82 protein-coding genes and 4 tRNA genes (2 of these 86 running past the window's edge) are annotated in these 115,343 nt (G+C 59.3%); 29 read left to right on the top strand and 57 right to left on the bottom strand.

The window, feature by feature from the left end:
- The 5 genes from RGM3321_RS27230 to RGM3321_RS27210 all read left to right on the top strand — a co-directional run.
- A protein-coding gene (locus RGM3321_RS27230; protein ID WP_244395619.1) for an RHS repeat-associated core domain-containing protein crosses the window boundary here: on the top strand, positions 1 to 1,828 show its 3' portion. Its footprint begins 3,272 nt before the window's first position; 1,828 of the gene's 5,100 nt are visible here — the last part of the coding sequence; its start codon lies beyond the left edge, outside the window; the stop codon is at positions 1,826 to 1,828.
- Between the two features lie 397 nt (positions 1,829 to 2,225).
- Positions 2,226 to 2,786, top strand: a complete 561-nt coding sequence (locus RGM3321_RS27225) for a fimbrial protein (protein ID WP_244395618.1) — start codon at positions 2,226 to 2,228, stop codon at positions 2,784 to 2,786.
- A 107-nt stretch (positions 2,787 to 2,893) separates the two neighbouring features.
- The gene (locus RGM3321_RS27220; protein WP_244395617.1) at positions 2,894 to 3,640 is read left to right on the top strand and encodes a molecular chaperone; all 747 of its coding nucleotides are present in this window, start codon (positions 2,894 to 2,896) and stop codon (positions 3,638 to 3,640) included.
- A 35-nt stretch (positions 3,641 to 3,675) separates the two neighbouring features.
- The gene (locus tag RGM3321_RS27215; protein ID WP_244395616.1) at positions 3,676 to 6,189 is read left to right on the top strand and encodes a fimbria/pilus outer membrane usher protein; all 2,514 of its coding nucleotides are present in this window, start codon (positions 3,676 to 3,678) and stop codon (positions 6,187 to 6,189) included.
- A 47-nt stretch (positions 6,190 to 6,236) separates the two neighbouring features.
- Positions 6,237 to 7,352 carry a fimbrial protein gene (locus RGM3321_RS27210; RefSeq protein ID WP_244395615.1) on the top strand — a complete coding sequence of 372 codons (1,116 nt, stop codon included), beginning with the start codon at positions 6,237 to 6,239 and terminating at the stop codon, positions 7,350 to 7,352.
- 40 nt (positions 7,353 to 7,392) lie between these two features.
- Here RGM3321_RS27210 and RGM3321_RS27205 read toward each other — a convergent pair whose 3' ends face one another.
- The 3 genes from RGM3321_RS27205 to RGM3321_RS27195 all read right to left on the bottom strand — a co-directional run bounded on the left by RGM3321_RS27205 (position 7,393) and on the right by RGM3321_RS27195 (position 13,616).
- The gene (locus RGM3321_RS27205) at positions 7,393 to 8,925 is read right to left on the bottom strand and encodes a hypothetical protein (protein ID WP_244395614.1); all 1,533 of its coding nucleotides are present in this window, start codon (positions 8,923 to 8,925) and stop codon (positions 7,393 to 7,395) included.
- Positions 8,926 to 9,038: 113 nt separating this feature from the next.
- Complete coding sequence (locus RGM3321_RS27200; RefSeq protein ID WP_244395613.1) at positions 9,039 to 11,237, bottom strand: autotransporter outer membrane beta-barrel domain-containing protein; 2,199 nt, start codon at positions 11,235 to 11,237, stop codon at positions 9,039 to 9,041.
- 318 nt (positions 11,238 to 11,555) lie between these two features.
- Positions 11,556 to 13,616 (bottom strand): hypothetical protein, encoded by a 2,061-nt coding sequence (locus RGM3321_RS27195; protein ID WP_244395786.1) that lies wholly within the window; start codon positions 13,614 to 13,616, stop codon positions 11,556 to 11,558.
- 358 nt (positions 13,617 to 13,974) lie between these two features.
- Here RGM3321_RS27195 and RGM3321_RS27190 point away from each other — a divergent pair, with 358 nt between their 5' ends.
- From RGM3321_RS27190 to xopAW, 3 genes are all read left to right on the top strand, one after another.
- Positions 13,975 to 14,724, top strand: a complete 750-nt coding sequence (locus RGM3321_RS27190; RefSeq protein ID WP_031594902.1) for a response regulator — start codon at positions 13,975 to 13,977, stop codon at positions 14,722 to 14,724.
- Positions 14,721 to 15,746, top strand: a complete 1,026-nt coding sequence (locus RGM3321_RS27185; protein ID WP_244395612.1) for a HAMP domain-containing sensor histidine kinase — start codon at positions 14,721 to 14,723, stop codon at positions 15,744 to 15,746. Before RGM3321_RS27190 ends, RGM3321_RS27185 begins: the two co-directional genes overlap by 4 nt.
- 116 nt (positions 15,747 to 15,862) lie before the next feature.
- Entirely contained in the window at positions 15,863 to 16,621 is a 759-nt protein-coding gene (gene xopAW, locus RGM3321_RS27180) for an EF-hand domain-containing protein (protein WP_244395611.1), read from the top strand.
- Positions 16,622 to 16,666: 45 nt separating this feature from the next.
- Here xopAW and RGM3321_RS27175 read toward each other — a convergent pair whose 3' ends face one another.
- The 9 genes from RGM3321_RS27175 to RGM3321_RS27135 form a co-directional block, all read right to left on the bottom strand.
- On the bottom strand, positions 16,667 to 17,716 hold the full coding sequence (locus RGM3321_RS27175; RefSeq protein ID WP_244395610.1) for an AI-2E family transporter: 1,050 nt from the start codon (positions 17,714 to 17,716) through the stop codon (positions 16,667 to 16,669).
- 91 nt (positions 17,717 to 17,807) lie between these two features.
- Complete coding sequence (locus RGM3321_RS27170) at positions 17,808 to 18,626, bottom strand: DUF4892 domain-containing protein (RefSeq protein ID WP_244395609.1); 819 nt, start codon at positions 18,624 to 18,626, stop codon at positions 17,808 to 17,810.
- Between the two features lie 139 nt (positions 18,627 to 18,765).
- Positions 18,766 to 19,620, bottom strand: a complete 855-nt coding sequence (locus tag RGM3321_RS27165) for an alpha/beta hydrolase (RefSeq protein WP_244395608.1) — start codon at positions 19,618 to 19,620, stop codon at positions 18,766 to 18,768.
- Entirely contained in the window at positions 19,617 to 20,426 is an 810-nt protein-coding gene (locus RGM3321_RS27160) for an alpha/beta hydrolase (RefSeq protein WP_244395607.1), read from the bottom strand. Before RGM3321_RS27160 ends, RGM3321_RS27165 begins: the two co-directional genes overlap by 4 nt.
- A gap of 124 nt (positions 20,427 to 20,550) precedes the next feature.
- Entirely contained in the window at positions 20,551 to 21,042 is a 492-nt protein-coding gene (locus RGM3321_RS27155) for a hypothetical protein (RefSeq protein ID WP_244395606.1), read from the bottom strand.
- A gap of 119 nt (positions 21,043 to 21,161) precedes the next feature.
- On the bottom strand, positions 21,162 to 21,605 hold the full coding sequence (locus tag RGM3321_RS27150) for a hotdog fold thioesterase (protein ID WP_244395605.1): 444 nt from the start codon (positions 21,603 to 21,605) through the stop codon (positions 21,162 to 21,164).
- A gap of 60 nt (positions 21,606 to 21,665) precedes the next feature.
- Entirely contained in the window at positions 21,666 to 22,121 is a 456-nt protein-coding gene (gene sixA, locus RGM3321_RS27145; protein WP_244395604.1) for a phosphohistidine phosphatase SixA, read from the bottom strand.
- Entirely contained in the window at positions 22,118 to 22,462 is a 345-nt protein-coding gene (locus tag RGM3321_RS27140) for a DUF4389 domain-containing protein (protein WP_279614146.1), read from the bottom strand. The genes sixA and RGM3321_RS27140 overlap by 4 nt, the downstream gene beginning before the upstream one ends.
- A 25-nt stretch (positions 22,463 to 22,487) precedes the next feature.
- Positions 22,488 to 23,513: an NAD(P)H-dependent glycerol-3-phosphate dehydrogenase gene (locus RGM3321_RS27135; RefSeq protein ID WP_244395603.1), complete on the bottom strand. Its 1,026-nt coding sequence runs from the start codon at positions 23,511 to 23,513 to the stop codon at positions 22,488 to 22,490.
- Positions 23,514 to 23,798: 285 nt separating this feature from the next.
- Here RGM3321_RS27135 and RGM3321_RS27130 point away from each other — a divergent pair, with 285 nt between their 5' ends.
- The 3 genes from RGM3321_RS27130 to fabB all read left to right on the top strand — a co-directional run bounded on the left by RGM3321_RS27130 (position 23,799) and on the right by fabB (position 27,706).
- Positions 23,799 to 25,736, top strand: a complete 1,938-nt coding sequence (locus tag RGM3321_RS27130) for an ATP-binding protein (protein ID WP_244395602.1) — start codon at positions 23,799 to 23,801, stop codon at positions 25,734 to 25,736.
- A 220-nt stretch (positions 25,737 to 25,956) separates the two neighbouring features.
- Positions 25,957 to 26,472, top strand: coding sequence for a 3-hydroxyacyl-[acyl-carrier-protein] dehydratase FabA (gene fabA / locus RGM3321_RS27125; protein WP_244395601.1), 516 nt, complete (start codon positions 25,957 to 25,959; stop codon positions 26,470 to 26,472).
- Positions 26,473 to 26,482: 10 nt separating this feature from the next.
- Positions 26,483 to 27,706, top strand: coding sequence for a beta-ketoacyl-ACP synthase I (fabB, locus tag RGM3321_RS27120; RefSeq protein WP_244395600.1), 1,224 nt, complete (start codon positions 26,483 to 26,485; stop codon positions 27,704 to 27,706).
- 390 nt (positions 27,707 to 28,096) lie between these two features.
- Here the strand turns inward: fabB and RGM3321_RS27115 are convergent, their stop codons facing one another.
- Together RGM3321_RS27115 and htpG are read right to left on the bottom strand one after the other, a co-directional pair.
- Complete coding sequence (locus RGM3321_RS27115; protein WP_244395599.1) at positions 28,097 to 28,825, bottom strand: dienelactone hydrolase family protein; 729 nt, start codon at positions 28,823 to 28,825, stop codon at positions 28,097 to 28,099.
- A 90-nt stretch (positions 28,826 to 28,915) separates the two neighbouring features.
- Positions 28,916 to 30,823: a molecular chaperone HtpG gene (gene htpG / locus RGM3321_RS27110; protein ID WP_244395598.1), complete on the bottom strand. Its 1,908-nt coding sequence runs from the start codon at positions 30,821 to 30,823 to the stop codon at positions 28,916 to 28,918.
- 313 nt (positions 30,824 to 31,136) lie between these two features.
- Between htpG and RGM3321_RS27105 the strand changes: the two genes are divergently transcribed.
- Positions 31,137 to 31,397 (top strand): lipoprotein, encoded by a 261-nt coding sequence (locus RGM3321_RS27105; protein ID WP_002552985.1) that lies wholly within the window; start codon positions 31,137 to 31,139, stop codon positions 31,395 to 31,397.
- 108 nt (positions 31,398 to 31,505) lie between these two features.
- On the opposite strand, the gene brnQ is transcribed toward RGM3321_RS27105, so the two are convergent.
- On the bottom strand, positions 31,506 to 32,819 hold the full coding sequence (brnQ, locus tag RGM3321_RS27100) for a branched-chain amino acid transport system II carrier protein (RefSeq protein ID WP_244395597.1): 1,314 nt from the start codon (positions 32,817 to 32,819) through the stop codon (positions 31,506 to 31,508).
- 301 nt (positions 32,820 to 33,120) lie between these two features.
- Here brnQ and RGM3321_RS27095 point away from each other — a divergent pair, with 301 nt between their 5' ends.
- Positions 33,121 to 33,696, top strand: coding sequence for a GNAT family N-acetyltransferase (locus tag RGM3321_RS27095; RefSeq protein WP_244395596.1), 576 nt, complete (start codon positions 33,121 to 33,123; stop codon positions 33,694 to 33,696).
- Between the two features lie 99 nt (positions 33,697 to 33,795).
- Here the strand turns inward: RGM3321_RS27095 and sucD are convergent, their stop codons facing one another.
- From sucD to sdhC, 9 genes are all read right to left on the bottom strand, one after another.
- Positions 33,796 to 34,677 carry a succinate--CoA ligase subunit alpha gene (gene sucD / locus RGM3321_RS27090; RefSeq protein WP_004664700.1) on the bottom strand — a complete coding sequence of 294 codons (882 nt, stop codon included), beginning with the start codon at positions 34,675 to 34,677 and terminating at the stop codon, positions 33,796 to 33,798.
- Positions 34,677 to 35,843: an ADP-forming succinate--CoA ligase subunit beta gene (sucC, locus tag RGM3321_RS27085; protein ID WP_002552981.1), complete on the bottom strand. Its 1,167-nt coding sequence runs from the start codon at positions 35,841 to 35,843 to the stop codon at positions 34,677 to 34,679. Before sucC ends, sucD begins: the two co-directional genes overlap by 1 nt.
- Positions 35,844 to 36,051: 208 nt before the next feature.
- Positions 36,052 to 37,488: a dihydrolipoyl dehydrogenase gene (gene lpdA / locus RGM3321_RS27080; protein WP_004664698.1), complete on the bottom strand. Its 1,437-nt coding sequence runs from the start codon at positions 37,486 to 37,488 to the stop codon at positions 36,052 to 36,054.
- Positions 37,489 to 37,658: 170 nt separating this feature from the next.
- Entirely contained in the window at positions 37,659 to 38,909 is a 1,251-nt protein-coding gene (gene odhB, locus RGM3321_RS27075; protein WP_244395595.1) for a 2-oxoglutarate dehydrogenase complex dihydrolipoyllysine-residue succinyltransferase, read from the bottom strand.
- Between the two features lie 41 nt (positions 38,910 to 38,950).
- Complete coding sequence (locus RGM3321_RS27070) at positions 38,951 to 41,782, bottom strand: 2-oxoglutarate dehydrogenase E1 component (RefSeq protein WP_058400463.1); 2,832 nt, start codon at positions 41,780 to 41,782, stop codon at positions 38,951 to 38,953.
- 259 nt (positions 41,783 to 42,041) lie between these two features.
- Positions 42,042 to 42,746, bottom strand: a complete 705-nt coding sequence (locus tag RGM3321_RS27065) for a succinate dehydrogenase iron-sulfur subunit (RefSeq protein ID WP_054985783.1) — start codon at positions 42,744 to 42,746, stop codon at positions 42,042 to 42,044.
- A 12-nt stretch (positions 42,747 to 42,758) separates the two neighbouring features.
- Entirely contained in the window at positions 42,759 to 44,531 is a 1,773-nt protein-coding gene (gene sdhA / locus RGM3321_RS27060) for a succinate dehydrogenase flavoprotein subunit (protein WP_244395594.1), read from the bottom strand.
- A gap of 3 nt (positions 44,532 to 44,534) precedes the next feature.
- On the bottom strand, positions 44,535 to 44,903 hold the full coding sequence (sdhD, locus tag RGM3321_RS27055) for a succinate dehydrogenase, hydrophobic membrane anchor protein (protein WP_003382006.1): 369 nt from the start codon (positions 44,901 to 44,903) through the stop codon (positions 44,535 to 44,537).
- Positions 44,897 to 45,271: a succinate dehydrogenase, cytochrome b556 subunit gene (sdhC, locus tag RGM3321_RS27050; RefSeq protein WP_002552975.1), complete on the bottom strand. Its 375-nt coding sequence runs from the start codon at positions 45,269 to 45,271 to the stop codon at positions 44,897 to 44,899. The genes sdhD and sdhC overlap by 7 nt, the downstream gene beginning before the upstream one ends.
- 362 nt (positions 45,272 to 45,633) lie before the next feature.
- Here sdhC and gltA point away from each other — a divergent pair, with 362 nt between their 5' ends.
- Positions 45,634 to 46,923: a citrate synthase gene (gene gltA / locus RGM3321_RS27045; RefSeq protein ID WP_002552974.1), complete on the top strand. Its 1,290-nt coding sequence runs from the start codon at positions 45,634 to 45,636 to the stop codon at positions 46,921 to 46,923.
- 66 nt (positions 46,924 to 46,989) lie between these two features.
- Here gltA and RGM3321_RS27040 read toward each other — a convergent pair whose 3' ends face one another.
- The 9 genes from RGM3321_RS27040 to RGM3321_RS27000 all read right to left on the bottom strand — a co-directional run bounded on the left by RGM3321_RS27040 (position 46,990) and on the right by RGM3321_RS27000 (position 54,229).
- Positions 46,990 to 47,601 carry an START domain-containing protein gene (locus RGM3321_RS27040; RefSeq protein WP_244395593.1) on the bottom strand — a complete coding sequence of 204 codons (612 nt, stop codon included), beginning with the start codon at positions 47,599 to 47,601 and terminating at the stop codon, positions 46,990 to 46,992.
- Between the two features lie 57 nt (positions 47,602 to 47,658).
- Entirely contained in the window at positions 47,659 to 47,916 is a 258-nt protein-coding gene (locus RGM3321_RS27035; RefSeq protein WP_244395592.1) for a YkgJ family cysteine cluster protein, read from the bottom strand.
- 94 nt (positions 47,917 to 48,010) lie between these two features.
- Entirely contained in the window at positions 48,011 to 48,652 is a 642-nt protein-coding gene (locus RGM3321_RS27030) for a translation initiation factor 2 (protein ID WP_279614145.1), read from the bottom strand.
- A 116-nt stretch (positions 48,653 to 48,768) separates the two neighbouring features.
- Positions 48,769 to 50,208 (bottom strand): PLP-dependent aminotransferase family protein, encoded by a 1,440-nt coding sequence (locus RGM3321_RS27025; protein WP_244395590.1) that lies wholly within the window; start codon positions 50,206 to 50,208, stop codon positions 48,769 to 48,771.
- A 217-nt stretch (positions 50,209 to 50,425) separates the two neighbouring features.
- A complete protein-coding gene (locus RGM3321_RS27020; protein ID WP_244395589.1) occupies positions 50,426 to 51,241 on the bottom strand; it encodes an OmpA family protein in 816 nt (271 codons plus the stop codon).
- Positions 51,238 to 51,591, bottom strand: coding sequence for a DUF4398 domain-containing protein (locus RGM3321_RS27015; RefSeq protein WP_244395588.1), 354 nt, complete (start codon positions 51,589 to 51,591; stop codon positions 51,238 to 51,240). The genes RGM3321_RS27020 and RGM3321_RS27015 overlap by 4 nt, the downstream gene beginning before the upstream one ends.
- Positions 51,592 to 51,601: 10 nt before the next feature.
- Positions 51,602 to 52,429 carry a transporter substrate-binding domain-containing protein gene (locus tag RGM3321_RS27010; protein ID WP_244395587.1) on the bottom strand — a complete coding sequence of 276 codons (828 nt, stop codon included), beginning with the start codon at positions 52,427 to 52,429 and terminating at the stop codon, positions 51,602 to 51,604.
- Positions 52,430 to 52,549: 120 nt separating this feature from the next.
- Positions 52,550 to 53,479 carry an FAD-binding protein gene (locus RGM3321_RS27005; protein WP_244395586.1) on the bottom strand — a complete coding sequence of 310 codons (930 nt, stop codon included), beginning with the start codon at positions 53,477 to 53,479 and terminating at the stop codon, positions 52,550 to 52,552.
- Positions 53,480 to 54,229 (bottom strand): electron transfer flavoprotein subunit beta/FixA family protein, encoded by a 750-nt coding sequence (locus tag RGM3321_RS27000; RefSeq protein ID WP_244395585.1) that lies wholly within the window; start codon positions 54,227 to 54,229, stop codon positions 53,480 to 53,482. It abuts the gene before it with no gap.
- A 518-nt stretch (positions 54,230 to 54,747) separates the two neighbouring features.
- On the opposite strand from RGM3321_RS27000, the gene RGM3321_RS26995 reads away from it, so the two are divergent.
- On the top strand, positions 54,748 to 56,403 hold the full coding sequence (locus RGM3321_RS26995) for an electron transfer flavoprotein-ubiquinone oxidoreductase (protein WP_244395584.1): 1,656 nt from the start codon (positions 54,748 to 54,750) through the stop codon (positions 56,401 to 56,403).
- Between the two features lie 47 nt (positions 56,404 to 56,450).
- Here the strand turns inward: RGM3321_RS26995 and RGM3321_RS26990 are convergent, their stop codons facing one another.
- On the bottom strand, positions 56,451 to 57,344 hold the full coding sequence (locus tag RGM3321_RS26990) for an AraC family transcriptional regulator (protein WP_058400453.1): 894 nt from the start codon (positions 57,342 to 57,344) through the stop codon (positions 56,451 to 56,453).
- 179 nt (positions 57,345 to 57,523) lie between these two features.
- Here RGM3321_RS26990 and RGM3321_RS26985 point away from each other — a divergent pair, with 179 nt between their 5' ends.
- Complete coding sequence (locus RGM3321_RS26985; protein ID WP_031594913.1) at positions 57,524 to 58,576, top strand: NAD(P)-dependent alcohol dehydrogenase; 1,053 nt, start codon at positions 57,524 to 57,526, stop codon at positions 58,574 to 58,576.
- An 11-nt stretch (positions 58,577 to 58,587) separates the two neighbouring features.
- Here the strand turns inward: RGM3321_RS26985 and RGM3321_RS26980 are convergent, their stop codons facing one another.
- The 9 genes from RGM3321_RS26980 to leuC all read right to left on the bottom strand — a co-directional run bounded on the left by RGM3321_RS26980 (position 58,588) and on the right by leuC (position 68,620).
- Positions 58,588 to 59,397 (bottom strand): IclR family transcriptional regulator, encoded by an 810-nt coding sequence (locus RGM3321_RS26980; protein ID WP_244395583.1) that lies wholly within the window; start codon positions 59,395 to 59,397, stop codon positions 58,588 to 58,590.
- Between the two features lie 76 nt (positions 59,398 to 59,473).
- Positions 59,474 to 60,784: an MFS transporter gene (locus RGM3321_RS26975; protein WP_244395582.1), complete on the bottom strand. Its 1,311-nt coding sequence runs from the start codon at positions 60,782 to 60,784 to the stop codon at positions 59,474 to 59,476.
- A 326-nt stretch (positions 60,785 to 61,110) separates the two neighbouring features.
- On the bottom strand, positions 61,111 to 62,316 hold the full coding sequence (dgoD, locus tag RGM3321_RS26970) for a galactonate dehydratase (RefSeq protein WP_279614163.1): 1,206 nt from the start codon (positions 62,314 to 62,316) through the stop codon (positions 61,111 to 61,113).
- Positions 62,313 to 62,948 (bottom strand): 2-dehydro-3-deoxy-6-phosphogalactonate aldolase, encoded by a 636-nt coding sequence (locus RGM3321_RS26965; RefSeq protein WP_244395580.1) that lies wholly within the window; start codon positions 62,946 to 62,948, stop codon positions 62,313 to 62,315. The genes dgoD and RGM3321_RS26965 overlap by 4 nt, the downstream gene beginning before the upstream one ends.
- A gap of 1 nt (position 62,949) precedes the next feature.
- On the bottom strand, positions 62,950 to 63,954 hold the full coding sequence (locus RGM3321_RS26960; RefSeq protein ID WP_244395579.1) for a 2-dehydro-3-deoxygalactonokinase: 1,005 nt from the start codon (positions 63,952 to 63,954) through the stop codon (positions 62,950 to 62,952).
- A 176-nt stretch (positions 63,955 to 64,130) separates the two neighbouring features.
- Positions 64,131 to 65,243 carry an aspartate-semialdehyde dehydrogenase gene (gene asd / locus RGM3321_RS26955; RefSeq protein ID WP_244395578.1) on the bottom strand — a complete coding sequence of 371 codons (1,113 nt, stop codon included), beginning with the start codon at positions 65,241 to 65,243 and terminating at the stop codon, positions 64,131 to 64,133.
- Positions 65,244 to 65,313: 70 nt separating this feature from the next.
- The gene (leuB, locus tag RGM3321_RS26950) at positions 65,314 to 66,396 is read right to left on the bottom strand and encodes a 3-isopropylmalate dehydrogenase (RefSeq protein ID WP_244395577.1); all 1,083 of its coding nucleotides are present in this window, start codon (positions 66,394 to 66,396) and stop codon (positions 65,314 to 65,316) included.
- Positions 66,397 to 66,543: 147 nt separating this feature from the next.
- Entirely contained in the window at positions 66,544 to 67,185 is a 642-nt protein-coding gene (gene leuD, locus RGM3321_RS26945) for a 3-isopropylmalate dehydratase small subunit (protein ID WP_244395576.1), read from the bottom strand.
- Positions 67,186 to 67,195: 10 nt separating this feature from the next.
- The gene (gene leuC / locus RGM3321_RS26940; protein ID WP_002552954.1) at positions 67,196 to 68,620 is read right to left on the bottom strand and encodes a 3-isopropylmalate dehydratase large subunit; all 1,425 of its coding nucleotides are present in this window, start codon (positions 68,618 to 68,620) and stop codon (positions 67,196 to 67,198) included.
- A 145-nt stretch (positions 68,621 to 68,765) separates the two neighbouring features.
- On the opposite strand from leuC, the gene RGM3321_RS26935 reads away from it, so the two are divergent.
- Both RGM3321_RS26935 and RGM3321_RS26930 read left to right on the top strand, forming a co-directional pair.
- Positions 68,766 to 69,635 (top strand): LysR family transcriptional regulator, encoded by an 870-nt coding sequence (locus RGM3321_RS26935; protein ID WP_244395575.1) that lies wholly within the window; start codon positions 68,766 to 68,768, stop codon positions 69,633 to 69,635.
- A gap of 70 nt (positions 69,636 to 69,705) precedes the next feature.
- Entirely contained in the window at positions 69,706 to 71,895 is a 2,190-nt protein-coding gene (locus RGM3321_RS26930) for a GGDEF domain-containing phosphodiesterase (RefSeq protein WP_244395574.1), read from the top strand.
- Positions 71,896 to 71,940: 45 nt separating this feature from the next.
- On the opposite strand, the gene RGM3321_RS26925 is transcribed toward RGM3321_RS26930, so the two are convergent.
- The 9 genes from RGM3321_RS26925 to uvrB all read right to left on the bottom strand — a co-directional run bounded on the left by RGM3321_RS26925 (position 71,941) and on the right by uvrB (position 79,028).
- Positions 71,941 to 72,384, bottom strand: coding sequence for an Hsp20 family protein (locus RGM3321_RS26925; protein ID WP_244395573.1), 444 nt, complete (start codon positions 72,382 to 72,384; stop codon positions 71,941 to 71,943).
- A 130-nt stretch (positions 72,385 to 72,514) separates the two neighbouring features.
- On the bottom strand, positions 72,515 to 73,480 hold the full coding sequence (locus RGM3321_RS26920) for a tRNA-dihydrouridine synthase family protein (RefSeq protein ID WP_244395572.1): 966 nt from the start codon (positions 73,478 to 73,480) through the stop codon (positions 72,515 to 72,517).
- A gap of 29 nt (positions 73,481 to 73,509) precedes the next feature.
- Positions 73,510 to 73,971 carry a thioesterase family protein gene (locus tag RGM3321_RS26915; RefSeq protein WP_054076471.1) on the bottom strand — a complete coding sequence of 154 codons (462 nt, stop codon included), beginning with the start codon at positions 73,969 to 73,971 and terminating at the stop codon, positions 73,510 to 73,512.
- Between the two features lie 418 nt (positions 73,972 to 74,389).
- A tRNA-Glu gene (locus RGM3321_RS26910) sits at positions 74,390 to 74,465 on the bottom strand.
- Positions 74,466 to 74,511: 46 nt separating this feature from the next.
- Positions 74,512 to 74,587, bottom strand: a tRNA-Ala gene (locus RGM3321_RS26905).
- A gap of 52 nt (positions 74,588 to 74,639) precedes the next feature.
- A tRNA-Glu gene (locus RGM3321_RS26900) sits at positions 74,640 to 74,715 on the bottom strand.
- An 87-nt stretch (positions 74,716 to 74,802) separates the two neighbouring features.
- Positions 74,803 to 74,878, bottom strand: a tRNA-Ala gene (locus RGM3321_RS26895).
- A gap of 148 nt (positions 74,879 to 75,026) precedes the next feature.
- A complete protein-coding gene (gltX, locus tag RGM3321_RS26890; protein ID WP_244395571.1) occupies positions 75,027 to 76,508 on the bottom strand; it encodes a glutamate--tRNA ligase in 1,482 nt (493 codons plus the stop codon).
- Positions 76,509 to 77,012: 504 nt separating this feature from the next.
- Positions 77,013 to 79,028, bottom strand: a complete 2,016-nt coding sequence (gene uvrB / locus RGM3321_RS26885) for an excinuclease ABC subunit UvrB (RefSeq protein ID WP_244395570.1) — start codon at positions 79,026 to 79,028, stop codon at positions 77,013 to 77,015.
- Positions 79,029 to 79,390: 362 nt separating this feature from the next.
- Here uvrB and RGM3321_RS26880 point away from each other — a divergent pair, with 362 nt between their 5' ends.
- Together RGM3321_RS26880 and RGM3321_RS26875 are read left to right on the top strand one after the other, a co-directional pair.
- Positions 79,391 to 80,587, top strand: a complete 1,197-nt coding sequence (locus RGM3321_RS26880) for an amino acid aminotransferase (protein WP_244395569.1) — start codon at positions 79,391 to 79,393, stop codon at positions 80,585 to 80,587.
- Positions 80,588 to 80,811: 224 nt separating this feature from the next.
- Positions 80,812 to 81,129, top strand: coding sequence for a hypothetical protein (locus tag RGM3321_RS26875; RefSeq protein WP_058409427.1), 318 nt, complete (start codon positions 80,812 to 80,814; stop codon positions 81,127 to 81,129).
- Between the two features lie 55 nt (positions 81,130 to 81,184).
- Here RGM3321_RS26875 and RGM3321_RS26870 read toward each other — a convergent pair whose 3' ends face one another.
- Entirely contained in the window at positions 81,185 to 83,524 is a 2,340-nt protein-coding gene (locus RGM3321_RS26870) for an acylase (protein WP_244395568.1), read from the bottom strand.
- A 202-nt stretch (positions 83,525 to 83,726) separates the two neighbouring features.
- Here RGM3321_RS26870 and RGM3321_RS26865 point away from each other — a divergent pair, with 202 nt between their 5' ends.
- The 3 genes from RGM3321_RS26865 to RGM3321_RS26855 are packed head-to-tail and all read left to right on the top strand — an operon-like array spanning position 83,727 to position 88,266.
- Entirely contained in the window at positions 83,727 to 84,899 is a 1,173-nt protein-coding gene (locus RGM3321_RS26865) for an efflux RND transporter periplasmic adaptor subunit (protein ID WP_244395567.1), read from the top strand.
- Entirely contained in the window at positions 84,900 to 86,870 is a 1,971-nt protein-coding gene (locus tag RGM3321_RS26860; RefSeq protein WP_244395566.1) for a MacB family efflux pump subunit, read from the top strand. It abuts the gene before it with no gap.
- Between the two features lie 7 nt (positions 86,871 to 86,877).
- Positions 86,878 to 88,266, top strand: a complete 1,389-nt coding sequence (locus tag RGM3321_RS26855; RefSeq protein ID WP_244395565.1) for an efflux transporter outer membrane subunit — start codon at positions 86,878 to 86,880, stop codon at positions 88,264 to 88,266.
- 194 nt (positions 88,267 to 88,460) lie between these two features.
- On the opposite strand, the gene RGM3321_RS26850 is transcribed toward RGM3321_RS26855, so the two are convergent.
- A complete protein-coding gene (locus RGM3321_RS26850) occupies positions 88,461 to 90,095 on the bottom strand; it encodes a PvdJ/PvdD/PvdP-like protein (RefSeq protein WP_244395564.1) in 1,635 nt (544 codons plus the stop codon).
- Between the two features lie 183 nt (positions 90,096 to 90,278).
- On the opposite strand from RGM3321_RS26850, the gene pvdM reads away from it, so the two are divergent.
- From pvdM to RGM3321_RS26830, 4 genes are all read left to right on the top strand, one after another.
- A complete protein-coding gene (gene pvdM / locus RGM3321_RS26845) occupies positions 90,279 to 91,673 on the top strand; it encodes a pyoverdine-tailoring dipeptidase-like protein PvdM (protein ID WP_244395563.1) in 1,395 nt (464 codons plus the stop codon).
- On the top strand, positions 91,666 to 92,946 hold the full coding sequence (locus RGM3321_RS26840) for an aminotransferase class V-fold PLP-dependent enzyme (RefSeq protein ID WP_244395562.1): 1,281 nt from the start codon (positions 91,666 to 91,668) through the stop codon (positions 92,944 to 92,946). The genes pvdM and RGM3321_RS26840 overlap by 8 nt, the downstream gene beginning before the upstream one ends.
- Positions 92,947 to 92,994: 48 nt before the next feature.
- On the top strand, positions 92,995 to 93,861 hold the full coding sequence (locus RGM3321_RS26835) for a formylglycine-generating enzyme family protein (RefSeq protein WP_244395561.1): 867 nt from the start codon (positions 92,995 to 92,997) through the stop codon (positions 93,859 to 93,861).
- A 69-nt stretch (positions 93,862 to 93,930) separates the two neighbouring features.
- Complete coding sequence (locus RGM3321_RS26830; protein ID WP_244395560.1) at positions 93,931 to 95,607, top strand: cyclic peptide export ABC transporter; 1,677 nt, start codon at positions 93,931 to 93,933, stop codon at positions 95,605 to 95,607.
- On the opposite strand, the gene RGM3321_RS26825 is transcribed toward RGM3321_RS26830, so the two are convergent.
- The gene (locus tag RGM3321_RS26825) at positions 95,583 to 95,825 is read right to left on the bottom strand and encodes a hypothetical protein (protein WP_244395559.1); all 243 of its coding nucleotides are present in this window, start codon (positions 95,823 to 95,825) and stop codon (positions 95,583 to 95,585) included. The two genes, RGM3321_RS26830 and RGM3321_RS26825, sit on opposite strands and share 25 nt — an antisense overlap.
- Positions 95,826 to 95,914: 89 nt before the next feature.
- On the opposite strand from RGM3321_RS26825, the gene RGM3321_RS26820 reads away from it, so the two are divergent.
- Complete coding sequence (locus RGM3321_RS26820) at positions 95,915 to 98,146, top strand: TonB-dependent siderophore receptor (RefSeq protein ID WP_244395558.1); 2,232 nt, start codon at positions 95,915 to 95,917, stop codon at positions 98,144 to 98,146.
- Positions 98,147 to 98,320: 174 nt separating this feature from the next.
- Entirely contained in the window at positions 98,321 to 100,726 is a 2,406-nt protein-coding gene (locus tag RGM3321_RS26815) for a TonB-dependent siderophore receptor (RefSeq protein ID WP_244395557.1), read from the top strand.
- 110 nt (positions 100,727 to 100,836) lie between these two features.
- On the opposite strand, the gene RGM3321_RS26810 is transcribed toward RGM3321_RS26815, so the two are convergent.
- Positions 100,837 to 109,458, bottom strand: a complete 8,622-nt coding sequence (locus tag RGM3321_RS26810) for a non-ribosomal peptide synthetase (protein WP_244395556.1) — start codon at positions 109,456 to 109,458, stop codon at positions 100,837 to 100,839.
- Position 109,459: 1 nt separating this feature from the next.
- Positions 109,460 to 115,343 carry the 3' portion of a non-ribosomal peptide synthetase gene (locus RGM3321_RS26805; protein WP_244395555.1) on the bottom strand. Its footprint extends 572 nt past the window's final position, so 5,884 of the gene's 6,456 nt are visible here — the last part of the coding sequence; the start codon falls outside the window, past its right edge — the gene reads right to left on this strand; it ends in the stop codon at positions 109,460 to 109,462.

Here is a 115,343-nt window from a genome sequence, read left to right as displayed (position 1 = left end):
CCGCCTGGTAAACCGTATGGAATATGACGACCAAGGGCAGGAAGTACTCAGGGCGCAGATTGCCGGCAATCACCTTGTACGTACGCTGGAACAGCAATGGCAACCCGACGGGCTCATGCGAAGCCGCCACTTGCGGGAAGCGGACAACACGCTATTGCTGGAAGAGTTCAGGTATGACACCCGAGCCCGGCTGACCGGCATCACCTATTCAGGCAGCAAGTTGCCAGTGCACGCTTCCGACAAGGCGATGCTCAGCCAGACGTTCACCTTCGACGAGCTGGACAACATGACCCTGAGCTATACCAAATTTGCCGACGGCAACACTGAAACAGCTACTTTCCGCTATGGCAAAGAGGGTGACCCCGACTCCGAGGACCGATGCCAGTTACTGGGCATCACCTACAGGCCTCCACGGGACACGCCAGACCCGACGTTCAGCTATGACGCCAACGGCAATCAGTGCGCTGACGAGCATGGCAACCAGTTGCACTACGACAGCCAGAGCCGCCTTCTACGGGTGGCAAAACCGGCGGGTGAGCCCATCAACACCTACACGTACGACGGCCATGATCATCTGGCCACCAGCCGCAATGGCAGTGGCAGCGAAATACTGCGTTTTTATCAGGGCCAGCAATTGAGCAGCACGGTGCAGGACGACCGACGGACTCAATTTCTGCACATTGACGAGCAACCCGTAGGCCAGCAGATCATCGGAGAACCTGCCAAAACCCTGTTGTTGCTGACGGATGCGAACCAGAGCGTTCTCGGTGAGTTCCAGCAGGACACGTTGCGAACAGCTGTCTACAGCGCCTACGGCGAACGCCACAGCGATGACGCGCTGCTCAGCGTTGCAGGGTTCAACGGCGAGGTGTGCGAACAAGACACGGGCTGGTACCTGCTGGGCAACGGCTACAGAGCCTACAACCCGGGCATGATGCGTTTTCACAGCCCTGATTCCTTGAGCCCCTTTGGTGCAGGCGGGGTCAACCCCTATACCTATTGCCTGGGCAATCCCATTGCCTGGCGCGACCCCACCGGGCATGACGCCAGCTCCCAGAGTGGCAGGCTGAGACGACCCGATGAGGATGCGATCCCTGCAGAGATGCCGGGGGGCATTGGAATGATGACCTGGGTCATGCTTGCGGTTGGCGTAGCGTTCACGGCAGCGGGTGCCTACGCGACATATGCATCGTTTGGATTGGCCGCGCCCGCCTCGGTTCCTGTAACGGTCATGGGTATCGCGATGACCTCACAGGCGGCGGCCTACGTCGCAACCGGGGTGCTGGCGGCAGGGACCGTTCTGGGAGCTGCATCAACGGCTGCCACTGCTTATGGTGCAGCGAAAGGAGATAACACAGCGCTTCGAGTAGGGGAATACTTGAGCTATGCCGCGATACCTTTGGACATCGCTGGGGGTTTTTTGAAAAGTGCGGTTAAAAGCGCGATCAAGGCTTCGACCAAGGCTCTGACCAATGGAAATTACCAGGCCGCGATGGGAAAGGCATTCGGCTCAGTAAACGCAACGTCGATTTCGCCCATAACCGGCGGCAAAGGGTTGCCAAAAGCCTTGACCAGCACACAACAAGGCGCAGTCGACGGGCTGGCGAGCATGCTCTCCAGCAGGAATAACGCATCGCTCGCCGGCGACTTTACCGCCACACGAACTGCCCAGACTCCATTTGCCAGTGTTCCCTCTAGTGGAGTGCCAGATATTCCAAGGGCAATAGCGCCGCCAGCGCCGCCAGCGCCACTTGTATTGAGGCAGTTTCTTCCCCGCATCGGGACAGACGGCGCCTGGCAACAATCCGTTTTCCTAATAAGACGTTGAAGTTCGATTTCTCGCCATCGACAGCTATAAGCGCTTGTCGGTGGCGTCGGAGCCTGACCTCCCAAGCTGATTGCCGATACGAATCATCCATTATCCAAGCCTCCGAACACATCGTGCCAAGCATCAAGGCGCTTTAAATTCATGCAGGTTATGACCTGCGAACGACATAAACCTGAAATATAACGAAGCACACATCCGCAAATTAAAATATACGACACTAGTTTAGGACATATCCTACACCTCCCGCCGTTAACCAAAGCCCTTCAGAGACTCCGCAACTAGCATACCTCCTGTAAACTCCCGCCCCGTCATGACACACAACACAAACCGTCTACCAAGACACCATAAATAGTTACATTTTTAATCCTGTAACTTTAATACTTATAAGGTTTTAATCGTGAACAAAATGCTATCCGTATTGGGCCTTGCTCTGGCGACTACACTGACCGGCACTGTCGCATCCGCCAACCCCGGCCCCGGCACCATCCGTTTCGAAGGCAAGATCACCGCCACCACCTGTCCTATCGAAGTGGTCAATCCGGGCGATGGCTCTATCGGCAACCTGGTGAACATGGGCTCTATCGAGGCCAGCCGCTTCACTGGCATCGGTCAGGAACTCTCTGGCAAGAGCTTTGCCCTGCGCGTCAATGACGACGGCAGCTGCGGCTTCGCAGCTGGCGGCCCGAATGCGGCCATAGTCACCTTCATGGGCGACGCGGACAGCAGCGGCGACTACTTCGGCGTCACCCCTACAGCCGACGGGGCAAAGGGCGTTGCGATCGTCATCAAAGACCAGACCGGGACCTCCATCAAACCAGGCGACTCGTCGGCGCCTTATACACTGGCCGAAAGTGGTGTCACCGACATGGTGTTCAACGCCTACTACCGTTCGACAGCGTCTACCGTTCAAGCCGGTGCTGCTTCGGCGGATGTCCAGTTTGTTGTCGCGATCAACTGATACATCGACCCACTCGCTCACGGTGTAAGGATCAATAGTCCTTTCACGTGAAGCATCTTCAATACGTTCAGGTCCGCTTCGGACCTGAACGTACAAGGTAACTTTCGATGATTTGCCAACAGGCTTTTAAACTACCTGCGATAGCGGGGTGCATGCTGTTATTCATGTGCGCAGCTTATATACCGGCCAGCCAGGCAGCACTGACCGTCAACACAACGCGCATCGTGTTCGACGGCGACAAGCGCAGTACGTCGGCGGTCATATCCAATCCAAGTGATCGCCCTTTCGCGGTACAGACCTGGGTAAATACGGAGGCAGACGACACTGTCACCGTCGTTCCGTTCGCACCTTCGCCGCCACTTTTCCGCCTTAATCCGGGCAAGGAACAACACGTACAGATCAATGGCCTGCCCCACGACCTGCCCTCTGATCGTGAGTCATTGTTCTACTTCAACGTGCAGGAAATACCTCAAGCCGACTCTTCGCAAGGCAATGTACTGAATATTGCCCTGCGTACCCGTATCAAACTGTTCTATCGCCCGGTTCTGCTGACTGACAACCCCGTTGCCCGCCTCAAGGACCTGCAATGGTCGGTCAGGCAGATTGCCGGCAAAGCAGAACTGACCGCCATGAATCCGACGCCCTTTCACGTGTCGTTCATTCGCCTCGACGTCTCCGGAGGTGGCAGGACTGAAAAGGTCAGGGAAGTCGCCATGCTTGGCCCGTTCAGCTCTCGCCATTACGAGCTCAACGAAACGAAAGCGGTACCGGGCCTGCAGGTGGTGTTTTCCGCGATCAACGATTACGGCGGCTACAGCCAGCCGCTGACAGCTACAGCCACGCTGACTGACTGAAACAGCGCTGGCCCGTCATCCCCAGGACATTGAACATGACCCTATTACCCGATTCCGGGTTCATACCAGTGCGCCTGCGTTTTATGCAGGTGCTGATTGTGTGCGGCAGCGTGACCGTTCCGCTGGAACTGACCCAGGCGGCAACCCCCGTCAATTTCCAGTCCGGCTTCCTGCGTCAGGGCCAGGACTATGACAGTGCGGCTGCGGCCAGCGTGCTGAACCAGTTGTCCGTTGTCGAGAGCCTCGGGCCAGGCGATCATTGGGTAGAAATCCACGTCAATATGCGCTATTTCGGCCAACGGCAGATCCGTTTCGATGCCGACCCGCAAGGCAACGGCCTGCTGCCCTGCCTGTCGCCGGAATTGCTGGAGCAGATCGGCGTTCGTCTCGACAGTCTGGCCGACCCGGCCTTGTTGCAAGTCGCGTGTGTCGCGCTGGGGCATTTGATTCCGGACGCCAGGGTCGTACTCGACGGCGGCAGACTTCAACTGTCGATCTCGATACCGCAGATCGCCATGCGCCGCGATGCCAACGGGCGAGTGGACCCGGCGCTTTGGGATTACGGCATCAACGCCGCCTTCATCAATTATCAGACCTCGGCGCAACAGACGACCCACAGGGAGACAGGCACCAGAAGCAGCGCAGACCTGTACCTCAACACCGGTATCAACCTGGGATCATGGCGATTGCGCAGCAATCAAAGCGTGCGTCCGGATGCACAGGGACATCGCGAGTGGACCAGAGCCTACGCTTATGCACAGCGCGACCTGCCCGGCACGCACGCTAACCTGACCCTGGGTGAAACCTACACCGGCGGCGATGTCTTCCGGAGCGTGCCGATCAAGGGCGGGTTGATCAAAACCGATCAGGAGATGCTCCCCGATTCCCAGCAGGGTTACGCACCGGTGATTCGTGGCGTGGCGCAAAGCAGGGCCAAACTCGAAGTGCTGCAGAACGGATACCCGATCTACTCCACGTATGTCAGTGCCGGCCCCTATGAAATAGATGACCTGAACACGGCGGGCAGCGGCGAACTGGAGATCGTGCTGACCGAGGCCGATGGACAGGTCCGGCGCTTTACCCAACCCTACTCGACCATCAGCAACCTGTTGCGCGAAGGCGTCTGGAAATACAGCGCAGCCCTGGGCCGCTTCAACGGTGCCTATGCCACCGAGCACCCCTGGCTGTGGCAAGGCACGCTGGCCGTTGGAACAGGCTGGAACTCGACCCTTTATGGCGGACTGATGACCAGCGACTTCTACCACGCCGCCGCACTGGGCGTGTCACGGGACATGGGCCTGCTGGGGGCGATGGCGTTCGATGTGACCCGGTCACGCGCCAGTATCGATCAAACCGGTCGGTCCAGCGTGCAAGGCATGAGTTACGCCATCAAGTATGGCAAGGCGTTCACTACCCATACCAATCTGCGCTTCGCAGGTTATCGCTACTCCACCGAAGGCTATCGGGATTTCGACGAAGCCGTCAGTCAGCGCAGCAACGACGCTACGTTCGCAGGCAGCCGCCGAAGCCGCCTGGAAGCTTCGGTTCATCAGAGAATCGGCGCACGCAGCAGCGTAGGTCTGACGCTGTCGCAACAGGATTACTGGGGCAGCGATATCGAGCAGCGCCAATTTCAATTCAACTTCAACACCCATCGTGCCGGGATCACCTACAACTTCTATGCCTCACAGTCACTGAGCGTAGCCAGTAGCCGCGGCAACGACCGGCAGTTCGGCCTGAGCATCTCGATGCCCCTCGACACCGGCCATTCGAGCAATGCCACATTCGACCTGCAGAGCAGCGCCAATCGCCACAGTCAACGGGGCAGCCTGAGCGGCAGCCTCTATGAAAACCGCGTCAATTATCACGCCAGTCTGAGCAACGATGACGGCAAACAGCAAAGTGCAGGCCTCGCGGCAGGCTATCAGGCGCCCTTCGCCAGCCTCGGCGCCGGTGTGACCCAGGGCAATGATTATCGAAGTGCATCAGTCAATGTCAGTGGCGCCTTGTTGCTGCATGCGGACGGCATCGAGTTCGGCCCGAATCTGGGCGACACCATCGCCCTGATCGAAGTACCCGATACACCCGGCGTTGGCATACAGAACGCTACCGGTGTCAGGACCAATAGTCGCGGCTACGCATTGATGCCCTACTTGCGCCCCTACCGCTATAACCCGATCACCTTGCAAACCGACCGACTGGGGCCCGAGGTGGAAATCGATAACGCCAGTACTCAAGTGGTACCTGCCAGAGGGGCAGTGATCAAGACCACCTTCGCAGCGCGCAAGGTGACACGCCTGGTCATCAATGCAACCACTGACAGTGGCAAGCCGCTGCCATTCGGCGCCCAGGTCAGCGATGCGCAGGGCAACATCCTGGGCATCGCAGGCCAAGGCGGGCAGATTTTGCTGTCTACCGGCATGCAGGCCCAAACCCTCGATGTCCGCTGGGGTGAGAAAAGCGACCCTCAGTGTCGTCTGCACATAGACCCCGCTGGCATGCCCCTGGCCAAGGGCTACCGAATGCAAGACATGACGTGTACCCAGTGACATCAGATCTGAGCCATCCGCGACATTGTTATTTCAGGAATCACCCCATGAACACTGCATTGAATGCCCTGCTCCCCAGTCTGATCCTGTTGGGGACCAGCTATAGTGCTGCGGCTTACTCCGAAGAACCGGATGACACACCGAGCAACGATTGCTACTGGGTTTCCTCTTCGGGAATAAAGGATTACCGGCGCGACATCGGCACGCTTTACGTCCCCAAAGACGCCGCAGTGGGCACCTTTATCGGCAGCATCGACATGCTTAACGCCACACCAGACCAGGCAGGCCTGGAAGCGGCGTGCAAAAATGACGGCACGGCGCTTCTGGAATTCAACGCAACGGCAACGGCTCCGATCTTTTCTGGCACGGTGGACCCCATAAACGGGGAAGACCTCACCGGCAAGATACTGCAAACCAATATTCCGGGCGTCGGGGTGCGGGTAAGACTGGAGTTTCCGTATGACAGGAAATGCCCCAATTGCTTCACGCCTGTAGGTGGCAGTGCCTCCGTTCCGTTCATCGGCCTCAACGACCACGAGAAAATGCTCACGAGCCTGCGTTTCCTTCACCTGAACAACTACCTCACGCTGGTCAAGACCGGGCCGATTCCTCCCGGACCCAATGTGCTGAATGGCAGTGAACTGTTCTCCGGAAGCGTGACAACGCTTGGCAGGATCATGAAGTTCGGGCTAACCGGCACAATACTTCAGGCACAGTGCAGCGTCGGTGCAGATCCGGTCAGTGCCGACCCGGTGCAGTTGGGTGAGTGGGACAGCGCTGACTTTACCGGTCCCGGCTTCACCACACCTGCGGTGCCATTCAGTATTGCGTTGAGCAACTGCGAGACCGACACGGGCGCAGGCTTCGTGGCAACGGCGCATATCCAGCTTGATGGTGTCGAAGGCTCGGTTCCCGAGGGCCCTGTCGGCAGCGGGGTTTTCACCCTGACCAGCGATTCGGACGCCAAGGGCATGGGGATTCAGGTTCTCAAAGGTGATGGAGTCACGCCCATGGAGTTGCAGACCGAAGTGCCAATCATGGCGATCACACCCGGTAACGTTGTGCTGAACTTCTACGCCCGCTTCTATCAGACACAGGCCAGCAGCGCGATCCGGCCGGGCAAGGCCAAAGGAGCCCTCAGCTTCACGATGACCTACAAGTAGCAATGCATCGTGGACTGCCAACTGGCGGTCCATGACCTCCTCAGGCATACAACGTGGGTCTGAGCGCAGGGAAAGGCTGCCAGGAGAGCGTCTGGTCGAAACTCACACGCACCCGGATATCCAGCTGAGTGCCGATCTTGAATGCCTGCAAATCCGTTTTGCTGATAACACCTGCGTCGATTTTATCGTCCACCCGCGGCACCGGGTATTCATCCAGAACGCCAATGGTCAACAACTCATTATCAGCACTGCTGACACCATGCACCTCGATGGTGAGGAACTGGTCAGTGCCCATGAATGACCAACTGTCGAGCGTGAACCGTGCGTAGCCTCCCTCGGCAATGTCCTGCAGGCTCAGACGCCCACCGGAGACCTTGTCACACTGCACGACTGGAAAGCCTTTAATCCCCAGGATATTCAGAGTATGCCGGTCCGAAAGATAAGGTGAATGGGCACTTTTTTCGAACACCTCATAGTAAACGGGGATCGACTTGCCGAAATGCTGGGCAATCTGTGTGGAAGGAATGTTGAACAGCCTCGAGTCTGCTACCTCCGTAAGAAAGGACCCCACACTGCCGGGCTCGGCCCATTGGACGCGGACGGTGTCACCGGGAACAATCACGGCAGTCTCGGGTATCGATACCACGGCGCCTTGATAGGCATCCAACGGATCGAGGGTACTGGCGCTTGCCGAGCCTGAAGCTTTCTGAACCCGCGGGGGTGGCAACTCACGCGGTACTGGCTGAGCACACACCAGCAGCGAAACAGCCAGCGCCCGAGGCCCGCCATTCCCCGAGCGATCCTTCAGTCTATAGGACACGTAACGAATGCCATCGCCGCTCTCGAGAACCAGTTGCCTGTCGAAGGCAATATTGATCGCGCTACCGATATCGGACGCTTCAAGTGTCAGGGTTCCGGTGTGCTCCGATCCCGTCGGCGTACTGCTCCAGTACCAGATAATGAGATCCCCGACGCTCGGCGAAAAATATGCGGGCACTTCAGCCAGCACGGTGTTGCCATGAGTGTCCAGCCAGGCCGCGGTAAGACCGTCCCTGATAATTTCTTCCGGAAAAATCAGCGCCCCTTCGTCTTCGAATACCGGTGCCGTTTTATCAATGACAAAGGCCAGTGTTTCGGATTCGGTCTGCACCTGATTGGCGGTCTCGACGCTGTAACGCAGTCGATGATGGCCTTCGCCAAGGTATTGCTGCGCGACCATGCTGAACAGATCGGCAGGCTGTACAGGTTCGGTCCAGACCTTCTCCTCCAGCAGCCGGTCATTCCAGTACACGCGCAGATACTCAGGGTCGCCCGGGGTTGGCTCGGAGTTTTGCCACATGGGAAAATCTGCCCGCAACGGCAAGAGCCAGGCACTGCTGGGAAGCAGATTGGGTTCACCGCCGGGTACGTCAGGCAGGAGTTCGGCGATCACGGGCGGCGCAAGCAGCATTCTCTTGCGTCTTGAAGGCGGCCAGAAGAGGATTCTGATCCGTTCGATCCACTTTGAAATGACAGACATGAGCCAGGCCTCCAGTAGGAGAAAGCGGTGGCCGACCCGTTTGCCGACCGCCATGCCCGTCAGTTAACACCCTGTTTTTTTTTGCGGATACTGGCACAAGTGATAGGACGCGTTGGCGCATCAGCGCCATCGATCAAGCATCAGCCCCCCCCCCCGCTTCGCTGTCGCTACCAGCTGTAACGCAAGCCTGCACTGGCGCCCCACGGCTGCTCGATGGCATCGCCATTGCTGTAATCGAAATCAGCATGCAAATGCAGGTTGTCAGACAGCGACACCGAAAAGCCCGCCCCCAACTCGCCACGGGAACCGGAGAGGTCGTTATTGAAGACGTTATCGTTGACCTTGACCTCGTTCCTGTTGACGAATTCGTGAGCCACGGCCACCCGCACGTAAGGTTGCAGCGTACGTCCCTGGCCCATATCGAAACTGCGCCCCGCGGTCGTACCGACCTTGCCGAGCAGCGACCGGCTACGGTCACCCTCAGCGCGCATACCGTTGTCCAATGCGTAGTCCTTGCCCTGAACGACCAGGCCCGCCAGCTGGGTGTAGGGTTCGAGAAAATAACCGTTGTCCAGTTTGATGTGCCGCCCCAGTTCCAGCGACGCACCAACACCCAGATTGTCGTAGCTGCCGCGCGTGCGGGAACCATCGCTGAGATTGACTCTGGCCTTGTTTTTGAACTGATTGAGTTTGATTACGCCATCGACGTAGTAGCCGCTCTCGCTGTCCAGCCAGGTGCTGTAAGCGCCCAGCGAGTAGCTGTCGACCTTGCCACTGGCACCGTGATCCAGGCTGAGGTCGGACGAGCTCTGCCCGATCATGACACCCGCCAGCCATTGTCCCGCCCCCACAGGCAGCTTGCCATCTGCGCCGAGAGCAACACCGTTCTGAACCTGTCGATATCCGAAGCCCGAGGCGTCGGCCACATTGAATTTGTTGCCGTAGGTACGTATCCAGCCGCCGGAACGGGCCTCGTCCATGCGCAACTCACCCATGCGCGAACGCAATGTGCTCAACTCCCCATACCAGACAGTCGGCGCCGTGTTGAACAACGCCATGACAGTCTGTGCGCCCGGGCTGATGGTCCGGGTGACGGTATCCAGATACCAGTCGTTATCGCCCTGTTTGATCAGGTCATAGGACCAGGCACCCAGGTCCACTGCGCCGCCTGCGAGCGAAAAGCTGGCATCGCCAGCAGCCGCATGCACGACGTGCAAGCTGGTATCGTTGAGCGGATCAACCCCCGTGCTACCGATAAGCACGGTATGACTGCCGGTCGCGCTGCCCGTGATGTCAAGAAAGTCAGTGGCCTTGCCACCGAAATCCACATCCATCATGAACGTGCCGCTCCCTGACAGACTTGCGAGTGACAAGGTGTAAAACGAGGCCGCGTCGCCAAACCTGACCGATCCGCCGTCCATGGACAATTCATTCACCTGACCGTTCTCGACCATCACCCACTGGCCTCGGCTGCTGAGCGACAGGCTGGATACGTTCTCCAGGCGCCCGGTCAGGGTCGCGTCATTTTGCAGTGACAGGCTGGCGGTACTGCCCGCACCCACCGATACGTCACCCACCAGGTGGCTGTTGTCCACGGTCATGTGCGCCGTTGAGCCATTGATCAACTCCAGTATCTTGCCGTTGCCGCCGATCAGCGTAGAACCATTGTTGACCCGGATATCGGCAGTCGCGGGCGCGCCGGTGGGCGTGCCGACGATCAGCGCCGACCCGGTGATACCTTCGACCCGGGTTGCTTCCAGGGTCAACAAATTGCTTGAAGGCACGCCTGGGTCAGCGCGCAAGCGCACGCCATATTGCTGCCCGGTAATGGTGCTGCCGGACGCCTTTACCGTGGAGTCCCACATCTCCATGCCTCTGCCATTGGTGCCGGTGGCCGTTACTGAAGTCCCTTCCAGGGTCAGGTTACTGAGCGAGCCCGCATTTATCCCGCGATTCGTCGCCGTGATCGTGCTACCGATGACAGCGGCCGTGGAACCGACCAGCCGTGCACTTTCATTGCCCATCCCCAAGCCATCCGCGCCACCTGTCAGGACGCTGCCGACGATCAACGCATCTGCCCCGGTCAACGATACGGCTGACGAGCTTCTGCCCGCACTGACCTGACTGCCAGTGAGCGTCAGCTGCGCCCCGGTGATCGTGGATATTTGCAGGGTTGTCGCGCCGTTGGCCATCAGATTTCCGGTGCTGACAACCCGATAGCTGTCCAGCGGACCTGTTGCATCGATGGTCTGCGGCGTATTGACAAGGATTTGCGCAAAGGCATGACTGCCAGGCAGCAAGGGAGAGAGAAAAATAACGGTTTTCAATGTCCATGAAAGCGGACGCAGCACGAATGGAGCATTCATGACGATGCATTACCTTGAGGTAAACCTGGTTGAACCCCGTGACGACTGCCCGAAAGCGGTCTCGGGAAAGAGGCCGAAAGACTACGGGGATTCAACCGAATGCTCTGTAGGACGTTTCCTAGGTAAACGTAGGGAGGTTCTGACAGCAGAGGATCGTCGGGGAAAATACCAATAAGCGTAGGTGACATGACCCGGTACGCGCCGGCCCTCCTAAACCGTTTGGGAGCAACCCGAGCCTGCTTATACCCGGCAGGGTGCCTGCGGCGTACCGCAGGCACCCTAAACCGGCGACCTTCCTTACTTTTTCTTCGGTTTATGTTACTTGAGCACGATAGGACACGCCCCGACTGCGTCGTACATCCCTACCCGGGCGGTGGTTTCCAACGAGGTAATGGTTTCGGTTGCGCCGCTCATGATGAAGGAGTACTTGATCCTCGCGCTCCCGTTCGGGCTGCCGCTTGCAGGATTATAGACAGGCAGAATGTGTGTCGCGTAGGGCGTGACCAGCCAGGTGAAACCGGTAGCCGGATGGTTGGTTCCCAGCACGAGAGCCTCGTTTTTTTCGGTGCCGGGAATAAGAGCGTCGCCTGTAGTTCCCGTAGAGGCGTACCAGTGCAAAGTGACAGTCTCACCGTCCGACAGATATTTCGAAAGATCCGGAACGCGAACCCGTATCCCCGGCTCACCCAGGGCCGGATTTCCGACGCCGTTGGCGAAGAGTGAATCGCAGTTCAGCCAGCCACTTGTACTGGTGCCCTCGAAAAGCGGTGCGTCCGGGGTGATGACAATGGCGCTTACGTTGACCAGAGTCTCCTTCGAGTGTTGGGCGTTTGCTGAACCGGGCGCGTGAATGCGGTAATGAACCGGCAAATCAACGCGATTACCTTCCGCAAAGATATCATCCCAGGGTATTTCAACCTCACGATCGGAATCCGCTGCGTCTGAAGGCAGTACGGTGTAGGTGGCCGATGAAGTGAGCCTTGTGCCCCAGTAGAAATCGATCATTTCACCCGGCTGAAGCTTGGTATACAGCTTGAAAAGGACCCTGGCAGCTTCGCCTTTATCCGCTGCTGTCAGGACGTTCGCTGAATCGGAAGTCTTGCCACGGACCTCGACCAGCGGCAATGCATCGTTGACCGGATCCGGCCACACAGGATCGGTTATGGGATCAGGTCCGATAGTGGAGAAATTGACATTGACGCTGATGCTTTTCACTGCGGAAGGGAGAATGCCACGCAGGATTCGATAACTCACATTAGTGGCCTGGTCACCGCCAGTCGCTAAGTTGTATTGAGCACGCAGAACCTCATCAGGGACCCTGATCAAAAGCGGAAACTCTGGATAGCTGCCGACTTCCTCGGATCTCAGCATTTCTGCGCCCCAGGTGACTTCAATACGGTCGGTCGGCTTCCAGTTATCGAACGACTTGATCGATACATAGACACCGACTCCTGCGTCAGGCAGGTCGATCAAGGTATCCTTTTCTGCCAATGGCACGACGGGATCTTGCAGGTTGTCGGGCAACAGTCCCAGCGCTACGTCTATGCGTTTGTAGTTGGAGAGCGGAGTGCGGTTGGTGGCCTTGTCCATCAGAAAGTAGGCAATGTAGTAGGCATCGTCCCTGGATGCTCCAATGACCGAGACCGGGAATTTCACCGTATTGTTCGTCGGGCTGTCCAGGGAAACGACATCGACCGGAGGCGGCAGATCTTCGGGTTTTTCGGGAAACGGATTGCCGACATAATAGTAAGCTACCCTGTGATCAGGCGCCCAGTCGTCATAGTCAGGCAGCGTGCCGATCAGACCGTCCGGATGTGTATCCAGATACGCCTGGGTCAACTGATTTGTATCCAGCATCATCTGCCCTGGCTCAAGATGCCCGCCCGGCGGCGTGGTATCGACGATCAGGTTGATCGACGGGCTGGTGGTCTGTTGATCATTCGGTTGTCTGATCCGGTAGCGCAAACTGTAAGTACCGTCTGCAGGCTTTTCCAGGCCTTGCATTAAACTGCTCAACGGAATCTGGATTTTCTTGGGAAAGGTGTCAGGAGCCACCGGGGCGGTAACGATATCGCTAAACACCTCGTTAAACGCGTCGTTATCCGCCGCTGCACCGATAGCCCAATCGATAAAAAAAGTATCGGAGTCGCCCGGATCAGTGACCAGTCCTGCCCACTGAAGCAAGGTGACCTCAAGAAACTCACCGAGCAAGACATCCTTGTTCAGCGTTCCATCGGCAAGGTCCACAACGCCCGTCACCTCTGCCAGAGCAAGGTCTGCGTGGAGCTCTGAATCGGCTCCACTGCCCGCCAGCCCATGGGCGATACGCTCTTTTTGATTGCCATCTAAAGCCGCTGTTGTTTTTGAATCGACCATCATCAGCACTCCTTTGCTATCCGATTGCCGCCCTTGTTTGTGCAGAAAACGTACGGGCGGATTGATCATGCACCCAGGGCCTTCTCAACGAGAATTTGTCTGCCAGCAACGGCCATCCAGGCCAGTAGCCCGTTCGATTAAACGGCAGTTGCGCCACACTGGATACTGTCAGAACTACCAGGGCGCTTCGCAGGGCACGCTCAATAAGCCATTCGTATCAATCTCGATACATTTATGACATGCCCACGACATTCGGTCGCGCCACCCTACCGCCGAGCCTCACGGCGAAGTAGCATGAGCGGCAGCGTTGATCTTCAACAGCGGCCACACAACGGCGGCACACGCAGGCGACAGAAGCACTATGCAAGCACTTCCCGACACCCCCCTGGATGCCACATCGACCGATCAGCGCTGGAGCGTTCGCGCGCTGATTGTCGATGACGATGTGGCGATTCGCGAACTGCTCTGCGACTACCTGACGCGTTTCAACATCAATGCCCGCGGCGTGACCGACGGCACGCAGATGCGTCAGGCATTGACCGAGGAAACCTTCGACGTGGTGGTGCTCGACCTGATGCTGCCCGGCGAAGACGGCCTGTCGCTGTGCCGCTGGTTACGCAGCACGTCGGACATCCCGATTCTGATGCTGACCGCGCGCTGCGAGCCGACTGACCGGATCATCGGCCTGGAACTGGGTGCCGACGATTACATGGCCAAGCCGTTCGAGCCGCGCGAGCTGGTCGCGCGTATCCAGACCATTCTGCGCCGGGTCCGCGACGAACGCAGCGATCAGCGCACCACCATTCGCTTTGACGCCTGGCGGCTGAACAGCGTGCTGCGTCAATTGACAGCCGCCGACGGTCTGGTGGTGCCGCTGTCCAACGCCGAGTTCCGTCTGCTGCGCGTATTTCTCGAACGGCCGCACCGGGTGCTGAGCCGTGAACAGTTGCTGGACGCCGCCCGGGGCCGATCGATCGAGGCGTTCGACCGCAGCATCGATTTGCTCGTCTCGCGTTTACGTCAGAAGCTCGGCGACGACCCGAAGAACCCGCAGTTGATCAAGACTGTGCGCGGTGAAGGCTATTTGTTCGATGCCAGGGAGCTGGGTTGATCCGCCGGTTCGATACGCTGTTTGCCCGCCTTTTCGGGGGCGCGCTGTTGGCTATTCTGCTGGCGCATTTACTGGCCTTCATCTGGTTCACCCAATACGGCATGCGCCCTCCACCCGATGACCGCCCCGACGCGCAGCATTCGCAGGATGATCAAGGGCGACGTCATAGACCGCCACCGGGTGGTCCGCTGGTATTACTGTTCTTTCAGTTCGTCACCCTCATTGTTGCTGCATGGTATGGAGCCAAGGCACTGAGCCGCCCGGTACAGCGCCTGAGCGAGGCCGCCGAGCGCCTCAGTGAAGACCTGGACAGCCCGCCCCTTGAAATAAGCGGCCCGCAGGAAGCACGCCAGGCCGCACAGACCTTCAACCTGATGCAGCGCAAGATCCGCGAACAGATGCAGCAGCGCGGGCGCATGCTGGCTGCGGTCTCCCATGACCTGCGCACGCCCCTTTCGCGGCTCAAGCTGCGTGTTGAACAGATCGAAGAGCCAAGGCTGCATGGCCAGATGACTCAGGACCTCAACGACATGATCAGCATGCTCGACGCCACGCTTGCCTACCTCAATGAACATCGACGCAGCGAAGCGTTGCAGCAGTTCGACTTGCAGGCGCTGATCGAATCACAGGCCGAGAATGCGCAGGACAACGGCGACGATGTGCAGTACCAAGGCCAGTGCAAGCCGCTCAGAACACAACCAATGGCACTGCGCTCGTGCCTGCAGAACCTGGTCGACAACGCGCTTCGCTATGCCGGTAGCGTCAATATCGTGATCGAGGACAACGCCGAATGTGTACGCGTATCGGTCGTTGATCACGGACCGGGCATTGCCCCTGAATTTTACGAAGCGGTGTTTGAGCCGTTCTATCGCCTGGAAGGTTCGCGCAACCGCAACTCCGGCGGTATCGGCATGGGTATGAGCATCGCCCGTGAGGCTGCGCGAAGAATCGGCGGCGAGCTGACGCTTGCGCAAACACCGGGTGGCGGCCTGACCGCGATACTAAACCTGCCGCGCCTCTGACACATTCTGTATCACGCCGCGTACAAAGCTTAAATCTCCAGGACAACTGACGCCCCGAGGCTGCAAAAGCCGGTACACCCGCTACCGGACACATTCATCTCAGGGGAGTGAGACTCATGATCAACGGGATAAGCAGCAGTTTCTCCAGTTACACCAGCTCGACCAGCGCAACCACCAGCACCAACAGCAAGAAGTTTCAGGAAGAGTTGCTGGCAAAACTGGACACCGATGGCGACGGCAGCATCGGCAAGGATGAGCTGAGTTCGGCCCTATCGTCGGACAGCAAGGATGGCATTACTGTCAGCCTGAGCAAGGCGTTCAGCGATCTGGACAGCAATGATGACGACAGCCTGGATGCCGATGAACTGGCCGCCATGACGCCGCCACCACCGCCACCCATGCAGTCGGTCGATGAGCAGGCAGAAGACCTGCTCGGCTCGCTGGACAGCGATGGCGATGGCGCGATCAGCAGCGACGAGCTGACCACCGGCCTGAGCAATGCGGGCAGCACGGCGAACAGCAACCAGGTGTTCGATGCACTGGACACTGACGAAGACGGCACAGTCAGCCTTGAAGAGCTGGTCGCCGGTATGCAACCGCAACAGCCCCCTGCCGGTATGCCGCCTGCGCAAACGAGCACCTCCGGCAGCACTGACAGCGCCAACCTGTTCAGTACGCTGGACAGCAATAGCAACGACAGTATCAGCGCCTCCGAGTTGTCTGCCGCGTTGAAACAGAGTGACAACACCATTGATCAGGGCAACACCAACCAGATTGCCACTCAGGCATTGAACAAGATGATCGCCGCACTCAGCGAAAAATATGACACCCAGAGCAGTAAGCCTGTCGGCAAGTACCTGAACACCGCTGCGTAAAGCGAGGCTCCGCCGCCCGTCCTGGCGCGGCGGAAACTCTCGCCGTCAGCGGCTGTTGCGAGCGCGCTCGCTGCCGACCCAGTCAGTCAGCAGGCTATAGGCTACTGCCAGCAGGGTCGGGCCGATGAACAGGCCGATAAAACCAAACGCCAGCAGACCACCAAACACCCCCAGCAACACGATCACCAGCGGCAGGTTGCCGCCCCGACTGATCAGGTAAGGCTTGAGTACGTTATCGACACCGCTGATGACGAACATGCCCCAGATACCGAGAAATATCGCCATACCGTATTCGCCCTGCCAGACCAGCCAGGCAGTCGCAGGCAACCAGACCAGCGGCGGGCCCATCGGGATGAGACTGAACAGGAAAGTCAGAATACCCAGTACCAGCGCGCCGGGAATGCCCGCGATCAAAAAGCCGATCAGCGCCAGCAATGCCTGTGCCGCTGCCGTGCCGATCACTCCGTTGACCACTCGTTGAACCGTACCGGCCACCAGGTCCAGATAATACTGGGCACGATCACCGATCAGACGCTCAAGCAGGCTGAGCACGAAGGCCGCCAGACGCGGACCGTCGCGGTAGAAAAAGAACGCGAAGACGATGCTCAGGGTCAGTTCAAGGATGCCGCCACCTATCTGTGCACTGCGCGCCAGCAGCCAGTTGCCGACCTCACCCAGATAAGGTTTGACCGTATTCATGAGCGCCGCGCCCTGCTGATCGATGGTGGTCCAGAACCCCACCAGTCGCTCGCCCACCAATGGAATCCCTGCCAACCATTGCGGCGGATCGGGCAGCCCGTCAACCTGGATATCCTTGATCAGTGCCGTGGCATCACGCACATGATCAGCAAGATTAAAACCCAGCCAGACCAGCGGAGCCGCCACCAGCAACATCCAGCACAGGCTCATGACCAAAGCGGCCAGCGATTCGCGACCGTTGAACCAGCGGGTCAGCAGGCGCATCAGCGGCCAGCTGGCAAACGCCAGCACCGCACCCCAGATCAGTGCCGACCAGAAAGGTGCCATCACCCAGAGGCAGGCACCGAATAGCGCCAGCAGCAGAATCTGCACCAGTAAACGATCATTGTTGAACATGCGGCATCCACTTATAGGCTCGGAGGTCACGAGCATAAGGCTGAACAAGGCTGAGGTCAGCTATTGTTCGCCATAACCTTGCGCATCAGGGCTAGCGGATGACCTCGATCACCAGCCCCTTGCTGTCGGCAGCGCCCGCCTCCAGACGCGCAGCGCGCACGCCCTTGGCCACCAGAGCGTCGCGCCATGCACTTGCACTGGGGCCGGAGACGGTTGCGCGCAGCGTGCTGTCCAGATTCAGACCGCGGGAAATCAGCGTGACCCAGGCTTCCTGTGGCTCGCCGCTCAGCCTGAGCAGTTCCAGCTTGCCCGTGCTTTTCATTTGGCGCAGCAGCGTGGCCGAGGTTGGCAGCAGTTCGCCCAGCGGCGCGGCGGATTCAAACTGCTCGACATGCAAGTACGCCCTTCGGTTGCCGCGGGTGATGCTGTATAGCGCGACGAGGGTTTCGCTCCGGGGCTCGGCCAGACGCAACAGCAGGTAGGCCTGCCGGTCGTCCGCACCATACAGCTTGGCATTGCCGAACACCTCGTTGGCCCACAGACTGCTTTCTCCGCAGTCACGCGCCTGACACCAGAACAGCAATTCTGCCCCCTGCTGCTGCAAGGCTTCACGAGCGGCAGTAAAGGCGTCGTCGGATGCATGTTCGGCAGGTAATTGATAAGTAACCGACGTCAGAGTGCCACGCGCACTGACCTGGCCGTCGAAACGCAACTGACCGCTGATCTTGCGGATCGAGCCCATCGGGTAGACACGCTCAAGCTCGGCGGCAGGACGATAGTCTACGATTTCGGTATCGGTCAGACGAGGCAAAATCTCCAGATCACGACTGCCCGGCGCATCGGCAGCGAAAAGGACAGCGCTGAACAGCGACATGCACAACGCCGCGACGGGAACACTTGATAAACGCATGAGTGCTCTCATTGGCAGGCAAGCAGGGCGCTGGAATAAAAAAGATCGCCGACAAGGCGGTCGCGAGAGGCTGCGGATTGATCCATCACGGTTGACTCCTGTTTCAACCCGCTCAGCGTCGGCAGTTGCCGGTCTCAAGTCAAGAAGCAGCGAAGAAGCGATTGATACAGTGTGCAACAGAACGTGCTCCCTGCTCATCGTTCAGGTGCAAATGATGCCCGCCGGCCAACCGTTCGACGTCAAAGGGCAGCGCCGACAACAGCTCCTGCCTTTGCGCCAGCATGCCATCGGAGGCAACCACCAACTGCGTCGGGCAACGAATGCCGTGAACGAACGCCATGGCCTGTTGATCCGTGAAGCGTATTGCGGAGGGCAAGGTCAGACGGCTGTCGCTGCGCCAGGTGTAACCACCCGGCACCGGCATCAAACCTCTCTGAGCCAGCAGCTCGGCCGCCTCGCGACTGACCGCCACCACGCCTTTCATCCGCGCCTGAATGGCTCGATCCTGATCCTGATAAACCGGTTTTTTCTTGTTCGCCAGTTCGAGTTGCGCCTGCATGGCGGCACTCATTTGCTCGGCGGCGGATTCGGCCTTGCCCGTCAATGGCAGCAGACCGTCGATCAGCGCCAGGCGCGTAACCCGCTCGGGTAGCGAGCTTGCCAGCAACACAGAGATAATCGCGCCCAGCGAATGCCCCAGCAGGGCAAAGCGCTGCCAGCCAAGTTGCTCGGCAACTCGCAGCACGTCGAATGCATAGTCAGCCAGTGCATAGGACGAGCCTGCCGGTCGGTGATCAGAATGACCATGCCCCGCCAGGTCCAGCGCCACGATCCGTAGCCCTTCAAGACATGGTGCGAGCCGGGCGAAACTGTTGGCGTTGTCGAGCCAGCCATGCAGCGCGATAACCGGCTGGCCGTCCTCGGGGCCGTACAGATGAGCCGCCAGCTCGATATGCCCCAGGCTCAGGCGCACCTCCTCCACCGCAAGCGTCATGCACTGGCCCTGGAGGCGGTGCGGGCATTCCAGCGAGCAAACAGCGTCTTGAGCAGCAACGCCGTTTCATCCGGTCGTTCAAGTGGAAACATGTGCCCTCCGGGCATGGACAGGTATTCGCCTTCGCGCATGCGTCGGGCAAGGTAACCATGATGAGGCATGATCACCCGGCTGTGTTGGCCACGCACCATGGCCAGCGGCACCTTGAGCTGCCGCGATGGTATCGGGCTGGTGTGAGGAATGCTGCGGTAAATACTGATCTCCGTCGCCGGGTCAAAGCGCAGACGCAGTTGCTCGCCATCCTGCTGCAGGCCGTGTTCAAGGTAAGCAGTCAGGCAGTCGGGATCGAAACGGCGAAACAGGGTCTTGCTGGCAAAATAGGTGCGGGCTGCGTCCAGATCGGCAAATGCCTCGCGACGGCCCAGTGTGCGGCCCGCTGGCGTGATGCGGTCAATGAAGCCCAGACGTTTGGCTGCGCGGATGAACAACTGATCAGCCAGACCCAGCACCGGCGAATCCAGCATCACCACGCCACGGTAAAGCTGCGGACAGCGCAGCGCGGCATGCAGGTGCAGAACCCCGCCCAGCGAGTGCCCCACACCCCATACCGGGCCGGGCTGCTCACGCAAATGATGGATCAGTTCGTCGACCAGGTTCAGCCAGTTGTCATCCACCGGAAAGCGCGGGTCGTGAGCATGCTGATCAAGGTGCGTGACGGCATATTCCGGTGCCAGCGCGCAGAACAGCTTTCCATAGGTAGCCGATGGAAAACCGTTGGCGTGAGCGAAGAACACGGGCTGCGACATACCGATACTTCCAGAGGCCGTACGAGCCGCAATTGTGCGCAGCCGCTTCAAGCAACAGCAATGACTGGAACTGCCATCGCAGATGGCACTCCGGCCATCACAATGGCCGGAGCCACGTGAATGCCTACAGCGCCTGAGTAAAACGGTCCAGACAAGCTTTGATGTATGCAACCTGGAAACCAAACGACTGCTTGGCGAGAGCCTTGGCTTCAGCGGAGGGTTTGCCTTTCTTGAACTCCAGAATACCGAGCTGCATGGCTTGTACCGCAACATCCGACAAAGGCTGGAACAGCGCAAGGGCACCATTGTCGGGAAACTGGACCTTCAGCTTGTCGAACAGCACGTCCGCATCATCGCGCAGTGCCATGAACTCGGCAGACGTCATGATCTGATCCGCATAAACCTGCTTCAAGCGTTTTTCCAGGTTCAACTCTGGGAGTGGGGGCTGGGGGGGTGCCGACGTTGAGGGAGAAGATGTGGCGGCAGCAAATGTTTGCCCCCTCAATAGTTGGTTTTCAGACACCGACGGATCGGCAGGTAAAGGTTGAGCTTCAGGAGCAAGCGAGCTTTCAGCCGGAGGAGTTTCTCCGGGTGGCACTGCCTTTTCTTCAGTCATTATCAATCCTCCTGGGAATGAATGTTCCCTCCAGGGAACACGCAGACACTAAGAGAAACGCCACCGGACTACAACGCTCAATCCAGACCTAAAACACCGTTATTAATAGCTGAAAACACTCAACTAATTGGTAGCTCCTGGCCATGTGGTACAACCGCCACGGTCAGACGCGATATGCAGCTCAGCTTGCCCTCCTCGGTACTGATGCGGATGTCCCATACATGGGTGGTACGGCCGATGTGCACAGGACGCACAACACCGGTTACCCGTCCGGTACGCACGCCGCGCAGATGGTTGGCGTTGACCTCTAGCCCGACGCAGAAATACTTGCTCGGGTCGACAATCAGGTAACTGGCCATCGATCCCAGAGACTCGGCAAGCACCACGGATGCACCGCCATGCAACAGCCCGAAAGGCTGATGGGTACGCTGATCGACGACCATGCTGGCTGTCAGGGAATCATCCGTGAACGATTCGAAGCGAATATCCAGCACCTCACCAATGGTGTTTTTCTGAGCCGCCATAAGGGCTTCGATATCAGGAGCCTGACGCCATACACTCATGTTAAATCCTTTTTCAAAGAGGGCCGCGTTTGCGGTGATTCATTGCTCGAACAGACCGTTTCAAACGTGTCGAACGCTGTTGAGCTGCATTGCGCCAGCCAGCACGAACTCGCCTTCCAGCTCAGCCAGACTGGCAGTACTCATGGGCTCGGCCTGTTGCGGACTGCCGTGCGCCAGTACGCCGATCAATTCGCCCACCAGGGGTTGATGACTGACCAGCAGCACTTCGTCGACGCCCAGCTTGTCCAGCTGGAGCAACACCTCGCGCGGGCTGCTGTCCGGTGTCAGCCAGGGCACCGTCACGACCGGGTCATTGAACCCCAGCGACTGGCGTACCAACTCGGCTGTCTGCTGTGCACGAACATAGGGGCTGGCGATGATCCGCCGCACCGACTTGTCAGTCAGGTGCACTGCATTTTTGAGCACTTCCTCACGCCCGTGTGCGGTCAGCTCGCGTTCGGCATCACTGCGCGCCCGCGACTGCGCTTCGCCATGACGCAATACCCAGACCTTCACAGTTTTGGCTCTTCGTCACGCACCGGATGCGGCGCTGGCGGAACGTGATGAGCCGCCTCGCCTTCAGGAGCACGCGGCGCTGGCCAGTCGGCGAAGGGCCAGGGCTTGTGGTCGCTGTGAAACGTCCCGAAACGACCAATCTGGGCCAGGTACTGGCTAATACTGTCGCCGAAATTCATCAGACCGCCATTCGGCGCGCCATAGATAAGGCGATAAACCAATTGCACCAGCACTACGCCCGCCAGAATGATCTGCGCAACGTGCCATACACCCAGAAACAGCAGCATCCACAGAATGCGCAGCAGGATCGATTCGTTATGCTGGATTTTCGACTCGTTCAAGACATTCTCCCTGATCAGACTGAGTTCAATTAAAGCCGGTAATCGAAATGAAATCGACGTCCGTCTTGGGCTCGGCCCGCATCAGCGCCTCAATGACCTGACTGAGCGTACGGCCTTCAAAAAGAATCGCATGCAGCCCGGCGACCAACGGCATATAGACCTGAACCTCCTGCGCTTTGACCTTGAGCACCTTGAGCGTGTTCACGCCCTCGGCTACTTCGCCCAGACGAGTGACCGCCTCGTCCAGCGTCAGCCCCTGGCCCAGCGCAAAACCGACCTGATAATTGCGGCTTTTGGGTGAGGAACAGGTGACGATCAGATCGCCCACCCCGGCCAGGCCGAGAAAGGTCATCGGGTTGGCACCCTGACTGACCGCAAAACGGGTCATTTCCGCCAGCGCCCGGGTGATCAGCATACTCTTGGTGTTTTCGCCCATGTCCAGCGCTACGGCCATGCCTGCGATAATTGCGTAGACGTTTTTCAACGCCCCGCCCAGTTCTACACCAAATCGGTCGTTGCTGGCGTACACCCGAAATGTACGACCATGCAGCGCGGCCTGGACCTGCTGACACAGCGCCTCGTCTTCGCTGGCAACCACGGTGGCAGTCAATGCATGATCGGCGATCTCCCGGGCCAGGTTGGGCCCGGACAATACGCCGATACGCGCCTGGGGAACGATCTCTTCGAGGATCTGGCTCATCAATTTGAAGCTCTGCGCTTCAATACCTTTGGTCAGGCTGACCAACATCTTGCCGTTCAGCCGCTCGACATGGGGCGAGAGTACCGAGCGCAGGGCACTTGAAGGCAGAGCGACGAAAATCAGCTCGCAGGCCTCAAGCGCGGCGGTGATGTCGGTCACCGGCTCGACTTCAGGCCGGACCTTGATGCCCTTGAGGTAACGGGGGTTCTCACGGTTGACGCGAATCGCCTGCGCCTGCTCCGGATCACGCATCCACTGAAGAACCTGATGGCCGTTCTCGGCCAGCAGATTGGCAATGGCAGTGCCGAAGCTGCCACCACCAAGAACCGCGACTGGTTGCTGTGTGGTCATAAAACTATCCATCCAGAGCCATTCAAGTGGCGATGCCAGCATTATACGGAGCGCCGCAGTATCGGCCAGCAACAAAGCTGATCTGTCGAGCATGCAGGGCTGCATGCGACAACAAGTTCGCTGGAAACGCGCGCTATCTCGGTTAACATGCGTGCACAGCATGAACTATCGCGACACCCGGCACTGCCCTTCACAGCCGGACGGGGTCGCGAACACCGGGCGAACAGGCATGGACGCATTAATCGAGTCACCAGCGCAGAGCATTGCGCACAAGACGCACAGCCGATGAAGTTTCGGCATTGGGATATCAATACCCGCACTCAGATCATCAGCCTCGGCCCTGCCCTGTTGCTGACGGCACTGCTGATCAGCTTTTTCACCTTCGTACGTATTCAGGACCTGCGCCAGGAGCTCAATCACACCGGACAGCTCATCGCCAATCAATTGGCTACGGCCGTCGAACCGGGTGTAGCGACAGGCGATATCGACGGGCTGAAAGCATTGATGCGCGCCACTCTGTCCATGCCCAGCGTTCGCTATGTAGAGATTCAGGACAGCTCCAATACGGCTATGGTCTACATAGATCAGCCCCGCGAAAGCGAGCAGGCGGCACGGCAGATGGAGATATTCCAGGCCCCTGTCTACCCGCAGCGCACAATAGCTAACAGGCACTCCGCCACGTCGCCCCAAGGCAATCGCCAAACACCTGATAACGCTTCGCAGAGCTATATGGGACGAGTATTGGTCGGGATGTCCAATGAGGCTTTCAGTCGACGTCAGCAGGAAATATTGCTCAAGGCCGGTGTCCTGGCAATGGGCGCGTTGCTGTTCGCTTTTCTGCTGGCCCGCGGCCTTGCCCTGAGCCTGTCCAGACCCGTCAAGGAAATGGGCGAAGCCCTCAAGGCGATTCAGCAGGGCGACTACCACACCCCCCTGCCGGTCAGCGACGATGCCGAGTTAGGTGCACTGGCGCGGCACATCAACAATCTGGCAGAGAACCTGCACCGTACCAGCCTTGAGCAGCAGCGCTCAGTGGCGCAGTTGATCCAGACACGCGAAGAAGCCGAGCAGGCCAACCGCGCCAAGTCGGACTTTCTGGCAATGATGAGTCACGAGTTGCGCACCCCCATGAACGGCGTGCTGGGCATGCTGCAACTGATGGAAACCACGCGCATGACCGCTGAGCAAAGCGAGTATGCGACGCTGGCGACCGAGTCAACCGAGCATCTGCTACGGGTCATCAACGACATTCTCGATTTTTCCCGCATTGAACGCGATGCCCTGCAAATGGAAGGCATAGCGTTCAATCTGGCAGAACTGGTCAGTGCCTCGACCCATGCGTTCAACCACAGCGCGCTGCAACGCAAGCTGCTACTGGAACTGCACATTCAGCCTGGGCTGGAAACGGTGACCGTCACAGGCGACCCGACCCGGATCAGGCAGATCCTGGTGAATCTGATCGGCAACGCGCTCAAATTTACCGAGCAAGGCAAGGTCAGCGTTGTCGCCCGATGGGCGATGCTCGAAAACGAACAGCTGCACTTTACCTGTGCAGTGCATGACAGCGGCATTGGTATCGACGTCGAGCGACTGGAGTCGATGTTCGATGCGTTCAAGCAGGCCGACAGCTCGATCTCCAGGCGCTATGGCGGCACAGGGTTGGGACTGCCGATTGCCCGCACCCTCGCCGAACGCATGGGTGGCACGTTGCGTGCCGAGAGCCAGGAGGGTTCGGGTTCTGTGTTCACGCTGCAGATCCCCCTGCCCGTTTCACGCGATGTTTCGGTGGATATCGCCAAGCCGCTGTCGGTACTCGATGCACATGGCAAGGAGCGCAGCATATTGCTGGTCGAGGACAACCCGGTGAACCGCACCGTGGTGCAGGCCATGTTGCGTAATCTGGGCTGCGAAGTCGACGTGGCGGTGGACGGCGCCGAAGCGGTGATGAAGGCTGGCGCGGGAAACCACGCACTGATACTCATGGATTGCCGGCTGCCGGTCATGGACGGCTATGAAGCCACACGTAGAATCAGGCAACTTTCCGGCCTGGAACGAATCCCAATCATTGCCCTGACTGCCAATGCACTTCAGGGTGATCGGGACGCGTGTTTACAGGCAGGTATGGATGATTACCTGGCGAAACCATTCAAACACGCTGATTTACAGCAGGTTTTACACCGTTGGCTGCCATTTGACGCACCTGTGACTGGCGATAAATGTTAAATTGCGGCAGTCTTGGCACGCAAATCAGCCAGCAAAATCGGCTGAATGACAAAATTCAGTGAACAGGTGTACTTTGATTTCACCTGAGCTGTGACTTTCATTACAACGCAACAGTCTATGAGTAGGCTGCCGGACAGGGTCCTGGCGAATTGGTACGTCAGAACCGGCGTTCGAGCCAGTGGCGCCACAACCTGCCACACGAGATTATTGAGGAGCTCGCATGACCAAACAACACGCCTTTACCCGGGAAGACCTGCTGCGCTGCAGTCGTGGCGAGCTGTTCGGCCCAGGTAATGCGCAACTGCCCGCCCCCAACATGCTGATGGTTGATCGCATCACCCACATCAGCGAAGAAGGCGGCAAGTTCGGCAAAGGTGAATTGGTCGCCGAACTGGATATCAACCCGGACCTGTGGTTCTTTGCCTGCCACTTCGAAGGCGACCCGGTCATGCCCGGCTGCCTGGGCCTGGATGCCATGTGGCAACTGGTCGGTTTCTATCTCGGCTGGCAGGGTAATCCTGGCCGTGGCCGCGCCCTGGGTTCGGGCGATGTGAAGTTTTTCGGTCAGGTGCTGCCTACTGCCAAAAAAGTCACCTATAACATTCAAATCAAACGCACCGTGCGCGGCAAACTGGTCCTGGCAATCGCCGAAGGCACCGTGAGCGTCGATGGTTGCGAAATCTACAGCGCCGAAGGTCTTCGCGTCGGTCTGTTTACTTCCACTGAAAATTTCTAAGGGTACTCGCATGCGCCGCGTCGTTATCACTGGTCTGGGTATTGTTTCCTGCTTGGGCAATGACAAAGAGACCGTCACCGCAAACCTGCGTGCTAACCGCCCTGGCATCCGCTTCAACCCGGAATATGCCGAAATGGGTCTGCGTAGCCAGGTTTCCGGCTCCATCGACCTGAACCTGGAAGAACTGATCGATCGCAAGGTTTATCGCTTCGTCGGCCATGCGGCAGCCTATGCCTACCTGGCGATGAAAGATGCCATCACCGACTCCGGCCTGTCCGATGACCAGGTGTCAAACGTTCGCACCGGCCTGATCGCTGGCAGCGGCGGCGCATCGACCCTGAACCAGATGGAAGCGCTGGATACCCTGCGCGAAAAAGGCGTCAAGCGCGTCGGCCCTTACCGTGTCACGCGGACCATGGGCAGCACCGTTTCGGCCTGCCTGGCCACGCCGTTCAAGATCAAGGGCGTGAACTACTCCATTTCGTCCGCCTGCGCCACCAGCGCTCACTGCATCGGCAACGCTGTCGAGCAGATCCAGCTGGGCAAACAGGACATCGTCTTTGCAGGTGGCGGCGAAGAAGAGCACTGGAGCCAGTCGTTCCTGTTCGACGCAATGGGCGCACTGTCTACTCAGTACAACGAAACGCCGGAAAAAGCCTCCCGCGCTTACGACGCCAAGCGTGACGGTTTCGTCATTGCCGGTGGCGGTGGCATGGTCGTTGTCGAAGAGCTGGAACACGCTCTGGCACGCGGCGCGAAAATCTATGCGGAAATCGTCGGCTACGGCGCTACATCCGACGGCTACGACATGGTTGCGCCAAGCGGTGAAGGTGCGATTCGCTGCATGCAGATGGCCCTGGGTGATATCAACTCCGGCGACATTGACTACATCAACACCCACGGCACCTCGACCCCGGTTGGCGACGCCAAGGAAATGGAAGGCGTGCGCGAAGTATTCGGCGCCAACGCTCCAGCGATCAGCTCCACCAAGAGCCTGTCAGGCCACTCGCTGGGCGCCGCAGGTGTCCACGAAGCGATCTACTGCCTGCTGATGATGGAGAACAACTTCATCGCAGGTTCGGCCAACATCGACGAGCTGGACCCGGTGGTTGCCGACATGCCTATCCTGCTCAAGACCCAGGAAGATGCGAAGCTCGATCTGGTCATGAGCAACAGCTTCGGCTTCGGCGGCACCAACGCCACGCTGGTGTTGAAACGCTGGGCGGGCAAGTAATACTGCTTTTGTCGCAAACAAAGAAGGCGCCTTTCGAGGCGCCTTTTTTGTGAGTCGGGCAAAGTGGCTAGTGTTCTTCGGTATATCTACGGGGACAATGGATCTTCAGAACATCTCTCGCTGCTCATGCTCCAGTATGGGAATGCAGCAGAGGACGCAGAGCGTCCAGAACGGCATGCCCACGCGGAGCATGGGCACGATAGTGTTTCCCGGCACGCCTGCGGGAAGATGGATCTTCAGAACACCGCTCGTTCCTCACGCTCCAGCGTGGGAATGCCGTTCGCGACGCTCTGGGTCGCAAGAGGACGTAGAGCATCCAGACCGGCATGCCCACGGAGCATGGGCACGATAGTGTTCTCCTGCACGCCCTAGGGGACGATAGGTGTTCCTTCAGCCGAACACTTCGCTCAACAAATCATGCATCGACTTGAACGCCCGCCTCGACACTTTTGCGTCGTACATCATCATGCCCGGCACATTGGCGTGCGGATCGGTGAATGAGTGGAATGCCCCACCGTAACTGTGCAGTTGCCAGTCCACACCAGCGGCGTTCATTTCCTCTTCGAAAGCAGGTAACTGCTCTTTTGGCACCAGCGGGTCCGACGCACCGTGGAGAACCAGCACCGAGCCCTTGATGTTCTGCGCATCAACCGGGTTAGGTGTGTCCAGCGTGCCGTGGAAGGAAATCGCGGCTTTCAGTTCGGCCCCGGTGCGTGCAAGCTCCAGCGAGCAGCAGCCACCGAAGCAGAAACCGAATGTTGCGATTCTGTTGGCATCCAAAGACACGTCTGCCTGACTCAATAACTGATCGAGGCCTGACTGCATACGCTTGCGCAACAGCGCGCGATCGTCCTTGAGCGGCATCATGGCAGCGCCCGCCTCGTCATTGTTACTCGGGCGAATCTTCTGACCATAAAGGTCAGCCAGCAGCACCACATAGCCCTTCGCAGCCACCGCTTTGGCGATGTCTTCAGCACCCTTGCTGACACCCATCCAGTTAGGCGCCATCAACAGGCCTGGCTGTGCAGCGGAAGCTTTAGGGTCGTAGGCCAACCGGCTTTCATAAGTCTGGCCATCAATCTGATAGACCACAGAACGAATTTCGATATTGCTGCTCATTACTGACTCCTGATCGTTACAGAGATGAAAAACGTGTCGCGGGAACTGAAACAAAAAACCCGCCGAGGCGGGTTTCTTGTCAACCGGCTATCAAACCGACAGTTCTACCAACAGCTTGTTCAGGCGGCGTACATACGCGGCCGGATCCTTGAGGCTGTCACCGGCGGCCAGCGCCGCCTGATCGAACAGGATGTGCGAAAGATCGCCGAAGCGCTCTTCGCTCTGCTCGGCATCGAGCTTGCCGATAAGCGGGTGGGCCGGGTTGAATTCGAAGATTGGCTTGGAATCCGGAACCTTCTGCCCGCTGGCTTCCAGAATCTGACGCATCTGCAGCCCCATGTCCTGCTCGCCAATGGCCAGAATCGCAGGTGAATCGGTCAGACGATGAGAAACCCGCACTTCGCTTACAGACTCACCCAGCGCAGCTTTCAGGCGCTCGATCAGGCCCTCCTTGTCCTTGGCGATTTCTTCCTGAGCCTTCTTGTCCTCTTCGGAGTCAAGATTACCCAAGTCAAGGTCGCCACGCGCCACATCGACAAACCCCTTGCCGTCGAAATCGCTCAGGTAGCTCATCAACCACTCGTCGATACGGTCGGTCAGCAGCAGCACTTCGATGCCTTTCTTGCGGAAGACTTCAAGGTGCGGACTGTTCTTGACCTGCGCGTAGGATTCGCCAGTGAGATAGTAAATCTTGTCCTGACCTTCCTTGGCACGCGCCAGGTACTCAGCCAGAGAAACACTCTGTTCGCCGCTGTCGTCGGAAGTCGATGCAAAGCGCAGCAGGCCGGCGATCTTTTCCTTGTTGGCGAAGTCTTCCGCCGGACCTTCCTTGAGCACCTGACCGAAGTTCTTCCAGAACCCCTTGTACTGCTCGGGCTCGTTCTTCGCCAGCTTCTCGAGCATGTCCAGCACGCGCTTGGTCAGCGCCGACTTCATCGAGTCGATGATCGGATCTTTCTGCAGGATTTCGCGGGAGACGTTCAGCGACAGGTCATTGGAATCGACCACACCCTTGATGAAGCGCATGTACAGCGGCAGGAACGACTCGGCCTGATCCATGACGAAGACGCGCTGCACATAGAGCTTCAGGCCGCGCGGCGCTTCACGCTGATACAAATCGAACGGCGCACGAGCAGGCACGTACAGCAGCGAGGTGTATTCCAGCTTGCCTTCGACCTTGTTATGGCTCCAGCTCAGAGGGTTCTCGTAGTCGTGCGCGACGTGCTTGTAGAACTCCTGATATTCCTCATCCTTCACCTCGGTGCGAGAACGGGTCCAGAGGGCGCTGGCGCGGTTGACGGTTTCCCACTCCGGGGCCGGTGCTTCCTCGCCCTCGGCTGCCGGAGCCTGCTCTTTGGGCAGCTCGATCGGCAAAGCGATGTGGTCGGAGTACTTCTTGATGATGTTACGCAGACGGTAGCCGTCAGCGAATTCCTCTTCACCGTTTTTCAGGTGCAGAACGATACGCGTACCGCGCTCGGCCTTGTCGACGTTTGCAACTTCAAACTCGCCCTCACCTTTGGAAGACCAGTGCACGCCTTCACTGGACGGCGAACCGGCACGACGGCTGAATACTTCGACCTGATCGGCAACGATGAATGCCGAATAGAAACCCACGCCGAACTGACCGATCAGGTGCGAGTCCTTCTTCTGGTCACCCGACAGGTTTTTCATGAAATCAGCGGTGCCTGACTTGGCGATGGTCCCCAGATGGGTGATCACATCTTCACGGCTCATACCGATGCCGTTGTCTTCAAGGGTAACGGTCTTCGCGTCCTTGTCGAAGCTCACGCGAATCTTCAGCTCGGCGCCGCCTTCCAGCAACTCCGACTTCGACAACGCTTCAAAACGCAATTTGTCGACCGCGTCAGACGCGTTCGAGATCAATTCGCGAAGGAAAATTTCCTTGTTGGAATACAGCGAATGGATCATGAGGTGCAGCAGTTGCTTTACCTCGGTCTGGAAGCCCAGGGTTTCCTTTTGAGTTTCCACACTCATAATCATCAAACTCCGATCTGGATGGTATAAGCCGTCACGATCAGGCATCAGCCTGCGTGACAGCGGGTAGTCATCAAGGTGGGGGCTGGGTCGGGGATTTCAAGAGCCAATGATGCCCGGAGTGTGTTTCATGCGCCGGATACCACACGCATTGCGTTGGTAGGTGCTGGCCAGAACTATCCGCAATCGGCACAGTGCGATCGGCCTGTAACGACCGCGAAACAACGGCCTCCAATATTGTCATCACGGGTGGAACTTAACTCACGGAGGCAGGCTCTTAGCCTCGTGAACACTCAATAAGGAGAAACACCCCATGCGTAAATCTTTAGCCTATGCCTTGATGCTTTCTGCCACCCTGGGCCTTGCCGCCTGTGACAAAAAGTCCGAAAACACTCAGCAAGATGCCAATAAGGCAGCTCAGCAGTCCCAGGAGTCGATGGAAAAGGCTCAGGAAAAAGTAAATGACGCGGCCAAGGAAAGCCAGGAAGCCGCTCAGAAGAACGCTGAAGCCGCTCAGCAGCGTACCAACGAGAACGCCAACAAAGCGCCAGAAGCAGCGCCAGCCACCAAGTAAGGCTGAAACGCTCACAGAACTAAAAAAGCCCGCTCAAAGCGGGCTTTTTCATTTAACTCGTCTCACCTGACACGTAACGTCAGTTAGACATTACATGGTGTACCGCATTCAAGCCAGCGCCTCGCTGCGCTTGCCCATGACCCTGTCAACGGCCACAGCGCCCGCCAGCGTGATTACCGAGGGTACCAGCCATGCCAAGCCTTGATCACTCAGCGGCAGACTGGTCAGTACACCCGGCAGATAGTCGGAAAAACCGGCACCCTTCAGCGCATCGATCAAGCCGAAGATGAGTGATACCAGCATCACAGGTGCAACCACCCGCCCCTGACTCTGCCAGAGGCCTTTGCAGAAGCTCAGCGCGACCAGCACGATGCACGGTGGATAGATAGCAGTGAGCACCGGAATCGAAAACTGGATCAGCTTGGTTAGCCCCAGATTGGATACCAACAACGAGAACACCGCCAGGATGATCACCAGCGTCCGGTAAGACAGCGGCAGCACCTTGGCAAAGTATTCAGCACAGGCACAGGTCAGGCCTACCGCAGTCACCAGACACGCCAGCGAAATCAGTACGGCGAGGAAGCCACTGCCCAATGAACCAAAGGTGTGCTGCACGTAAGCATGCAGAACCGCCGCGCCGTTGCTCGCGCCTGCCGCGACTGCATGGCTGCCGGAGCCCAGGCGAAACAGGCTGACATACACCAGCGCCAGTCCGACACCGGCAATGAGCCCGGCAATGATTGCGTAGCGCGTGATAAGACGTGGCGACTCGACACCACGAGAGCGGATGGCATTAACGATGACAATCCCGAAAACCAGCGCCCCGAGGGTGTCCATGGTCAGATAACCATTGATGAAACCCTGAGAAAAAGGCGCCGCGGCATACGCGGGCTCAGCCTCGCCTATTCCGCCTGCGGGCAATGCGAATGCCGCGATCCCCAATACTGCCAGGGCAATAATCTTCAGCGGTGCCAGAAAGCGCCCGACCGTGTCGAGCAAGCGCCCCGGGTACAGCGAAACCCAGAACACCACCAGAAAATACACCAGACTGTAGAGGAACAACGCGACTGGAGTGTCACCGGTCAGAGGCGCCAGGCCGACTTCAAACGAGACAGTCGCGGTACGCGGGGTCGCGAACAGTGGGCCGACCGCCAGATAGCAGACGGCAGCGAGCGCCCCGCCGGCAATCTTGCCGATCGGACTGCTCAGTGCATCCATTGCTCCCCCCACCCTGGCCAGGGCAATTACCGTAACGACCGGCAGCCCGACCGCAGTGACCAGAAAGCCCAGCGCCGCCATCCATACATGCTGACCGGCCTGCAGGCCCACAATAGGCGGGAAGATGATATTGCCAGCCCCGACAAACAGGGCAAATGTCATAAAACCGAGTGCCAGGATGTCCTGGCCTTTCAACACTTTCATTACGAGGGACCACACGGAATCGAAATAAGGGATGGGACGTCACCCATGAATGGGGCAGACGCAGCCCGTCGGCGTAAGACGTGGCAGTACCTTGCGAAACGCCCCTCGTGAGGGCAACGCAAAAACGGCGGACAGGGTAGCCAACTTCGACCGAAAATGCACTGCCTCAGGGCGTACCGGCCGACGACGCACCTTTAAAAAGCAGTCGAGCAAACTGCCGGTTATTCGGAAATTTCCGACAGACCCACCGTTGATGGGTCGGTAGATTGAGTGGCATCTCTACCGCCGATGACTGATTTCCATGCCCGAAGCGAAAACCCGGCCTGCGGTTCTCACCCCTGCCCTATACACGCCACGCCTTGCACTGCTGCCGTTGCAGCTCGAAGACGGACCCGCCATGCAGAGCCTGTTCAATCACTGGGAGGTCGTGCGTTATCTGACCCATCACGTGCCCTGGCCCTACCCTGAAGGCGAAGCACTGCGCTATCTGCGCGAAGACGTTCTGCCTGCGATGCTCGATGGGGAAGAATGGCACTGGTCGATTCGCCTGCGCAGCCAGCAGCAACGACTGATTGGCAGTGCATGCATGATGGACGAGGAAGACAACAACCGGGGCTTCTGGCTGTCACCGACCTATCAAGGGCTGGGGCTGATGTCGGAAGTCTGTATTGCGATCGACCGCTTCTGGTTTGAAACACTCGGGCGCAAGGTCCTGCGCGTGGCCAAGTCAGCCTTGAATGAAGCGTCCTGCCGGCTGTCGCAGCGCGAAGGCATGCGCCTTGTGACCGTTCAGGAGTCACAGTTTGTTTGCGGCACGACACAGGAACAAATATGGGAACTGACGCGAGACGAATGGCTGGCAAGCACCAGCGAGTAGGCAGACAAGCCTGAGCATGTCCGATGTGGCGGGTCACACGCCTAAACAAAAGCCACCCGAAGGTGGCTTTTGTCGACTGCTCGAATCAGCAAGCGAAGCTTACTTGGTCGGCCAGCCGGTCAGCTCGGCCAGGGCCTTGCCAATGTCTGCCAGGGAGCGCACGGTTTTTACACCAGCGTCCTGCAGTGCAGCGAATTTCTCGTCTGCAGTACCTTTACCACCGGAGATGATTGCACCGGCATGGCCCATGCGCTTGCCCGGAGGAGCAGTCACACCAGCGATGTAGGAAACAACCGGCTTGGTCACGTGTGCCTTGATGTAGGCAGCCGCTTCTTCTTCAGCCGAACCGCCGATCTCGCCGATCATGACGATCGCCTCGGTCTTCGGGTCTTCCTGGAACAGCTTCAGGATATCGATGAAGTTCGAACCAGGGATCGGGTCACCACCGATACCTACACAGGTGGACTGACCGAAACCGGCGTCAGTGGTCTGCTTCACAGCTTCGTAGGTCAGGGTGCCGGAACGCGACACGATACCTACTTTGCCTGGCAAGTGAATGTGACCTGGCATGATGCCGATCTTGCACTCGCCCGGAGTGATGACGCCTGGGCAGTTAGGGCCGATCAGGATCACACCCAGCTCGTCGCACTTGACCTTGGCTTCCAGCATGTCGATGGTCGGGATGCCTTCGGTGATGCAGACGATCAGCTTGATGCCGCCGAACGCTGCTTCAAGGATGGAGTCCTTGCAGAAAGGAGCCGGAACGTAGATGACGCTGGCGGTCGCGCCAGTGGTGTCTACCGCTTCTTTCACAGTGTTGAACACTGGCAGGTTCAGGTGCGTGGTGCCGCCCTTGCCTGGAGTCACGCCGCCAACCATTTTGGTGCCGTAGGCAATGGCTTGCTCGGAGTGGAAGGTACCTTGCGAACCAGTGAAACCCTGGCAGATAACCTTGGTGTCTTTATTGATCAGGACGCTCATTACTTGCCCTCCGCGGCTTTGACAACTTGTTGAGCAGCGTCGGTCAGGCTGGTCGCAGCGATGATGTTCAAACCGCTTTCTGCCAGTACTTTAGCGCCCAGCTCAGCGTTGTTGCCTTCAAGGCGAACAACAACCGGGATTTTCACGCCGACTTCTTTCACTGCGCCGATGATGCCTTCGGCAATCATGTCGCAACGAACGATGCCGCCGAAGATGTTGACCAGAACTGCAGCGACGTTGGTGTCGGACAGAATGATCTTGAACGCTTCGGTAACGCGTTCCTTGGTGGCACCACCGCCAACGTCAAGGAAGTTTGCAGGCTTGCCGCCATGCAGGTTGACGATGTCCATGGTACCCATGGCCAGGCCAGCACCGTTGACCATGCAGCCGATGTTACCTTCCAGCGCTACGTAGTTCAGTTCGAACTTGGCAGCGTGAGCTTCGCGAGGATCGTCCTGCGAAGGATCGTGGAAGCCCTTCAGCTTTGGCTGACGGTACATGGCGTTGGCGTCGATGTTGATCTTTGCGTCCAGGCAGTGCAGATCGCCGTCAGCCTTGATCACCAGCGGGTTCACTTCCAGCAGGGCCAGGTCGTGGTCCTGGAACAGCTTGGCCAGACCGGTGAAGATCTTGGCGAACTGAGTGACCTGCTTGCCTTCCAGACCCAGTTGGAATGCCAGATCGCGACCCTGGAACGGCTGAGCGCCGACCAGTGGGTCAATCGTGGCCTTGAGAATCTTTTCAGGAGTGTCGTGAGCGATCTTCTCGATGTCCACGCCACCTTCGGTGGAAGCCATGAACACGATACGACGGCTGGAACGATCTACCACAGCGCCCAGATACAGCTCTTTGGCGATGTCGGTGCACGACTCGACCAGAATCTTGGTCACTGGCTGACCGTTGGCGTCAGTCTGGTAAGTCACCAGGCGCTTGCCCAGCCACTGTTGAGCGAACGCTGCAGCGTCTTCCTTGCTGCGAACCAGCTTTACGCCGCCCGCTTTACCGCGACCACCTGCGTGAACCTGGGCTTTGACGACCCACTCGGTTCCGCCGATCTTGTCGCAGGCTTCTGCTGCTGCTTCCGGGGTGTCTACCGCGTAACCCTTGGATACTGGCAGGCCGTACTCAGCGAACAGCTGCTTACCCTGATACTCGTGAAGATTCATGCTTATTACCGTCTTCGTTTAGGTACTGCGCATTCGGTGCTGCACGTCAGCGTGCCGCACCACCTGTGACCGCTACTCCGGGTGGACTCTGCAAGTGCCGTGGGACACTCATGGAGCCGCCTGAGAGGTCGAGTCCGGCGCAGATTCCGCGGTAAGCCCTGCTTGCAAGGCCAACGACGGGCACTGCGCCGTGGTTTCTCTTGTTGTCTTAGCGTTTCTTGCGATTCTGGATATGGATGGCGCCGCCATTCACAGCCAGTGCAGCTTCATGCAGCGCTTCGGACAGAGTCGGGTGCGAGAAGACCATCATGCCGATGTCTTCTGCGCTGCTACCGAATTCCATCGCGATTGCGCCCTGCTGTACCAGCTCGGCAGCACTTGGACCAATAACGTGAACACCCAGTACGCGGTCAGTCTTGGCGTCGGCAATGATCTTGACGAAGCCCCCGGTGTCGTTGGCTGCCATGGCACGGCCGCTGGCCGCGAACGGGAACGTACCGACATTGACTTCAACGCCTTCGGCCTTGAGCGTCTGCTCGGTCTTGCCGACCCAGGCGATTTCCGGGTGGGTATAGATAACCGACGGGATCAGGTTGTAGTTCATCTGAGCCTTGTGGCCCTTGATGCGCTCGACAACCATGATGCCTTCTTCCGACGCCTTGTGTGCCAGCATCAGGCCACGCACCACGTCACCAATGGCGTATACGCCAGGAACGCTGGTGGTGCAGTAGTCATCAACGTAGATGAAACCGCGCTCGTCCAGATCAACGCCGCTGTCCGATGCCAGCAGGTCAGTGGTCACAGGACGACGGCCAACGGCAACGATCAGACGATCAAAGGTAATCGACTGCTCGCCAGCGGCGTCGGTGTAGCTGACCACCACTTCTTCGCCTTCGACCTTGGAGCCGGTCACGCGAGCGCCCAGCTTGATGTCCAGACCTTGCTTGGTGAAGGTTTTCAGCGCTTCCTTGGAAACTGCTTCGTCGGCCGCCGGAATGAACTTGTCCAGTGCTTCCAGAACAGTGACCTGAGCGCCAAGGCGAGCCCATACAGAGCCCAGCTCCAGACCGATCACGCCAGCGCCGATGACGCCCAGACGCTGTGGAACCTGTTGGAATTCCAGAGCGCCAGTCGAGTCGACGATGACTTTCTGATCAACCGGAGCTGGCGGAATGTCGATAGGACGCGAGCCCGAAGCCAGAATCACATGGTCCGCTTCGATGATTTCAACGGTGCCGTCAGCAGCCGTCAGCTCGACCTTCTTACCAGCCAGCAGTTTGCCGTGGCCTTGCAGAGTGGTCACGCCATTGGCTTTGAACAGGCTGGCAACGCCGCCGGTCAGGCCTTTGACGATAGTCGACTTGCGACCGATCATGGCCGGCACATCGATGTTCACTTCAGATGTCGAGATGCCATGCACGCTGAAGCCGTTCTTGGCTTCATAGAACTTCCAGGAGCTGTCGAGCAGCGCCTTGGAGGGAATGCAACCAACGTTGAGGCAGGTACCACCGAGGGCCAGTTTGCCCTCCTTGTCCTGGTACTTCTCGATGCAGGCAGTCTTGAGACCAAGTTGCGCAGCCTTGATAGCGGCAACATAACCGCCAGGGCCTGCGCCAATCACTACCACGTCGAATTTCTGGGACATAACAAAGAGTTCCTCTTTAGCTGCGAGCTTTTAGCTGCAAGCTGCAAGTCGATCCGCGATCAGGCAAAAACGACTTGCGACCTATTAATCAGGTGAAACACACCAGCCCCGGCTGCACGCTTTTCCGCTTCTGACTTGAAGCTTGAAGCTTGCAACCCAGGGCTGCCTCATCAGATATCCAGCAACAGACGAGCCGGATCTTCCAGCAGATTCTTGATGGTCACGAGGAAGGTTACCGCTTCCTTGCCGTCAATCAAACGGTGATCGTACGACAGTGCCAGATACATCATCGGACGAATCACTACCTGACCGTTTACTGCCATCGGGCGCTGAAGAATGTTGTGCATGCCCAGAATTGCAGCCTGTGGCGGGTTGACGATCGGCGTCGACATCATCGAACCGAAAGTACCACCATTAGTGATCGTGAAGGTGCCACCGGTCATCTCGTCGATGGACAGTTTGCCATCACGGGCTTTCTTGCCGAAGGTGGCGATGCCGCCTTCGATTTCAGCCAGGCTCATGTGCTCGGCGTTACGCAGAACCGGCACAACCAGACCACGGTCGCTGGACACTGCAACACCGACGTCGGCATAGCCGTGGTAGACGATGTCGGAGCCGTCGATAGACGCGTTGACAGCCGGGAAGCGTTTCAGCGCCTCGGTAGCAGCCTTGACGAAGAACGACATAAAGCCCAGACGTACGCCGTTGTGCGACTTCTCGAACAGGTCCTTGTACTTGGAACGCAGTGCCATGACTTCGGTCATGTCGACTTCGTTGAACGTGGTCAGCATGGCCATGTTCGACTGGGCTTCGACCAGACGCTTGGCAACGGTTGCACGTACACGAGTCATCGGCACACGCTTCTCGGTGCGGTCGCCAGCAGCGATAACCGGTGCTGCAGCGGCAGCAGGCTTGGCAGCAGGAGCAGCGGCTGGAGCGGATTTCTTCGCTTCAACGGCAGCGACCACGTCTTCCTTGGTGATACGGCCGTCTTTACCGGTGCCCTTGACGCTGGCCAGGTTGATGCCGTTTTCTTCAGCGAGTTGACGCGCAGCAGGCGCGGCAATCGGGTCTTCTTCGCCGGCGGCAGCCGGTGCAGCGGCGGGTGCCGAGGCAGGCGCAGCAGCAGGTGCAGCAGCAGGTGCTGGAGCAGCAGCAGGTGCTGGAGCAGCAGAGGCCGTGGCACCATCATTCAAAGTGCCAAGCACTTCGTTGGAGAGGACGATAGCGCCCTCTTCCTTGGTGATCGAGCCCATCACGCCGTCAGCTTCGGCCAGCACTTCCAGAACAACCTTGTCAGTCTCGATGTCAACCAGCATCTCGTCACGTTTTACCGCATCACCCTCTTTTTTGTACCACTTGGAAATGGTGCCATCGGCAACGGATTCCGGGAAAGAGGGGGCTTTGATCTCGATAGCCATTATCTGTAATTCCTTAATTCGGTTTCTAATGCTCGAAGGCGTTAAACAGTGAAGGCATCTTGCAACAGTTTTTCCTGCTGCTCGGCGTGCATCGAAGCGTAACCACAGGCTGGAGCAGCAGAGGCGTCACGACCCGCGTACTCGAGAACGAGTTCACGCTTGTGGTTGCCCATGCTGCGGCGCAGATGGTGCTGACTGCTGTACCAGGCCCCCTGGTTCATTGGTTCTTCCTGACACCAGACCACATGTTGCAGGTTGGTGTACGGCGCGATGGTTTCCATCAGGTCGTCTTCAGGGAACGGGTACAGCTGCTCGAGACGAACGATGGCGATGTCTTCACGCCCTTCGGCACGGCGTTTTTCCAGCAGATCGTAGTAGACCTTGCCACTGCACAGCACCAGACGCGTGACCTTGGCCGGATCGAGGGTATCGATTTCCGGAATGACGGTCTGGAACGAGCCTTCGGCCAGATCTTCCAGGGTCGAAACAGCCAGCTTGTGACGCAGCAACGACTTGGGAGTCAGCACGATCAGCGGCTTGCGCAGCGGGCGGATGACCTGACGACGCAGCAAATGGTAGATCTGCGCCGGAGTCGTTGGCACGCACACCTGAATGTTGTGCTCGGCACACAATTGCAGGTAACGCTCAAGACGTGCCGACGAGTGCTCTGGCCCCTGCCCTTCGTAGCCGTGAGGCAACAGCATGGTCAGACCGCACAGACGGCCCCACTTGTGTTCACCGCTGGTGATGAACTGGTCGACAACCACCTGGGCACCGTTGGCGAAGTCGCCGAACTGCGCTTCCCAGATAACCAGTGCATCCGGCTGGGTGGTCGAGTAACCGTATTCGAATGCCAGCACGGCCTCTTCCGACAGGAACGAGTCATACAGGTCGAAACGCGGCTGACCGGAGTACAGATTCTGCAGCGGGATATAGGTCCCGGCGTCTTTCTGGTTGTGCAGTACAGCGTGACGGTGCGAGAACGTACCGCGACCGATGTCCTGCCCTGTCATACGGATCGGGTGACCTTCGAAGGCCAGCGTGGCGTATGCCATGGTTTCGGCATAACCCCAGTTGATCGGCAAGCCACCGGCCTGCATCTTCTGACGGTCTTCGTAGATCTTCTGAACCTGACGCTGCACCACGAAGCCTTCAGGCAGTTCCATCAGCTTGGCGGACAGTTCCTGCAGGGTCTTGAGGTCGAAGCGAGTGTCGTGACGCGCAGTCCAGGCGTGGCCCAGGTACGGACGCCAGTCGACGAACAATTCCTTGTTCGGCTCCTTGACCAGGCTTTTCACTACGTGCAGACCATTGTCCAGCGCGCTGCGGTAATCATCGACCTTGGCCTGAACACGGGCCTCATCGAGAATGCCGGTCTTGATCAGATGCTCGGCATACAGCTCACGGGTGGTGCGCTGCTTAGTGATCTGCTGATACATCAGAGGCTGAGTGCCGCTAGGCTCGTCAGCTTCGTTGTGACCGCGGCGACGGTAGCAGACGAGGTCGATCACGATATCGCGCTTGAACTGCATGCGGTAATCGATCGCCAGCTGGGTCACGAACATCACGGCTTCCGGATCATCGCCATTCACATGGAGGATCGGCGCCTGGATCATCTTGGCAACGTCGGTGGCGTACTCGGTCGAACGCGAGTCCAGCGGGTTGCTGATGGTGAAGCCCACTTGGTTGTTGATGACGATGTGGATCGTGCCGCCAGTCTTGAAGCCGCGAGTCTGCGACATCTGGAAGGTTTCCATGACCACGCCCTGACCTGCAAAGGCCGCGTCGCCGTGGAGGGAAATCGGCAGAACCTTGTCGCCATTCGGATCGTTGCGACGATCCTGACGCGCACGCACCGACCCCTCGACCACCGGAGAAACGATCTCCAGGTGAGACGGGTTGAATGCCATGGCAAGGTGAACCTCACCGCCTGCGGTCATGACGTTGGAAGAGAAGCCCTGGTGGTATTTGACGTCACCGGAACCCAGCTCCACTTTTTTCTTGCCTTCGAACTCGTCGAACAGGTCGCGCGGGTTCTTGCCGAAGGTGTTGACCAGTACGTTCAGACGGCCGCGGTGGGCCATACCGATCACGACTTCCTTGGTACCATAGGACCCGGAACGCTGAATCAGCTCATCGAGCATCGGGATCAGGCTTTCGCCACCTTCCAGACCGAAGCGCTTGGTGCCCGGATATTTGGTACCCAGGTACTTCTCGAGACCTTCGGCTGCGGTGACACGCTCGAGCAGATGGCTCTGGATATCAGCCGAGAACGCTGGACGGCCGCGAACACTCTCAAGACGCTGCATGAACCAGTTGCGCTGCTCGGAATCCACGATGTGAGTGAACTCGGAGCCTATGGTGCGACAATATGTCTGCTGCAACGCTTCATGAATTTCGCGTAGGCTCGCTTCCTCTTTGCCGATGAACAGGTCGCCGGCACGGAAGGTCGTATCAAGATCGGCATTGGTCAAGCCGTAATGATTGATCGACAGATCCGCAGGCGCAGGGCGCTGCCAAAGGCCCAACGGATCGAGCTGGGCAGCCTGGTGGCCACGCATCCGATACGCCTGGATCAGCCGCAGCACTTCAACCTGCTTCTTCTCGTGTTCGCTGCTCACACTGCCGGCGGACACCGGTTGAGCGCGGCGCTGGTTTTTGGCCAGCAACACGAAATGATCGCGAATGGTCGAGTGCGATACATCAGTGGCAGAGCTGCCGTCTGCTGGCAACTTCTGAAAGTAGGTGCGCCATTCTTCTGGCACAGCGTTAGGGTCGTGCAGGTAAAGCTCATAGAGCTCTTCCACATAGGCAGCGTTACCACCGGATAGGTGGGCACTGTTCCACATGCGCTGCATCACGCTTTCTTGCATGCTTGGTCACCCTCGGTAAGGGGACACCACCGGCGAAGACACCAGAGCAATCCTGAAATAGTCGTGTGCAGCGACTGTATCAAGTCACCAGGGATCACGCAGATAGTCCGGGTACCAGCCCGGATGCCCCTGCTGGTCTCATTTCTTCAAAATAAGAGCGGCAGCTTTGCGAGCTACTGCTCAGGTTAAAACTACGGCGCCGGTTGAAGCCTGCGCCGCAGCCACTTCAGTGCAACGGTGTAACAGATAAAACGATGAATCAGACGCCGCTTTGCAACAACATGTTGCGCACGTGACCGATAGCCTTGGTTGGGTTAAGACCTTTCGGACATACGTTGACGCAGTTCATGATGCCGCGGCAGCGGAACACGCTGAACGGATCATCAAGTGAAGCCAGACGCTCATTGGTACGGGTGTCACGGCTGTCAGCCAGGAAACGGTAGGCTTGCAGCAGCGCAGCAGGACCCAGGAACTTGTCGGGGTTCCACCAGAAGGACGGGCAGGAAGTCGAGCAGCAAGCGCACAGAATACACTCGTACAGACCATCGAGCTTTTCGCGCTCTTCCGGAGTTTGCAGACGTTCGATGGCCGGAGCCGGCGTGTCATTCTGCAGGAACGGCTTCACCTTCTCGTACTGCTTGTAGAAGATGCTCATATCGACGACCAGGTCACGAATGACCGGCAAACCAGGCAGCGGACGTACGATCAGCTTGTTCTTGGCGACAACGGCAGACAGCGGCGTGATGCAGGCCAGACCGTTCTTGCCATTGATGTTCATGCCATCGGAACCGCACACGCCTTCGCGGCACGAACGACGGTAAGAGAAGCCTTCGTCCTGCTCCTTGACCAGCGCCAGCACGTCCAGAACCATCAGGTCCTTGCCACCGGTGTCGACCTGAAACTCCTGCATGAAGGGCGCAGCGTCCTGATCAGGGTTGTAACGATAAACACTGACTTGCAACATATCGGTCACCCCTTAATAAGTCCGAATCTTAGGTTCAAAAGTCGGAACAGTCTTCGGCGAGAAGTTCACGGCACGCTTGGTCACGCGCTTGTCACCCGGGAAGTACAGGGTGTGGCACAACCAGTTCTCGTCATCGCGATCTTCAAAGTCTTCACGGGCGTGAGCGCCGCGGGACTCTTTACGATGCTCTGCGGCGATCGCCGTGGCTTCGGCAACTTCCAGCAGGTTTTGCAGTTCAAGCGCTTCGATACGGGCGGTGTTGAATGCCTGGCTCTTGTCGTTGATCTTGACGTTGGCGATACGGCCGCGCAGGTCGGCCAGCTGGGCGATACCCTTCTGCATGTATTCGCCGGTGCGGAACACACCGAAGTAGTTCTGCATGCAGCTTTGCAGCTCTTTACGCAGCGTGGCGACGTCTTCGCCGGTGGTGCGCTCGTTCAGGCCGGCAACGCGTGCCAGAGCAGCATCGATGTCGGACTCGGAAGCGCGGGCGTAGTCGATACCTTCGCTCAGAGCCTTCTCCAGGTGGATACCTGCAGCGCGACCAAACACTACCAGATCGAGCAACGAGTTACCGCCCAGACGGTTGGCACCGTGAACCGATACGCAAGCCACTTCACCTACTGCAAACAGACCCGGAATGATCTGATCGACACCGGCGGCGTCCTGAGTGATCGCCTGACCATGAATGTTGGTGGCAACGCCGCCCATCATGTAATGGCAGGTAGGAACTACCGGAATCGGCGCTGTTGCAGGGTCGACGTGAGCAAAGGTCTTGGACAACTCCATAATGCCTGGCAGACGGCTGTGCAACACTTCTTCGCCCAGGTGATCGAGCTTGAGCATTACATGGTCGCCATCCGGACCGCAGCCGTTGCCGGCAATGATTTCCTTGACCATGGAGCGCGCAACCACGTCACGACCTGCAAGGTCCTTGGCGTTCGGAGCATAACGCTCCATGAAACGCTCGCCGTGCTTGTTGATCAGGTAACCGCCTTCACCACGGCAGCCTTCGGTGACCAGTACACCTGCACCGGCGATGCCGGTCGGGTGGAACTGCCACATTTCGATGTCCTGAACCGGGACACCGGCACGCAGCGCCATACCGATACCGTCACCGGTATTGATCAGGGCGTTGGTGGTGGACGAGTAGATACGACCTGCACCGCCGGTTGCCAGCACGGTGGCGTTGGCACGGATGTAGGAGGTTTCGCCGGTCTCAATGCAGATGGCGATGATGCCGACAAAGGCACCGTCCTGATTCTTGACCAGATCCACGCCGTAGTATTCGTTGAGGAATACCGTGCCAGCCTTGAGGTTGGCCTGATACAGGGTGTGCAGCAGTGCGTGACCGGTACGGTCGGCAGCAGCACAGGTACGTGCAGCCTGACCGCCCTTGCCGAAGTCCTTGGACTGACCGCCGAATGGGCGCTGATAGATGCGGCCCTGTTCGGTACGGGAGAACGGCAGACCCATGTGCTCGAGTTCGAAAACGGCTTCAGGGCCTACGGAACACATGTATTCAATAGCGTCCTGGTCACCGATGTAGTCGGAACCCTTGACGGTATCGTACATGTGCCAGCGCCAGTCATCGTTCGGATCGGCAGAGGCGATTGCGCAGGTGATGCCACCCTGGGCAGAGACAGTGTGCGAGCGCGTCGGGAACACCTTGGTGACCACGGCAGTCTTGTGACCGCCCTGAGCGAGCTGCAGAGCAGCGCGCATGCCGGCACCGCCACCACCTATGATGATGGCGTCAAAGGAAAGCGAGTTTATGTTAGCCATGAATCAGATACCCCAAAGAATCTGCACGCCCCAGACGAAGTAGGCGAACATCAGAACGCCGCATACCGCCTGAAACAGAAAACGTACTGCAGTAGCGGACTTGCCCAGCGCCATAGGCGTCAGGTAGTCGGTCGCAATGGTCCACATTCCGACCCAGGCGTGAGCGCCAAGGGCAACAAGGGCCAGCAGACTGAAGATACGCATCCCGTTGTGTGCGAACAGATCATGCCATTGGGCGTAGCTCAGACCCGGATGAAAGACCATGTATCCGATCAGGAATATGAAATAAGCCGCGAGCACGACCGCAGAAACACGCTGGGCCATCCAGTCATAGAGGCCCGAACGCGAGAGGTTGGTGACGTTGGTTACCATATCCATACTCCTGCCAGAAGAATCAGTACCACGGAAACCGCGATAACGATTTTGGAGCCCAGCTTGCCGCCTTCAAGCGTCTCGCCTACCCCGGAGTCCATGATGAGGTGACGGATACCGGCCACCATGTGATACAGCAGGGCAGACAGAAGCCCCCAGATGATCAGCTTGGCCAGCGGGCTGGTCAGACACGCCTTGACTTCACCGAAGCCTTCTTCGGACGCCAGCGACTTGTCCATTGCATACAGCATGATTGCAATACCGACAAAGAGGATGACACCGGAGATGCGGTGAAGGATGGACGTGTAAGCGGTGACTGGGAGCTTGATGGTCCTTAGGTCTAGATTTACAGGTCGTTGGCTATTCACGGCTTTTTTTCACACTGAAGAGCCCCTAACAATCAGGGCAAGTTGTTGGGAAGTGCACTGGTCAGGTACCCACCACCCAGGAAGTGACGACCCCCTTGAAACAGGCCAAAAAGCCTTTGGCGGTCGGACGCCGAGTATAGACAGTTAGGTTACTAATGACAACGCGCAGACTTACCGCCAATTGCGCATTGCGTTGCCGGGACAAAAGGCGTAAACGGCAGGAAACAGCTTGAAAAAATCCACAGCGAGCCCTTGCGGAACACGACTTTAGGCAAATTGACTTTAGAATTTATCTCACTATAGTGATGCGGGCCCTGCGTGGGGGGCCTGTCTGATGATTTGAAGCATAAATAGGAGGCCACATGGCTGACAAAAAAGCGCAGTTGATCATCGAGGGCGCTGCCCCCGTCGAGCTGCCAATTCTGACCGGTACAGTGGGTCCGGACGTGATCGACGTACGCGGCCTGACCGCCACCGGCCGCTTCACATTTGACCCTGGCTTCATGTCCACGGCCTCTTGCGATTCGAAGATCACCTACATTGATGGTGACAATGGCATTCTGCTGCACCGCGGCTACCCGATCGAACAACTGGCCGAGCAGTCCGATTACCTCGAAACCTGCTACCTGCTGCTCAACGGCGAACTGCCGACCGCCGAACAGAAAGCCCAGTTCGTGGCCGTGGTCAAGAACCACACGATGGTTCACGAGCAACTCAAGACCTTCTTCAACGGCTTTCGTCGCGACGCCCACCCGATGGCCGTCATGTGCGGCGTAGTCGGCGCACTGTCAGCGTTCTACCACGACTCGCTGGACATCAATAATCCGCAGCACCGCGAGATTTCTGCTGTACGCCTGGTCGCCAAGATGCCGACCCTGGCAGCGATGGTCTACAAGTACTCCATGGGGCAGCCCATGATGTACCCGCGCAACGACCTCAGCTACGCCGAAAACTTCCTGCACATGATGTTCAACACCCCGTGCGAGATCAAACCGATCAGCCCGGTACTGGCCAAGGCGATGGACAAGATCTTCATCCTTCACGCCGACCACGAGCAGAACGCCTCGACGTCCACCGTACGTATGGCAGGTTCTTCGGGTGCCAACCCGTTTGCCTGCATCGCTGCCGGCATCGCCGCGCTATGGGGCCCGGCACACGGCGGCGCCAACGAAGCGGTACTGACCATGCTGGATGAAATCGGTGACGTGTCGAACATCGACAAGTTCATCGCCAAGGCCAAGGACAAGAACGATCCGTTCAAGCTCATGGGCTTCGGTCACCGCGTCTACAAGAACCGTGACCCGCGCGCCACCGTAATGAAGCAGACCTGCGACGAAGTACTGAAAGAGCTGGGCATCACCAACGACCCTCAACTCGAACTGGCCATGCGCCTCGAAGAGATCGCCCTGACCGACCCGTACTTCATCGAGCGCTCGCTGTACCCGAACGTCGACTTCTACTCGGGCATTATCCTCAAGGCTATCGGCATTCCGACCAGCATGTTCACCGTAATCTTCGCTCTGGCGCGGACCGTCGGCTGGATTTCGCACTGGAAAGAAATGCTCTCCAGCCCTTACAAGATCGGTCGCCCTCGCCAGCTCTACACCGGCAATGTGCAACGCGACATCGTCGCCCTGCAAGATCGCAAGTAAGCGTTACACGCAAAAACAAAGGGCTGCCACTGGTAGCCCTTTTTTGTGCGTACTGCATACTGCAGATTATTGCGCTTGCGCGGCCCGCTCTCTGAGCGCTTTCAGCGTGTTGAACGGCGCGTCGACAACAAACTTGTTGGCCAGCATCGATGGCACGCTACCACCGGGCTCGGTGTGAACCTGATAAGTCACCTCGGTCTGGTTTGGCCCCTTGGGCACCATCCTCCAGAACCCCTTGACCTCGGTCACACGCACGAAACCCTTTTCCTCGGGAACGTACTTGGGCTGCTCCTCAAGATTCCGGGTAATACTGCCGTCAGCCCCCTCCTGAGTGGTGATCAACAACACCGAGTCACGGGGCGTCACCGGCCAGGGCGTATTGAACTGGCTGTAGGTCCAGGTCTTGTTACCTTCGTGCTTGAGTATCTTCTGCAACTTACACTCATGAATCCAGGCGCAGGCCCCGACAACATCCTCTTGAAGCGCACGCAGCTTGCTCACGCTGGCATTGATGACCGCAATGCCCTGGTAGGCCTTGTAGTCGGACCCAGGCACGTCACTCAACGAAACCTTGATGCCATCCTCATTCTTGACCACTTTCCAGTCGTCAGCCTGCGCCGTTCCGGCAAGCATTACAGTCAAACCACAAGCAACAGCCATGCGATACAGCGGACTCATTGTTTTATTCCTTGTTTTGAAGTTCCGACAAAGCCCTTGCGCCCAAAAACAGCCCGTTCATGCCACTGCAGTAGCTTTTTCCCACCAGCCGATAAGGCGAATGGCATCCGCCTGGTCGACTCCGCAGACATCTTCAGCCGCCTTGAACTGACCGCATACCGCAGGTCGCTCGGGCCTGCCGAACAAGGCGCACAGAAACTCGACCGACAAGTGCAGGCATCGCTCACCTGCAGGTTTTCCCTCAGGCATGCCGGGTATGGGAGATGTGATGGAAGGCGCTATGCAGCACGCACCACAATCGGGACGGCAGTCCATGACCAGGCACCCTTACTGAAAAATAGAAAAAGAGGAAGGATATTAACCGTCAAAACGTCTGTTTGAAAACGCTGTATCGGACGATAGGCAGGGCTTACTGCTTGAATTTGAAATCCAGTGCAGCACCTTCCACATCACGACGGTTTTCGTTGCGCATCTGCAGTTGCATTTCGTTGGTCAGCAATCGACCTTCAAGCTCAAAGGGACCCGGATTAGCCGAAGCCCCCTTGTCGCCGAACATCTGCGGCAATATCGGCTTGCGCTTGCTGGCAATCACATTGGCGGGCGGGTCCAGCTCCTTGACAAGCTCGGGCGGCAAACTCAGGTCGAGCTTTGGCGATTTGATGCGCACATCCTTGGCACTGGCCGTTTTGGCGTCTTTGGCGTTCTTGCGCTTGCTGACAGGCGCCTTGGCTGCCACTACTTTCGAAGGCGACTTTTCAGAGACTGCCGCCTTGGCCAACGGAGGCGCTGAGGGTTGTGATTTTTCCTTGCCCACCACTACCGGAACCACCGGGACACCCGGCATCAACTGATGCATGGTATCGGGTGCCTTTATCTGTTTTGCATCCGTCGCCACCGCCTCCACAGGAGCCTCGGTCTTCAAGTGCACTTCAGGCGAGACCGGAGCAGTAATAACCGCCTCGGTTTTGGGCTTAGGCACAGTCGAGTCCTGAGCATCACAACCACTCAGAAGCACAACGACAAGCAATCCCAGACAGCGAAAAACATTCATAGGCAAAAAGTCAGGCAAGACAGTGGCAAAGAGCCGGAAAAGAAACACATGCTGTCCTTTTGAGGCCAACCTGACAAGCCAAGAGTTCAAAACAACTGACAAAAAATCTTTACAACTCAGTACACATGTACCGCTTCCTGACACAACTGCTTGGCCAGAATACCCAGCGTCATCAGAGCTCGCTCAGCCTCTTTGTTCCAAGGCATCCCGCAGTTGAGGCGAATGCAGTGATTGAACTGCTCGGTATTACTGAAGATCAACCCTGGCGCGATACTAATACCCTGCTCCAGCGCACGAACATGCAGCTCCTGAGTATTGACCCGGCCCGGCAGGCTGACCCACAGAATGAACCCACCCGCAGGGCGACTCATCTGCGTGCCCTCAGGGAAGAATTGCTGCACCGCCAGCTGGAAGGCGCTGAGATTCTTGCGGTATTCCAGGCGAATGAAACGCAAGTGCCGATCGTAGCCGCCGTTTTCGAGGTACGCAGCGACTGCCATTTGCGTGACACTGCATGCAGAGTGCGTGCTGAAAGTCTGCAGACGTTGAATTTCTGCCTGGTATTTGCCAGCAATGATCCAGCCGATACGTACACCCGGCGACAGGGTCTTGGAAAAGCTGGAACAGTAAATCACCCTCCCCAGCCGATCGAACGCCTTGAGCGCCTTGGTCCTCCCGACTTCGAACATCAACTCGCCATAGACGTCGTCTTCAACCACCTGAATATCGAAGTCCGAGGCCAGACGCAGGAGGTTTTTCTGCCGCTCCTCCGGCATCGTGCCGCCCAATGGGTTGCTCAGGCGCGAAGTCAGTACCAGCGCCTTGATTGACCATTGATTGGCCGCCAGTTGCAGGGCCTCCAGACTGATGCCGGTGGCCGGATCGCTGGGGATTTCGATCACCTTCAAGCCCAGCAGATCGGCAAGTTGCAACAATCCGTAATAAGCAGGCGACTCGGCAGCAATCAGGTCACCCGGACGGGTCAGCACACGCAGGGTCATCTGCAGTGCGTCCACGCAACCATGAGTGATCACCACCTCGGACGGATCAACCACCACGCCAGCGTCGCGCATACGGATGGCGACCTGCCTGCGCAGCGGTTCGAACCCCGGACTGAACATATAACTGAAGGCCCGCGGGCTATGAAAACGCGTGACTTTCGCCAGTTGCTGATGCAGCGCGCGCACCGGCAGGTAGTCCACATGAGGCACAGCGGCACCCAGGGCGAACACGCCCTCGCGGCGGGATTCTTCGAGCACTTGCTGGATAATGCTGCTGCGCGTGACCAGACCAGGCCGCTCGACCCGCGCGATATCCGGGGTCGAAGCCGTGAGTGCCGGGGTTTGATGAACATAGTAGCCGGACTGAGGACGCGCCCGGATCAACCCTTGGTCTTCAAGATTCGCATAAGCCTGCAACACCGTGGCATGGCTGACATTGAGCTGCGAACTCATCTTGCGAACCGAAGGCACACGCTCACCGGGTTGATACACCCCGCGACGGATATCTTCGGCAAGCTGCTGGGCGATACGTTGATAGAGCAAAAGAGTGGTCATGACACAGCCTCGAAAAGACCGGCGATTTATTGTTTTTAAAAATACAGATACGGAATAACCGGCACAGTCCAGAAGTGTACGGGAACAGTTTACATTCAAGCCAGCGATCGCGACCGCTGCACGAAAATAAACGCGGCTGAAAACGCCATATGCAAAGCCTTTAAAGCCAAAAAAGCCCGAGGCCGTTTCCGGCGTCGGGCTTTTTGAGAGGTTTTTATCAGCGCGCCGCGCCTAACTGACCTTTTTCATCGGAAAAAACAATTTCCACACGGCGATTTTGCGCGCGCCCTCGCTCGGACGCATTGGCATTTACGGGAAACTGCTGACCATAGCCCTCGACATGGATACGTTTCTCGTCGACACCCAGGTCCATCAGAACGTCTGCGACCGCTTGTGCACGATCCTTCGACAGCTTCAGATTCTCCTGACGGTCACCTGTGCTGTCGGTATACCCCTCGATCCGGACCACTCGACGCGGATTGATCTGCAAGAACTGCACAACCTTGAGAATGGTGCGACTGGCCGAGCTTTTCAGCTCGGCGTGCCCGGCGTCGAACAGCACATCTCCCAACGTCATGACCAGCCCGCGACCGGTCTCGGTGGTTGCCAGACTGAGGATCTGATCTTCCAGCCAGCGCCCCTGCTGCTGGGCGCTGGCCAGCTTGGCCTCACGCAGCGCCAATTGCAGACGCTGGCGCTCCATATCCATTTTCGCCAGGCGCTCCTGGCTCAGCATCAGGTTGCTGTGCTCACGCGCGATCTCGCTGTAGCGGCTGCTGAGGTAGGCGTAATGACTGACATCGGCACCGCTTCCCAGATAGCTGGACAGACGCTCGGCGCGAGCCAAAGATTCGCCAGCGCGAATCACATCCTTGGGCGCGCTGCGCAACACATCGGTATCTTCCTTGACCTTCTGGAAATCGGCACCGGCCTGTTGCAAGGCCTGTCCGCTGTCCTGATGACCGGCACACCCGTAAAGGCCAGCCGAACCCAGCAACAGGCACACACTCAGTACACGCGGAAGACGGTTCATTGTGCCTCTCCCAGTTGCTTGCGTAACCGATTGAGGCGGGTATTCAACTGATTGACCTGCTCCTGACTCTTAAGGGTGAGCACTCGGGCCTCTGCCAGCCGGGCATCAAGCTCGGCCTGCTCGGCTTTCATGCGCGCGTCCTTGTAGGCGTGGGTCGCCATGGAGGCGCGAGCTTCGGCAAAGCGGGCCAGAGCGACTTCCATCTCGGGCTGATCATCACCCGCGCCAACGGCTTTGGCCTGCTCCAGCGCCTGCTCGGTCAGCTTGAACTGCTCGGTCGGTAGCGGGTCGCTGGCACAGCCAGCCAGCGTGGCGATGGCCATGACGGCGATTAAAAAACGAATACTCACAAAAACATCCCTACTTGTCTGGTGCGCTGGCGCTGGCAGGTTGCAACAGTTGGGCTTTCCACAACTCCAGGTTGTGCCTGATGACATCACCCGCAAGGCCGGAGGCGGCCGATTCTGTCATCTTTTTCGCCAGTTGTCCGCGCAACCATGGTTCGTTGCAGGCCGAATTGAACGACAACGCCAGATAAAACCCGGGCGTATCGACCGGCAAGGGTTGCGCAGCCAGGTCTGCTGAAAGACCCAGCGTCTGCACCATTACCATCCCGGCGTAACGTCCGGCAAGCACGTAATCCACCTCACCCAACGCCAGCTTCTGAAAAGCCGGGGTGAGGCCTGATAGGCGTGTCAGGGCCAGATGCTGCTTGGCCGCAGCCTCGAATGAAGGCGTCAATCGGGTCTTTTCCGACATGGCACCAGGATGGTCGTGCAGCTCGGCCAGGGTATTGAACGGTACGCTGTGATCGTGGCGCGTCCAGACCATGATGTCGTTCTGCACAATCGGCGGGTGAATGTAGTCAAGCGACTCAAGTTGCGCTGCATTGAACGGCGCGTCCGCCAACAGATCCATGCGCCCGGTGCGCACCTCTTCAAGTGCCTGACTGCGTTTGCCGCCGTACAGGAACTCGACCTTGATACCCAGCTCACCTGCCGCCTGTGTCAGCAGATCGGCATTGGCGCCCATCAGATGACGTGGGTCTTGAGGATCACGCCACAGATAAGGCGGCGCATCCGGACTGCCGGTCACAATCAGACGCTCGCATTTGCCAGCAGCGAGTGACAGCGTCGGCAGCATGATCAGCCCGAGAAAAAGCGAAGACAGCAGCCGGGGGTGCACCATGGAAAGTCCTTTTGATACCCGATAAAAAACCCGCTCTATCCGGGCCTATGTACCGCAAGCTACCTGCCGGCACACAAACCGCGAACGGAACGGGTTCTCTTTATAGTGGAAGCGCGTGGCTTAAACCAGCTTCTCCAGCTCGGGAATGGCTTCGAACAAATCAGCCACCAGCCCGTAATCGGCTACCTGGAAGATCGGAGCTTCCTCATCCTTGTTGATCGCAACGATCACCTTGGAGTCTTTCATGCCGGCCAGATGCTGAATGGCACCGGAAATACCGACAGCAATATACAGCTGAGGCGCAACGATCTTGCCGGTCTGGCCGACCTGCATGTCGTTGGGCACAAAGCCGGCGTCGACCGCAGCACGGGAAGCACCCACTGCCGCACCGAGCTTGTCGGCCAGCGTGTAAAGGTGCTTGAAGTTGTCGCCGTTCTGCATGCCACGACCGCCGGATACGACGATCTTGGCTGCTGTCAGTTCTGGACGATCGGATTTGGCCAGTTCTTCGCCGACGAAGCTGGACTTGCCCGCATCGTGAGCAGCCAAAACCGCTTCAACATAAGCCGAACCACCCTCGGCAGCGACCGGATCGAAACCGGTGGCACGCACGGTGATGACCTTGATCGCGGCAGTGGACTGCACGGTAGCAATGGCGTTACCGGCGTAGATCGGGCGGGTGAAGGTGTCAGCCGAGACCACCGAAACGATCTCGGAGATCTGATCGACATCCAGCTGCGCGGCAACGCGAGGCAGGATGTTCTTGCCGTTGGAGGTTGCAGCAGCCAGAACGTGACTATGACCCGCAGCAAGCTCTACGACCAGTGGCGCAACGTTTTCAGGCAATTGATGTGCGTAGGCAGCGTTGTCGGCCACCAGAACTTTCGCCACGCCGGCAATTTTGGCGGCGGCGTCGGCAACGGCGCTTACGCCTGAACCTGCAACCAGCAAGTGGATGTCACCGCCGATCTTCTGCGCGGCAGCCAGGGTATTGAGCGTAGCCGGGGCTACGGTCGCATTGTCGTGTTCAGCGATAACCAGGATCGTCATTTAGATTACCTTCGCTTCGTTTTTCAGTTTCTCGACCAGTTCAGCCACCGATTTGACCTTGATGCCCGCGCTGCGTGCAGCCGGTGCTTCGACCTTGAGGGTCTTGTTGGTCGATGCCGTGGAAACGCCCAGTGCATCCGGGGTCAGCACTTCTAGCGGCTTTTTCTTGGCTTTCATGATGTTGGGCAGCGAAGCGTAGCGTGGCTCGTTCAGGCGCAGGTCCGTGGTCACGATGGCTGGCAGGCTCAGGGAAACAGTCTGCAGGCCGCCGTCGATTTCACGGGTCACGGCAACCTTGTCACCGGAGACTTCAACCTTGGAGGCGAACGTACCTTGCGGGTAGCCGCTCAGCGCAGCCAGCATCTGGCCGGTCTGGTTGTTGTCGCTATCGATAGCCTGTTTGCCAAGGATCACCAGTTGTGGCTGCTCCTTGTCGACCACTGCCTTGAGCAGCTTGGCCACGGCCAGAGAGGTCAGCTCTTCGGCAGACTCGATCAGCACGGCACGGTCTGCACCCAGCGCGAGAGCAGTACGCAGTTGCTCCTGAGCTGTGGTCGGACCAATGGTGACGACCACGATTTCCGTTGCCACGCCCTTCTCTTTCAAGCGCACCGCTTCTTCAACAGCGATTTCGCAGAACGGGTTCATGGACATTTTGACATTGGCAAGATCGACGCCGGAGTTGTCCGCCTTGACGCGAACCTTGACGTTGTAGTCGACCACTCGTTTGACAGCTACAAGAACCTTCATGGATTCCTCACTCTCCGGTGAAAAGAAGTCGCCTGGCGACACCAGACGATCGATATGTGTCCTCAACAAGCAATCGCAATGCGTGCAGGCCGTCCGGGCGACTTTAAAAAGCCATATAAAAGCCGGGAGTCACCCGTCAAGCAGCGGCAGGGTGTGTAAAATGCGCCGTGCGACGTTGACCTGTTGCCTGCACCGCGTCCGCCTGATGCCTTTTGAGAGACTTCCTGCAACGCAGGTGCCTCGTTCAGCCTACGGCAAACGCAAAACCGCCCGTATATTGACCGCAACGCCTTTTACGGTCAATACGCCAAATCGGCCAGTTCCGAGTCTGGTGTCTTTGATTTATCTGGGCTGCGGGCAATTCAAACAAACGTTTGTATTGGACCCATGTAGTGGTGTAGATATAATGCGTGCCATTAAAAGACGGGTGGTGCTCGACACCTCCTGCGTCGGCCTGCAGCGACCCATAAAGCAGCGCCCATAAAAATACCGTGAGCCTTGAACGTAGGAGATAGCCTGTGGAACGCGAATACATGGAATTCGACGTCGTCATCGTCGGAGCCGGCCCTTCCGGGCTTTCTGCCGCTTGCCGCCTTAAACAGAAGGCCGCTGAAGCCGGGCAGGAAATCAGCGTCTGCGTGGTGGAGAAAGGCTCCGAAGTCGGCGCACACATTCTGTCCGGTGCCGTGTTCGAACCGCGCGCACTGAACGAACTGTTTCCAAACTGGCAGGAATTGGGCGCTCCGCTCAATACACCGGTCAAGCGCGATGACATCTACGTCCTGCGCGACGCCGAAAAGGCGCAGAAAATTCCGGACTTTTTCGTCCCCAAGACCATGCACAACCATGGCAACTACATCATATCCCTGGGCAACCTGTGCCGCTGGCTCGCCCAGCAGGCTGAAAACCTCGGTGTGGAAATCTATCCGGGCTTTGCCGCTCAGGAAGCACTGTTCGACGAAAACGGCGTGGTACGCGGTATCGTCACCGGCGATCTGGGTGTCGACCGCGAAGGCAACCCCAAGGAAGGCCTGTACACCCCCGGCATGGAACTGCGCGCCAAGTACACGCTGTTCGCCGAAGGCTGCCGCGGTCACATCGGCAAGCAATTGCTCAAGCGCTTCAATCTCGACGACGAAGCCGATGTGCAGCATTACGCCATCGGCCTGAAGGAAATCTGGGAAGTCGACCCGGCGAAGCATGAACAGGGCCTGGTGGTGCATACCGCAGGATGGCCACTGGACGACGCCAATCCGGGCGGCTCGTTCCTGTACCACCTGGAGAACAATCAGGTGGTAGTCGGCCTGATCGTCGACCTGTCCTACAGCAACCCGTACCTGTCGCCGTTCGACGAATTCCAGCGCTACAAGCACCACCCGGTCATCAAACAGTATCTCGAGGGCGGCAAACGCATCAGCTACGGCGCACGCGCGATTGCCAAGGGCGGCCTGAACTCGCTGCCGAAGATGGTATTCCCCGGCGGCGCGTTGATCGGTTGCGACCTCGGCACCCTGAACTTCGCCAAGATCAAGGGCAGCCACACGGCAATGAAGTCCGGCATGCTCGCAGCCGAGTCGGTTGCAGATGCCCTGTTCGCCGGCAAGGAAGGCGGCGACGTGCTGACCTCCTACGTCGATGCCTTCAAGGCCAGCTGGCTGCATGCAGAGCTGTTCGCCAGCCGCAACTTCGGCGTGGCGATCCATAAATACGGCGCGATCAAGGGTGGCGCATTCAACTTCATCGATCAGAACATTTTCGGCGGCAAGCTGCCGTTCACGCTGCACGACACCACGCCGGACTACGCCTGCCTCAAGCTGGCAGCGGACTCAAAGAAAATCGATTACCCGAAACCCGACGGCAAGCTCAGCTTCGACAAGCTCAGCTCGGTATTCCTCTCCAGCACCAACCATGAAGAGGAACAACCTTGCCACCTGAAGCTGACCGACCCGAGCATCCCGATCAGCAAGAACCTGCCACTGTACGACGAGCCTGCCCAGCGCTATTGCCCGGCTGGCGTGTATGAAGTCATCACCAAGGAAGATGGCGAGAAGCGCTTTCAGATCAACGCGCAGAACTGCGTGCACTGCAAGACCTGCGACATCAAGGACCCTTCGCAGAACATCACCTGGGTTGCACCGGAAGGCGCTGGCGGGCCGACGTACCCGAATATGTAAGGCAGCGGCAAGCTACAGGCTCTGATCTTGCCGCTTGTAGCTTGCCGTTAAACCCTACAGCCCTCTTCTCCCGGACTGCGCTCAAAGTAACGTTTGTATTCACGGCTGAATTGCGACGCGCTCTGATAGCCGACCCTGAGCGCGACCTGCGACACATTCAGCCCGTCGGCCACCAGCAATTGCTGGGCCTTGAGCAGGCGCAGACGTTTGAGGTACTGCACCGGTGACAACAGGGTGCTGCGTTTGAAGTGCTCGTGAAAGGTCGAGGTACTCATGTTTGCGCAACTGGCCAGCGTGTCGACGTTCAGCGCGTGATCATAGTGCTCATGCAGATAGGTTACCGCCGAAGCAATCCGTGCGAATTGCCCCTGCTGTTCGACCAGCGCACGCAATACACCTGATTGCGGTCCACGCAGCGCGCTGTATAACACCTCGCGAATCCTTGATTGCCCCATCGCCTGACACTCCAGCGGATCGTGCAGACAACGCAGCAGGCGTTCGACGCTGTCACGCATCGCAGAGTCGATACGTACCGAGGTCATCGACTCCGGGGTCTGCATCTGGCTTTCCTGGCCGCTGGCCGGGCCCATCGCTTGCACCAACTCGCCAAGCAGCACGCGGTCGATGGCTACCGACACGCCATACAGCGGCTTGTCCGGGGTGGCGAAGGTCTCACATTTGAATGGCACAGACAGCGCCTGAATCAGGTAATGCCCGGTGCCGTACTCAAACGTGCGCGGCCCCAGGCAGGCGACCTTGCTGCCCTGCACGACGATCATCAGGCTCGGCTCGTAAATCTGCGGGCTGCTGGCGACATAGCCAAACGCCGAAAGCACACGAACCTCGGGCAAATGCGTCGCCACAAAGCCGGGACGCACTGCCAGCGGCTGGATCAAGGAGACAAGCGTGGCATTGCCATCGATAACAACAGGTAACGTCATGGGAACAGCCTGACAGAGAAACAGACAGCTGTATCATCGCAGATTTGCGCTTCATAGCCGACCCTGAAAAGTCAGGCCGGAGGAATAGGCATGAAACACGTAGGATTCACCATAGCCACGAAGGGCACGTATCAGGACAATTGACCGCCTCTATTCCGTAACACCTTGCGAGGTCAAACATGTACACAGCTATAGGTTATGCCGCACAGTCAGCTACCGCCCCCCTCGCCCCGATGACCTTCGAACGTCGCGCTCCGCGTGCCGACGACGTTGCCATCGAAATCCTCTACTGCGGCGTCTGCCACTCCGACATCCACCAGGCGCGCAACGAATGGGGCATCGCTGTTTACCCGCTGATGCCTGGCCATGAAATTGTCGGTCGCGTGACCGCCACTGGCGCCAACGCCAGCAAATACAAGGTCGGCGATCTGGTCGGTGTTGGCTGCATGGTCGATTCGTGCCGCGAATGCTCGGCCTGTAAATCGGATCTCGAGCAGTATTGCCTGGAAGGCCCGACCATGACCTACGCCACGCCTGACCGCGTGGACGGCAGCAACACCATGGGTGGCTACTCCAACAGCATCGTGGTCGCCGAGCATTTCGTTGTGCGCATTCCAGAGAAACTCGACCCGGCTGCTGCTGCGCCAATCCTTTGCGCAGGCATCACTACTTACTCGCCGCTCAAGCACTACGGTGTGAAGGCTGGCGACAAGGTCGGCATTCTGGGCATGGGTGGCCTGGGCCACATGGGCATCAAGTTCGCCAAGGCAATGGGCGCTGAAGTGACCCTGTTCACCCGCTCCGCAGCCAAGGCTCAGGAAGCACGTCGTCAGGGTGCAGATCATGTGATCGTGTCCACCGACGCCGAACAGATGAAAGCAGCTGCCGGTCATTTCGACTTCCTGCTCGACACTATTCCGGTCCAGCATGACCTGAACCCCTACCTGGAAACGCTGCGTTTTGACGGCGTGCACATTCTGGTCGGTCTGATCGAGCCGGTCGAGCCGCCAGTCCATGCAGCCCACTTGGTGATGAGCCGTCGCGTGCTGGCCGGTTCGCTGATCGGTGGTATCGCTGAAACTCAGGAAGTACTGGATTTCTGCGCCGAGAACGACATCACCTGCGACATCGAAATGCTCGATATCCGCAACATCAACGAAGCCTACGAGCGCATGCTGGCCGGTGACGTGAAATACCGCTTCGTGATCGACATGGCCACGCTGCAGGCCTGATTCGCTGCGACTCAGCCGCCGAGATCGGCCGAGAGTTCCGCTGCTATCTGCTTGATCAGCGGGACCAGCTCGGTCATCTTCTCCAGCGGCATGTAGGGCACGGTACTGGCGACACTGATGCCGGCAACAATCTGTTTGCTGGCATCACGTACCGGCGCTGCAACGCAACGGATCGACGGTTCGTTGTCCTCCAGATCGAAAGCATACCCCCCCTGCACGTATTCCTCCCTTCGCACCTGCAACTGCTCCCAGGTTTGTTGCTCATGAGCAGGCCATAGCGGATTCCTGCCACTGCTCGGCATGCTGGCATCATACAACCGCTGCCACTCCGGCAACCCGCTGTCCAGCAGCAACGCCTTGCCGATACCGGTTCGCACCAGCGGCATGCGATGTCCGACCCGCGAGCGCATTTCCGGGCCATTGCGACCAGGGTTCTTGTGCAGATAAAGCACGTCGTCCCCTTCCCGCACCGCCAGATGCACCGTATCGCCCGTCAGCTCCGACAGCCGATCCAGATATGGCCGGGCGAGCATTGCCAGTGGCACTTCTTCGCGCGCCTGAAACCCCAGCTCAATCAGTTTCGGTCCAAGCAGATAACCCACTTGAGGCACCACCCGAAGGTAGCGCTCCTCGACCAGGCAACTGGCCAGACGGTGAGTGGTGCTGCGTGTGGTGCCGATCAGCCGGGCGATTTCCTTCAGGTCCCGTGCGCCACCGGCCACCGCCTGCACCACGCCAAGCCCGCGCAGCAGGGTCTGGGTCCCTGTCGGCGCCGGTTCTTTGCCGGTAATTTTTTCAGGGATGATCGAATCGTTGTACATGACAGGCCATTTTCATAAGAGGGGCGGATCGAAAAGCTGACGGCATTATCGCCGCCAGCGTCCAGATACGTCGACATCAGAGCTCGATACGCTCTACCTTGCCTACCAGCAGGATGTAAGACAGCGCGCCCAGCAATGCCAGCACAGAAATGTAAGTGATGGCAGGCGCAAACGAATCACCCGTTGCCAGAAAGCCGATCACGATCGGCGTGGCGATGGCTGCGAGGTTGCCGATGAAATTGAACGTGCCGCCAGTCAGGCCCAGCAAGCGCGCCGGGGCCAGGGTCGATACCAGCGACCAGGTGATCGACGCCAGACCGTTGCCGAAGAATGCCAGCGCCAGAAAGGTGATGACCAACGGGGTGGAGTCAACGAAGTTGGCACCGATGATCGAGGTCGAGATCAGCAACCCGGCAATGATTGGCAACTTGCGCGCAAAGCCCACGCTATGCCCGCGACGGATCAGCCAGTCGGAGAAAAACCCCGAACACAGTACGCCGACAAACGCCGCGAGAAAAGGCAACGACGCCAGCAGCCCGGACTTGATGAAATCCATGCCGCGGTATTTCACCAGATAGGTCGGGAACCAGGTCAGAAAGAACCATAGAGTGGAGTTCAGGCAGAACTGCCCCAGATAGATTCCCCACAGCTTGCGCTTGCTCAGCACAATGCCCAGGTCCAGCCAGCTGAAACCCTGCGTCTGTTTTTCGACATCCTTCTGGATGTCTACCAGACCACCGCCCTCTTTGATCAGGTCGATTTCCTGTTGATTTACGCCTTTGAAGTCACGCGGCTCGCGATACACCGTGTACCAGATCAGCGCCCACAACACGCCGACGCCACCGGTGGCTACAAACACCATGTGCCAGCCGTAGTGCGCCTGCAACCAGGCCAGCACCGGGGTCAGAAACGCCAGGCCGACGAACTGCCCCGAGGTATAGACGCCAATGGCAGTAGCCCGCTCGCGCTCCGGAAACCAGGTGGTCACGACACGGCTGTTGATCGGATAGGCAGGTGCTTCCAGCGCACCGACCGCCATGCGCAGTACGAACAGCGCAATAAAGCTGGCGGCAAAACCAAGCATGATGGTCGCGATGGACCACAGCAGCAGCGCCGCGGTGTAAAGGATACGCGGCGGCACACGGTCCACCAGCCAGCCACCAGGCAATTGCATGGCGGCATAGGTCCAGCCGAACGCGGAAAAGATCAGCCCGATGTGAACCGTATCAAGGCCCAGCTCGGCGGTCAGCGACGGAGCGGCAATCGACAGGTTGCTGCGGTCCAGGTAGTTGATCACCACCGTAATGAACAGCAGCACCATGATGAAGAAACGTTTGCGGGACGGCGTCACCAGGGATGCCGCACCCTCCAGAGTTCGAGTGCGCATGGAATGTAGCCTCTTGTTGGATTTATTGAGGTCTGTGTTTCGATACAACTGAGCGGAAGGCACGCCGATTCTCGTTCCCGCGTAGAGCGCTCATCGTTATACGCAAGTGCGCTTTTGATTCTGGCCGAAGGCCGTAGGAGCGAACGTGTTCGCGAAGACAATTGTTCAAACGAAACATTTTCAGAGAACAGGTAAGCCTGTTCGCGAACAAGTTCGCTCCTACGCCCTGCGGGCAGAAGCCTGAACGCCCATTTTCCAGGCTCTTCAGGACTTATGTGTGGCGATGAGCGCAGAGCGCCGAAACGATGGCTAGCGGATTTGCTTTTCTACCACTCCGCAAAACTGCCATCGGCATGGCGCCAGATCGGGTTGCGCCAGCGATGACCGATGGCCGCGCGTTCGATGACGTATTCTTCGTTGATCTCGATGCCCAGGCCCGGCCCGTTGGGGATCTTGACCATGCCTTGGTCGTAATCGAAGACTTCCGGGTGCTTCACGTAATCGAGCAGGTCGTTGCTTTCGTTGTAGTGAATGCCCAGGCTCTGCTCCTGAATGAAGGCGTTGTAACAAACCGCATCCAGTTGCAGGCACGCCGCCAGCGCGATAGGCCCGAGCGGACAATGCAGTGCCAGCGCGACATCGTAGGCTTCGGCCATGTTGGCGATCTTGCGGGTTTCGGTGATGCCACCGGCGTGGGACGCATCAGGCTGGATGATGTCGACATAACCTTCGCTCAACACGCGCTTGAAGTCCCAACGTGAGAACAGCCGTTCGCCCAGGGCAATCGGCGTGCTGGTCAGCGGTGCCAGCTCCTTCAGTGCTTCATAGTTCTCACTGAGCACCGGCTCTTCGATGAACATCAGCTTGTAGGCGTCCAGCTCTTTCATCAGCACCTTGGCCATGGGCTTGTGAACCCGGCCGTGGAAGTCCACACCGATGCCGACATTCGGCCCGACCGCATCGCGTACAGCAGCCACATTGGCCAGCGCCAGGTCGACCTTGTCGAAGGTATCGAGAAATTGCAGCTCTTCGGTGCCGTTCATTTTCACCGCAGTAAAACCACGTCCGACCGCTTCTTTCGCAGCCCGCGCAGTGTCGGCAGGACGATCACCACCGATCCACGAATAGACCCGAATCTTGTCACGCACCTGACCACCCAGCAGGTCACTGACGGAAACGCCCAGGGCCTTGCCCTTGATGTCCCACAACGCCTGATCGATGCCTGCCAGAGCGCTCATGTGGATCGCCCCACCCCGGTAGAAGCCGCCGCGGTACAGCACGGTCCAGATGTCTTCGATGTTGCGCGGATCCTTGCCGATCAGGTAATCGGAGAGTTCTTCCACAGCAGCGGCCACGGTGTGCGCGCGGCCTTCTACGACCGGCTCGCCCCAGCCGACAACGCCCTCGTCGGTCTCGACCTTGAGGAAGCACCAGCGCGGCGGAACGATGAACGTGGTGAGTTTGGTGATTTTCATGGGTGCGGTTTCTCTTGTTGATTCTCTTACTGGATAACAACTACCGGAGCCGGTCAGTCTGCAAGCGCCGTAATGTGCTGCTTCCAGGCAGCCACATAGGCCTGGGCGCGCTCGGTAACGTCGGAGGTGCTCATGCCTGGCTTGAACAGCCCGGAGCCCAGACCGAAGCCTTTCACGCCGGCATCGAGGAACACCTTCATGTTGTCCGGCGAGATCCCCCCGACCGGCAGTAGAATCGTGCCCTTGGGCAATACTGCCAGCCACGCCTTGACCACCGCGGGCGACATCTGCTCGGCAGGAAACAGCTTCAGTACATCAGCCCCTTCGGCCAGTGCGGCAAAGGCTTCGGTCGGCGTAGCCACGCCCGGTGAGAGGAACAGCCCGGCAGCCTTGGCTGCACGCAGCACCTTCGCATCGCTGTGCGGCATGACAATCACCTGGCCTCCGGCATCCTTGACCTGAGTCACCTGTTCAGGGGTCAGCACCGTTCCCGCACCGATCAGGCAATCGGCCGGCAGCTGCTGGCGCAACAAGCGGATGCTGTCGAACGGCTGTGGAGAGTTGAGCGGCACTTCAATGACCCGAAATCCGGCCTCGTACAACACATCGCCAATCGCAGGCGCTTCTTCGGGACGCAGGCCGCGCAGGATTGCGACCAGACCGTTTTCCTTCAATGCTTGCTTGAGCATGTCACACCTCTTGAATGTCTGGGGATGGCGGGCTTGCGAGCAGCCCCGCCTGTTCAGCGACCCGCCACAACCCCCGCTCGGTGGCCTGCGCAGCCAGCGTTACGCTGGAAAAACCGCACACTTCAAGGCCTCGGGCGTAGCGTGTGCACAGCGACTCGCTGCCGATGAGGATCACAGCTGGCAGTTGTTCATGCGTATGCAGATGCAGTCTGGCAATGGCCACCAGTTCATGGCCGATCAACAGGCCGGAGAGGTAGTCAGGCTGGGCAGTTGCACCCAACTGCCCGGTCAGCCCGAGCGTTCGGGTGCTGAATATGGTGGAAAGCGGCCCGGCGGCCCCTTCCTGTGACAGGGCAATCGACAGCCCCCAATCAAACGCCTGACTGTCGAATGCCTCGGGCTGCTGCATGGTGCGACCGAGAATGGTGTGCGCACACAGGGCGGCGTAGACCTCGCCGGTCATGAACGTATCGAAATGAACGATGCGGCCGCGTGCTACCTGAACCCACTTGGAATGGCTGCCGGGCAGACCGATCAGCAAGGGCTGGCTGCTCTGCTCGGCGTCGAGGCCGGCCAGCACACCCAGCACCTGGGTTTCTTCGCCACGCATGACGTTGGGCAGGGTAGAGCGTTGCAGGACGCCAGGGATGATGTGCACCGTCACACCGCGCGCACTGCGTACGGTCTGCAACGCTGCGCTCAGCTCGTAGACACTGGCCGGCGTTTCCCGATAAGCCGCCTCGCGCCAGCCCTGTGCACTGCCGACCATGCCACAGGCGATCACCGGCAGGCCGGGCTGGGCATCGAGCCAGTCGCCGCAGGCCTGATCGAAAGCCAGCTCGAAGCCGTCACTGCACAATTGCCCGGCAATCAGGCGCGGCGTGGTCGGCAGTTGCATGATGCCCGCGCTCAAGGCGCGCTGTTCCAATACCTGGCCGTGCTCGCCAAGTCGATAAGCACGAAGGGAGGTAGTCCCCCAATCGAGTGCGATCAATTGCGCCTGCATTGCTTCACCTGTTGTTTTATTGGAAGTGAGTGCAGCCCGACTATAAACCTGTTGTTACAGATATCTCAATATGTAAATTTTAATCCCATATATTGGGAAATGTCAGATATAAAAACCACAGCCCATAAAAAACCCGCTGCCCTTTCAGGAAGCGGGTTTCGTGTGAAACCGAAGCATCAACGCTCCAGCAGTATCCTCAGCATGCGGCGCAGCGGTTCTGCCGCGCCCCACAACAACTGGTCACCCACGGTGAAAGCGCCCAGGTACTGCGAACCCATGTTCAGTTTGCGCAAACGGCCCACCGGAATACTCAGGGTGCCGGTCACGGCAGTCGGGCTCAGCTCGTGCATGCTGGCTTCGCGGTTGTTCGGCACCAGCTTGACCCACGGGTTGTGCTGGCTGATCAAGCCTTCGATGTCCGCAATCGGCACATCCTTGTTCAGCTTGATGGTCAGCGCCTGACTGTGGCAACGCATGGCGCCGATGCGCACGCAAATGCCGTCGACCGGGATCGGGCTCTTGAAGCGACCGAGAATCTTGTTGGTCTCGGCCTGACCTTTCCACTCTTCGCGGCTCTGGCCGTTAGGCAACGCCTTGTCGATCCACGGGATCAGGCTGCCCGCCAGTGGCACGCCGAAATTCTCGGTCGGGAACGACTCGCTGCGCATGGCTTCAGCCACCTTGCGGTCGATATCCAGAATGGCGCTGGCCGGGTTGGCCAGCTCATCAGCCACGGAAGCGTGCACCGCACCCATCTGCCTGATCAGCTCGCGCATGTTCTGCGCGCCGGCTCCGGAGGCCGCCTGATAGGTCATGACGTTCATCCACTCGACCAACCCGGCGTCGAACAGACCGCCCAGGCCCATCAGCATCAGACTGACCGTGCAGTTACCGCCGATATAGTTTTTGGTGCCCGCATCCAGCTGCTGGTCGATGACCTTGCGGTTCACAGGGTCGAGCACGATAACAGCGTCATCCTGCATGCGCAGACTTGAGGCGGCATCGATCCAGTAACCCTGCCAGCCGGCTTCGCGCAGCTTGGGGAACACCTCATTGGTGTAGTCGCCACCCTGACAGGTCAGCACTACGTCCAGGGTTTTCAGCTCGTCGATGCTGTAGGCGTCTTTCAGTGGCGCAACATCCTTGCCCACCGAAGGCGCCTGGCCACCGACATTGGAAGTAGTGAAGAACACCGGCTCAATGAGATCGAAGTCCTGCTCTTCCCGCATCCGCTGCATGAGCACGGAACCGACCATGCCACGCCAACCGATCAGACCTACACGTTTCATCGCAACTACACCTTGAATAAAAGTGGGACCACCGCTCTGCGCATGCACAGCAGGCGGCGGGCCAGAGAGATTACAGATTCCGCAGCGCGGCGACTACTGCATCGCCCATTTCCTGCGTACCGACTTTGACTTTGCCTTCCGACCAGATGTCGCCGGTGCGAATGCCTTGATCCAGCACCAGGCTGACCGCCTTCTCGATAGCGTCAGCCGCATCGGTCAGGTTGAAGCTGTAACGCAGCATCATCGACACCGACAGAATGGTCGCCAGCGGGTTGGCAATGCCTCTGCCGGCGATGTCCGGCGCCGAACCATGACAAGGCTCGTACATGCCCTTGTTGGCGGTGTCCAGCGAAGCCGACGGCAGCATGCCGATGGAACCGGTGAGCATCGACGCCTGATCGGACAGAATGTCGCCAAACAGGTTGTCGGTCACGATCACATCGAACTGCTTGGGCGCACGTACCAGCTGCATGGCGGCGTTATCGACGTACATGTGGCTGAGTTCGATTTCAGGGTAATCCCTGGCCACTTGTTCGACGATTTCGCGCCACAGCTGGCTGGACGCCAGCACGTTGGCCTTATCCACCGAGCAAAGCTTTTTGCCCCGCACCATGGCCATGTCGAAACCGACCTTGGCAATGCGGCGGATCTCGCTTTCGCTGTACGGCAGCGTGTCGTAGGCCTGACGCTCGCCATTATCCAGCACGCGAGTGCCGCGTGGCGCGCCGAAGTAGATGCCACCGGTCAGTTCGCGGACGATCAGGATGTCCAGACCGGCAACGATTTCCGGCTTGAGGCTCGACGCATCCGCCAGTTGCGGGTAAAGGATCGCCGGACGCAGGTTGCCGAACAAGCCCAGTTGCGAACGAATTTTCAGCAGACCGCGCTCAGGACGAATGTCGCGCTCGATGGTGTCCCATTTCGGGCCGCCGACTGCGCCCAGCAGCACGGCATCGGCCGCGCGGGCGCGATCCAGGGTCTCGTCTGCCAGCGGCACGCCGTGTTTGTCGATGGCTGCGCCGCCGATCACGTCGTGGGTCAATTCAAAGCCCAACTGATACTTTTCGTTGGCCAGTTCCAGCACCTTGACCGCTTCGGTCATGATTTCCGGACCAATACCATCACCTGGGAGAATCAGAATCTGCTTGCTCATAACATCCTCGATTTTGTGCATCGGCGTCGTGAACAACGCCTGTTTATAACGCTCGCAGCGGCGAAAAATTTATCACCTGTCTTAAACACTTTTGCCAGCAAGGCGCAGGGCCCCTTGCTGGCAAACAGACAGGTTGCAATGACTGAATCAGTCGCGGAACAGCCACGGCTGACTGGCGCGGTGCCGGCTTTCGAAACTGGCAATGGCATCAGCGTCCATCAGCGTCAGGCCGATGTCGTCCAGGCCGTTGAGCAGACAGTGTTTGCGGAACGCATCGATTTCAAAGCTAAGCACCTTGCCGTCGGGGCGGGTCACGGTCTGTGCTTGCAGGTCAATGCTCAACTGGTAGCCGGGGCTGGCCTCGACCTGCTTGAACAGCTCGTCCACCTCGGTTTCAGACAGAATGATCGGCAGCAGGCCGTTCTTGAAGCTGTTGTTGAAGAAGATGTCGGCATAACTCGGCGCAATAATCGCGCAGAAACCATACTCTTCCAGTGCCCACGGCGCGTGCTCGCGGCTGGAGCCACAACCGAAGTTTTCCCGGGCCAGCAGTACGCTTGCCCCCTGATAACGCTCGTGGTTGAGCACGAAGTCATGGTTCAGCGGACGCTTGGAGTTATCCTGATACGGCTGCCCCACATCCAGATAACGCCACTCATCGAACAGGTTCGGGCCAAAACCCGTGCGCTTGATCGACTTGAGAAACTGCTTGGGGATGATCTGGTCGGTGTCGACATTGGCACGATCCAGAGGAGCGACCAGGCCATTGTGCTGGGTAAAGGCTTTCATGCTGGATTCCTCAAAGCTGGATCAAGTCGCGAACGTCAATGAAACGGCCATTGACCGCCGCCGCGGCAGCCATCGCAGGGCTTACCAGATGCGTGCGGCCGCCAGCGCCCTGACGGCCTTCGAAGTTGCGGTTGGACGTGGATGCGCAATGCTCGCCGGAACCCAGGCGGTCCGGGTTCATCGCCAGACACATCGAGCAGCCCGGCTCACGCCATTCAAAACCGGCTTCGATGAACACTTTGTCCAGCCCCTCCTTCTCGGCCTGTTCCTTGATCAGGCCCGAACCCGGCACCACGATGGCCTGCTTGATGGTCGCAGCCACCTTGCGGCCCTTGGCGACGTCGGCAGCCGCGCGCAGGTCTTCGATCCGCGAGTTGGTGCAGGAACCGATGAACACCCGGTCCAGTTGGATATCGGTGATCGGCTGATTGGCTTTCAGGCCCATATATTTCAAGGCGCGCTCGATGGAGCCACGCTTGACCAGATCCGGCTCTTGCGCAGGGTCCGGCACGTTCTGATCGACGGCAAGCACCATTTCCGGCGAAGTGCCCCAGCTGACCTGTGGCTTGATCTGCGCAGCGTCCAGCCTGACCACGGTATCGAATACAGCATCAGCGTCGGAAACCAGATCCTTCCAGGCCTCGACTGCCAGGTCCCATTCCGCGCCTTTAGGGGCAAACGGACGACCCTTGACGTACTCGACGGTCTTTTCGTCGGTGGCCACCATGCCGACCCGGGCACCGGCTTCGATGGACATGTTGCAGATGGTCATGCGGCCTTCGATCGACAGGTCGCGAATCGCGCTGCCAGCGAATTCGATGGCGTAACCGTTACCACCTGCCGTACCGATCTTGCCGATAACGGCCAGCACGATGTCCTTTGCTGTCACGCCGAACGGCAGTTGCCCCTCGACCGAGACCAGCATGTTTTTCATTTTCTTGGCCACCAGGCACTGAGTCGCGAGCACGTGCTCGACCTCGGAAGTGCCGATACCATGCGCCAGCGCACCAAACGCGCCGTGGGTCGAGGTGTGCGAGTCGCCGCAGACCACGCTCATGCCTGGCAGGGTTGCACCCTGCTCCGGGCCGATCACGTGAACGATGCCCTGACGCGGATCGTTCATCTTGAACTCGGTAATGCCGTACTCGTCGCAGTTGTCATCGAGGGTCTGCACCTGCAGCCGCGACACCTGATCTTCAATGGCGTCGATACCCCCCTTGCGTTCCGATGTGGTCGGCACGTTATGGTCAGGCGTGGCGATGATCGAGTCGATGCGCCATGGCTTGCGCTTTGCCAGCCGCAGGCCTTCGAACGCTTGCGGCGAGGTCACTTCGTGGATGATATGGCGGTCAATGTAGATCAGCGCCGAACCGTCGTCGCGCTGCTTGACCAAATGCGAATCCCAGAGCTTGTCGTAGAGCGTTTTCCCGGCCATCGGACGTACTTCCTCATCAGCTTGTTTCTATGCCTTGGGCAATCGTGACGATGACCCCTTGGCTTGTGCGGTCATCCTATGGAATATGCTTAAATAACTCAAATTCATAATTTTCATACTTTGGATAACCAAATGGAATCCGACCATGGATCTCGCCAACCTTAATGCTTTTATTGCTATCGCCGAGACCGGCAGCTTTTCCGGGGCAGGCGAACGCCTCTACCTGACTCAACCGGCCATCAGCAAGCGCATTGCCGGTCTGGAGCAACAATTGAATGTGCGCCTGTTCGACCGCCTGGGCCGGGAAGTCAGCCTCACCGAGGCCGGGCGCGCCCTGCTGCCGCGTGCCTATCAGATTCTGAACGTGCTGGATGACACTCGCCGCGCGCTGACCAACCTGACCGGCGAAGTCACCGGACGGCTGACTCTGGCGACCAGTCATCACATCGGTCTGCATCGCCTGCCCCCGGTATTACGGGCATTTACCCGTACCTATCCAAAGGTCGCACTGGACATTCAGTTCCTGGACTCGGAAATTGCCTATGAGGAAATTCTTCACGGGCGCGCCGAACTGGCAGTCATTACACTCGCACCCGAACCGCATACGCTGATCCGCGCCGTGCCCGTGTGGGACGACCCGCTGGACTTCGTCGCGGCACCGGAGCATCCGCTGGCCAACAGCGGCCACATGAAACTGGAGGATGTCGTGCGCTATCCGGCAGTATTTCCGGGCGGTAACACGTTTACCCATCACATTGTCAGCGGCTTGTGCGAAGCCCAGGGCCTCAAGCCCAACATCGCGATGAGCACCAACTATATGGAGACCATCAAGATGATGGTGTCCATCGGCCTTGCCTGGAGCGTTCTGCCACGCACCATGCTCGACGAACAAGTGGCGCGCATTCCATTACCGGGCGTGCAGCTCAATCGCCAGCTAGGCTACATCCTGCATACCGAACGCACGCTATCGAATGCAGCAAGAGCATTCATGAAACTGCTCGATGCGCAGACATAGTAGGTAGACCATACTGCAAACCGCAGACTGATCGCTCTATCGGTTCTTTCGATTAAAGGCTCGTGATCACATGTCCAACCCACCGGATAACTCCGTGCTGAAAGCCCCTGCACAGGCAGCCGCCCCCAGTCTGCCGCTGACAGGCGCGGAGCGAGTCCTCCAGCAAACCCGGGACCGTCTGGAACTGGCGCTGGAACTGGCGCAGATGGGCACCTGGGATCTGGACATCACCGGCAACCGACTGCAAGCCTCGGCGCGTGCGTCTGCGCTGCATGGCATGGCGGCACTGCCCTTCGACGAAGATGGCCGACAGTTCTTCGGCAGCCTGCCCGCTGAAGAGCGTCGGCGCATGCGCGCAGTTTATGCTGCAGCACTGGAAAACCAGCAGGATTGCCTGCAGGTGACCTACCGGTTTCAGTTGCAAAACGGCACATCGCGTTTGCTTGAAAGCCGTGCACGAATCTATCGCAATGAACATGGCCAGGCCGTGAAGCTGTCCGGAACCGTGCTGGACATCACTCAACAGTGCGTCCAGTCAGCGCTGGAGGCCAGCGAGGAGAAGTTTGCCAAGGCATTTCATTCGAGCCCGGACTCGATCACCATCACTGAAATCGAGTCAGGCCGCTATGTAGAGGTCAATGACGGCTTCTGTCGCCTGACCGGCTTCAGCGCTCAGGAAGTCGTGGGTCGCACAGCCCACGAAATCGGTATCTGGTCCGATACCGTGCAGCGTGAATACATGATTGACGAACTACGCCAGAAAGGCCGCGTGCATCATCGCGAAATGAATGGCCAGGACAAGCACGGCGCGCCATTGGTGCTGGATATCTCGGTCGAGTTCATCACCCTGAACAATACCGCCTGTCTGCTGATGAACGCCCGAGACATCGGCCAGCTGAAAACCGCCCAGGCACAGGTTCAGCATATGGCTTATCACGACCCGCTCACCGGGCTGCCTAACCGTGCGCTGCTGATGGACCGCCTCAGCCAGCAAGTCTCGCTGCTCCAGCACCAGAATTTGCGCGGTGCCCTGCTGTTTCTCGACCTGGACCATTTCAAGCACATCAATGACTCACTCGGCCACCCGGTGGGCGACAGCGTGCTGAGCATCATCGCCGCGCGCCTGGAGGCCAGCGTACGCCAGGAGGACACCGTGGCCCGCCTGGGCGGTGACGAGTTCGTGGTGCTTATCTGCGGGCTGGACGGCACCCGCGATGAAGTCACTCAGCAGGTCCGCGTGCTGGCCGACAACCTTCGCGAGCTGCTGGCCGAGCCGATGTTCCTTGACGGTCATCGCCTGCAGGTCACGCCGAGCATCGGCATCGTTCTGATTCCGGACGATGGCCTTTCCCCTGCCGATTTGCTCAAACGGGCCGATATTGCGCTGTATCGCGCCAAGGATTCCGGACGCAATGCGTCACAGTTTTTCCATGTATCCATGCAGCAGGCCGTCAGCCAGCGCCTGCGTCTTGAAAACGACTTGCGACTGGCACTGACCCGCAACGAATTCCAGCTGCACTTCCAGGCCCAGATCGATTGCCGGGACCAGTACATTACCGGCGCAGAGGCGCTGCTGCGCTGGGACCACCCCGAATACGGGTTGCTGTCGCCTGATCAGTTTGTCCAGATACTTGAAGAAAGCGGGATGATTCTGGAGGTCGGCAGCCACATTCTGGACGAAGCCTGCAAAACCGGAGGCCTGCTTTTAAAGCAGGGGCTGATCTCGAAAAACAAATTCCTGATGGGCGTCAATATCAGCCCGCGTCAGTTCCGCCAGAACGACTTTATCGAGCGTGTGCAGCACAGCCTCAAGTTGCACCAGTTGCCAGCCTCCATGCTCAAGCTGGAAATCACCGAAGGCATCGTCATCCAGAATCTTGATGACACGATCCTCAAAATGCGCAGCCTGAAGGCATTGGGCGTGAGCTTTGCGATGGACGACTTCGGCACCGGCTATTCCTCACTGACTTACCTCAAGCGCTTGCCGGTGGATACGCTGAAGATTGACCAGTCCTTCGTTCAGGACGCCACCAGCGACCCCAACGATGCAGAGATCATTCGCGCCATCGTAGCCATGGCTCAGAGCCTCCACCTTAACGTCATCGCTGAAGGCGTCGAAACGCCGGAGCAGCTGGCGTTCCTAGAAAGAGTGGGCTGTTACAACTATCAAGGCTACCTGTTCAGCGAACCGCTGCCGGGTCCGCAGTTCGAGAACCTGCTGCTAAAACGGCAGTTGCAGGAAACTGCGTCTCTGGAGTGAATACAGAAAAGGCGCCCGAAGGCGCCTCTTCTGTAGACTGATTCATCAGTTGCCCAGTACTTTCTGGGTATTAAGCGGAATGCGCTTTGGTTTTGCCTCTTCCGGCACGTTGCGCACCAGGTCGATGCTCAACAGACCGTGAGACAGGTCGGCACCCTTGACCTCGATATTGTCGGCCAGCCTGAACGACAGCTTGAATTCACGCCGGGCAATACCCTGATGCAGATACGTCACGTTATCGGCTTCCTGCTCACGCTTGTTGCCGATGACGGTCAATACGCCCTTCTCGACCTGCAGTTCAAGGTCCTGCTCTTGCATGCCTGCTGCAGCGATCACGATCCGGTAATGATCATCGGTATGCCGCTCCACGTTGTAGGGAGGGTAACCGCTGGCTGTCTCATTTCGTGCCGCCGACTCGAAAAGGTCGTTGAAGCGGTCGAAACCCACGGAATGACGAAAGAGTGGGGCCAGTGAAAATGCAGTCGCCATGATAAGTTCTCCTGTTTGTCAGCGAGTGGTTTACGCGACCCGTATTCGGCATCGCTTGATCACCAAAATAGGGATACCCATTCACTTTTCAAGAGACTTTTTTCAGGTTTTTTTCGACCGTTCGTCGGGGCTAGCTTTTGAGCAAGCAGCCGGCCTGGCAGCCCAACATCATGCTGATACGATCACAGTCGGTTTCACGGCGTAGCGCATTGAACATCAGGGTCGCCTCAGGGTAGCTCTTGGTCAGCAGCACCAACCATTGCTTGAGACGACCCGGCGCCTGAATAAGCGTCATCTTGATCAGACAGGCCTGCCAGAAAGCGCGCAGCATCGGCTGCAACTCGTCCCAGGTCATCGGCACGACCTCTTCACCCTTCTGTGCCACAGCAATCTGCCGGGCCAGATCAGGACGCGCCACCAAGCCGCGACCAATCATGATGTCGCGTGCGCCGCAGATTTCCCGGCAACGACGCCAATCGTCGACGGTCCAGATTTCACCGTTGGCCACCACAGGGACCTTGACCACCTCCTGAATACGCGCAATCCACTCCCAGTGCGCGGGCGGCTTGTAGCCGTCGACCTTGGTGCGTGCGTGAACGACTATCTGCTCAGCCCCGCCGTCAGCCAGTGCCCGGGCACAGTCCAGCGCGCCATCGGTGTTTTCGTAACCCAGGCGCATCTTGGCGGTCACTGGAATATGCCTGGGTACCGCACGGCGTACCTGGCTGACGATGGAATGCAGCAGTTCCGGCTCTTTGAGCAGAATTGCACCGCCACGCGAGCGGTTGACGGTCTTGGCCGGGCAGCCGAAGTTGAGGTCCAGTACCGGTGCGCCCAACTCACAGGCGAACGCGGCGTTCTCTGCCAGACATACTGGGTCGGAGCCCAACAGCTGGAGCCGCAACGGCGTGCCTGCGTCCGTCTTCGCGCCTTTGTGGAATTCCGAAGCGTATTTGTAAAAGTAGTGTGCAGGCATCAAACGCTCGGACACCCGAATGAATTCAGTCACGCACCAGTCGATACCACCTACTTTCGTCAGGGCATCGCGCAGGATGTCGTCGACCAACCCCTCCATGGGCGCCAGAGCAATTTGCATGGGTCACACTCGAAAAAAAGTCCGGCAGTTTACTGCCCGGCGTGCGGATTGGGAACGGTGCCGTCAGGGATGGCTGCGCCGTAGCCATCAATGAACTCGGCAGGCATGCGCTTGGGTCGTCCACTGGACAGCTCGATACAGACAAAGGTGGTTTGCGCGCGCAGCAACGTCAGGTTGTCGGCGGGCCGCTTGAGCTGAAAGCAACGGGTCATTTTCAGGCGGCGATCCCAATCGACGATCCAGGTCGCGAGTTGCAGTTCGTCGTTCTCATAGGCACTGGCCAGGTAGTCGATCTCGTGCCTGACCACCGCCATGGCCCGATCCAGACGCCGGTACTCGGTCAGGTCCAGGCCCAGATACTGCGAATGCCGCCAGGCGCAGCGCTCCAGCCAGGAGACGTACACGGCATTATTGGCATGCCCCAGCCCGTCGATGTCTTCGGCGCCGACGTTCAGATCAATGACGAAAGGCGTTGCCCGATCCCAGACCATGCGTGCTCCTGCTTATATAAATTTGGTGTGCGGAGAGTGTAGCGGGTCATTAACCTCGTTCACACGACGGTCTGCAATGCCCGTAATGTTGACTATCGTGCCGATGCTCCGCGTCGGCATGCAGTTCTGGACGCTCTGCGTCCTCTTTGTGGCGCTATGCGTCACACTTGGGGTTCTGCGAGTGCCATCGTGGCGAAAAAATCGTGTTTATGTGCAGTAACTTCGGCGAGGCATGATGCAGTACAGACGTGACGCCTTGCGTCATCTGATGCAGACCACCGAAGCATTGGCGCGAGGGTCGGTTGGATTTGTGTATGGAAACAGCAAGAATCTGAAAGGAAGGATTTTTCAAACCCTGAAAAAACAAAAGGGCCATTCAATAATCGAATGACCCTTGGTCCCGCAGAGCGGGAAATCGTGGCGTCCCCTAGGGGACTCGAACCCCTGTTACCGCCGTGAAAGGGCGGTGTCCTAGGCCACTAGACGAAGGGGACGCAAAACCTTCAGTCAGGCTCATTGGATGATGAACCCTGGCGAATTTGGTGGAGCTTAGCGGGATCGAACCGCTGACCTCCTGCATGCCATGCAGGCGCTCTCCCAGCTGAGCTAAAGCCCCGGATTTATCGCCTCGCGGCGGAGATCAACCTTGAAGTATCACTCGATGAAACTGGCGTCCCCTAGGGGACTCGAACCCCTGTTACCGCCGTGAAAGGGCGGTGTCCTAGGCCACTAGACGAAGGGGACAAAACCTTCTTACAAAACAAACGGCGCTGGATCCGCTTGCTTCACATCGTTTCAGAGCAGTGTAGCAGCGCTCTGAAACGCTAAATTTGGTGGAGCTTAGCGGGATCGAACCGCTGACCTCCTGCATGCCATGCAGGCGCTCTCCCAGCTGAGCTAAAGCCCCACATCAGTGGACGGGGCGCATATTAAGCGTGAGTGACAGGGCTGTCAAATTTATTTTTTACATTTTCCAAACTTTTTTGTCGGTAATACAACCACTTACCTTTAAACCCCCGGAAAACCGGGGGCGTCTGACAGGAACAGGGAATGCCTCAGGCGATGGAGCTCAGCAGCTTTTCCCATTCCTTGTTTTCTTTCTTCGAAACGCCACCCAGCAAATCCAGGGCCTGACGCAGGCGGAAGCGGGTCAGGTCCGGACCGAGGATCTCCATCGCATCGGTCACCGAGACCGAATTGGCCTGGCCGGTAATCGCCGCAAACATCAAGGGCATGGCGTCACGCAGCTTAAGCTCGAGGTGCTCGACGACGGCCTGGATGCAGCCCATGATCCGGTCCTTCTCCCACTGACGCAGTGACTCCAGCTTCCACAGAATCAACTGCATCACCTGACGAACCTGCTCCGGGGACAGCTTCTTGTGCTCGAACAGCTTCAAATCGGGTGTAACGCCACCGGCGAAGAAGAAGCCGGCCAGCGGAGCCACCTGACTGAAGGTCTCTACCCTGCCCTGCACGTGCGGAGCGATCTTCATCATGTAGTCGGGGTTCAGTGCCCACGTTTTCAACCGGCTGGCAAACTCCTCGACCGGCAGATCACGCAGCCACTGACCATTGAGCCAGGACAGTTTTTCGATATCGAAGATCGGCCCGCCGAGCGAGACACGCGACAGGTCGAAGTTGTCGACCATTTCCTGCAACGAAAACTTCTCGCGCTCGTCCGGCATCGACCAGCCCATGCGGCCGAGGTAGTTGAGCATGGCTTCAGGCATGAAGCCCATGCGCTCGTAGAAGGTCACCGAGGTCGGGTTCTTGCGCTTGGACAGCTTGCTCTTGTCAGGGTTACGCAGCAGCGGCATATAGCACAGCTGTGGCTTGTCCCAGCCGAAGTACTCGTACAGCAGAATCAGTTTGGGTGCCGATGGCAGCCATTCTTCGCCGCGCAGTACGTGGGTGATGCCCATCAGGTGGTCATCGACCACGTTGGCGAGAAAGTAGGTCGGCAGACCGTCGGTCTTCATCAGGACCTGCATGTCCATGCGGTCCCACGGGATTTCGACTTCGCCGCGCAGCATGTCCGGCACTACGCAGACGCCTTCGGTCGGCACTTTCATGCGAATAACGTGCGGCTCGCCAGCGTCCAGACGGCGCTGCACTTCTTCCTTGGAGAGCAGCAAGGCGCGACCGTCATAGCGCGGGGTTTCACCCTTGGCCTGTTGCTCGGCGCGCATCTCGTCCAGCTCTTCGGCGGTGCAGAAGCACGGGAAGGCGTGACCCAGCTCGACCAGTTGCTGCGTGTATTTCTGGTAGATATCGCCCCGCTCGCTTTGACGATACGGGCCGTGTGGACCACCGACATCCGGCCCTTCGCTCCACTCGATACCCAGCCAGCGCAGTGCGTCGAAAATCTGCTGTTCGGACTCGCGGGTCGAGCGCAGTTGATCGGTGTCTTCAATGCGCAGAATGAACTCGCCGCCATGCTGTTTGGCAAAGCAGTAGTTGAACAGCGCAATGTAGGCCGTGCCGACGTGAGGGTCGCCCGTGGGCGATGGCGCGATGCGGGTACGAACGGTGGTCATGGAAAATTCCGAAATAGGTCAATCAAGCACCGAATGTTAACAGGCTGGGGGCATGCGGCTCCAGCACGGGCAATGTGATTGCATTCGTGCTCCGCGCTCAGCGCTGCTCACAGGGCCCAATGGATGCTGAAAAAAGACTTGAAGCCACGATAGTTCTCGTTCCGCACGCTCCGCGTGGGAATGCAGTTCGTGACGCTCCGCGTCACAAGGCGGTTCTGCGATGTCAGTTGGGTCGGGGTTCGGCTCAGGTCACCTTTGCGCCCTTACGGCGCCCTGCTTTGAGGGACCAAAGTAGGCAAAGTCCCTGCTCCTGTTTCCGGCCCGACTTCGTCGGGTTCCTTCGCCCTGACACTGATCCGGGGGTCGCCGTGATCGAAAAGCGCGTATGGCGGCATCATGCAGGCGCAGCATGACATTGTGCGGCACTAAAGACTCGTGGCGCAGAGCGTCACGAACTGCATGCAGACGTGGCCCATCGGCATAAGAGGTGACGTGCCCAATGCTTCAAACCGCCAGCAACCGCTCCCGCAACTTGCCGATCTCGTCGCGCATCTGCGCAGCAGCTTCGAATTCCAGGTCGCGGGCCAGTTGGTACATTTTTTCTTCCAGTTGACGAATGCGCTTGTTGATCTCGCTCGGTGAGCGCAGTTCGTTTTCGTAGCGAGCGTTTTCTTCGGCGGCCTTGGCCATGCCTTTGCGCTTCTTGCTGCGCGAGCCGGGCACAGTGGCACCTTCCATGATGTCGGCAACGTCCTTGAACACGCCTTTTGGGGTAATGCCGTGCTCAAGGTTGAAGGCGAGCTGTTTATCGCGGCGCCGTTCGGTTTCGCCAATGGCGCGCTCCATGGAACCGGTGATGCGGTCGGCGTACAGGATCGCCCGGCCATTGAGGTTACGCGCAGCCCGACCGATGGTCTGAATCAGCGAACGGTCAGAACGCAGGAAACCTTCCTTGTCGGCGTCGAGAATCGCCACCAGCGACACTTCCGGCATGTCCAAACCCTCACGCAGCAGGTTGATCCCCACCAGCACATCGAAGGTGCCCAGACGCAGGTCGCGGATGATCTCGACACGTTCAACCGTATCGATGTCCGAGTGCAGGTAACGCACTCGCACCCCGTGGTCGCTGAGGTAATCGGTCAGGTCCTCGGACATGCGCTTGGTCAGCGTGGTCACCAGCACCCGCTCTTCCAGCGCCGCACGTTTGTGGATTTCCGACAACAGGTCGTCGACCTGGGTCAGCGCAGGGCGGATTTCGATCTGCGGGTCCACCAGGCCGGTCGGACGCACCACCTGCTCAACGACGCGCCCGGCGTGTTCCGCTTCATAGTTGCCCGGCGTCGCCGAGACAAAAATGGTTTGCGGGCTGATCGCCTCCCACTCGTCAAAGCGCATGGGCCGGTTATCCAGCGCCGATGGCAAGCGAAACCCGTACTCGACCAGAGTTTCCTTGCGTGAGCGGTCACCCTTATACATCGCGCCGACCTGCGGAACGCTGACGTGGGACTCGTCGATCACCAGCAAGGCATCGGCAGGCAGGTAGTCGAACAGGGTCGGAGGCGGCGCACCGGACGGACGGCCCGACAGATAGCGCGAGTAGTTTTCGATACCGTTGCAGTAACCCAGCTCCAGCATCATCTCCAAGTCGAAGCGGGTCCGTTGCTCCAGACGCTGGGCTTCCACCAGTTTGTTCTGAGTGCGCAGGTATTCAAGGCGCTCCTGTAGCTCGACCTTGATCCCTTCCATTGCCTCAACCAGCGTCTCGCGCGGGGTAACGTAATGGCTCTTGGGGTAGAACGTGAAGCGCGGCAGCTTGCGGATCACCTCGCCCGTCAGCGGATCGAACGCCGACAGGCTTTCGACCTCATCATCGAACAGCTCGACGCGGATCGCTTCCAGATCGGATTCGGCCGGGTAGATGTCGATGACGTCGCCACGCACCCTGAACGTCGCGCGGGCGAAGTCCATGTCGTTGCGGGTGTATTGCAGGTCGGCCAGTCGTCGCAACAGGGCGCGCTGGTCCAGTTTGTCGCCACGGTCGATGTGCAGGACCATACGCAGATAGGTTTCAGGGCTGCCCAGACCGTAGATGCACGACACCGTCGTGACGATGATCGCGTCTTTGCGCTCCAGCAGCGCCTTGGTTGCAGACAGGCGCATCTGCTCGATGTGGTCGTTGATCGACGCATCCTTCTCGATGAAGGTGTCCGACGACGGCACATAGGCCTCGGGCTGGTAGTAGTCGTAATAGGAAACGAAGTATTCCACGGCGTTGTTCGGGAAGAACGCCTTGAACTCGCCATACAACTGCGCGGCCAGGGTCTTGTTCGGCGCCAGGACCAGCGTCGGGCGCTTCACCTGAGAGATCACGTTGGCGATGCTGAACGTCTTGCCCGAGCCGGTCACCCCCAGCAAGGTCTGGTGTGCGAGCCCTGCGTCGATCCCTTCGACCAGTTGGCGAATGGCCTCGGGCTGATCGCCGGCTGGCTCAAAACGGGTAACGAGCTGGAACTCGGACATAACCTACCTCTTGATTCGTACGCGACAGGATCGCGTAAAGGGCTCGCCTCACCTGAATGGACTGACAGGCCATGACGAAATCATCGCCAACGCCCGGTCCCGCCGGGAAAAGGCGTGCGATGTCTTGAAATGATGCTTACTAGATGGAGCCATATGCTGGCCTTTCAAGTCACGCACTTAAAGCATTGAGGTTCGAACGGGACGAACGTTCTGAAAATATGCATATAAACCTCGAAAAAAGCCGTCCGGCCTGTCGCCCGACAAGGGGATGCTCTCTATACTAAGCGCTGTTTTTGCACCGCTTTGGCGCATTCAGCCGCAGCGTGCATCCCTACCCACTCTTCATCAAGAGCCGCCGCACAATGAGCCTGTTCTCCGCTGTCGAAATGGCACCCCGCGATCCGATCCTGGGTATCAACGAAGCCTTCAACGCCGACACCCGCACCACCAAGGTCAACCTTGGCGTAGGCGTCTACTGTGATGAAGACGGGCGCATTCCTCTACTGCGTGCCGTGGCTGAAGCTGAAAAGATCCGTGTTGCCCAGCACGCGCCGCGCGGTTACCTGCCGATCGACGGCATTGCAGCTTATGACCAGGCCGTGCAAAAACTGCTGTTGGGGGCCGATTCACCGCTGATCGCCTCAGGCCGTGTACTGACCACTCAATCGGTCGGCGGCACAGGCGCCTTGAAGATCGGTGCCGACTTCCTCAAGCAACTGCTGCCCAACGCAATGGTAGCGATCAGCGACCCAAGCTGGGAAAACCACCGCGCGCTGTTCGAAACCGCAGGTTTCCCGGTGCAGAACTACCGCTACTACGACGCTGCCACCCACGACGTGAACCGTGCAGGCATGCTTGAAGACCTGCAGAACCTGCCGAACAACTCGGTCGTCGTGCTGCACGCCTGCTGCCACAACCCGACCGGCGTCGATCTGAGCCTGGACGACTGGAAAAAAGTGCTGGAAGTGGTCAAGGCCAAGGGCCACGTACCGTTTCTGGACATGGCGTATCAAGGCTTCGGTCAAGGCATTCAGGAAGATGCACTGGCTGTGCGCCTGTTCGCCGATTCGGGCCTGACCTTCTTCGCCTCCAGCTCGTTTTCCAAGTCGCTGTCGCTGTATGGCGAACGTGTCGGCGCGCTGTCGATCATTACCGAATCGAAAGAAGAAACCGCCCGCGTTCTGTCGCAGGTCAAGCGCGTGATCCGCACCAACTACTCCAACCCGCCGACCCACGGCGCAATCATTTCCGCTGCGGTCCTTAACGACCCGGCACTGCGCGCCCTGTGGGAAGAAGAACTCGGCGAGATGCGCGTGCGTATCCAAGGCATGCGCAAAGCCATGGTCGAGCGCCTGGCGGATAACCCGGCTGGTCAGGACTTCAGCTTTGTCGGCCGTCAGTGCGGCATGTTCTCCTACTCCGGCCTGACCGCCGCACAGGCACAACGCCTGCGCAGCGAATTCGGCATCTACGCGCTGGATACCGGGCGTATCTGCGTGGCGGCGCTGAACCAGAAGAATATTGATGCGGTCTGCGACGCGATCAAAAAAGTGCTCTAACCGGGCTGCCTATATTTTCTGTGGCGAACCTGTTCGCGAAGGCTATGTTCCGTTCAATGCATCTCATGCAACTGTACGGCTCCCTTCGCGAACATCGCGCCTCCCATAGCCTCACACACAACACTCCATCCTTCAGCACCGTTCGGCAACTGAATCGAACGATCCATATGGCTACCTTTCGAAACCCTGTCAGACCATTTTCTGAAACAGATATCGAGGTACTCATGTCCATCGAACCGCAACGTCAGAAAGAGCAGCCACCGGGCCAGCATACGCCCGCTGACCAGGGTGCAGACCGCAACGACCCGGCCATCGAGCCGCAGGTTGCGGACGTAAAGCCGGAGACGGAAAAAGGCGGTGGCCAGAATCAGGGCCAAAGCCCTGCTCCCAGCCAGTCTCAGTCTCAAGGCCAAAGCCAAAGCCAGTCATCCAGCGACAGCGCTTACGTGCCTGACCATGAGCCAGAGGAAAAAACCGAGGATCTGCGCAACCATCAGCCTACCCAGGGTGTTGACGCCGATATCGATACGCCCGGCGGCTAATCCCGACGGGCGAGCGCATTTGGGCCGCACGGCCCAAACGCTTCTCCTGCCACGCTCAGCGGTTGCCCTCCTCGCTGATCACCTGCACCTGATACGCCGGATCAGCCTTGATTTGCTGTTCGGTGAACGGCAAAGCACCCCACTGTTTTTTCGAAAACGCCTCGGTCTGATCCCTTGAATGAGCCGACTGCGGGTTGCTCGATTCAGAGAACGCCAGCAGACCTTGCGCTTTGGGTCCCTGCTCATCAAACGTCACCATCTGCAGATAGCTGGTGCCGCTCACCACCTCACGCCTGCCGTCCTTGCCAGCGATGGTCTGCATGGCGTTGTAGATGCCGAGCCCGGCCGGGCCACCATGAATCGGAATGGGTTTGCCGCTGAGGCTGGAGACCTGAATGTCGCCCCATTTACTCTCGGGCGAAAGACCGGCCTTGGCCACCTCATCAACCGCCGCAAGCATGGCGGCGCGCAGTGCGCTGGCAACCTGAGGGTTTTCGATGGCCAGCCCGCTTGGCGTATGGACCGGGTTCTGCGGGTCGAACACCACACGCCAGCGCGAGGCAACGCCTTGCATGGACGTCACGATCCGCTGGAAGTACACGAAACCGATGCCACTGTTTAGATCAGCGCGTCCGTCCCAGGCTTTCAAGGCGACGCACAACGGTGCCAGACGCGCTGCATCATCACCCAGTTCCGAAGCGCAGAACTTCAACAGATCCGGCAGCACCTGCCCGGCCTGATACACCTGGTTGTCCATGACCATCGCTTGCAGGTTCTCGGCGCTGACCTTGCCAGCCCGTTGCAGGCTGCCCAGTCGATCCAGCGCAAAGCGCGCACGCTGGCCGAGTGGCTGACCGTCCTGACTGATCAGCGGCGAAAAGCCCGACAGCGGCGCAGCCGGATTGACCATCCACGCCGAGTCATTGGAATGCTGCACAAAGTCGCTACGCAACAATTGCGGCTGGCGTGAGGACGGATAAATACCGGCCTGAGCCGCCTCCGCGGATATGTCCCAGTTACATTCACTGCGCGAGCCGTCGAGCACGATCAGCTCTGTGCCGATACGCGGGTCACTGCACTTGGCGAGCTTGGCGGCGTCAACGTTCGGTACTACCGAGAGGTTCATGTACAGCGCCTGCCCCTTGGCACCTACCGCCAGGGTATTGACCCAAGGGATGCCCTGAATCTTGTGCACCGAATCCTGAAACGCCTCGAGGCTGTCAGCCTTGTCCATCGAATACCACTGTTGCAGCACCCGGTCATTTTCCAGGTTGGCGTCACGCAGGCTGAAAGCGAACTTGTCATCCCAGTCCAGCTTGCCCGGCCACTGCACGACCGGGCCGAACGTCGACGAATAAATAATACGCGGCACAGCCTTGAAGCTACCGTCCGGCTGCTTCACCTCGACGCTGACTTGTTGCTGGCCCATGGCAATGGACTTGCCATCCAGCAGATAGCGGGTCGAGTCTTTCGGGTCGAGCTGCAAGCGATGTAAGGTGAAGTGTTTCGATGTGTCGACCGTATGGGTCCAGGCCAGATGCCGGTTGAAACCGATATTGATCAGCGGCAGGCCCGGCAATGCGGCGCCCATCACGTCAAGCTTGCCAGGAATGGTCAGGTGCATTTGATAGAAACGCATGCCGCCGCCCCAGGGAAAGTGCGGGTTGGCCAACAGCATGCCGCGCCCATTGGCGGACAGCTCGTCCCCTATTGCCACTGCATTGCTGCCGCGCTCCAGGGCAAAGCGCTGGTTGCGCGCAGCGGCCAATTGCAGCGCCTGAACCTGCTGGCTATCAACCTGCAATGGCTTTTGCGCAGAAGGCGGTTTGGCACCGGCAAAGGCCTCGGTGAACTGCCCTACGCCGCCCTCGACCAGCAAGCGGCGAGTCAGGCGCAGCAAATCATCGGTACTGATCGGCCGAACCCAATCGGCTGCGCAAGGCTGCGGCAAGCCCTTGGCCTTCTGCTCACCCAGCGAGCGGTTGTAGCCGGCGACATAGCCCTGCATCAACTGGCGAATCTCGGGCGGCTGGGCCTTCCAGAAATCCGCCAGAGCCTCAGGCGTATTGAGCCACTTGAACAGCAGGTCGCTGGCCATGTTGCTGCGCTGCTCAAGGGTCGCCTTGTCCGGCCCGAAATAGCGTGAGCGCTCGCCGTTGACGGTGACGACTTCGTTGGCCAGCAGGCACAGGTTGTCCTGCGCATACGCGTAACCGATGCCGTAACCCAGACCGCGCTCATTGGCGGCGACGATATGCGGCACGCCAAAACCGGTACGCCGGATTTCGGCACGGGCAGCCTGATGATCAGCGGCAACCAGGGCCTGAGCAGGCAATATCACCGCGAAAGAAAGACCTGCAAACACAAAACCGCACAGGGGTCTGGAAATAATCACGCTGACTCCAACTCGACAGGACGACCCGAATTAGCCGCTCCCCTTAAACGAAGCGCAGGCGCAAAATTTACTCGCGCAATGCAACCCGCAGCCGACGCTAAATTCCCGTCCTCATCCCTCGTTTAAAGGGCAGCTCTATGTAAAGGCCCGCTCTGCAGCCGGCGTCCGTCGACCGGTTGACTTTTCCCACCCAGGAACCTGCATGAAACGCTCTCGCCCTCATCGACGCGCCCTTTTCGTGGCGCTGTGCCTGTTCCCGGTCATCGCCGTGTGTGCCTGGCAGATCATGCCCGACAGCACAGGTCATGCAGCGACCGTGACGGTGACCCGCAGCAACATCGAAAACAGCGTGACCGCACTGGGCACCTTGCAGCCGCGCAGCTATGTGGACGTTGGCTCACAGGCCACCGGGCAGATCATGAAGATCCACGCGCAGGTCGGCGATCAGGTCAAGGAAGGCGACTTGCTGGTCGAAATCGATCCGTCGACACAAAAAGCCAGGCTGGACGCCGCGCGTTACGCCATCGAAAACCTCAAGGCCCAGCTTCAGGAACAGCGGGCGCTGCACGAGCTGGCCGAACAGAAGCAACAACGTCAGAAACGCCTCGCAGCGGGCGGTGCCACGCGTGCCGAAGACGTGCAGGCTGCTGAATCGGAATTTCGCGCCACCCAGGCACGGGTCGACATGTTCAAGGCGCAGATTCTCGAAGCCCAGGCCGCGCTGCGTAGTGACGAAGCGGCGCTGGGCTACACGCGTATCTACGCGCCCATGAGCGGCACGGTGGTCGCACTGGATGCGCGCGAAGGTCAGACCCTGAACGCGCAACAGCAGACACCGCTGATTCTGCGCATCGCCCGCTTGTCGCCCATGACGGTCTGGGCCGAAGTCTCGGAAGCTGATATTGGCCACGTCAAACCCGGCATGACAGCCTATTTCACCACCCTCAGCGGCGGCAACAGGCGCTGGAGCAGCACTGTGCGGCAAATCCTGCCAGTGCCGCCCAGACCGCTGGATCAAGCCAATCAGGGCGGCGGCAGCCCGAGCAGTGCGCGCAAGAGCGGCGGCGGTCGGGTTGTGCTGTACACCGTGCTGCTGGACGTGGATAACAGCGACCAGGCGCTGATGGCAGAAATGACCGCACAGATATTCTTCGTCGCGGGCAGCGCGCAGAACACCCTGACGGCCCCGCTCGCAGCCTTGCAAAACGGTCCGCAGGCCGATGTGCAGATCGCGCAGGTGCTGTCCGCCAATGGCGAGGTGCAAAACCGTCAGGTACGCACCGGTATCAGCGACCGCCTGCGCGTGCAGGTACTCGACGGCCTGAATGAAGGTGATCGCCTGCTGGTGCCGGCTTCTGTCGGCAGCGGGGGCTGAATGCAAACGCCGCTGATCGACCTGCGCGCCATCCGCAAATCCTACGGCGGTGGCGACAGCCCGCTGGTCAACGTTCTGCGTGGTATCGATTTATCGATCCATGCCGGGGAATTCGTAGCGATTGTCGGCGCCTCCGGTTCCGGCAAGTCGACACTGATGAACATCCTCGGCTGCCTGGATCGCCCGACCTCGGGTGAATACCTGTTCGCCGGGGAAAACGTCGCAGAGCTAGGCAGCGACGAACTCGCCTGGCTGCGCCGCGAGGCATTCGGTTTTGTGTTTCAGGGCTACCACCTGATCCCGTCCGGCTCGGCACAGGAAAACGTCGAAATGCCGGCCATCTACGCTGGCACACCCGCCGCAGAGCGCCACGTACGGGCTACCGCACTGCTCGACCGGCTGGGCCTTGGGGCACGCACCGGCAACCGCCCGCACCAGCTTTCTGGCGGTCAGCAGCAACGGGTGTCCATCGCCCGCGCCTTGATGAATGGCGGGCATATCATCCTCGCCGACGAACCCACAGGTGCGCTGGACAGCCACAGCGGTGCCGAGGTCATGGCGCTGCTGGACGAACTGGCCAGCCAGGGCCATGTGGTGATCCTGATCACCCATGACCGGGAAGTGGCAGCCCGCGCCAAACGGGTCATCGAGATCAGCGACGGCCTGGTGGTCAGCGATACCGCCCGTGATCTGTGCGCGCCACGTTCAGCGAACCCGGCCGCGCTGCAGGCTGTCGACCTGCGCAAGCGTCTGAGCGAAGGCAGCGGCAGTCGTGGGGCGTGGAAAGGCGAACTGCTCGACGCGCTTCAGGCCGCGTGGCGGGTGATGTGGATCAACCGCTTTCGTACCGCGCTGACGTTGTTGGGTATCGTTATCGGCGTTGCATCGGTGGTGGTCATGCTGGCGGTCGGTGAAGGCAGCAAACGGCAGGTCATGGCACAGATGTCCTCGTTCGGCTCCAACATTATTTACCTCAACGGCAAGGCCCCAAACCCGCGTGCGCCCAAGGGCATCATCACCCTTGAAGAGGTCGCGGCGCTGGGCGAACTGCCCGAGGTAAAAATGATCATGCCGGTCAACGGCGGACAGGCCGGCGTGCGCTACGGCAACGTCGATCATTCCAGCTATGTCGGCGGCAACGACACGCACTTTCCGGCGATTTTCAACTGGCCGGTAGTGGAAGGCAGTTATTTCAGCGAAGCGGATGAGCAAAGTGCTGCCGCCGTGGCAGTGATTGGTTACAAAGTTCGCCAGAAACTGTTCGGCGAGCATACCGACCCCATAGGCCAGTACATCCTGATCGAAAACGTACCGTTTCAGGTGGTCGGCGTGCTTGAGGAAAAAGGTGCCACTTCCGGTGACCTGGACAGCGACAACCGCATCGCCATTCCCTACTCGGCGGCCAGCATCCGTCTGTTTGGCTCGCAGGACCCCGAGTACATCACCATCGCGACGCGCGATGCCAACAACGTCAAACACGCCGAAGACGCAATACGTAACCTGCTTCAACGCCTGCATAACGGTAAGCAGGATTACGAGCTGACCAACAACGCAGCGATGATTCAGGCCGAAGCTCGTACCCAGAACACCCTGTCGCTGATGCTGGGCTCAATTGCGGCCATCTCGTTGCTGGTCGGCGGCATCGGCGTGATGAACATCATGCTCATGACCGTACGTGAGCGCACACGTGAAATCGGCATCCGTATGGCCACCGGCGCGCGGCAGAGCGACATCCTGCGGCAGTTCCTCACCGAAGCGGTGATGCTTTCCGTGGTCGGAGGGCTGGCCGGTATCGTGCTGGCGCTGGGCATGGGCGCAGCCTTGTTGCTGAGCAAGGTGGCGGTTGCGTTCACCCTGCCGGCAGCGGCCGGAGCGTTTGCCTGCGCGCTGGTCACCGGCGTGATCTTCGGCTTCATGCCTGCCCGCAAAGCTGCCCGGCTCGACCCGGTCGCCGCCCTTACCAGTGAATGAACAATCAATGAAGCCGAGCCTTTCCCTTTTGACCGTCTGCCTGTTACTGACCGCCTGCAATACCCCGGCTCCGCGCCTGGACAGCGGCATTCAGCCACCTGCAAGCTGGGCGTTTGCCCAGAGCGCTGCCGCCCAGCGCAGCGACGCCCGCTGGTGGCAGCAGTTCGGCAGCCCGCAATTGAATCGTTTGATCGAACAGGCCAGTCGCGACAGCCACGAAGTCGCTGCAGCAATGGCTCGAGTGCGCCAGGCGCAGGCCAGCGCCATCATCGGCGGCGCACCTTTGCTCCCGGAGCTGGGCTTTGACCTGCGCGGCGAACGCAACAAGTTCGTGCGCAACAGCGACCGCAAGGCCAACCCTTCCGACGACAACAACACCAACAACTTCACCAGCGACCTGAGCGCCAGCTATGAAGTGGATTTCTGGGGCGGTATCGCCGCCGGACGCGACAGTGCGCTACAGAGCCTGCGGGCCAGCGAATTCGATCAGGCGACTGTGGAACTGACCCTGCTCGGCAACGTCGCCGACCGCTATGCGCAAACCCTCGCGGCGCGCGAGCAAGGCCGGATTGCCGAGCTGAACCTGACCAACGCGCAAAGCGTTTTGAGGCTGGTACAGACCCGCTACGACTCGGGTTCGGCCACTGCACTGGAACTGGCGCAGCAGAAGAACCTGGTCGCGACCCAGCAGCGCGAACTGCCACGCGTTCAGCAACTGGCCAACGAGCAGTTGATCAGCCTGGCAGCGTTGCTCGGTCAGCCGGTGCAGAATCTGAACCTCGGTGACCAGGCATTCGCTACCCTGAACTGGCCGGACATCGGCCCCGGTGTGCCCAGCGAACTGCTGACCCGCCGCCCGGACCTGGCCAAAGCCGAAGCTGAACTGGCCGCGGCGCAGGCCAATGTCACGGTGGCGCGCGCTGCCATGCTGCCAAAGCTGACGTTGAGCGCCAGGCTCGGCACCGAAGCCACCCGCGCTGAAGACTGGCTGCGCGCACCGTTCAGCAGCCTGGCTGCCGGTCTGGTCGGGCCGATCTTCAATAATGGCCGCCTGAGCGCCGAGCACGACAGGGCCACAGCACGTAAGGAAGAGCTGCTGGAAACCTATCGCGGAGCGATCATCAACAGCTTCGCCGACGTCGAAAAAGCCCTGAACAGCATTCAAGGCCTGGACCAGCAACGCTACTGGCACGAAGAAGAACTCACACAGGCGCAAACCGCCTTCAACATCGCCCAGAGCCGCTATGAAGAAGGTGCCGAAGACTTACTGACGGTACTGGAAACCCAACGCACGCTGTACCAGGCACAAGACGTAAGCGTACAGTTGCGACTGGCACGGGTGCAGGCGAGCATCGCGCTGTACAAAGCGCTGGGCGGTGGCTGGCAGCTGCGCTGAGCGTCACGCAAGGAACGATAATCCCAACTATCGTACTGAAGCTCCGCGTCGGTCTGCGCAGATAACTCAATTATCGTGCGACGCTCTGCGTCGCATGCCGTTCGGGACGCTCCGCGTCCTCTTTGCGCAGCAGAGCGTCGCGAACTGCATTCCCAAGCAGGAGCGCTGGGAACGATAACCTCCACTGCCATCCGTTAGAACCACCTGTCCGGCAGCAGATTCCGTGCATACCACGGCCTGCGTGGCACGCGGCGTAGCAGGTTGCTCAATTTGTCATCCGCCGCAAAGGTAATGCGCAGCGCGAGCTTCATGACTTCCGGGTCCATTTCCATGGTCGTGCCTGCCGCCTGCCCTGGCACGGTACTGCAGCCGTGGGTTTCCGGCCCCAGCCACGGGTCGCTGACTTCGACCCAGCGGCCCGCTGCGAACCACGGCACGCCATTGACTTCCAGGCGCTTCACTTCGCCCGGATGAAAGCGCTCGTGGGCGCGAAACCAGTCGTCGATACGGTCGTCGATCCAGCCGTGAAACATCCAGAACACCGGGTTCACATGCGATGAAAACGGATCGGCGAGAAAGTCGTTTTCCGGCTCGAACCAGCGCTCGGCGAAGTCGTCCGAACGACGTGCCATCGGCACCGGCTGGCCGTTGGCAGGGTCGCGGGCGACGGAGGCCCAGCGCATGTGCAGCCAATCATGCAGTTCCAGCTCGACCTGCGAACCAAACTGACCCAACGTCAGCTTCGACAGAAAGCGCGGGTCGCGGTACTGCGACTCCCAAACCTGAAAGTGCGTGTGAAACGTCTCGTGGCTTTTGATATCGCTGACCAGTTGCGTGTATTCCTCATCGCCCTGCGCCAGCCAGTTCGGTGGCAGTGAACAACCGTCGTGATTATCGAAATAACGTGCGAAACCCAACCGGTCACGCTCCAGCTCAGGCTGTGGCAGCGGAAACCGCGGCCACGACGGCAGGTCCTGAATCTTGCGCGCCTGAATCAGCATATGCCGGTGCATGTAAAAGAAGTCTTCCCCCGAACCGTTGCGGTCCTTGTGCGGGCCACGCGCATCACGCTCTTTCTCGCGCGGCCCGGGCTGCCAGCCAATACCACGCAGGGCGTCGCGCTTGTCTTCGGGCAGCTTGTGCCATTTGTCCCGGGAGGCATGCCACAACTGATGAAACAGGCGATGTTCTTTGGAAACCAGCCAGGCCAGAAACGGCGGACTCAGGCCGACCCGCTCACGCGCCTCAGGGAACACCTGCTTGATGGCAATCAGGCGGTTTTCCAGCTCCGGCAGGGCCAGCGGCCGGTCCAGACGTTCGATACGTCCGCTCAGTGTGCCGCTGCCCGCATTGCCGAACGCGCCCCAGACTTCATCAAGGGTCAGGCTGAATTCGTAATCCGGAGTGTCGCTGTGCGGATCATTGCCAGCATGGCCGTCCATGACCCGCAGATACAGCTTTGCCGCGTTGGCCGGTTGCAGGTCGCCGATCACCCGGAAACGTGGCAGTGCATCGCTGCGCAATTGCTCCGCCGTATCGATATAACCGCGCAGGCCGCGACCGCGTGGGGCAATGTCGAGAAACATTTCCAGACCTTCGAGCGGCGCATTGGCCAGCCCGGCAGCGCGCCCCTCGAAACGCAGCGTCCATACCCCGCGCAGCTTGTCGGCCAGGCGCTGGGTAGACGTATCTGCGGGCCCGGCCGTGGCCTCGCCCGGTGTCACGGGTTCCTCGACACGGGTGAGTTCCCGATGTGCGTAATAGGCAGCCGGAACTGCCGCGCCAGTCAGCGCCAGCCCTGCTATGAACCCTCGTCGAGAAATCGTCATTACCCTACCTGTTCCAGCATCGAGACAGCCGTTATCCAAGCTAGAACGTAAACCCGATGATTAAATTTAGCTGGCTGACCTGATCCACCGTCGAGCGCTAAATTTTTCGCCTATCCGCTCGTTCTCCACCAGATAGCAACGGCCCTTGCAGGCTGCGCAACGGTTAATCTGAACGAGACGGAAATGACAAGACCGCGTTGGAAAAAGGCTCTCTTCATCGGCCTGCCGCTGGCCCTGGCCATCAGTGCAGGCGCGGGTTTTCTGGCCTGGAATTACTGGTCGCCTGCCGGTTACCCGGTCAAGGTCATGAAGCAGGCCGACGACCTGCAAGAGCGGATCATTTCCTTCGACAGCCACATCACCGTGCCGATGAAATTCGGCAGCGAGGGCAATGAAGCCGACAAGGATGGCTCGGGCCAGTTCGACCTGGTGAAAACCGCACGCGGACGCTTGTCCGGCGCAGCATTGACGGTGTTCGGCTGGCCGGAAATCTGGAACGGCGACAATGCCCCGCATCGCCCGACACCCGGCTTTGTCGACGAAGCGCGCCACCAGCAGGAAGTACGCTACAAGATCATCACCGGCATGGTTCGGGACTTCCCCAATCAGGTCGGCATCGCCTATACCCCAGACGACATGCGCCGCCTGCACGGCGAGGGCAAGTTTGCGATCTTCATCAGCATGCTCAATGCCTACCCGCTGGGCAATGACCTGAGCCTGCTGGACCACTGGACAGCGCGCGGCATGCGCATGTTCGGCTTCAGTTACGTCGGTAATAACAGCTGGGCCGACTCTTCACGCCCCCTGCCCTTTCTAAACGACACGCCCGACGCGCTGGGTGGCCTGTCGGAGATCGGCAAGCAGGCAGTGCAGCGCCTCAACGACCTGGGCGTGATCATTGATGTCTCGCAAATGTCGAGCAAGGCACTGGAGCAGGTCAGCCAGTTGAGCCGTACGCCAATGATCGCCTCGCACTCGGCCCCGCGTGCGCTGGTGGACATCCCGCGCAACCTCAGCGACGAGGAAATGCAGCTCATCAAGCGCAGTGGCGGCGTGGTGCAGATTGTGGCTTTCCCGGCTTATTTGAAGCCGCTGACCGAGAAGACCCAGGACAAGCTTAACGCCTTGCGCAAGGACTTCGACCTGCCGCCGCTGCCCAACCTGGCCATGGCGCTGATGCCCGGCGACGCGATTATCACGGTCTGGCCGGAACAGCGCTTCGGTGCCTACGCCAGCAAGCTGTACGCGATCCTTGAAGAAGAGCCCAAGGCCACGGTCAAGGATTTCGTCGACGCCATCGATTACACGGTGAGAAAGATCGGTATCGACCACGTCGGCATCAGCTCCGATTTCAATGATGGCGGCGGCGTAAAAGGCTTCAACGATGTCAGCGAGATTCGCAACGTGACCGCCGAGCTGATCGAGCGCGGTTACGCCGAAGCGGATATCACCAAGCTCTGGGGCGGCAATTTCCTGCGCGTCTGGGAGCAGGTGCAGGCTTCGGCGCGTCCGGATACAAAACAAACCAACCTCTCGAATGCCACTAGCCGAACATCAGGCGCTACCGCTCATGACTGACCGCAGAACCTTCCTCAAACAGGCCGGAGTGCTGGCCGCAGCCTTGCCACTGGGTTCCGGTCTTGCGTCAACGGCAATGGCGTCTGCACCTGCATCAACATCCACAGACAAATGGGCGCGGCTGAAACAGCTGTTCAATCAGGACCCGGATTACGTCCACCTTTCCAACTTTCTGGTTACCTCGCATCCCACTCCGGTGCGCGAAGCCATCGAGCAGCATCGCGCGCACATTGATCGCAACCCCGGCCTGGCGATGGACTGGGACCTGGGAGAAACCGAGCGCCGCGAACATGAAGTTCGCGTCTGGGCGGGCAAGTACCTGAATGCCCAGCCAGGCCAGATCGCCCTCACCGGCAGCACCACCGAAGGGCTGGCGATCATCTACGGCGGCCTGCATGTACGCCCGGATCAGGAGATCCTGACCACCGAGCACGAGCATTCCTGCACCCGCGACATCCTCAAATTCCGCCAGCAGCGCGAAGGCACACAGGTGCGCAAGATTCGCCTGTTCAAAGACCCGGCAACCGTGTCGGCGGACGAAATCATCGGCTCCATTGCGCGCAGTATTCAGCCGAAGACACGAGTGCTGGGCATGACCTGGGTGCAGTCCGGCAGCGGTGTGAAATTGCCTCTCGGGGCCATCGGTGATCTGGTCGAAGAACATAACCGCAACCGTGACGACAAAGACCGCATTCTATATGTGGTCGACGGCGTACACGGGTTTGGCGTCGAGAACCTGGATTTCCCGGACATGAAGTGCGACTTCTATGTCGCCGGCACGCACAAGTGGATGTTCGGCCCGCGCGGTACGGGCATTGTCTGCGCCCGCTCGGAGCAGGTCAAAGACCTCACCCCACTGATCCCGACGTTCTCGGAAGCCACCGGTTTCAGCACAATCATGACGTCCGGCGGTTATCACTCGTTCGAACACCGCTGGGCACTGAACGAGGCATTCAAGCTGCACCTGCAACTGGGCAAAGCCGACGTACAGGCGCGCATTCACGAGCTCAACAGCTACCTCAAGCAGCGCCTCAAGGCGCAGTCCAACGTCGAACTGGTGACGCCGATGAACCCTGCACTGTCAGCGGGTTTCAGCTTTTTCCGGCTCAAAGGTCAGGAAAGCGACGAGGTGGCCGCCTGGCTGATGAAGCAACGCATGGTCGTTGACGCCGTGAGCCGCGATGTCGGCCCGGTGGTGCGCACCGCGCCGGGATTGCTGAACAACGAGGCCGAAATCGATCGTTTCATGGCCCTGCTCAGCCAGCGCAACTGACGTGCGTGCACTGAATCCACTGTTTTCCGTTTTCTATCGAGACCCGTCATGAAAAAAACACTGCTGTCCCTTTCCGCCCTGCTCGGTCTGTTGCTCTGCGACACCACCCTGGCCGCCACGCCCGCGCCGGTGCCCGCGCCCGGAAAAGTGTTCAAGGACTGCAAGGACTGCCCGGAAATGGTCGTGCTGCCTGCGGGCACCTTCACCATGGGTGCGCCCGAAGAGGAACTGGGTCGTCAGCCGGACGAAGGCCCGCTGCACGACGTGACCTTCGCCAAACCGTTCGCCATTAGCCGTTTTCAGGTGCTGAGCGGCGAGTGGAATGCCTATATCAAGAGCTCCGGCTACAAGATGCCCGACGGCGATACCCGCCCGGGCCGCGAGTGCAAGGCCGGCAAGCCACGCTACCCGCTGACCGCGCGCCAGCCCGCCGTGTGCATGGACTGGAACGAAGCCAAGGCGTATGTCGAATGGCTGTCGAAAAAGACCGGCAAGTCCTACCACTTGGTTAGCGAAGCCCAGCGCGAATACGCAGCACGCGGCGGCAGCAAGGGCTCTTTCCCGTTCCCGATGGATGAAGGCAAGCCTTACAGCATCGCCAAACACGCCAACACCTACGGCCCGGAAGACGGCTTCAGCTACACCGCACCCGCTGGCAGCTACAGCCCCAACGATTTCGGCATTTACGACGCCCACGGCAATGTCTACGAATGGACCGCCGATTGCGAGACCAGCAACTACAACGGCGCGCCCACTGACGGCAGCGCGTGGCTGGCCGGCGATTGCACCTGGAAAATGATTCGCGGCAATGACTGGACCGAAGCGCCGATCTTCTCCCGCTCCGGCAACCGCAACAGCCGCCAGCCGAATGTGCGTGGCGACTGGCTGGGTTTCCGGGTCGCCCGCGACCTGTAACGGACTTCATGCGCGCCTGCGGCCTGCGACAGACGCGGGCCGCACTCACGGACACTGACGAGACACACCATGACCCGCAAAACTGAAAGCCTCGCCCAGGAAACCCTGAGAATCCTCAAGCCCTTCTGGTGGCTGGTGGCGCTGTCGACCGTGCTGGGGATTGTCAGCGGTCTGAGCGTCACCGGCCTGCTGGCCACCATCAACAATGCGATGAACATGCCCGGCGGCCCGGACACGCAGACCGCGCTGCTGTTCGCCGGGTTGTGTGTGCTGACCCTGGCCTGCTCGACATTGTCCAACCTGTCGACCAACTACGTTGGCCAGCGCGTGGTCGCCAACCTGCGCCGCGAGCTGGCTGCCAAGGTGCTGGTGGCACCCATCGAGCAACTGGAGCGTTATCGCTCGCACCGTCTGATTCCGGTGCTGCTCAACGACGTCAACACCATCAGCACCTTCGCTCTGTCGGTCGCACCGATGGTCATCTCGTTCACCGTCACCCTGGGCTGCCTGACCTATCTGGCGCTGCTGTCCTGGCAGATTCTGGCGCTGACCGTGCTTACCGTGGTGCTCGGCACCGGCGCGCAGTATCTGGCCCATGCGTTCGGCATGCGCAGCATTCTGGCGGCGCGCAACAGCGAAGACGAATTGCAGAAGCACTATCAGGCGCTGTCTGCGGGTGCCAAGGAGCTGCGCATTCAGCGCAAGCGTCGTCAGCACATGCTCGACGAGAAGATTCACGGTGCCACCGAGCACATCTGCCGCTCGAACATTCGCGCCGCCAACATCTTCGTCAGCGCGGAAACCTTCGGTTCGATGCTGTTCTTTGCCGTGATCGGCATCGCCATCGCCTTCCAGGCCATGTGGCCGACCACTGAAAAAACCGTGCTGGGCGGCTTCGTGCTGGTGATGCTGTACATGAAAGGCCCGCTGGAACGCCTGATTACCGCCCTGCCCGGCATCAGCCGCGCGCAAATCGCCATGCGCCGCATCGCCGAGCTGTCGTGGAAGTTTTCCAGCCCCGAACCACACTTGCTGGTCAACGACCGCCCCAATTCGCTGGCCAATATGCAAACCCTGGAACTGCACAACCTGCGTTATGACTACCCGCCAGTGGAGGGCAGCGATGCCTTTCATCTCGGGCCAGTCGATTTGAGTATCAAACAGGGCGATATCGTATTCATCGTCGGCGAAAACGGCTGTGGCAAGACCACGCTGATCAAGCTGCTGCTGGGTCTGTACACGCCGCAACAGGGCGAAATCCGCCTCAACGGCCAGACTGTCAGCCCGGAAAACCTGGATGACTACCGCCAGTTATTCACTACGATCTTTGCCGATTACTACCTGTTTGATGAGCCGTTGCAGGGACAGGCCGCGCTGCCGCAAGACGCCGGCAAATACTTGGAGCGGCTGGACATCGCGCACAAGGTCAACATCAAGGACGGTGCCTTCACCACCACCGACCTGTCGACTGGTCAACGCAAGCGGCTGGCACTGATCAACGCGTGGCTGGACGAGCGTCAGGTGCTGGTATTCGACGAGTGGGCTGCCGATCAGGACCCGGCGTTCCGGCGCGTGTTCTACACCGAACTGCTGCCGGAGCTGAAGCAGCAAGGCAAGACCATCATCGTCATCTCCCATGACGACCGCTATTTCTATATCGCCGACCAACTGGTGCGCATGCAGACCGGGCAGATTCAGGTCGAGCAGGTGCAGAACGACACTTACGGCAAAACCATTCCGGCCTGATTCATCCACGCCTCGAAAGCCCCGCCCGGCCAGTCCGTGAGCGGGGTTTTTTGTTGCCCGGCGAAGCCATAGCCGCCCCAGCAAGATAGCCAAGCGCCATCTTTTTTCCGGAATTGTGAAAAATTCATTAAATAAACGTTATTCGCTTTCGTTCTCATTAACAGCGAATTGCGTGCACAGCCATCTCCCGCGCAACGCCCTATAAAAAAGTTGCTCACGCCTGCCCCGTCGACGGCTGAACCCGACTGCGCAGACCTGACCAACGCTCTCAATCTCCTTGCCGATACCCACTGGAAAGAGCCAATTCATGCACAACCCGTCACGACTTACCCCGCTCAGCAAAGCGTTGATGCTCAGTCAGATGTTCCGCTCCCGGCCATCCATGGCGGTCATGGGCCTTGCGCTCTGCATGCCAGTGGCCAGCCAGGCACAGGAAACCGCCGCAAACGGTTCGACCCAGACAGCCACGGTCAATCTGGCGCCAACTGCAATCGACTCGCAGTACCTGGGCACCGCCACTGACGGCACTGGCTCTTACACCACCGGCGCGGTAAGTATCGGCAAGGGCGCGCCACAGTCGCTGCGTGAAACACCGCAGTCTGTAAGCGTGGTGACTCGGCAAGTCATGGATGACAACAACCTCAACAGCCTGAGCAAGGTGCTGGAAGACACCCCGGGAATCACCTTCCAGTACCGTAACTTCGGCGGTCACGTGTACACCTCGCGCGGCTTCTCGCTACTGGCGGAGAGCTTTCTGGTCGACGGCATTGGCGGTCAGGGCTATCAGATCACCGGCTGGATGCAGCCGGACATGGCCATCTATGACCGTGTAGAAGTATTGCGCGGCGCGTCCGGCCTGCTGGTCGGTGCCGGTCAGCCCGGTGGCGCGGTCAATCTGGTGCGCAAACGCCCGACCGCCGACAACAAGTTTTCGATCACCACCCGTGCAGGTTCTTGGGATCAGTACCGCGTCGATCTGGATGGCAGCGGCAAGCTCAACGATTCGGGCACGCTGCGCGGGCGCATGGTCGCGGCCTACGATGACAGCGGTTCGTACCTGGACGGGCGCGACAGCCGAACTCCGCTGCTGTATGGCATCGTCGAAGCCGACCTGAGCGATGACACCACGCTGACCATGAGCCTGCGGCGTCAGGAACAGGTCATCAATGGCTACTCGATCTATGGCCTGCCGCGCTACAGCAACGGTCAGTCGCTGGACCTGTCGCGCTCGACCAACCTGGCGCAGAAGTGGAACCGTCTCGAAAGCGACATGACCGAGGTGTTTACCGAAGTTGCGCATCGCTTCAATGAAGACTGGACCAGCCGCACGTCGCTTACTTACTCGCAGGGCGGTTTTGATCAGAACATTGCCTACGCACGAGGCGCAGTAAACCCAACGACACTGGCGGGCTCCAATTTTCAGGGCACACTGTTTCGCAAGGACGAGGTCGACAGCGTCGGTCTGAACAGTCAACTGGAAGGTAACTTCAACGCGTTCGGCCTTGAGCATCAGGTAACCCTGGGGGCTGACTGGTCGAAGCAGGACGCCAACACGCATCAGGCGACCGTGACGAGACGCACCGCAGTCAACGTCTTCGATGTCGACCAGAGCGCTTTCGCCAAACCAGCTCGTCCGGCCTGGCAAACCGACATCGACACCACCGAAGAGCGCGCAGGCCTGTACGCCAACACGCGTATTCATCTGAGCGAGCCTTTGAGCGTGGTTCTGGGCAGCCGCCTGAGCTGGTATGACTACAAGTACGACGTCAAAACCGGTGCGGCCAAGGATTATGAATCAAAGCAGACTCAGGAATTCACCCCGTTCGCAGGCGTCATCTACGACATCAACGACAACTGGTCCTGGTACGCCAGCTATGCCGACATCTTCACACCACAAGCCAACTATGTAACCTCAGGCGGCTCGCCGCTGGACCCGGCCATCGGTTCCAACTACGAAACCGGCTTCAAGGGTGAACTGTTCGACAAGCGCATGAACCTGTCGATGGCGCTGTTCTACATCAAGCAGAAAGATGTCGCCGCGCTGGACGTGAACACTACTCAGACATGCCCGACCAGCTCCGACGGCTCCTGCTACCTGCAGGACGGCATCAGTCGCAGCAAGGGTGTCGACGTCGAAGCCAGCGGTGAAGTGTTGCCAGGCCTGCAAGTGTTCGGCGGCTATACCTTCAACATGCTGCGCAACAACGGCGATGCGGATGTCGCTTACGAAACGCCAAAACACATGCTGCGCCTCAACACCAGCTACAACTTGCCGGGTGCATGGAACCGCCTGACCCTGGGCACCGGCGTGTCGGCAGATTCGGGCTATGAAGTGCCTTCCAACAAACAGCTGGGCGTTTCTGGCAAGGCCATCTGGGATGCGCGAGCCTCGTGGAAACTGGACGAGAACTGGAAGGTGTCGCTCAACGCCGAAAACCTTTTCGACCGCAAGTACTACAGCACCTCGATCGCCACCGACCGCTCCAACGTCTACGGCGAACCGCGCAGCTATGTCCTGACCTTGCGAGGGGATTTCTGATCTGAGTCCAGGCTTTTGATTCTGGCCGAAGGCCGTGGGAGCGAACTTGTTCGCGAAGAAGTCAGTATGTTCTCCGAAAATGCATTGTCTGAACGACCGTCTTCGCGAACAAGTTCGCTCCCACAGGGATTTGCATTTATCCTGCACCCTCGATTTCAATGAGCCATCCTTCCCATGCCAACACCCTTCAGCCGTCTGCGCACAGGCCGCGTGAAAACGCTTGGCTTGCGTCTGGGCGGGCTGGTGCTGGCATTGGCTTTTCAGGGCGAGGTATTGGCTGAAGAGTTCGAATTCGATATCCCAGCACAACCCTTGAACAGCGCCCTTAAAGAGCTGGGGCGCCAGGGCGACCTGCAAATTCTTTACAACCCCGATGATGTGAACGGTAAGTTCAGCAGCCCGGTGCATGGCAGGTTGACGCCTGAACAGGCGGTCGCGGATCTGCTGAAACAGGCTGGCGTAACGCACAACCTTGAGGCCGATACCCTGACCCTCGGCAGCGCGGCGTCCGCGCAACCCATGAACCTTGGGCCAGTGGCGATCAAAGGCGACCAGTTCGGTATCACCACCGAGGGCAGCGGCTCGTACGCAGCGACCGGCGTGAGCATCAACAAGACATCACAATCGCTGCGCGAAACCCCGCAATCGGTCACGGTCATGACTCGCCAGTTGATGAACGACAAAAACCTCAACGGCCTCGACGAGGTGATGGCGCAGACGCCTGGCATCACCTTTTCGCAACGCAACTTTGGCTCTCATGTGTTCAGCTCGCGGGGCTTTGCGCTGGAAGACGAGAGCTACACCATCGATGGCGTGGCCGGTCAGGGTTACAGCGTGACCGGCTGGATGACCCCGGACATGGAGATCTACGACCGTGTCGAAGTGCTGCGCGGTGCGGCCGGGCTGCTGATCGGCGCGGGCAACCCCGGTGGCGCGGTCAATCTGGTGCGCAAGCGGCCGACCGCCTTACCGCAGTTCTCGATCACCACCCGCGCCGGCAGTTGGGACCAGTACCGGGTCGATCTGGATGGCAGCAGCAAGCTCAACGACTCGGGCAGCGTGCGCGGGCGTTTTGTCACGTCTTACGAAGACCGCGGATACTTCATCGACGGTCTGAAAAAGACTGCGCCGTTGTTGTACGGCATTCTGGAAACCGACCTGAGCGAAGACACCACGCTAACGCTGGGCCTGCGCCATCAGAGCGCGGATACCCACGGCTTTTCGATTTTCGGCCTGCCCCGCTACAGCAACGGCAAAGCCACCGATCTGCCGCGCTCCACCTCCTTGGCCCAGGACTGGAACCGTCATCAGACCCGGACCGACGAAGTGTTCAGCGAACTGGAGACACGCTTTGACGAGAACTGGAGCGGCACACTATCTGCCACTCACTCCGATGGCGCTTTCGATCAGAAAGTCGCCTATGCACAAGGCACCATAGACCCTGCGACCCAGAGCGGCTCGCGATTGGTCAGAACCCTGTTTCGCTCGGACACGCTGCAAAGCGACGGCTTCGACAGCCATCTGGACGGTCGTTTCGACGCCTTTGGCCTGCCCCACCAGTTGACCATCGGCGGCAACTGGTCTGAGCAAAAACGTGATTCGCGCTATGCCACCGTCAACAGCAATCGGCCGCTGGACATCTTCAATCCCGATCATGACGCGATTGCCGAACCTGCGCGTCCGGCCTGGCGCAGTACCGACTACAGCGACAAGCGTTATGGAGTTTACAGCAACCTGCGCCTGAGCCTGACCGAGTCGTTGAGCCTGGTCATGGGCGGCCGGGTCAGTTGGTATGACTATCAGAGCCAATCCGCAGGCGTGACCACTCGCGCACAGGAGAAGAACCAGGTCACGCCATTCGTGGGTGTGATCTACGATCTGAACCGCGACTGGTCGTGGTACGCCAGCTACACCGATATCTTTCTGCCGCAGAGCGGTTATCGAACGGCATCCGGCACGTTCCTTGACCCGGCCATCGGTGCCAGCCATGAAACCGGCATCAAGGGCGAGTTGTTCGACAAGCGCCTGAACGTGTCTTTTGCGCTGTTCTATGTGAAACAGAAAGACGTAGCGGTCGAGGACGATGCCAATGCGGGCCAGTGCCTGAGCAACGACGCTTACGGCACCTGCTATGTGAATGGCGACATCCGACGCAGCAAGGGTATCGACATGGAGATCAGCGGTGAACCGTTACCGGGTTTGCAGACCCTCGCCGGCTACACCTTCAACCTCACGCGCGGCAGCGACGGGAAATCGATTTCAGCAGAAACACCCCGGCACATGCTGCGCTTGTCCAGCAGCTACAACCTGCCCGGCACCTGGCGTCGACTGACCGTCGGCGGCGGTGTGTCGGCGCAAAGCGGCTACTCGGAGCATGAGTCGACTCAGCCCATCGACAACCCTGGCCGCGCCATATGGGACGCACGAGCCGCCTGGAAGATCGACGAACACTGGTCGGTGGCCCTCAACGGCAACAACCTGCTGGATCGCAAATACTACAAGGCAACCGGCGACATCGACCGCGGCAACTATTACGGCGACCCGCGCAACTACGTCCTGACGTTGCGCGGTGATTTTTAACAGCCCACGCTCGCACCTCACAATCAAGACCGGACGCAGAGCGTCGCACGATAGTCGAGATTGTCGTTCCTCACGCTCCAGCGTGGGAATGCCGTGCGTGACGCGCTGCGTCAAAGAAGCCGCTCGGCAAGCCCGTGCAGAAACGCCTCGGCAAGCACCACGTTGTCATGCCGCTGATCAACCGTCGTCGAGCTGCGCAGCCCGTTGACCGAACACTCTTCAAGCAGCACCGCTTCAGCCCGGGCAATCTGCCCTGGCGCACGGCTCTGCCCGGCCCACCAGCAATCGGCCTGTACGTTAAGCGTTTTCAGGGTAAACGCCTGGCTCAGTTGTGCGTTGGCTTCCAGTAGCTTGTAACCGGTCTCGATCTCGTCCTGCACGGCGATGTCCTGGAATATGCTGCGCAGGTTGTCGGCGTTCATGCCGGCCTCCAGCGCGACGTGGTCGACCACCCAGTCAATTACCTCGCCCTCGCTGGACAGCGACTGCCGGGCGGTTTCGATCAGCCCCACAATCGACGCTTCCTGCAAGCCAGGCACAAACGCCTGCAAGCTCTTGATCAGGCTGCGGTAATAATTTTCGCCCTGTTTCTGCGTGGTGACCTCCGGAGCTTCTTCGACCCACTGCATGCCGACCGAGGCAGGCAGCTGGGTGTCCACCAGCCCAAGGAAACTCACCGCGTCGCCATCACGCTCAAGCACATACGCCACCTCGATGGCCAGCGCGCCGCCCATCGACCAGCCCAGCAGGTTGTAAGGCCCGTGCGGTTGAGTCATACGAATTTGCTCGACGTAGTAATCGACCATTTCCTGCCACGACGTTTCAAACCAGCCCGGCACCACGTACGCCTTGTTGACCAGCCCGTAAACCTGTCGGCTGTCGCTCAATTGACCCGCCAGCGGGTAATACGAGTACGTGCCGCCACCGCCCGGTGGCAGGCAGAACAATGGCGTGTTGTCCGCTCGACTGGCGTTCATGGCGATGACTGCCGATTTGACCTTAGCCTCATCGCTACGCATGAAATCGGCCAGCTCACCGAGGGTCTGCATCAACAGGAAATCATGCAGCTTGATGGAGACATCAAACGTCTCGCGAATCCTGCCTGCCAGCGAAACCGCCAGCAGCGAGTGGCCGCCCAGGGCAAAAAAGTTGTCGTTGAGCCCTACCCGTTCGACCTGCAGCACCTGCTCCCACAACGCGGCAAGACGTTGCTCGAATTCCGTGCGTGGCGCGACGTGACCTTGCTGTGAACGAGCCACATCCGGTTTGGGCAGTGCCCGACGATCCAGCTTGCCGTTGGCGGTCAGCGGCATCACCTCGATGAAGACAAAGTATGTCGGCACCATGTAATCCGGCACGTGAGCCTTGAGGTGCGTTTTCAGGGTTTCGCGCAGAGCGCCCGAGTCCTGAGCGGCATCAGTGCGCACCAGATACGCCACAAGCTGCTTGCCGGAATGCCCGTCAATGTCGATCACATTGGCTTCTCGCACACCGGCATGCTCATGCAGACGCGCTTCGATTTCGCCCAGTTCGATACGCAGGCCGCGAATCTTCACCTGATGGTCGATACGCCCGGCGTATTCGATAACGCCTTTATCGTGATAACGCGCCAGATCTCCGGTCCGGTAAAGACGCCCGCCCTGCTCGTCGAACGGGTCCGGCACAAAGCGTTCAGCCGTCAGCGCTGCACGGTTGTGATAACCCCGCGCCAGACCAACGCCGCCCAGATACAGCTCTGCCGCAACGCCTTGCGCGGCAGGCAGCAAACCGTCGTCGAGGATGTGGGTTTTCAGGTTGTCGATAGGGCGACCAATCGGCACGCTGAGCACGTCGTCCGGGGTGCAGGTCCAGTGGGTGACGTCGATAGCCGCTTCGGTCGGGCCGTACAGGTTGAATAAACCCGTCTGCGGCAGACGCTTGAGCACCTGACCGGCCAGTTCGGCAGGCAGTGCTTCGCCGCTGCACACCACACGACGCAAGCTGTTACAGCTTTCCACCTGAGGATGGGTGAGAAACGCCTGGAGCATCGACGGGACAAAGTGCAGCGTCGTGACCTGATGTTCGCGGATGGTCTGCACCAGCCGCTCCGGGTCGCGATGATCGCCCGGCAACGCCACGGCCAAACGTGCACCGGTCATGAGCGGCCAGAAGAATTCCCAGACCGACACGTCGAAGCTGAACGGGGTTTTCTGCAACACCGTATCGCTGCCATCCAGCGCGTAAGCCTTCTGCATCCAGTGCAAACGGTTGACCAGGGCGCGATGGCTGTTGCCTGCGCCTTTTGGCTTGCCGGTCGAACCCGAGGTGTAAATCACATACGCCAGATTCAACGGATGGCTGAGGTTGACCGGGTTGGCAGTGCTGTAACCGTCAAGCCAATCGCCCTCTTGATCCAGACAAAGGCTCTGCACCTGAACCGGCAGGCGCTGTAACAGCGCGCTCTGGGTCAACAGCAAGCCAATGCCGCTGTCCTGCATCATGTAGGCCAAGCGATCTTCAGGGTAATCCGGATCCAGCGGCACGTACGCTCCACCGGCCTTGATGATCGCCAGCAGGCCGATGACCAGCTCGAGGCTGCGCTCGACGCAAATCCCTACCAACACATCCGGCCCAACGCCCGCTTCACGCAAGCGATGGGCAAGCTGATTGGCGCGAGCGTTGAGTTGCCCATAGCTGAGTTGTTCGGCGGCGAAAATCAGCGCCGGGGCGTCCGGAGTGGCCTGCACCTGCGCCTCGATCAGGCTGTGCAGGCAGAGCTCGCTCGGGAAATCGGCGGCGGTAGCGTTCCAGTCCCCCAACACCTGCTGCTGCTCGGGACCGCTCAACAAAGACAGTTCGCCAATCGCAGCCTGCGGATCGCGCACCAATGCCTGCAAAACCTGCCTCAGATGCGCCGACAACTGCGCCATGTGTTGCTCGCTGAAATGCTGGCGGGCGTAGCTGAAGCGCATCGACAAGGTTTCACCCAGATTGACCACCAGAGTCAGCGGGTAGTGGGTCTGCTCCTGGGTGTGCAGGCCGCCGAACACCAGCCCCGGCGGTGCAGCCTGTTGCAGCGCTTCGGACACCGGGTAGTTTTCGAACACCAGTATGTTGTCGAACAGCGCCTCGCCAGCGCTGCGTGCCCAGCGTTGAATCTCGTACAACGGAGTGTGCTCATGCTCACGCAAGGCGATGTTCTTCGCCTGCACCTGCTGTACCCAGTCCGCCACCCGCTGTTCCGGGCGCGGGCTGGCGATCACCGGCAGGGTGTTGATGAACAGCCCCAGTTGCTCCTCAACACCCGGCAGGTCAGCCGGACGCCCGGCCACGGTAGCACCAAAGGTCACGCTGGACTGCCCCGTGTAGCGTTGCAGCACCAGTAGCCACGCCGATTGCACCAGCGTGTTGAGGGTGACGCGCTGCTCGCGGGCAAACTCGCTCAACTGGCGGGTGCCATCGGCATCGATCAGTTGCAGGTAATCAGCATGCCCCTGCTCACTCCCGGACGCTTTGAAGGCCTGAACCAGCCGGGTCGGCTCGTCCAGTTCGGCAAGCTGGCCGGTCCAGAAACGTTCACTGAGCGCAGCATCCTGGCGTTGCAGCCATTCGATGTAGTCACGATAGCGGCTGACTTGCCGTGGCAGCGTCTGGCCGCTGTAGCGTTGCAACACCTCGCCCAGCAGGCGCGAGCTGCTCCAGCCGTCCATGAGAATGTGATGGCTGGTGTAGATCAGTTGATGCGTCTGCTCGCCAGTGCGCAATACGGCTAGGCGCAAAAGCGGCCCCTGAGCCAGGTCGAAGCCCTGCTGGCGATCGGCATTCGCCCAAGCGTCGATCCATTCGCCTGATTGCGCACGGGCATCCAGTTCGACAAACGGCATGCTGGCATCGCGCAACACCACTTGCAGCGACTGCTCAAGATGGCTGACAAAACCGCTGCGCAGCACCTCATGGGCATCCAGCGTGGCCTGCCAGGCGGCACGGAAACGCGGCACATCCAGGCCGCTGACCTCGACGCGCATCTGGTTGATGTAATTGCCCGCATCCTGCTCGAACAGGGTATGGAACAACATGCCCTGCTGCATCGGTGCCAACGGGTAGATATCTTCGATCTGCGCCGCGGGAATTGGCAAACTGCTCAACTGCGACTGGCTCAGGCGTGCCAGCGGGAAGTCCGACGGAGTTACCCCAGCCACGCCATCAGTGGTGCAATGCGCAATCAATTGTTGCAGTTCAACCGCGTATTCATCGGCCAGCCGCTGCACGGTGTCACGTTCAAACACCGCACCGCTGAAGGTCCAGCTCAGGCGCAATTCGCCGCCATACACCTGACCATTGATGCTGAGCGGCGCACTCAGCGGCGCATCGGCGCTCTGCGACGCGCCGCTGCTCTCGGCCGAGGGCGTGAACAGCGCGCCTTGTGCGTCGAAGCTGCCGTCGAACTGCCCCAGGTAATTGAACACGATACTGCCCAGCGGTAACGCTTGCAGGGTCTGCCGCGCCGATTCGCTACCCAGATAACGCAGGGCACCGTAACCAATGCCCTTGTCAGGTACTGCGCGCAGCTGTTCCTTGATGGCCATGAGCGAATCAGCCAGCGTGGCCTGCGGCGTGAGCCGGACCGGGTACAGGTTGCTGAACCAGCCGACCGTACGGGTGATGTCCAGCGCGACGAACAAGTCTTCGCGGCCATGCCCTTCCAGACGAATCAGGGCATGCGGCTGCGCGGTCCAGCGACTGACCACCCGCGCCAGCGCAGTCAGTAGCAGGTCGTTAATCTGCGTGCGATAGGCAGCCGGAGCATCTTGCAGCAGTTGCCGGGTCTGCTCGCCATTCAGTTGCGTGACTACGGACAGCGCGTGCTTCTGTTGCTGACCGCCGTGCGGGTAATCGCAGGGCAAGGCGTCGCTGACGTCCTGCAACTGCGTCTGCCAATAATCCAGTTCCTGCGCCAGCGCAGGGCTTTGCGCGTAGGCCTGCAAATGCTCGGCCCAGCTTTGCAGCGAGCTGGTTTTCGTCGCCAGCGCCAATGGCTGGCCTGCTGCGATGGCGACATACCCCTGTTGCAGATCTTCCAGCAGCACCCGCCACGACACGCCATCCACCACCAGGTGATGGATCACCAGCAACAAACGCTGCTCGCCCTGTGGCAGGTCGATCAGCACCGCACGTAGCAAAGGGCCGTTTTTCAGGTCCAGACTGCGTTGTGCTTCATCGGCCAGTTCAGGCAAGCGCTCGGCACTGTCCAGTTCATGGGTCCACAGCAGATCGCGAGTGTTCAGCGCGCCGAACGTGGCTTGCCATTGGCCGTTCTGTTGGGTGAAACCCAGACGCAGCGCGTCGTGCTGTTCGATCAGCGCGGTCAGTGCAGCTTGAAGGTGGATTGCATCCAGCGCTTGCAGGGGCTTGAGCATCAGCGCCTGATTCCAGTGCTGACGCTCTGGAATATCCTGTTCAAAGAAACGTGCCTGAATCGGCAGCAACGGCAGCGAGCCACTGACCTGTTCTGCCGCCGCAGCGGGTTTCTTCTGGATCAGTTTTGCCACCGAGGCCAACTGGCCGATGGTCTGCTTTTCGAACAACTGCTTGGGGCTGAGCTTGATGCCCTGACGCTTGGCGCGAGCGATGATCTGCAGGCTGAGAATCGAATCGCCGCCCAGTTCGAAGAAGTTATCAGTGCTGCCGACCTGCTCCAGCTTCAACACGTCGGCCCACACGGCGGCGAGCTTTTCCTCGATCTCGCCGACTGGCGCGGTGTAGCGCTGTTTGACCACACCGGGTTTAGGCAAGGCGCGCTTGTCGAGCTTGCCGTTGGCGGTCACGGGCAGCCTGTCCAGCAGCATGATCTGCGCGGGCACCAGGTATTCGGGCAAGCGCGTAGCCAGTTGCTCGCGCAGGCTGTCGACATTCAGGCTCGCACCGGCCGCCGCAACGCAGTACGCCACCAGTTGCAGGCGTGTTTCGTCGCTTTCCAGCGGCTGCGCCAGCACCACAGCTTCGGCGACGTTTTCCAGGGTTTGCAGCAACTGGCCGACTTCCCCCGGCTCGACCCGGTAACCGCGAATTTTCACCTGATCATCCGCGCGCCCCAGGTACTCCAGCACGCCGTCCACCCAGCGCGCGCGGTCGCCCGCACGGTAAAGGCGCTGACCCTCGGCGTGCGGGTCCGGTACGAAGCGTTCGGCGGTCATCGCCGCACGGCCCAGATAGCCTTGCGCCAGACCGCGACCGCCCAGATACAGCTCGCCCGCCACACGCTCGGCAACCGGGTTGAGATAGGCGTCCAGCACCCGCGCTTTGCCATTGGCCAGTGGTTGACCGACCGGCACACTGCGGCAGGCGTCAACACGCTCAGCCACCTCATGGGTGAGGATGCCGACCGTGGTTTCCGTCGGGCCGTAGTGGTTGACGATCCGGCAGCCCGGTTTGAGCGTGCGGATTTGCTCGATCAACGCCCAGGAACTGGCCTCGCCACCCAGAATCAGCAATTGGCCCGGCAGCACGTCGGCCGGGTTGGCGGCTTGCAACAGCCCCTGCAAATGGCTGGGTACGATTTTCAGCACTTCAACCTGATGCTCAGCCATGTAACAGGCGAAGCCATCAGGGTCGAACGCCTGCTCATGAGACAGCAGATGCAGCGGCCGACCGGACGCCAGCGCACCGAACAGCAAGGTATGGCCCAGGTCTGCGGCGACCGTCGAAACCATCGCCATGCTCGCCCCGTCATCCAGCGACAGGCGCTCAAGCACGCCCTGCACGTAGTTGGCCAGCGCGCCGTGGCTGATCACCACGCCCTTCGGCTGCCCGGTGGAGCCGGAGGTGTAGATGATGTAAGCCGGTTGCCCGGCGATGACACGCACATTCAGCGCACTGCCATCCACCTCGGACCACAGCGCAGCATCGAAGGCCAGTACCGGACACACACCCAGTTGCGCAGCCTTGTCGTCGCCGTATGCGTGAATCAGCAACGCTGCGCCGCTGTCACGAACCAGTTGCTGCAAACGCTCGGCGGGCTGCGCGCTGTCCAGCGGCAGGTAAACGGCCCCGAGCTTAAGCACCGCCAGCAGGCTGACCACCCATTCCACAGAGCGGTCCAGGCACAGCGCAACGGTCATGCCCGGCTTGATGTCCTGCGCATGCAGGTAGCGGGCGAACTGGTTACTGCATTGTTCAAGTTCGTCAAAACTCAACACTTGCTGGCCAACGCGCAATGCGGTCTTGCCGCGCCCGATGTGCAGGCCCTGTTGCCAAAGGCTGAGGAAGTCGCCGCAGGCAAAATCGGCGCTCTGCTCAGCGACCGGCAACGACACTGCTTGCGGCTGATCAGCCAGACGCTGGTCAGTATCCACGACCAGTGCTTGCATCACAGCACGCAGCGCGTCGGCCATGCGCTCGATGGTCGATGGCTCGAACAGGTCGGTGGCGTAAGTGAAATAACCACGTATGCCGCGCGGCGCGTCGGTGAAGTCGAAAGCCAGATCAAAGCGCGCATCGCTGCTGCCAATCGGAAATTCATCGACAGTCAGGCCCGACACACGTTGTACGCTGTCTTCGGCCGCCAGCACATGCTGATTGATCTTGAACTGGAACAACGGGTTGTGACCCAGATTACGCTCGGGTGCCAGCGCGTCCACCAGATGTTCAAAGGGCAGCTCCTGGTGCGACTGGGCACCGGTCACGACCTGTTTCACCTGATCCAGCAACTGCGCAAAGCTCTGCTGCTCATCCACCTGCACACGCAGTACCTGAGTGTTGATGAAGAAGCCGATCAAGCCTTCAAGCTCGCTACGAGTGCGCCCGGCGTTGGGCGCACCAATGCGAATATCGGCCTGACCGCTGAAGCGCGCCAGCACCACCGACAGTGCCGCCAGAGTCAGCATGAACAAGGTCTGGCCGTTGTTGCGCGCCAGGCTTTTCAACTGCGCAGACAATTGTTCCGGCACATCGACGCGCACCGTCGCACCACGCTGGCTCGGTTGCAGCGGACGCTGGTGGTCCAGCAGCAGGCTCAATAGCGGATGCTCAGTGCCCAACTGCTGTTTCCAGTAGTTCAACTGCCGCTCGCCCTCCCCGGCTTCCAGCCATGCGCGCTGCCAGATCGCGTAGTCGGCGTATTGAATGACCAGCGCAGGCAATTGCGCTGGCTGCCCGGATACCTGAGCCTGATACAACTGCACAAACTCACGAATCAGCACTTCGCCGGACCAGCCATCGGAGACGATGTGATGCATGCATACGGTCAGGACGTGCTCGGCTTCGCCCAATTGAAACAGCCTGACCCGCAGTAATGTACCGCTGAGCAAATCGAAGGGCTTCTGCAGCTCGGCGCGCACCTCGCTTTCGATGTCTGCTGGCTCGACCGAGGCGAACTCAAGGGCAACGGCCGCCTGCTGAAGAATCTCCTGATAGAACGCGCCGTCCTCGGAAACAAACCGGGTGCGCAGGGTTTCGTGACGCTGCACCAGATGGTCCAGCGCTGCGCTCAATGCCTGCCGGTCCAGCGGGCCATTCAGACGCACCGCCATGGGCACGTTGTAAGCAGCGTTGCCCGGTTCCATCTGCCAGAGAAACAACATGCGCTGCTGTGCGTAGGACAGCGGGATACGCGCTACATCATGCCGGGTTACAGCGATGGGCAGCAGTTTGAAGCTCTGCCCGGTCTCGTGCATCTTGTTCAGAATCTGGCGGCGCTGTTCGACGGGCAAACCAACGAAACGCTGGGCAATACGCTGTGCTGCAGACTTGTCCATGTCAGATACCCGCCATTTCATTCATCATTTTTTCAATATCGGACAAGCCGTCCTCGGTCAGCGACAAACCGCTGCTGGCGAAAGCCTGAATAAATTCGTTCAATTGCGGTTTCTCGAAAATCAGGCGCAGCGGGATGTCGATCCCCAGGCCCGTGTGAATTCTGGAAATCAGTTGTGTGGCCAGCAGCGAATGGCCGCCCAGTTCGAAGAAATCGTCGCTCAACCCGACGCGCTCGACTTTCAGCACGTCGGCCCAGATCGCAGCCATTTGCTGCTCCTGTTCCGTCGACGGTGCGACGTACTGGCGCTGCAACTGGCTGGCATCCGGTTTCGGCAAGGCTTTGCGATCCAGCTTGCCGTTGGCGCTCAGCGGCATGCTTGCCAGCCAGACGAAGTGGGTCGGCACCATGTAATCGGGCAGTGTTTCCTTGAGATACGCCTTGAGTGCATCCCGCAGGTGATCGCCACTGTGCTCAGCCACCAGATAGGCTGCCAGCTGCTTGCCGGATGGGCCGTCAACGTCGACAACTACAGCTTCCTGAACGTTTTCGTGTTCCAGAAGGCTGGCTTCGATCTCGCCCAGCTCGATACGCAGGCCGCGGATCTTCACCTGATGGTCGATACGCCCGGCGTATTCGATAACGCCTTCATCGCGATAACGCGCCAGATCCCCGGTCCGGTAAAGACGCCCGCCCTGCTCGTCGAACGGGTCCGGCACAAAGCGTTCAGCCGTCAGCGCCGCGCGGTTGTGATAACCCCGCGCCAGACCAACGCCACCCAGATACAGCTCTGCCGCAACGCCTTGCGCGGCAGGCAGCAAACCGTCGTCGAGGATGTGGGTTTTCAGGTTGTCGATAGGGCGACCAATCGGCACGCTGAGCACGTCGTCCGGGGTGCAGGTCCAGTGGGTGACGTCGATAGCCGCTTCGGTCGGGCCGTACAGGTTGAATAAACCCGTCTGCGGCAGACGCTTGAGCACCTGACCGGCCAGTTCGGCAGGCAGTGCTTCGCCGCTGCACACCACACGACGCAAGCTGTTACAGCTTTCCACCTGAGGATGGGTGAGAAACGCCTGGAGCATCGACGGGACAAAGTGCAGCGTCGTGACCTGATGTTCGCGGATGGTCTGCACCAGCCGCTCCGGGTCGCGATGATCGCCCGGCAACGCCACGGCCAAACGTGCACCGGTCATGAGCGGCCAGAAGAATTCCCAGACCGACACGTCGAAGCTGAACGGGGTTTTCTGCAACACCGTATCGCTGCCATCCAGCGCGTAAGCCTTCTGCATCCAGTGCAAACGGTTGACCAGGGCGCGATGGCTGTTGCCTGCGCCTTTTGGCTTGCCGGTCGAACCCGAGGTGTAAATCACATACGCCAGATTCAACGGATGGCTGAGGTTGACCGGGTTGGCAGTGCTGTAACCGTCAAGCCAATCGCCCTCTTGATCCAGACAAAGGCTCTGCACCTGAACCGGCAGGCGCTGTAACAGCGCGCTCTGGGTCAACAGCAAGCCAATGCCGCTGTCCTGCATCATGTAGGCCAAGCGATCTTCAGGGTAATCCGGATCCAGCGGCACGTACGCTCCACCGGCCTTGATGATCGCCAGCAGGCCGATGACCAGCTCGAGGCTGCGCTCGACGCAAATCCCTACCAACACATCCGGCCCAACGCCCGCTTCACGCAAGCGATGAGCAAGCTGGTTGGCACGGGCGTTGAGTTGCGCATAGCTGAGTTGTTCGGCGGCGAACATCAGCGCCGGAGAGTCTGGCGCGGCCAGCACCTGCGCCTCGATCAGGCTGTGCAGGCAGTGCTCGCTCGGGAAATCGGCGGCAGTAGCGTTCCAGTCGCGAACAATCTGCTGCTGTTCGGCAGCGTCAAGCATTGGCACCTCAGCAATGCGCTGACCCGCATTGGCGCAAATGGCCTGCAACAGCGCGAGCCAGTGCCCGGCCATGCGCTCGATGGTGCTACGTTCGAACAGCGCGCTGGCATAGGTCAGGCCCGCGCTCAAAGCGCCATCGTGTTCGGCGGTGTTGAGGGTCAGGTCGAACTGCGCCGGATAGCTCTCGGACGTCAGCGCTTCGACCTGCAAGCCAGGCAGTGCGCGCACCTCGGCACTGGCCTGGCTTTGGTGGTTGAACATCACCTGGAACAGCGGGCTGTGGCTGAGGCTGCGTTGAGGTTGCAAGGCCTCGACCAGTTGTTCGAACGGCAATTCCTGATGTGCTTGAGCTTGCAGAGCTGCATGTTTGACCTGTAGCAGCAACTCGCTGAACGTGGTGTGCAGGTCGAATTCGGCGCGCAGCACCTGGGTGTTGACGAAGAAACCGATCAGGCCTTCGGTTTCCGCGCGAGTGCGGTTGGCAATCGGCACGCCGACGCGAATGTCCGGCTGGCCGCTGTGGCGATGCAGCAAGGTCTGGAACGACGCCAGCAACAGCATGAACAGTGTGACGCCCTGTTGCCGCGCGACCTGTTTCAAGTCGTCGATCAACGCTGGTGCCAGCTCGATCGCCAGCCGAGCACCGGCGTGGCTTTGCACGACCGGGCGTGGATGATCAGCAGGCAGCTCAAGAATCGGCTGCTGGTCGCCCAGTTGCTGCTTCCAGTAATCCAGCTGCCGCGCCTGTTCTCCGGCGTCCATCCAGTTGCGCTGCCACAGCGCGTAGTCGGCGTACTGCATGTCCAGCGCGGTCAACACCACCTCACGGCCCTGGCTGTAGCCTTCGTACAGGCGCACCAGTTCATCGACCATGATCGGCATCGACCAGCCATCGGAAACGATGTGGTGCTGGGTCAGGATCAGCACGTGTTCGTCAGCAGCAAGGTTCAGCAAGCGGACGCGCAGCAGCGGGCCCTGTCCCAGATCGAACGGGCGCTGCATTTCCTGCTGCACGCAGGCTTCAAGGGTTTGTCCGGCAGGCACGGGCTCGACCGTCAGGGTCAAGGCACGCGGCGCATGGATGATCTGCACAGCCTGTTCGCCCTGCTGGCGGAAGGTGGTGCGCAGGGTTTCGTGGCGGGCAATCAATGCGCTGAAACTGTGCTCCAGCGCGGCAATGTCCAGCGAGCCGCTCAGACGCAGGGCCGCAGGAATAGTGTAAGCAGTGCTTTCAGGATCAAGCTGCCAGAGAAACCACTGACGCTGCTGCGCGTAAGACAAGCGCAGCGGCTGGCTGCGGTCGGCCTTGATAAAGCGTGGCGCAGCATTGCCCTGCCCGTTGCCCGCCGCCTGGGCGAAGGCTGCCAGATCGCGCGTTTCAAACAGATCGCGCAACGACAATTCGACGTTCAGTTGCTGGCGGATGCGCGAAATCACCTGAGTAGCCAGTAACGAATGCCCGCCCAGTTCAAAGAAGTTGTCACCGCGCCCGACTTGCTCGACTTTCAGCACATCGGCCCAGATCGCCGCCAGTTGCTGCTCGAGTTCGCCTTGCGGAGCGATGTAGGCCACCTGCAACTGACCGGCATCCGGCGCAGGCAGCGCCTTGCGGTCCAGCTTGCCGTTGGCGGTCAGCGGCATCTTGTCGAGGACGATGAAATGCGTCGGCACCATGTAATCCGGCAGATGCGCGCGGAGTTCGGCTTTCAGCGTTTCGCGCAGGCTTTGCTGGTCGTGATCAGGCTGGGCTGGCACTAGATACGCGGCCAATTGCCCATCCACGGCCAGCACGATCACTTCGCGCACCGCCGGGTGCGCTTGCAGCCGCGCTTCGATTTCGCCCAGTTCAATGCGGAAGCCGCGAATCTTCACCTGATGGTCGATACGCCCGGCGTATTCGATCACTCCGGCAGCGCGATAACGGGCCAGGTCGCCGGTGCGGTACAGGCGACCGCCGTCGCTGGAGAACGGGTCCGGCACGAAGCGTTCGGCAGTCAGCGCCGCACGATTGTGATAACCCCGCGCCAGACCCGCATGGCCAATGTGCAGCTCACCGCTGCAACCCTGAGCGACCGGGTTGAAATCCGCGTCCAGCACGTACCACGACAAATCCGGGATCGCCTCGCCAATCGGGCTGGCCGGGTTTTGCGTGTCGGTCTCGGTTATTGGCCTGTAAGTCACGTGAACCGTGGTTTCGGTGATGCCGTACATGTTGATCAGTTGCGGTGCATGATCGCCAAAACGGTCGAACCAGGGCTTCAGGCTGGCGACGTCCAGCGCTTCGCCACCAAAGATGACTTTTTCCAGCGACATCGGCACAGGCGAATCACACGCCACACGCATCAACTGCTTGAACGCCGACGGCGTCTGGTTGAGCACTGTGACGCGCTGTTCAACCAGCAGCGCATGCAACTCTTCCGGCGAGCGGGTCACTTCGCGCGGCACGATCACCAGTCTGCCGCCATGCAGCAGCGCGCCGAAAATCTCCCACACCGAGAAGTCGAAGGCGAAGGAATGGAACAGCGTCCACACGTCTCTTTCGCTGAATTTGAACCAGTTATCCGTGGCAGCAAACAGGCGCATCAGGTTGTGATGAGCGAGCAAGGTGCCTTTCGGCTTGCCGGTCGAGCCGGAGGTGTAGATGACGTAGGCCAGGTTGTCTGGCGAGGTCTGGTTAATCGGGTTTTCCGTGCTGTAACTGTCCAGCGCATCCGCCAGATCCAGTGTCTGAACATGTGCAGGAATAGGCAGTTGACTCAGCAAATGCGCTTGGGTCAGCAACAATTCAATACCGCTGTCCTGCATCAGAAAGCTCAGGCGATCCTGCGGGTAATCCGGGTCCAGCGGCACGTACGCGCCACCGGCCTTGAGGATCGCCAGCATCCCTATGATCATCTGCAGACTGCGCTCGGCGGCCAGCCCTACGCGAACATCCGGGCCGACGCCCTGCTCACGCAGTTTATGGGCCAGCTGGTTGGCGCGGCGGTTGAGCTGTTGATAGCTCAATTGCTCGCCAGCAAAAGTCAGGGCAATGGCCAACGGCGTGCGCCCGGCCTGGGTTTCGATGCGTTGATGGGCGCAATATTCACCTGGATAAACCGTAAGGTCGCGGTTCCAGTCGCGCAGGGTGTCTTGCCGCTCATCGACGCTCAACAGCGGCAGGTCGGCGATGCGCTGGTTGACGTCGCGGCACATGCCATTCAGCAGGTTGCACCAGTGCCCGGCCATACGCTCGATGGTTGCGGCGTCGAACAGGTCGGTGGCGTAGGTCAACGAAGCGGCCAGACCGTTCGGGCGTTCGCAGGTATCCAGGGTCAGGTCGAATTGCGCGGTGTGTTTGTCGGACACCTGATATTCCAGGCGCAGACCGGCCAGTTCACGGGCCTCGCCGTGGCCTTCACTCTGGTGGTTGTAGGCCACTTGAAACAGCGGGCTGCGGCTCAAGTCGCGCTGCGGTTGCAAGGCTTCGACCAGTTGTTCGAACGGCAGGTCTTGATGGGCCTGCGCCTCGACGGCAGTCTGCTTGATCTGTTGCAGCAACCCAGCCACGGTGGTTTGCGTATCGAACTCTGCCTTGAGCACCTGGGTGTTGACGAAGAAGCCGATCAGCCCCTGGGTTTCGCTGCGGGTGCGGTTGGCGACGGGCACGCCGACGCGTATATCGGCCTGACCGCTGTAGCGGTGCAACAAGGTCTGCAACGACGCCAGCAACAGCATGAACAGGGTGATGCCCTGCTGCCGCGCCAGAGTCTTGAGGTCGTTCAGCAGCGCGGCATCCAGCTCGACATTCAGTCGCGCCCCTTCGTAGCTGCGCAGTGCCGGGCGCGGTCGATCGGTGGGCAGCTCCAGAATCGGCTGCTGCTCGCCCAGCTGTTGCTTCCAGTACGCAAGCTGACGTTCCTGCTCACCCATTTCCAACCAGTTGCGCTGCCAGAGGGCGTAGTCGGCGTACTGGATTGGCAAGGGTGGCAATTCGGCTTCGCGGGCCAGCGTGGCGGCCTGA

Source organism: Pseudomonas sp. RGM 3321, from assembly GCF_022836805.1.
Classification (GTDB): Bacteria; Pseudomonadota; Gammaproteobacteria; order Pseudomonadales; family Pseudomonadaceae; genus Aquipseudomonas.
Note: the sequence above shows the minus strand (reverse complement) of the source record. Positions and strands in the feature narration are given on the sequence as shown.

Coding starts and splice junctions, on each gene's coding strand:
- RGM3321_RS27020 (WP_244395589.1), bottom strand. CDS start 51,241: ATGAACCGTCTTCCGCGTGTACTGAGTGTGTGCCTGTTGCTGGGTTCG.
- RGM3321_RS27170 (WP_244395609.1), bottom strand. CDS start 18,626: ATGCGTTTATCAAGTGTTCCCGTCGCGGCGTTGTGCATGTCGCTGTTC.
- sdhD (WP_003382006.1), bottom strand. CDS start 44,903: ATGGTAACCAACGTCACCAACCTCTCGCGTTCGGGCCTCTATGACTGG.
- RGM3321_RS27200 (WP_244395613.1), bottom strand. CDS start 11,237: ATGAATGCTCCATTCGTGCTGCGTCCGCTTTCATGGACATTGAAAACC.
- RGM3321_RS26980 (WP_244395583.1), bottom strand. CDS start 59,397: ATGTACAACGATTCGATCATCCCTGAAAAAATTACCGGCAAAGAACCG.
- RGM3321_RS26865 (WP_244395567.1), top strand. CDS start 83,727: ATGAAACGCTCTCGCCCTCATCGACGCGCCCTTTTCGTGGCGCTGTGC.
- RGM3321_RS27040 (WP_244395593.1), bottom strand. CDS start 47,601: ATGAGTCCGCTGTATCGCATGGCTGTTGCTTGTGGTTTGACTGTAATG.
- RGM3321_RS26965 (WP_244395580.1), bottom strand. CDS start 62,948: ATGCTCAAGCAAGCATTGAAGGAAAACGGTCTGGTCGCAATCCTGCGC.
- RGM3321_RS26835 (WP_244395561.1), top strand. CDS start 92,995: ATGAAAAAAACACTGCTGTCCCTTTCCGCCCTGCTCGGTCTGTTGCTC.
- RGM3321_RS27025 (WP_244395590.1), bottom strand. CDS start 50,208: ATGACCACTCTTTTGCTCTATCAACGTATCGCCCAGCAGCTTGCCGAA.
- RGM3321_RS27215 (WP_244395616.1), top strand. CDS start 3,676: ATGACCCTATTACCCGATTCCGGGTTCATACCAGTGCGCCTGCGTTTT.
- RGM3321_RS26985 (WP_031594913.1), top strand. CDS start 57,524: ATGTACACAGCTATAGGTTATGCCGCACAGTCAGCTACCGCCCCCCTC.
- RGM3321_RS27220 (WP_244395617.1), top strand. CDS start 2,894: ATGATTTGCCAACAGGCTTTTAAACTACCTGCGATAGCGGGGTGCATG.
- RGM3321_RS26860 (WP_244395566.1), top strand. CDS start 84,900: ATGCAAACGCCGCTGATCGACCTGCGCGCCATCCGCAAATCCTACGGC.
- RGM3321_RS27000 (WP_244395585.1), bottom strand. CDS start 54,229: ATGAAGGTTCTTGTAGCTGTCAAACGAGTGGTCGACTACAACGTCAAG.
- leuC (WP_002552954.1), bottom strand. CDS start 68,620: ATGGCCGGGAAAACGCTCTACGACAAGCTCTGGGATTCGCATTTGGTC.
- RGM3321_RS27105 (WP_002552985.1), top strand. CDS start 31,137: ATGCGTAAATCTTTAGCCTATGCCTTGATGCTTTCTGCCACCCTGGGC.
- RGM3321_RS27115 (WP_244395599.1), bottom strand. CDS start 28,825: ATGAGCAGCAATATCGAAATTCGTTCTGTGGTCTATCAGATTGATGGC.
- sdhA (WP_244395594.1), bottom strand. CDS start 44,531: ATGGCTAACATAAACTCGCTTTCCTTTGACGCCATCATCATAGGTGGT.
- RGM3321_RS27010 (WP_244395587.1), bottom strand. CDS start 52,429: ATGGTGCACCCCCGGCTGCTGTCTTCGCTTTTTCTCGGGCTGATCATG.
- asd (WP_244395578.1), bottom strand. CDS start 65,243: ATGAAACGTGTAGGTCTGATCGGTTGGCGTGGCATGGTCGGTTCCGTG.
- fabA (WP_244395601.1), top strand. CDS start 25,957: ATGACCAAACAACACGCCTTTACCCGGGAAGACCTGCTGCGCTGCAGT.
- RGM3321_RS27175 (WP_244395610.1), bottom strand. CDS start 17,716: ATGTTCAACAATGATCGTTTACTGGTGCAGATTCTGCTGCTGGCGCTA.
- RGM3321_RS27165 (WP_244395608.1), bottom strand. CDS start 19,620: ATGACGCTTGCGGTGGAGGAGGTGCGCCTGAGCCTGGGGCATATCGAG.
- RGM3321_RS26810 (WP_244395556.1), bottom strand. CDS start 109,458: ATGGACAAGTCTGCAGCACAGCGTATTGCCCAGCGTTTCGTTGGTTTG.
- RGM3321_RS27155 (WP_244395606.1), bottom strand. CDS start 21,042: ATGACTGAAGAAAAGGCAGTGCCACCCGGAGAAACTCCTCCGGCTGAA.
- RGM3321_RS27205 (WP_244395614.1), bottom strand. CDS start 8,925: ATGGCGGTCGGCAAACGGGTCGGCCACCGCTTTCTCCTACTGGAGGCC.
- leuD (WP_244395576.1), bottom strand. CDS start 67,185: ATGAAAGCCTTTACCCAGCACAATGGCCTGGTCGCTCCTCTGGATCGT.
- sucD (WP_004664700.1), bottom strand. CDS start 34,677: ATGAGCGTCCTGATCAATAAAGACACCAAGGTTATCTGCCAGGGTTTC.
- RGM3321_RS27195 (WP_244395786.1), bottom strand. CDS start 13,616: ATGATGGTCGATTCAAAAACAACAGCGGCTTTAGATGGCAATCAAAAA.
- fabB (WP_244395600.1), top strand. CDS start 26,483: ATGCGCCGCGTCGTTATCACTGGTCTGGGTATTGTTTCCTGCTTGGGC.
- pvdM (WP_244395563.1), top strand. CDS start 90,279: ATGACAAGACCGCGTTGGAAAAAGGCTCTCTTCATCGGCCTGCCGCTG.
- RGM3321_RS27065 (WP_054985783.1), bottom strand. CDS start 42,746: ATGTTGCAAGTCAGTGTTTATCGTTACAACCCTGATCAGGACGCTGCG.
- RGM3321_RS26820 (WP_244395558.1), top strand. CDS start 95,915: ATGCACAACCCGTCACGACTTACCCCGCTCAGCAAAGCGTTGATGCTC.
- RGM3321_RS26935 (WP_244395575.1), top strand. CDS start 68,766: ATGGATCTCGCCAACCTTAATGCTTTTATTGCTATCGCCGAGACCGGC.
- RGM3321_RS27135 (WP_244395603.1), bottom strand. CDS start 23,513: ATGACCACACAGCAACCAGTCGCGGTTCTTGGTGGTGGCAGCTTCGGC.
- gltX (WP_244395571.1), bottom strand. CDS start 76,508: ATGACCACCGTTCGTACCCGCATCGCGCCATCGCCCACGGGCGACCCT.
- RGM3321_RS27210 (WP_244395615.1), top strand. CDS start 6,237: ATGAACACTGCATTGAATGCCCTGCTCCCCAGTCTGATCCTGTTGGGG.
- lpdA (WP_004664698.1), bottom strand. CDS start 37,488: ATGTCCCAGAAATTCGACGTGGTAGTGATTGGCGCAGGCCCTGGCGGT.
- RGM3321_RS27130 (WP_244395602.1), top strand. CDS start 23,799: ATGAAGTTTCGGCATTGGGATATCAATACCCGCACTCAGATCATCAGC.
- RGM3321_RS26990 (WP_058400453.1), bottom strand. CDS start 57,344: ATGACGTTACCTGTTGTTATCGATGGCAATGCCACGCTTGTCTCCTTG.
- RGM3321_RS26960 (WP_244395579.1), bottom strand. CDS start 63,954: ATGCAGGCGCAATTGATCGCACTCGATTGGGGGACTACCTCCCTTCGT.
- RGM3321_RS26920 (WP_244395572.1), bottom strand. CDS start 73,480: ATGCAAATTGCTCTGGCGCCCATGGAGGGGTTGGTCGACGACATCCTG.
- RGM3321_RS26930 (WP_244395574.1), top strand. CDS start 69,706: ATGTCCAACCCACCGGATAACTCCGTGCTGAAAGCCCCTGCACAGGCA.
- RGM3321_RS27095 (WP_244395596.1), top strand. CDS start 33,121: ATGCCCGAAGCGAAAACCCGGCCTGCGGTTCTCACCCCTGCCCTATAC.
- RGM3321_RS26880 (WP_244395569.1), top strand. CDS start 79,391: ATGAGCCTGTTCTCCGCTGTCGAAATGGCACCCCGCGATCCGATCCTG.
- gltA (WP_002552974.1), top strand. CDS start 45,634: ATGGCTGACAAAAAAGCGCAGTTGATCATCGAGGGCGCTGCCCCCGTC.
- RGM3321_RS27160 (WP_244395607.1), bottom strand. CDS start 20,426: ATGTCGCAGCCCGTGTTCTTCGCTCACGCCAACGGTTTTCCATCGGCT.
- RGM3321_RS26855 (WP_244395565.1), top strand. CDS start 86,878: ATGAAGCCGAGCCTTTCCCTTTTGACCGTCTGCCTGTTACTGACCGCC.
- htpG (WP_244395598.1), bottom strand. CDS start 30,823: ATGAGTGTGGAAACTCAAAAGGAAACCCTGGGCTTCCAGACCGAGGTA.
- sucC (WP_002552981.1), bottom strand. CDS start 35,843: ATGAATCTTCACGAGTATCAGGGTAAGCAGCTGTTCGCTGAGTACGGC.
- odhB (WP_244395595.1), bottom strand. CDS start 38,909: ATGGCTATCGAGATCAAAGCCCCCTCTTTCCCGGAATCCGTTGCCGAT.
- RGM3321_RS26975 (WP_244395582.1), bottom strand. CDS start 60,784: ATGCGCACTCGAACTCTGGAGGGTGCGGCATCCCTGGTGACGCCGTCC.
- leuB (WP_244395577.1), bottom strand. CDS start 66,396: ATGAGCAAGCAGATTCTGATTCTCCCAGGTGATGGTATTGGTCCGGAA.
- RGM3321_RS26840 (WP_244395562.1), top strand. CDS start 91,666: ATGACTGACCGCAGAACCTTCCTCAAACAGGCCGGAGTGCTGGCCGCA.
- RGM3321_RS27005 (WP_244395586.1), bottom strand. CDS start 53,479: ATGACGATCCTGGTTATCGCTGAACACGACAATGCGACCGTAGCCCCG.
- RGM3321_RS26830 (WP_244395560.1), top strand. CDS start 93,931: ATGACCCGCAAAACTGAAAGCCTCGCCCAGGAAACCCTGAGAATCCTC.
- RGM3321_RS26850 (WP_244395564.1), bottom strand. CDS start 90,095: ATGACGATTTCTCGACGAGGGTTCATAGCAGGGCTGGCGCTGACTGGC.
- RGM3321_RS27030 (WP_279614145.1), bottom strand. CDS start 48,652: ATGAATGTTTTTCGCTGTCTGGGATTGCTTGTCGTTGTGCTTCTGAGT.
- RGM3321_RS27190 (WP_031594902.1), top strand. CDS start 13,975: ATGCAAGCACTTCCCGACACCCCCCTGGATGCCACATCGACCGATCAG.
- RGM3321_RS27070 (WP_058400463.1), bottom strand. CDS start 41,782: ATGCAAGAAAGCGTGATGCAGCGCATGTGGAACAGTGCCCACCTATCC.
- xopAW (WP_244395611.1), top strand. CDS start 15,863: ATGATCAACGGGATAAGCAGCAGTTTCTCCAGTTACACCAGCTCGACC.
- RGM3321_RS27035 (WP_244395592.1), bottom strand. CDS start 47,916: ATGGACTGCCGTCCCGATTGTGGTGCGTGCTGCATAGCGCCTTCCATC.
- uvrB (WP_244395570.1), bottom strand. CDS start 79,028: ATGTCCGAGTTCCAGCTCGTTACCCGTTTTGAGCCAGCCGGCGATCAG.
- RGM3321_RS26925 (WP_244395573.1), bottom strand. CDS start 72,384: ATGGCGACTGCATTTTCACTGGCCCCACTCTTTCGTCATTCCGTGGGT.
- RGM3321_RS26875 (WP_058409427.1), top strand. CDS start 80,812: ATGTCCATCGAACCGCAACGTCAGAAAGAGCAGCCACCGGGCCAGCAT.
- RGM3321_RS26915 (WP_054076471.1), bottom strand. CDS start 73,971: ATGGTCTGGGATCGGGCAACGCCTTTCGTCATTGATCTGAACGTCGGC.
- RGM3321_RS27150 (WP_244395605.1), bottom strand. CDS start 21,605: ATGAGTGTATGGCGTCAGGCTCCTGATATCGAAGCCCTTATGGCGGCT.
- brnQ (WP_244395597.1), bottom strand. CDS start 32,819: ATGAAAGTGTTGAAAGGCCAGGACATCCTGGCACTCGGTTTTATGACA.
- RGM3321_RS26815 (WP_244395557.1), top strand. CDS start 98,321: ATGCCAACACCCTTCAGCCGTCTGCGCACAGGCCGCGTGAAAACGCTT.